General features: G+C 72.8%; 110 protein-coding genes. 37 read left to right on the top strand and 73 right to left on the bottom strand.

The genetic code is table 11. From position 1 onward, the window contains the following. Nucleotides 1-42: 42 nt before the first annotated feature. Together ACFCZN_RS14145 and ACFCZN_RS14140 are read right to left on the bottom strand one after the other, a co-directional pair. Entirely contained in the window at nucleotides 43-1269 is a 1227-nt protein-coding gene (locus ACFCZN_RS14145; RefSeq protein WP_430557165.1) for a ThiF family adenylyltransferase, read from the bottom strand. Then, nucleotides 1266-1691: a DUF3817 domain-containing protein gene (locus ACFCZN_RS14140; RefSeq protein ID WP_429764655.1), complete on the bottom strand. Its 426-nt coding sequence runs from the start codon at nucleotides 1689-1691 to the stop codon at nucleotides 1266-1268. The genes ACFCZN_RS14145 and ACFCZN_RS14140 overlap by 4 nt, the downstream gene beginning before the upstream one ends. Before the next feature lie 99 nt (nucleotides 1692-1790). On the opposite strand from ACFCZN_RS14140, the gene ACFCZN_RS14135 reads away from it, so the two are divergent. After that, on the top strand, nucleotides 1791-3560 hold the full coding sequence (locus tag ACFCZN_RS14135) for an ABC transporter ATP-binding protein (RefSeq protein ID WP_430557164.1): 1770 nt from the start codon (nucleotides 1791-1793) through the stop codon (nucleotides 3558-3560). Further along, entirely contained in the window at nucleotides 3557-5311 is a 1755-nt protein-coding gene (locus tag ACFCZN_RS14130; protein WP_430557163.1) for an ABC transporter ATP-binding protein, read from the top strand. Before ACFCZN_RS14135 ends, ACFCZN_RS14130 begins: the two co-directional genes overlap by 4 nt. A 134-nt stretch (nucleotides 5312-5445) precedes the next feature. Here the strand turns inward: ACFCZN_RS14130 and ACFCZN_RS14125 are convergent, their stop codons facing one another. Together ACFCZN_RS14125 and ACFCZN_RS14120 are read right to left on the bottom strand one after the other, a co-directional pair. After that, nucleotides 5446-6057: a GyrI-like domain-containing protein gene (locus ACFCZN_RS14125; protein ID WP_430557162.1), complete on the bottom strand. Its 612-nt coding sequence runs from the start codon at nucleotides 6055-6057 to the stop codon at nucleotides 5446-5448. A gap of 39 nt (nucleotides 6058-6096) precedes the next feature. Further along, nucleotides 6097-6996 (bottom strand): SURF1 family protein, encoded by a 900-nt coding sequence (locus ACFCZN_RS14120; protein ID WP_430557161.1) that lies wholly within the window; start codon nucleotides 6994-6996, stop codon nucleotides 6097-6099. 170 nt (nucleotides 6997-7166) lie between these two features. Between ACFCZN_RS14120 and ACFCZN_RS14115 the strand changes: the two genes are divergently transcribed. From ACFCZN_RS14115 to ACFCZN_RS14105, 3 genes are read left to right on the top strand one after another with little or no spacing between them, the layout of a single operon-like run. Next, complete coding sequence (locus ACFCZN_RS14115; RefSeq protein WP_429764660.1) at nucleotides 7167-9671, top strand: phosphoketolase family protein; 2505 nt, start codon at nucleotides 7167-7169, stop codon at nucleotides 9669-9671. 31 nt (nucleotides 9672-9702) lie between these two features. Further along, nucleotides 9703-11832 (top strand): phosphate acetyltransferase, encoded by a 2130-nt coding sequence (gene pta / locus ACFCZN_RS14110; protein ID WP_430557160.1) that lies wholly within the window; start codon nucleotides 9703-9705, stop codon nucleotides 11830-11832. Further along, nucleotides 11829-13103 (top strand): acetate/propionate family kinase, encoded by a 1275-nt coding sequence (locus tag ACFCZN_RS14105; protein ID WP_429764662.1) that lies wholly within the window; start codon nucleotides 11829-11831, stop codon nucleotides 13101-13103. The genes pta and ACFCZN_RS14105 overlap by 4 nt, the downstream gene beginning before the upstream one ends. A 19-nt stretch (nucleotides 13104-13122) precedes the next feature. Here the strand turns inward: ACFCZN_RS14105 and ACFCZN_RS14100 are convergent, their stop codons facing one another. Both ACFCZN_RS14100 and ACFCZN_RS14095 read right to left on the bottom strand, forming a co-directional pair. Further along, entirely contained in the window at nucleotides 13123-14529 is a 1407-nt protein-coding gene (locus ACFCZN_RS14100; RefSeq protein ID WP_429765187.1) for a GntP family permease, read from the bottom strand. Nucleotides 14530-14632: 103 nt separating this feature from the next. Further along, nucleotides 14633-15187: a gluconokinase gene (locus ACFCZN_RS14095; RefSeq protein ID WP_430557159.1), complete on the bottom strand. Its 555-nt coding sequence runs from the start codon at nucleotides 15185-15187 to the stop codon at nucleotides 14633-14635. 168 nt (nucleotides 15188-15355) lie between these two features. On the opposite strand from ACFCZN_RS14095, the gene ACFCZN_RS14090 reads away from it, so the two are divergent. From ACFCZN_RS14090 to ACFCZN_RS14070, 5 genes are read left to right on the top strand one after another with little or no spacing between them, the layout of a single operon-like run. Further along, on the top strand, nucleotides 15356-16090 hold the full coding sequence (locus tag ACFCZN_RS14090; protein ID WP_430557158.1) for a FadR/GntR family transcriptional regulator: 735 nt from the start codon (nucleotides 15356-15358) through the stop codon (nucleotides 16088-16090). Nucleotides 16091-16101: 11 nt separating this feature from the next. Further along, on the top strand, nucleotides 16102-17424 hold the full coding sequence (locus ACFCZN_RS14085) for a carboxylesterase family protein (RefSeq protein WP_430557157.1): 1323 nt from the start codon (nucleotides 16102-16104) through the stop codon (nucleotides 17422-17424). After that, on the top strand, nucleotides 17421-18371 hold the full coding sequence (locus ACFCZN_RS14080) for a DUF4031 domain-containing protein (protein WP_430557156.1): 951 nt from the start codon (nucleotides 17421-17423) through the stop codon (nucleotides 18369-18371). Before ACFCZN_RS14085 ends, ACFCZN_RS14080 begins: the two co-directional genes overlap by 4 nt. Before the next feature lie 16 nt (nucleotides 18372-18387). Further along, complete coding sequence (locus ACFCZN_RS14075) at nucleotides 18388-19032, top strand: vancomycin high temperature exclusion protein (RefSeq protein WP_430557155.1); 645 nt, start codon at nucleotides 18388-18390, stop codon at nucleotides 19030-19032. Nucleotides 19033-19073: 41 nt separating this feature from the next. Beyond that, a complete protein-coding gene (locus ACFCZN_RS14070) occupies nucleotides 19074-19826 on the top strand; it encodes an enoyl-CoA hydratase (protein ID WP_430557154.1) in 753 nt (250 codons plus the stop codon). Between the two features lie 7 nt (nucleotides 19827-19833). On the opposite strand, the gene ACFCZN_RS14065 is transcribed toward ACFCZN_RS14070, so the two are convergent. The 3 genes from ACFCZN_RS14065 to ACFCZN_RS14055 form a co-directional block, all read right to left on the bottom strand. Then, entirely contained in the window at nucleotides 19834-21456 is a 1623-nt protein-coding gene (locus tag ACFCZN_RS14065) for a succinic semialdehyde dehydrogenase (protein WP_430557153.1), read from the bottom strand. Nucleotides 21457-21557: 101 nt separating this feature from the next. Further along, nucleotides 21558-22001, bottom strand: a complete 444-nt coding sequence (locus ACFCZN_RS14060) for a GNAT family acetyltransferase (protein WP_430557152.1) — start codon at nucleotides 21999-22001, stop codon at nucleotides 21558-21560. Next, nucleotides 21998-23122 carry a GuaB3 family IMP dehydrogenase-related protein gene (locus tag ACFCZN_RS14055; protein ID WP_430557151.1) on the bottom strand — a complete coding sequence of 375 codons (1125 nt, stop codon included), beginning with the start codon at nucleotides 23120-23122 and terminating at the stop codon, nucleotides 21998-22000. Before ACFCZN_RS14055 ends, ACFCZN_RS14060 begins: the two co-directional genes overlap by 4 nt. A 53-nt stretch (nucleotides 23123-23175) precedes the next feature. Between ACFCZN_RS14055 and ACFCZN_RS14050 the strand changes: the two genes are divergently transcribed. Continuing rightward, nucleotides 23176-23958 (top strand): exonuclease domain-containing protein, encoded by a 783-nt coding sequence (locus ACFCZN_RS14050; RefSeq protein WP_429764673.1) that lies wholly within the window; start codon nucleotides 23176-23178, stop codon nucleotides 23956-23958. A 25-nt stretch (nucleotides 23959-23983) separates the two neighbouring features. Here ACFCZN_RS14050 and ACFCZN_RS14045 read toward each other — a convergent pair whose 3' ends face one another. Then, nucleotides 23984-24622, bottom strand: a complete 639-nt coding sequence (locus ACFCZN_RS14045) for a Rid family hydrolase (RefSeq protein WP_430557150.1) — start codon at nucleotides 24620-24622, stop codon at nucleotides 23984-23986. A gap of 241 nt (nucleotides 24623-24863) precedes the next feature. On the opposite strand from ACFCZN_RS14045, the gene ACFCZN_RS14040 reads away from it, so the two are divergent. Continuing rightward, nucleotides 24864-26501 (top strand): flavin monoamine oxidase family protein, encoded by a 1638-nt coding sequence (locus ACFCZN_RS14040; RefSeq protein WP_430557149.1) that lies wholly within the window; start codon nucleotides 24864-24866, stop codon nucleotides 26499-26501. Between the two features lie 71 nt (nucleotides 26502-26572). Here ACFCZN_RS14040 and guaB read toward each other — a convergent pair whose 3' ends face one another. After that, nucleotides 26573-28090 (bottom strand): IMP dehydrogenase, encoded by a 1518-nt coding sequence (guaB, locus tag ACFCZN_RS14035; protein ID WP_429764677.1) that lies wholly within the window; start codon nucleotides 28088-28090, stop codon nucleotides 26573-26575. A gap of 98 nt (nucleotides 28091-28188) precedes the next feature. After that, nucleotides 28189-29304: a MerR family transcriptional regulator gene (locus tag ACFCZN_RS14030; RefSeq protein ID WP_429764679.1), complete on the bottom strand. Its 1116-nt coding sequence runs from the start codon at nucleotides 29302-29304 to the stop codon at nucleotides 28189-28191. Between the two features lie 203 nt (nucleotides 29305-29507). On the opposite strand from ACFCZN_RS14030, the gene ACFCZN_RS14025 reads away from it, so the two are divergent. Then, entirely contained in the window at nucleotides 29508-29798 is a 291-nt protein-coding gene (locus tag ACFCZN_RS14025) for a WhiB family transcriptional regulator (RefSeq protein ID WP_429764681.1), read from the top strand. Nucleotides 29799-29853: 55 nt separating this feature from the next. Here ACFCZN_RS14025 and groES read toward each other — a convergent pair whose 3' ends face one another. Then, nucleotides 29854-30150 (bottom strand): co-chaperone GroES, encoded by a 297-nt coding sequence (gene groES, locus ACFCZN_RS14020; protein WP_079572552.1) that lies wholly within the window; start codon nucleotides 30148-30150, stop codon nucleotides 29854-29856. 207 nt (nucleotides 30151-30357) lie between these two features. Here groES and ACFCZN_RS14015 point away from each other — a divergent pair, with 207 nt between their 5' ends. Continuing rightward, nucleotides 30358-31593, top strand: coding sequence for an SAM-dependent methyltransferase (locus tag ACFCZN_RS14015; RefSeq protein ID WP_430557148.1), 1236 nt, complete (start codon nucleotides 30358-30360; stop codon nucleotides 31591-31593). A 91-nt stretch (nucleotides 31594-31684) separates the two neighbouring features. Further along, nucleotides 31685-32836 (top strand): glutamate--cysteine ligase, encoded by a 1152-nt coding sequence (locus tag ACFCZN_RS14010; RefSeq protein WP_430557147.1) that lies wholly within the window; start codon nucleotides 31685-31687, stop codon nucleotides 32834-32836. Here the strand turns inward: ACFCZN_RS14010 and ACFCZN_RS14005 are convergent. The 3 genes from ACFCZN_RS14005 to tsaD are packed head-to-tail and all read right to left on the bottom strand — an operon-like array spanning nucleotide 32833 to nucleotide 35298. Then, nucleotides 32833-33201: a nuclear transport factor 2 family protein gene (locus ACFCZN_RS14005; protein WP_430557146.1), complete on the bottom strand. Its 369-nt coding sequence runs from the start codon at nucleotides 33199-33201 to the stop codon at nucleotides 32833-32835. The genes ACFCZN_RS14010 and ACFCZN_RS14005 overlap by 4 nt on opposite strands. After that, complete coding sequence (locus ACFCZN_RS14000; RefSeq protein WP_430557145.1) at nucleotides 33198-34193, bottom strand: class I SAM-dependent methyltransferase; 996 nt, start codon at nucleotides 34191-34193, stop codon at nucleotides 33198-33200. The genes ACFCZN_RS14005 and ACFCZN_RS14000 overlap by 4 nt, the downstream gene beginning before the upstream one ends. Before the next feature lie 43 nt (nucleotides 34194-34236). Further along, on the bottom strand, nucleotides 34237-35298 hold the full coding sequence (tsaD, locus tag ACFCZN_RS13995) for a tRNA (adenosine(37)-N6)-threonylcarbamoyltransferase complex transferase subunit TsaD (protein ID WP_430557144.1): 1062 nt from the start codon (nucleotides 35296-35298) through the stop codon (nucleotides 34237-34239). A gap of 170 nt (nucleotides 35299-35468) precedes the next feature. On the opposite strand from tsaD, the gene urtA reads away from it, so the two are divergent. From urtA to ACFCZN_RS13935, 12 genes are read left to right on the top strand one after another with little or no spacing between them, the layout of a single operon-like run. After that, nucleotides 35469-36752, top strand: coding sequence for an urea ABC transporter substrate-binding protein (gene urtA / locus ACFCZN_RS13990; protein ID WP_430557143.1), 1284 nt, complete (start codon nucleotides 35469-35471; stop codon nucleotides 36750-36752). Nucleotides 36753-36772: 20 nt separating this feature from the next. Next, entirely contained in the window at nucleotides 36773-37657 is an 885-nt protein-coding gene (gene urtB / locus ACFCZN_RS13985; RefSeq protein ID WP_429764690.1) for an urea ABC transporter permease subunit UrtB, read from the top strand. After that, entirely contained in the window at nucleotides 37654-38814 is a 1161-nt protein-coding gene (gene urtC / locus ACFCZN_RS13980; protein ID WP_430557142.1) for an urea ABC transporter permease subunit UrtC, read from the top strand. The genes urtB and urtC overlap by 4 nt, the downstream gene beginning before the upstream one ends. Beyond that, complete coding sequence (gene urtD / locus ACFCZN_RS13975) at nucleotides 38811-39647, top strand: urea ABC transporter ATP-binding protein UrtD (protein ID WP_430557141.1); 837 nt, start codon at nucleotides 38811-38813, stop codon at nucleotides 39645-39647. The genes urtC and urtD overlap by 4 nt, the downstream gene beginning before the upstream one ends. Next, nucleotides 39644-40345 (top strand): ATP-binding cassette domain-containing protein, encoded by a 702-nt coding sequence (locus ACFCZN_RS13970; protein ID WP_430557140.1) that lies wholly within the window; start codon nucleotides 39644-39646, stop codon nucleotides 40343-40345. Before urtD ends, ACFCZN_RS13970 begins: the two co-directional genes overlap by 4 nt. Nucleotides 40346-40376: 31 nt before the next feature. After that, the gene (locus ACFCZN_RS13965; RefSeq protein ID WP_429727897.1) at nucleotides 40377-40679 is read left to right on the top strand and encodes an urease subunit gamma; all 303 of its coding nucleotides are present in this window, start codon (nucleotides 40377-40379) and stop codon (nucleotides 40677-40679) included. Nucleotides 40680-40728: 49 nt separating this feature from the next. Beyond that, nucleotides 40729-41115 carry an urease subunit beta gene (gene ureB, locus ACFCZN_RS13960; RefSeq protein WP_429764695.1) on the top strand — a complete coding sequence of 129 codons (387 nt, stop codon included), beginning with the start codon at nucleotides 40729-40731 and terminating at the stop codon, nucleotides 41113-41115. Continuing rightward, nucleotides 41115-42818 (top strand): urease subunit alpha, encoded by a 1704-nt coding sequence (locus ACFCZN_RS13955; RefSeq protein WP_430557139.1) that lies wholly within the window; start codon nucleotides 41115-41117, stop codon nucleotides 42816-42818. Before ureB ends, ACFCZN_RS13955 begins: the two co-directional genes overlap by 1 nt. A gap of 7 nt (nucleotides 42819-42825) precedes the next feature. Next, a complete protein-coding gene (locus ACFCZN_RS13950) occupies nucleotides 42826-43581 on the top strand; it encodes an urease accessory protein UreF (RefSeq protein WP_430557138.1) in 756 nt (251 codons plus the stop codon). Then, on the top strand, nucleotides 43574-44365 hold the full coding sequence (gene ureG, locus ACFCZN_RS13945; protein ID WP_430557137.1) for an urease accessory protein UreG: 792 nt from the start codon (nucleotides 43574-43576) through the stop codon (nucleotides 44363-44365). Before ACFCZN_RS13950 ends, ureG begins: the two co-directional genes overlap by 8 nt. Continuing rightward, nucleotides 44343-45143, top strand: a complete 801-nt coding sequence (locus ACFCZN_RS13940) for an urease accessory protein UreD (protein WP_430557136.1) — start codon at nucleotides 44343-44345, stop codon at nucleotides 45141-45143. Before ureG ends, ACFCZN_RS13940 begins: the two co-directional genes overlap by 23 nt. Beyond that, nucleotides 45140-46123 (top strand): HoxN/HupN/NixA family nickel/cobalt transporter, encoded by a 984-nt coding sequence (locus ACFCZN_RS13935; RefSeq protein WP_429764702.1) that lies wholly within the window; start codon nucleotides 45140-45142, stop codon nucleotides 46121-46123. Before ACFCZN_RS13940 ends, ACFCZN_RS13935 begins: the two co-directional genes overlap by 4 nt. On the opposite strand, the gene ACFCZN_RS13930 is transcribed toward ACFCZN_RS13935, so the two are convergent. Then, complete coding sequence (locus ACFCZN_RS13930) at nucleotides 46064-46483, bottom strand: MarR family transcriptional regulator (RefSeq protein WP_429764703.1); 420 nt, start codon at nucleotides 46481-46483, stop codon at nucleotides 46064-46066. The two genes, ACFCZN_RS13935 and ACFCZN_RS13930, sit on opposite strands and share 60 nt — an antisense overlap. 92 nt (nucleotides 46484-46575) lie before the next feature. On the opposite strand from ACFCZN_RS13930, the gene ACFCZN_RS13925 reads away from it, so the two are divergent. Both ACFCZN_RS13925 and ACFCZN_RS13920 read left to right on the top strand, forming a co-directional pair. Next, nucleotides 46576-47631: a substrate-binding domain-containing protein gene (locus ACFCZN_RS13925; RefSeq protein WP_429764705.1), complete on the top strand. Its 1056-nt coding sequence runs from the start codon at nucleotides 46576-46578 to the stop codon at nucleotides 47629-47631. A 71-nt stretch (nucleotides 47632-47702) separates the two neighbouring features. Then, nucleotides 47703-48326, top strand: a complete 624-nt coding sequence (locus ACFCZN_RS13920; protein WP_429764707.1) for a malonic semialdehyde reductase — start codon at nucleotides 47703-47705, stop codon at nucleotides 48324-48326. A 90-nt stretch (nucleotides 48327-48416) separates the two neighbouring features. On the opposite strand, the gene ACFCZN_RS13915 is transcribed toward ACFCZN_RS13920, so the two are convergent. The 7 genes from ACFCZN_RS13915 to ACFCZN_RS13885 all read right to left on the bottom strand — a co-directional run bounded on the left by ACFCZN_RS13915 (nucleotide 48417) and on the right by ACFCZN_RS13885 (nucleotide 54810). After that, entirely contained in the window at nucleotides 48417-49466 is a 1050-nt protein-coding gene (locus tag ACFCZN_RS13915) for a zinc-binding dehydrogenase (protein ID WP_430557135.1), read from the bottom strand. Between the two features lie 81 nt (nucleotides 49467-49547). Beyond that, complete coding sequence (locus ACFCZN_RS13910) at nucleotides 49548-50465, bottom strand: sulfurtransferase (RefSeq protein WP_429764710.1); 918 nt, start codon at nucleotides 50463-50465, stop codon at nucleotides 49548-49550. Then, nucleotides 50462-51112 carry a ribosomal protein S18-alanine N-acetyltransferase gene (rimI, locus tag ACFCZN_RS13905; protein WP_430557134.1) on the bottom strand — a complete coding sequence of 217 codons (651 nt, stop codon included), beginning with the start codon at nucleotides 51110-51112 and terminating at the stop codon, nucleotides 50462-50464. Before rimI ends, ACFCZN_RS13910 begins: the two co-directional genes overlap by 4 nt. Further along, nucleotides 51109-51843 (bottom strand): tRNA (adenosine(37)-N6)-threonylcarbamoyltransferase complex dimerization subunit type 1 TsaB, encoded by a 735-nt coding sequence (gene tsaB, locus ACFCZN_RS13900; RefSeq protein WP_430547455.1) that lies wholly within the window; start codon nucleotides 51841-51843, stop codon nucleotides 51109-51111. Before tsaB ends, rimI begins: the two co-directional genes overlap by 4 nt. Before the next feature lie 110 nt (nucleotides 51844-51953). Next, on the bottom strand, nucleotides 51954-52499 hold the full coding sequence (gene tsaE / locus ACFCZN_RS13895) for a tRNA (adenosine(37)-N6)-threonylcarbamoyltransferase complex ATPase subunit type 1 TsaE (RefSeq protein ID WP_429764714.1): 546 nt from the start codon (nucleotides 52497-52499) through the stop codon (nucleotides 51954-51956). Next, on the bottom strand, nucleotides 52496-53797 hold the full coding sequence (gene alr / locus ACFCZN_RS13890; RefSeq protein WP_430557133.1) for an alanine racemase: 1302 nt from the start codon (nucleotides 53795-53797) through the stop codon (nucleotides 52496-52498). Before alr ends, tsaE begins: the two co-directional genes overlap by 4 nt. A gap of 8 nt (nucleotides 53798-53805) precedes the next feature. Next, complete coding sequence (locus ACFCZN_RS13885) at nucleotides 53806-54810, bottom strand: pseudouridine synthase (protein WP_430557132.1); 1005 nt, start codon at nucleotides 54808-54810, stop codon at nucleotides 53806-53808. Nucleotides 54811-54843: 33 nt separating this feature from the next. Between ACFCZN_RS13885 and ACFCZN_RS13880 the strand changes: the two genes are divergently transcribed. Continuing rightward, the gene (locus ACFCZN_RS13880; RefSeq protein WP_429764719.1) at nucleotides 54844-55326 is read left to right on the top strand and encodes a glutathione peroxidase; all 483 of its coding nucleotides are present in this window, start codon (nucleotides 54844-54846) and stop codon (nucleotides 55324-55326) included. Between the two features lie 122 nt (nucleotides 55327-55448). On the opposite strand, the gene ACFCZN_RS13875 is transcribed toward ACFCZN_RS13880, so the two are convergent. Further along, entirely contained in the window at nucleotides 55449-57050 is a 1602-nt protein-coding gene (locus ACFCZN_RS13875) for a bifunctional ADP-dependent NAD(P)H-hydrate dehydratase/NAD(P)H-hydrate epimerase (protein ID WP_430557131.1), read from the bottom strand. A 101-nt stretch (nucleotides 57051-57151) separates the two neighbouring features. Between ACFCZN_RS13875 and ACFCZN_RS13870 the strand changes: the two genes are divergently transcribed. From ACFCZN_RS13870 to ACFCZN_RS13860, 3 genes are read left to right on the top strand one after another with little or no spacing between them, the layout of a single operon-like run. Beyond that, nucleotides 57152-58663 carry a recombinase family protein gene (locus ACFCZN_RS13870; protein ID WP_429764722.1) on the top strand — a complete coding sequence of 504 codons (1512 nt, stop codon included), beginning with the start codon at nucleotides 57152-57154 and terminating at the stop codon, nucleotides 58661-58663. Then, on the top strand, nucleotides 58618-59673 hold the full coding sequence (locus ACFCZN_RS13865) for an LLM class F420-dependent oxidoreductase (protein WP_429764723.1): 1056 nt from the start codon (nucleotides 58618-58620) through the stop codon (nucleotides 59671-59673). The genes ACFCZN_RS13870 and ACFCZN_RS13865 overlap by 46 nt, the downstream gene beginning before the upstream one ends. A 3-nt stretch (nucleotides 59674-59676) precedes the next feature. Beyond that, a complete protein-coding gene (locus ACFCZN_RS13860) occupies nucleotides 59677-60510 on the top strand; it encodes an alpha/beta fold hydrolase (RefSeq protein WP_430557130.1) in 834 nt (277 codons plus the stop codon). 6 nt (nucleotides 60511-60516) lie between these two features. On the opposite strand, the gene ACFCZN_RS13855 is transcribed toward ACFCZN_RS13860, so the two are convergent. After that, nucleotides 60517-60867 (bottom strand): holo-ACP synthase, encoded by a 351-nt coding sequence (locus tag ACFCZN_RS13855; RefSeq protein ID WP_429764727.1) that lies wholly within the window; start codon nucleotides 60865-60867, stop codon nucleotides 60517-60519. Between the two features lie 67 nt (nucleotides 60868-60934). Between ACFCZN_RS13855 and ACFCZN_RS13850 the strand changes: the two genes are divergently transcribed. Next, a complete protein-coding gene (locus ACFCZN_RS13850) occupies nucleotides 60935-61759 on the top strand; it encodes an alpha/beta fold hydrolase (RefSeq protein WP_430557129.1) in 825 nt (274 codons plus the stop codon). An 18-nt stretch (nucleotides 61760-61777) separates the two neighbouring features. On the opposite strand, the gene ACFCZN_RS13845 is transcribed toward ACFCZN_RS13850, so the two are convergent. After that, nucleotides 61778-62125 (bottom strand): pyrophosphatase, encoded by a 348-nt coding sequence (locus ACFCZN_RS13845; protein WP_430557128.1) that lies wholly within the window; start codon nucleotides 62123-62125, stop codon nucleotides 61778-61780. 32 nt (nucleotides 62126-62157) lie between these two features. After that, complete coding sequence (locus ACFCZN_RS13840) at nucleotides 62158-62718, bottom strand: 2'-5' RNA ligase family protein (RefSeq protein WP_430557127.1); 561 nt, start codon at nucleotides 62716-62718, stop codon at nucleotides 62158-62160. Nucleotides 62719-62929: 211 nt separating this feature from the next. On the opposite strand from ACFCZN_RS13840, the gene coaA reads away from it, so the two are divergent. Then, nucleotides 62930-63877 carry a type I pantothenate kinase gene (gene coaA / locus ACFCZN_RS13835; protein ID WP_429765189.1) on the top strand — a complete coding sequence of 316 codons (948 nt, stop codon included), beginning with the start codon at nucleotides 62930-62932 and terminating at the stop codon, nucleotides 63875-63877. Between the two features lie 7 nt (nucleotides 63878-63884). Here coaA and ACFCZN_RS13830 read toward each other — a convergent pair whose 3' ends face one another. From ACFCZN_RS13830 to rplM, 5 genes are all read right to left on the bottom strand, one after another. Next, entirely contained in the window at nucleotides 63885-64571 is a 687-nt protein-coding gene (locus ACFCZN_RS13830) for a DedA family protein (protein WP_429764733.1), read from the bottom strand. A gap of 144 nt (nucleotides 64572-64715) precedes the next feature. Further along, complete coding sequence (locus tag ACFCZN_RS13825; protein WP_430557126.1) at nucleotides 64716-65411, bottom strand: peptide deformylase; 696 nt, start codon at nucleotides 65409-65411, stop codon at nucleotides 64716-64718. Next, nucleotides 65408-66772 (bottom strand): phosphoglucosamine mutase, encoded by a 1365-nt coding sequence (gene glmM, locus ACFCZN_RS13820; protein ID WP_429765190.1) that lies wholly within the window; start codon nucleotides 66770-66772, stop codon nucleotides 65408-65410. Before glmM ends, ACFCZN_RS13825 begins: the two co-directional genes overlap by 4 nt. A gap of 181 nt (nucleotides 66773-66953) precedes the next feature. Next, nucleotides 66954-67442: a 30S ribosomal protein S9 gene (rpsI, locus tag ACFCZN_RS13815; RefSeq protein WP_430557125.1), complete on the bottom strand. Its 489-nt coding sequence runs from the start codon at nucleotides 67440-67442 to the stop codon at nucleotides 66954-66956. Between the two features lie 32 nt (nucleotides 67443-67474). Continuing rightward, on the bottom strand, nucleotides 67475-67924 hold the full coding sequence (gene rplM, locus ACFCZN_RS13810; protein ID WP_429764738.1) for a 50S ribosomal protein L13: 450 nt from the start codon (nucleotides 67922-67924) through the stop codon (nucleotides 67475-67477). Nucleotides 67925-68212: 288 nt separating this feature from the next. On the opposite strand from rplM, the gene ACFCZN_RS13805 reads away from it, so the two are divergent. Then, on the top strand, nucleotides 68213-68626 hold the full coding sequence (locus ACFCZN_RS13805; RefSeq protein WP_429764740.1) for a DUF5709 domain-containing protein: 414 nt from the start codon (nucleotides 68213-68215) through the stop codon (nucleotides 68624-68626). A gap of 31 nt (nucleotides 68627-68657) precedes the next feature. Here the strand turns inward: ACFCZN_RS13805 and truA are convergent, their stop codons facing one another. Then, entirely contained in the window at nucleotides 68658-69560 is a 903-nt protein-coding gene (gene truA / locus ACFCZN_RS13800) for a tRNA pseudouridine(38-40) synthase TruA (RefSeq protein ID WP_429764742.1), read from the bottom strand. A gap of 27 nt (nucleotides 69561-69587) precedes the next feature. On the opposite strand from truA, the gene ACFCZN_RS13795 reads away from it, so the two are divergent. Beyond that, nucleotides 69588-70421, top strand: coding sequence for an ROK family protein (locus ACFCZN_RS13795; RefSeq protein ID WP_430557124.1), 834 nt, complete (start codon nucleotides 69588-69590; stop codon nucleotides 70419-70421). A 3-nt stretch (nucleotides 70422-70424) separates the two neighbouring features. On the opposite strand, the gene ACFCZN_RS13790 is transcribed toward ACFCZN_RS13795, so the two are convergent. From ACFCZN_RS13790 to rplJ, 39 genes are all read right to left on the bottom strand, one after another. After that, nucleotides 70425-71216: an alpha/beta fold hydrolase gene (locus ACFCZN_RS13790; RefSeq protein WP_430557123.1), complete on the bottom strand. Its 792-nt coding sequence runs from the start codon at nucleotides 71214-71216 to the stop codon at nucleotides 70425-70427. An 85-nt stretch (nucleotides 71217-71301) separates the two neighbouring features. Next, nucleotides 71302-71838 (bottom strand): 50S ribosomal protein L17, encoded by a 537-nt coding sequence (gene rplQ / locus ACFCZN_RS13785; protein WP_430547440.1) that lies wholly within the window; start codon nucleotides 71836-71838, stop codon nucleotides 71302-71304. A 76-nt stretch (nucleotides 71839-71914) separates the two neighbouring features. Beyond that, a complete protein-coding gene (locus tag ACFCZN_RS13780) occupies nucleotides 71915-72931 on the bottom strand; it encodes a DNA-directed RNA polymerase subunit alpha (protein ID WP_429727860.1) in 1017 nt (338 codons plus the stop codon). Between the two features lie 160 nt (nucleotides 72932-73091). Continuing rightward, the gene (rpsK, locus tag ACFCZN_RS13775; protein WP_380321664.1) at nucleotides 73092-73496 is read right to left on the bottom strand and encodes a 30S ribosomal protein S11; all 405 of its coding nucleotides are present in this window, start codon (nucleotides 73494-73496) and stop codon (nucleotides 73092-73094) included. Between the two features lie 74 nt (nucleotides 73497-73570). Then, nucleotides 73571-73945: a 30S ribosomal protein S13 gene (gene rpsM / locus ACFCZN_RS13770; protein ID WP_380321661.1), complete on the bottom strand. Its 375-nt coding sequence runs from the start codon at nucleotides 73943-73945 to the stop codon at nucleotides 73571-73573. Between the two features lie 196 nt (nucleotides 73946-74141). Further along, nucleotides 74142-74255 carry a 50S ribosomal protein L36 gene (gene rpmJ, locus ACFCZN_RS13765; protein ID WP_009740505.1) on the bottom strand — a complete coding sequence of 38 codons (114 nt, stop codon included), beginning with the start codon at nucleotides 74253-74255 and terminating at the stop codon, nucleotides 74142-74144. A 71-nt stretch (nucleotides 74256-74326) separates the two neighbouring features. Further along, nucleotides 74327-74548 (bottom strand): translation initiation factor IF-1, encoded by a 222-nt coding sequence (infA, locus tag ACFCZN_RS13760; protein WP_012867920.1) that lies wholly within the window; start codon nucleotides 74546-74548, stop codon nucleotides 74327-74329. Nucleotides 74549-74805: 257 nt separating this feature from the next. Beyond that, complete coding sequence (gene map, locus ACFCZN_RS13755; RefSeq protein WP_430557122.1) at nucleotides 74806-75690, bottom strand: type I methionyl aminopeptidase; 885 nt, start codon at nucleotides 75688-75690, stop codon at nucleotides 74806-74808. A gap of 13 nt (nucleotides 75691-75703) precedes the next feature. Then, nucleotides 75704-76261 (bottom strand): adenylate kinase, encoded by a 558-nt coding sequence (locus ACFCZN_RS13750; RefSeq protein ID WP_429765192.1) that lies wholly within the window; start codon nucleotides 76259-76261, stop codon nucleotides 75704-75706. A 101-nt stretch (nucleotides 76262-76362) separates the two neighbouring features. After that, nucleotides 76363-77661 (bottom strand): preprotein translocase subunit SecY, encoded by a 1299-nt coding sequence (secY, locus tag ACFCZN_RS13745; RefSeq protein WP_429764750.1) that lies wholly within the window; start codon nucleotides 77659-77661, stop codon nucleotides 76363-76365. A gap of 304 nt (nucleotides 77662-77965) precedes the next feature. Then, complete coding sequence (gene rplO, locus ACFCZN_RS13740) at nucleotides 77966-78433, bottom strand: 50S ribosomal protein L15 (protein ID WP_429764752.1); 468 nt, start codon at nucleotides 78431-78433, stop codon at nucleotides 77966-77968. A 2-nt stretch (nucleotides 78434-78435) separates the two neighbouring features. Next, the gene (rpmD, locus tag ACFCZN_RS13735) at nucleotides 78436-78618 is read right to left on the bottom strand and encodes a 50S ribosomal protein L30 (protein WP_079573239.1); all 183 of its coding nucleotides are present in this window, start codon (nucleotides 78616-78618) and stop codon (nucleotides 78436-78438) included. Beyond that, a complete protein-coding gene (rpsE, locus tag ACFCZN_RS13730; RefSeq protein WP_380244182.1) occupies nucleotides 78618-79289 on the bottom strand; it encodes a 30S ribosomal protein S5 in 672 nt (223 codons plus the stop codon). Before rpsE ends, rpmD begins: the two co-directional genes overlap by 1 nt. A gap of 43 nt (nucleotides 79290-79332) precedes the next feature. Further along, nucleotides 79333-79704, bottom strand: a complete 372-nt coding sequence (rplR, locus tag ACFCZN_RS13725; protein ID WP_429764754.1) for a 50S ribosomal protein L18 — start codon at nucleotides 79702-79704, stop codon at nucleotides 79333-79335. Then, on the bottom strand, nucleotides 79704-80240 hold the full coding sequence (rplF, locus tag ACFCZN_RS13720; protein WP_429764756.1) for a 50S ribosomal protein L6: 537 nt from the start codon (nucleotides 80238-80240) through the stop codon (nucleotides 79704-79706). Before rplF ends, rplR begins: the two co-directional genes overlap by 1 nt. A gap of 20 nt (nucleotides 80241-80260) precedes the next feature. Beyond that, entirely contained in the window at nucleotides 80261-80659 is a 399-nt protein-coding gene (gene rpsH, locus ACFCZN_RS13715) for a 30S ribosomal protein S8 (RefSeq protein WP_429764758.1), read from the bottom strand. Between the two features lie 73 nt (nucleotides 80660-80732). Further along, complete coding sequence (locus ACFCZN_RS13710) at nucleotides 80733-80918, bottom strand: type Z 30S ribosomal protein S14 (RefSeq protein ID WP_013837851.1); 186 nt, start codon at nucleotides 80916-80918, stop codon at nucleotides 80733-80735. Nucleotide 80919: 1 nt separating this feature from the next. Continuing rightward, the gene (rplE, locus tag ACFCZN_RS13705; RefSeq protein WP_429727852.1) at nucleotides 80920-81492 is read right to left on the bottom strand and encodes a 50S ribosomal protein L5; all 573 of its coding nucleotides are present in this window, start codon (nucleotides 81490-81492) and stop codon (nucleotides 80920-80922) included. Continuing rightward, nucleotides 81492-81833 carry a 50S ribosomal protein L24 gene (rplX, locus tag ACFCZN_RS13700; protein WP_429764760.1) on the bottom strand — a complete coding sequence of 114 codons (342 nt, stop codon included), beginning with the start codon at nucleotides 81831-81833 and terminating at the stop codon, nucleotides 81492-81494. Before rplX ends, rplE begins: the two co-directional genes overlap by 1 nt. A 2-nt stretch (nucleotides 81834-81835) precedes the next feature. Then, the gene (gene rplN, locus ACFCZN_RS13695; protein ID WP_079572436.1) at nucleotides 81836-82204 is read right to left on the bottom strand and encodes a 50S ribosomal protein L14; all 369 of its coding nucleotides are present in this window, start codon (nucleotides 82202-82204) and stop codon (nucleotides 81836-81838) included. Nucleotides 82205-82349: 145 nt separating this feature from the next. Next, nucleotides 82350-82640, bottom strand: coding sequence for a 30S ribosomal protein S17 (gene rpsQ, locus ACFCZN_RS13690; protein ID WP_429764762.1), 291 nt, complete (start codon nucleotides 82638-82640; stop codon nucleotides 82350-82352). A gap of 7 nt (nucleotides 82641-82647) precedes the next feature. Next, nucleotides 82648-82887 carry a 50S ribosomal protein L29 gene (rpmC, locus tag ACFCZN_RS13685; RefSeq protein ID WP_079572432.1) on the bottom strand — a complete coding sequence of 80 codons (240 nt, stop codon included), beginning with the start codon at nucleotides 82885-82887 and terminating at the stop codon, nucleotides 82648-82650. Next, a complete protein-coding gene (gene rplP, locus ACFCZN_RS13680; protein WP_429727849.1) occupies nucleotides 82887-83306 on the bottom strand; it encodes a 50S ribosomal protein L16 in 420 nt (139 codons plus the stop codon). The genes rpmC and rplP overlap by 1 nt, the downstream gene beginning before the upstream one ends. 3 nt (nucleotides 83307-83309) lie before the next feature. Beyond that, on the bottom strand, nucleotides 83310-84143 hold the full coding sequence (gene rpsC / locus ACFCZN_RS13675; protein WP_430547437.1) for a 30S ribosomal protein S3: 834 nt from the start codon (nucleotides 84141-84143) through the stop codon (nucleotides 83310-83312). After that, nucleotides 84143-84511 carry a 50S ribosomal protein L22 gene (gene rplV / locus ACFCZN_RS13670; protein WP_079572426.1) on the bottom strand — a complete coding sequence of 123 codons (369 nt, stop codon included), beginning with the start codon at nucleotides 84509-84511 and terminating at the stop codon, nucleotides 84143-84145. Before rplV ends, rpsC begins: the two co-directional genes overlap by 1 nt. Nucleotides 84512-84569: 58 nt before the next feature. Beyond that, nucleotides 84570-84851 (bottom strand): 30S ribosomal protein S19, encoded by a 282-nt coding sequence (gene rpsS, locus ACFCZN_RS13665; protein WP_075829208.1) that lies wholly within the window; start codon nucleotides 84849-84851, stop codon nucleotides 84570-84572. Between the two features lie 15 nt (nucleotides 84852-84866). Beyond that, nucleotides 84867-85703, bottom strand: coding sequence for a 50S ribosomal protein L2 (gene rplB, locus ACFCZN_RS13660; RefSeq protein WP_429764765.1), 837 nt, complete (start codon nucleotides 85701-85703; stop codon nucleotides 84867-84869). Between the two features lie 29 nt (nucleotides 85704-85732). Continuing rightward, nucleotides 85733-86035, bottom strand: coding sequence for a 50S ribosomal protein L23 (gene rplW / locus ACFCZN_RS13655; protein ID WP_079572420.1), 303 nt, complete (start codon nucleotides 86033-86035; stop codon nucleotides 85733-85735). Next, the gene (rplD, locus tag ACFCZN_RS13650) at nucleotides 86032-86730 is read right to left on the bottom strand and encodes a 50S ribosomal protein L4 (protein WP_429764766.1); all 699 of its coding nucleotides are present in this window, start codon (nucleotides 86728-86730) and stop codon (nucleotides 86032-86034) included. The genes rplW and rplD overlap by 4 nt, the downstream gene beginning before the upstream one ends. A gap of 4 nt (nucleotides 86731-86734) precedes the next feature. Further along, nucleotides 86735-87388 carry a 50S ribosomal protein L3 gene (rplC, locus tag ACFCZN_RS13645; RefSeq protein WP_429764768.1) on the bottom strand — a complete coding sequence of 218 codons (654 nt, stop codon included), beginning with the start codon at nucleotides 87386-87388 and terminating at the stop codon, nucleotides 86735-86737. 13 nt (nucleotides 87389-87401) lie between these two features. After that, entirely contained in the window at nucleotides 87402-87710 is a 309-nt protein-coding gene (gene rpsJ, locus ACFCZN_RS13640; RefSeq protein ID WP_013837837.1) for a 30S ribosomal protein S10, read from the bottom strand. 496 nt (nucleotides 87711-88206) lie between these two features. Continuing rightward, nucleotides 88207-89403 (bottom strand): elongation factor Tu, encoded by a 1197-nt coding sequence (gene tuf / locus ACFCZN_RS13635; protein WP_429764770.1) that lies wholly within the window; start codon nucleotides 89401-89403, stop codon nucleotides 88207-88209. 129 nt (nucleotides 89404-89532) lie between these two features. After that, the gene (fusA, locus tag ACFCZN_RS13630; RefSeq protein WP_429764772.1) at nucleotides 89533-91635 is read right to left on the bottom strand and encodes an elongation factor G; all 2103 of its coding nucleotides are present in this window, start codon (nucleotides 91633-91635) and stop codon (nucleotides 89533-89535) included. A 112-nt stretch (nucleotides 91636-91747) separates the two neighbouring features. After that, on the bottom strand, nucleotides 91748-92218 hold the full coding sequence (gene rpsG / locus ACFCZN_RS13625; RefSeq protein WP_429764774.1) for a 30S ribosomal protein S7: 471 nt from the start codon (nucleotides 92216-92218) through the stop codon (nucleotides 91748-91750). Then, nucleotides 92218-92592, bottom strand: coding sequence for a 30S ribosomal protein S12 (gene rpsL, locus ACFCZN_RS13620; protein ID WP_416342463.1), 375 nt, complete (start codon nucleotides 92590-92592; stop codon nucleotides 92218-92220). The genes rpsG and rpsL overlap by 1 nt, the downstream gene beginning before the upstream one ends. 392 nt (nucleotides 92593-92984) lie before the next feature. After that, nucleotides 92985-96866 (bottom strand): DNA-directed RNA polymerase subunit beta', encoded by a 3882-nt coding sequence (locus ACFCZN_RS13615; protein WP_429764776.1) that lies wholly within the window; start codon nucleotides 96864-96866, stop codon nucleotides 92985-92987. Between the two features lie 56 nt (nucleotides 96867-96922). Further along, the gene (gene rpoB, locus ACFCZN_RS13610) at nucleotides 96923-100435 is read right to left on the bottom strand and encodes a DNA-directed RNA polymerase subunit beta (protein WP_429764778.1); all 3513 of its coding nucleotides are present in this window, start codon (nucleotides 100433-100435) and stop codon (nucleotides 96923-96925) included. 476 nt (nucleotides 100436-100911) lie between these two features. Further along, nucleotides 100912-101304: a 50S ribosomal protein L7/L12 gene (rplL, locus tag ACFCZN_RS13605; protein ID WP_429764780.1), complete on the bottom strand. Its 393-nt coding sequence runs from the start codon at nucleotides 101302-101304 to the stop codon at nucleotides 100912-100914. Between the two features lie 83 nt (nucleotides 101305-101387). Beyond that, on the bottom strand, nucleotides 101388-101918 hold the full coding sequence (rplJ, locus tag ACFCZN_RS13600; protein ID WP_429764782.1) for a 50S ribosomal protein L10: 531 nt from the start codon (nucleotides 101916-101918) through the stop codon (nucleotides 101388-101390). Between the last annotated feature and the right edge of the window lie 285 nt (nucleotides 101919-102203).

Genomic DNA, 102203 nt, shown 5'->3' with positions numbered 1-102203 from the left:
CGCTACGGTCCGTGCCCTCTCTATCTCGGCGAGGAGCCTTCTCTATCTCGGCGAAGCGAGGAGCAGGGCGGGGGCGCCGCCCTCGACGGAGCGGGCGTCGACGCCGGCGGCGCGCGCGACGTCGGCGACGCGGGCCGAGCGGGCGCCGGCGGCGCACACGAGCAGCACGGGCCGGTCGGCGGGCAGCTCCGCGCGCGCGACGTCCGCGCCGTCCGGGCCGAAGAACGCGCCGCTCGGCACGAGCCGCGCCCCCGCGACCGGGAGCGCCTGGGCCTCCCAGTCCTCGCGGACGTCGACGATCGCCACGGGGGCGTCGCCGGCGAGCAGCGCTGCGGCGTCGGCGGCGCTCATGCTGGCGGGGCCGAGCCCGCTGCTCACGGTGCCGGTACCGGCGTCGGCCGACCCGCCCGCCGGGGCGGGCAGCCCGCAGAACGCGGCGTACGCGGCGTCGTCGGCGAGCAGCCCAGCGACGGGCTCGCGCGTGGGGTCGGGGCGGACGGCGAGCTGGCGCCACGAGAGCTCGAGCGCGTCGTAGACGGCGATGCGGCCCAGCAGCGTGGTACCCGCGCCCGTGATCAGCTTGACCGCCTCGGTCGCCATGACCGAGCCGACGGTGCCGCACAGGGCGCCGAGCACGCCGCCGGTGGCGCAGTCGGGCACGGTGCCCGGGGGCGGGGGCACCGGGAAGACGTCGCGGTAGGTGACGCCGCGCTCGCGGGCGCCGTCGTCCAGCACCGGCGCGCCCCAGAAGACGGCGACCTGGCCGTCGAACTGGTGGATGGCGCCCCACACGACCGGGACGCCGAGGATCTCGGCCGCGTCGGAGACGAGGTAGCGGGTCGGGAAGTTGTCCGCCCCGTCGAGCACGAGGTCGTACCCGCCCACGATCTCCAGCACGTTCTCGGGGGTGAGGCGCGCGGGGTGGGCCACGACCTCGACGTCGGGCGCGAGGTCGGCGAGCCGGTCGCGCGCCGACTCCACCTTGGGCCGGCCGAGGTCGGCCGTGCCGTGCACCACCTGGCGCTGCAGGTTGGAGAGGTCCACGACGTCGTCGTCCACGACGCCGAGCGCGCCCACCCCGGCGGCCGCGAGGTACTGCAGGGCCGGGCTGCCGAGGCCCCCCGCCCCCACGACGAGCACGCGCGCGGCGGCGAGCCGACGCTGCCCCTCCGGCCCGACACCGGGCAGCGGCAGGTGCCGGGCGTACCGGGCGAGGCGCGCGGCGTCGAGCTCCGGGCCGGGCGCGACGAGCGGGGCGAGCGACGTCATGCCGCGTACCGCTCCGCGAGCGCCGCGAGCTTGGCGTCGGCGTCGGCGTGCACGCGCTTCTCGAGGATGAACGACATCACCGGCACGACGCCGGCGAACACCATCGTGGCGAGCCGGCCGAAGCCCCAGCGCATCTTCGACCACAGGTCGAGCACCGTGACGAGGTAGACCACGTAGATCCAGCCGTGCGCGAACGGCACCCAGCCCATGTAGTCGATGACGACCTCGACCGGCACCACGTACTTGAAGAACATCTCGACGCACAGGATCAGCAGCATCACACCGGTGAGGATCGCCATGAACCGGTAGCGCTTGAGGGCGCCGCGCGCCTTGCGGATGGCGGCCTCGGCCTGGGCCTGGCTGGCGCCGCCGGCGGGAGTCGACGAGGGCTGCGGGGCGGGGGTCTGCTGCGGCGTGCTCACCCCAGCATCGTAGGCGCGAAACGATGCGGTTATTCCGTGGCCCGGTGTCGGCGGGCGTTCGTAGGCTGGATCCTCGTGCGACCTCTTCCCTTGCCCGACGTGGGCAACCCTCCCCTGTCGTCCCCCGCCCGGCTGCTGGCCTGGCAGGGGTGGCGTCAGCGCGACGTGCTCGCGAAGTCGCTGGTGGCGGGCGTGGTGGCGATGCTGGCGTCGGCCGCGGCCCCGCTGCTCATCGGTCGCGCCATCGACGAGGGGCTGTCGCAGGGCTTCGGCGGCCCCCTGTTCGCGTGGTGCGGGGCGATGCTCGGCGCCGCCGCCGTGATCGTCGTGGCCGGCATCTTCAACCACATCTGGGACGTCGAGAACTGGGTGCGGGCGTCGCTGTCGTTCTCCCAGCTCGTGGGCTACAAGGCCTCGCGCGCGGGGCACGCGATCACGCGCAAGCTGCCCACCGGCGAGGTCGTCTCCGCCGTCGCGAACGACGCCCTGCGCGTGGGCGACATGTTCTCCATGGCCGGCCGGTTCACCGGCGGCGTGATCGCGTACGTCGTGGTCGTCGTGATCATGCTGTCGCAGCACGTGCAGCTCGGCCTGGTGCTGGCGCTCGGCATCCCGGCGGTGGCGGCCGTCCTCGGCCTGCTGATCAAGCCGCTGCAGTCGCGCCAGACGACGCAGCGCGAGGCCACGGGCCGCCTGACGTCGCTCGGCGCGGACACCGTCTCGGGCCTGCGCATCCTGCGCGGCATCGGCGGCGAGGACGAGTTCGCCGCCCGCTACGCCCGCCAGTCGCAGGAGGTGCGGCACCAGGGCGTGCGCGTCGCCGTGCTGCAGTCGGTGCTCGACGGCCTGCAGGTGCTGCTGCCCGGGCTCCTCGCCGCGCTCGTGCTGTGGCTCGGCGCCCGCGCCGCCGTCCGCGGCGAGATCACCAGCGGCCAGCTCGTGACGTTCTACGGCTACGCCGCGTTCCTCGCCTGGCCGGTGCAGATGGCCACGCAGATGCTGCAGATGGTCATCCGTGCCGTCATCTCGTCGCGCAAGATCCTCGACGTGCTGCGGGTCACCGAGGCGACGCCGTCGACCGCGACGCCCACGGACGCGCCGCCCGCCGGCGCCGAGCTCGCCGACGAGACGAGCGGCCTGGTGCTGCGCGAGGGCCGCGTCCTGGGCCTCGTCAGCGCGGACCCGGACGCCTCGGCGCGCGTCGCGACGCGGCTCGGGCGGCTCGACGACGAGGCCGAGGCCGGCACGCCGGTCCGGCTCGGCGGCGTGCCGCTGGCCGACCTCGACAAGGAGGCGCTGCGCCACCGCGTCGTGGTCTCCGAGGCGACGCCGCACCTGTTCTCGGGCGTGCTCGGCGAGGCGCTCGACGCGCGCGGCCGCGCCACCGAGGCCGACCTGCTGGCCGCGATGGTCACCGCGGACGCGCACGACGTCCTCGACAGCGTGCCCGGCGGCCTCGCCGGCGAGCTGCCCGAGAAGGGCCGCTCCCTGTCGGGCGGCCAGCGGCAGCGCGTGGCGCTCGCGCGGGCCCTGCTCACCGAGCCGGAGATCCTCGTCCTCGTGGAGCCCACCAGCGCGGTGGACGCCCACACCGAGGCGCGGATCGCGGAGCGGGTCGCTCAGGTCCGTCGAGGCCGCACCACGCTCGTCGTCACGGCGAGCCCGCTGGTGCTCGACCACCTCGACGAGGTCGTGCTGCTCGACGACGACGCCACGGTCGCGGCGTCCGGCACGCACGCCGAGCTGCTCGCCCGCCGCGACGCCCACGGCGCCGCGTACCGCGCCGTCGTCGGCCGGAGCATGGCGGAGGACGCCGACGACGAGTCCGACGAGCTGACCGACACCGACCTGGAAGGAGCGGCACGATGAGCAGCACCACCAACCCCAACCTGCTGCCGATCGCCGACCGCGCCGAGGTCAACCGCACGGTGGGCCGCCTGTTCCGGCGCCACCGCGGCCAGCTCGGCGGCGTCGCCGTGCTGCACACCCTTGCCGCGCTGGCCGGCCTGGCGGGCCCGTTCCTGCTGGGGCGGATCATCGACCTCGTCGCCGACGGCACCACGCTGTCCGCCGTCGACTCGCTCGCGATGGTGCTCGTCGGCGCCGTCGTCGCGCAGGCCGTCATCACGCGGTACGCGCAGCGCCTGTCGATGGTCTTCGGCGAGCGGGTCTTCGCCGACCTGCGCGAGGAGTTCATGGACGCCGTGACCCGGCTGCCGCTGTCGACGGTGGAGAAGGCCGGCACCGGCGACCTCGTCGCGCGCACCACCAACGACGTGAACAAGCTGCAGCACGCCGTGCGGTTCGGCGTGCCGCGGGTGCTCGTGTGCGTCGTGACGATCCTGCTCACGCTGGTCGCGTCGTTCCTCGCGAGCCCGCTCGTGGCGGTCGGGCTGCTCACCGGCGTCCCGCTGATCGTCGTGGCCACGCGCTGGTACCTCAGGCGCGCGACGCCGGGTTACCTGCGCGAGTCGGCGGCCTACGCCGCGATCAACGGCTCCATCACCGAGTCCGTCGAGGGCGCCCGCACCACCGACGCCCTGCACCTCGGCGCCCGCATCCGCCGGCGCATCGACCGCGACCTGCGCGAGGCGTTCGACGCCGAGTCGTACACCCTGGGCCTGCGCCTGCGGCTCATCCCGGCCCTGGACGCGGCGGTCGCGATCGCGCCGATCGTCGTCATCCTCTGGGGCGGCTGGCTCGTGTCTCAGGACCTCACCACCGTGGGCACCGTCGCGACCATCGCGATGTACGGCCACCAGATGGGCGGCCCGGTGTTCGACCTGGTGTTCTGGCTCGACGAGCTGCAGGTCGCGGCCGTCGCGCTGGCGCGCGTCGTCGGCGTCGGGCTGGTCGGCCCGGACCGGACCGCCGGTACCGCCGTGCCGTCGTCGGAGGACGTCCGCGCCCGGTCGGTGCGGTACGCGTACCGCGAGGGCCACGACGTGCTGCACGGCATCGACCTGGACCTCGCCCCCGGCGAGCGGCTGGCCGTCGTCGGACCTTCCGGCGCGGGCAAGTCCACGCTGGGTCGCATGCTCGCGGGCATCCACCCGCCCACCGGCGGCTCGGTCACCGTGGGCGACGTGCCGCTCGTCGAGCTGCCGCTGGAGGACCTGCGCCACCACGTCGCGCTGGTCACCCAGGAGCACCACGTGTTCGTCGGGTCGCTGGCGGAGAACCTGCGCCTGGCCGACACGTCGGCCACCGACGACGCCCTGTGGGGCGCGCTCGGGGCGGTCGACGCCGCGTCGTGGGCGGCCGCGCTGCCCGACGGCCTGGAGACGGCGGTCGGGTCGGGCGGTCACACGCTCACGCCCGCGCAGGCGCAGCAGGTCGCGCTCGCGCGGCTCGTGCTGCTCGACCCGCACACGCTCGTCCTCGACGAGGCGACGTCGCTGCTCGACCCGCGGGCCGCCCGCCACCTGGAGCGTTCGCTCAACGCCGTGCTCACCGGCCGCACGGTGGTCGCCATCGCGCACCGCCTGCACACCGCGCACGACGCCGACCGCGTCGCCGTCGTCGACGGCGGCCGCATCACCGAGATCGGCCCGCACGACGAGCTCGTCGCCGCCGGCGGCGACTACGCCCGGCTCTGGCACAGCTGGCAGCACGACTGAGCGCGAGGTAGTCCACCCCGCGCCGAGGTAGTACCGAAATCGCCGAGGTAGTCCCCTTCCGCATCGACCGGGGACTACCTCGGAGATTTCGGTACTACCTCGCAGCGCGACGACCTACCTCGGCGGGTTCGGTACTACCTCGGCGCGACGGGCTGGCGGATCAGGGTGCGCAGCTTCTCCGGGGCGGTGCGGCGCAGGTCGGACAGGTAGATCTCGTGGTGCCGCCCGCGCAGCACCCGCCTCTCGGAGTCGATGAACGCGTGCAGACGTTCGATCGTCGCGGGCTCGGTGGCGAACGGGCCGCGGTGCAGCACCTGCGCGGCGTCGCCCTCGGCGTAGCTCTCCAAGCGGACGCGGTCGCCGGCCGGGGGCCGCTTCGCGGCGACGGCGCGCGCCAGCACGTCGGCGGCGTCGACCTGCTCGACGGCGTCCGGCAGGCTGATCATGAGCGTCCAGCGCCACTCGTCCTTGGCGGCCACGCTGAACGTGCTCATGTCGTCCGCCCACCACAGCCCCTCGAGCGGCATGACCGTGTAGGCGTCGCCCGTGGCGGCCTTGACCGCCGCCCGCAGCGCGTACGCGAGCGGGTACAGCGTCTCGACCGCCGCGCGGTACGCCGGCGCGGTGTTCGGGTCGCCCTCGCCGTCGACCATGAGGAACGGGCGGGGCGGCACCGTCACCATCGCGGGCGTCGTCGTCGCACGGTAGCGGTACCGCGGCTCGCGCTTGAGGTCGATGCTCGCCATGCCGACAGCCAAGCAGCCGCCCCCGACATCACGAGGGGGTCAGCCGGGCAGACCCGCGATGCCGGTGCCGACGGGGTCGTCGGAGTCGTCGTGCGTGCGGCCGCGCTTCGTCCCCGCCGCCTCGTCGCGCACGAGCCGGATCCAGAGCACCACCGCGAAGAGCCCGAAGACCCACCACTGCAGGGCGTAGAACAGGTTCTGCAGGTTGACGCCGTCGCTGCCCTCGAGCACGGGGCGCGGCAGCAAGGCTGGCCCGCCCTCGGCGGCGGTCGCCTGCGCGGGGTCGGACGTCGTGAGCACGACGTACCCGGAGTAGATCGGCCCGCCCCACGTGTTGACCAGCGCGCCGGTGGAGATGGAGTCGGTGAGCGGGGGGCCGTCCGGGTTGTCGGGGAGCGGCTCGGCGCCCTCCTGCACGGACTCCGACGCCTGCAGCCAGCCGGTGACGCGTACCTCGCCGTCGGGGACGTCGAGCGACGCGGCGTCCGGGGTGGGAGAGTCCACCCACCCGCGCACCAACGGCAGGACCGGCGGCCCGGACAGGTCCGCCCACGACGCACCGCCAGTGCCGTCGTCGGTGACGCGCAGCGGCGTGAGCACCAGGTACCCGGTGCGGCCGTCCAGCGCGCGCCCGGCGACGAGCATCTGCCCCTCGGGCTCGTACTCCCCCGTCACCCACGCCTCGGTGCCGACCAGCTCGCCGGGGAACGACGTCTGCGGCGGGAGCAGGTCGCCCAGCGCCTCGGGTCCGTGCGACGCCTGCTCCGCCGCCTCCTGCTGGGCGGCGAGCTCGGCGCGCTGGTAGGCGCGGTCGAGCTGCCACACGCCGAGCCGACCGCACACGGCGGCGGCGAGCAGGAAGAGGAGCAGGATCCCGATCATGCGGGGCTGGAGGGCCACCGCCCAGAACGACCTGCGGGCGGGCTGGGGGCTGGGCACGGCACCACCGTAATCGGCCCGGGCCCCACCCCAGGAATCCGTGCGCCGCCGGCACCTGACACGGCGCCAGATCGACGTCACGCCCTCTGACCTCGCCGGTCGTGCTGCATTCGCGCACCGGGTGCGGTGGAATGAAGGCGCCGGCCTTCCCCGAGCCTCTGGAGCGTGTGATGAGCACCACGACCACCCCGACCGTCAGCCCCACCCCGTGGCGCGCCGGCGCCGGCACCGAGCTCTCGGCCGAGACGATCGACCGGATCGACCGGTGGTGGCGGGCGGCGAACTACCTGTCGGTCGGTCAGATCTACCTGCTCGGCAACCCGCTGCTGCGCGAGCCGCTGACCCGCGACCACGTCAAGCCGCGCCTGCTGGGCCACTGGGGCACGACGCCGGGCCTGAACTTCCTGTACGCGCACCTCAACCGGGTGATCAAGGAGCGCGAGCAGTCCACGGTCTACGTCGCCGGCCCCGGCCACGGCGGCCCCGGCCTCGTCGCGAGCACGTATCTGGACGGCACGTACTCCGAGCTCTACTCGGACATCACCGAGGACACCGACGGCGTGCGCCGCCTGTTCCGCCAGTTCTCGTTCCCTGGCGGCATCCCGAGCCACGTCGCCCCCGAGACGCCCGGGTCCATCCACGAGGGCGGCGAGCTGGGATACGCCCTCTCGCACGCGTACGGCGCGGTGTTCGACAACCCGGACCTGCTGGTGGCGGCGGTCGTGGGCGACGGCGAAGCCGAGACCGGCCCGCTCGCCACGAGCTGGCACTCGAACAAGCTGCTCAACCCCGCGCAGGACGGCGTCGTGCTGCCGATCCTGCACCTCAACGGGTACAAGATCGCGAACCCCACGATCCTCGACCGCATCGGCCGCGACGAGCTCGAGTCGCTCATGGTCGGGTACGGGCACAAGCCGCACTGGTTCGAGGTGGCCGACGGCTCCGACGAGTCGCACGAGTCGATCCACCGCCGCTTCGCCGCGGTGCTGGACGAGGTGCTCGACGAGATCGCCGCGATCAAGGCGCAGGCCGCCGTCGAGGGGGTGGACATGGCGCGCCCGGCCTGGCCCATGATCGTGTTCCGCACGCCGAAGGGCTGGACGGGCCCGGAGTACATCGACGGCAAGAAGACGGTGGGCTCGTGGCGCGCGCACCAGGTGCCGCTCGCGAGCGCGCGGGACACGCCCGAGCACCTCCAGGTGCTGGAGACGTGGCTCAAGTCGTACCGGGCCGAGGAGCTCTTCGACGACGACGGCCGCATCCTCGACGACATCCGCGAGCTGGCCCCGCCCGGCGAGCTGCGCATGAGTGCCAACCCGCACGCGAACGGCGGCGTGCTGCTGCGCGACCTGCGCCTGCCCGACTTCCGCGACTTCGCCGTCGACGTCCCCGCGCCGGGAGCCGGTGCGGTGGAGGCGCCGCGAGTGCTGGGCCAGTTCCTCACCGAGGTGATCCGCCGCAACCCGGACAACTTCCGGATCTTCGGCCCGGACGAGACGGCGTCCAACCGCCTGCAGGCCACGTTCGACGTCACCGGCAAGCAGTGGAACGCCGAGTACTTCTCGCCGGAGGTCGACGAGCACCTCGTCCGCGCCGGCCGGGTGATGGAGCAGCTGAGCGAGCACCAGTGCCAGGGCTGGCTGGAGGGCTACCTGCTCACCGGGCGGCACGGCCTGTTCACCAGCTACGAGGCCTTCATCCACATCGTCGACTCGATGTTCAACCAGCACGCCAAGTGGCTCAAGGTCACCAACCACATCCCGTGGCGGAGGCCGATCGCGAGCCTCAACTACCTGCTCTCCAGCCACGTGTGGCGCCAGGACCACAACGGCTTCAGCCACCAGGACCCTGGTTTCATCGACCACGTCGTGAACAAGAAGGCCGAGATCGTCCGCGTGTACCTGCCGCCGGACGCGAACACCCTGCTGTCCACCTACGACCACTGCCTGCGCTCGCGCCAGTACGTGAACGTCGTCGTGGCGGGCAAGCAGCCGGCGCCGCAGTTCCTCACGATGGAGCAGGCGGTCGCGCACTCCACGCGCGGCCTGGGCATCTGGGAGTGGGCCGGCACCGAGGTGGAGGGGGAGGACCCGGACGTCGTGCTCGGCGCCGCGGGCGACGTGCCCACGCTCGAGGTGCTCGCGGCGGCCGACATCCTGCGCCACCGCATCCCGGACCTCAAGGTCCGGGTCGTGAACGTCGTCGACCTCATGCGGCTGCAGGACGAGAAGGAGCACCCGCACGGCCTGTCCGACAAGGACTTCGACACGCTGTTCACGGCCGACAAGCCGGTGATCTTCAACTACCACGGCTACCCGTGGCTCATCCACCGCCTCACGTACCGGCGCACCAACCACGCCAACATCCACGTGCGCGGGTACAAGGAGGAGGGCACCACGACGACGCCCTTCGACATGGCGATGCTCAACGACATCGACCGGTTCCACCTCGTGGTCGACGTCATCGACCGGGTGCCGGCCCTGCGCTCGCGGTACGCGGGCCTGCGGCAGGAGATGGTCGACGCCCGGCTCGCGGCCCGGCAGTACACCCGCGAGCACGGCGAGGACATCCCCGACGTGCGCGACTGGGTGTGGCCGGACGTCGGCGAGACAGGCACCGAGAACGGCGGGCCCCAGTACGACGCCGCGGCGGCGACGGGCGGCGACAACGAGTGACAGGGGACGCACGATCGACAGGGGACGCCGCGTGACGAGCACGACCCGCTCTCTCTACATCGCCTCCCCCGAGGGCGAGACCGGCAAGTCGACGGTCGCGCTGGGCGTGCTGGACCTGCTGGTCCGGCAGGTCTCGCGCGTCGGGGTGTTCCGGGCCGTCTCCCGCGTGCCGTCGCCGCCGGCGTCGGACGCGGGGGGCGACGCCGCGCGCGACCACGTCCTGGAGATGCTGCTCGCGCACGACGGCGTCGACCTGACGTACGAGGACGCGGTCGGCGTCACCTACGACGACGTTCACGCGGACCCGGAGGCCGCGCTCGCCCGCATCCTCGACCGCTACCACGCGGTCGCGGAGCGGTGCGACGCCGTCGTCGTGGTCGGCACGGACTACACCGACGTCGCGGGCGCCACCGAGCTGGCGTTCAACGCGCGCGTGGCGGCCAACCTGGGCGCCCCGGTGCTGCTGGTGGCGTCGGGCCGGGAGCGCTCGCCCGAGGACGTGCGCGCCCTGGTGCGCCTCAGCCTGTCGGAGCTGCGCGCCAACCACGCGCAGCCGGTGGGCGTCGTCGTGAACCGGTGCCCCCCGCGGGTGCTCGCCGCGGGCGCCGCGGCGCTGGTGGGCGACGGCGACCTGCCCGTGTGGACGATCCCCGAGGAGCCGTTCCTGCACGCGCCGACGGTCGGCCGCCTGGCCGAGGCCGTGGAGGGCACGCTCATGCTCGGCGACGCCGACCTGCTGGGCCGCGAGGCGCTCGAGGTCATCGTCGGGGCGATGTCGTTCGAGCACGTGCTCGACCACCTGTCCGACGGCGCCGTCGTCATTCTGCCGGGCGACCGCTCCGACGTGCTGCTCGGGCTGCTCTCGGCGCAGTCCGCGGCCACGTTCCCGTCCCTGTCGGGCATCGTGCTCACCGGCGGCTACGTGCCGCGCGGGGTGATCGCGCAGCTGCTGTCGGCGCTCGGCCCGCGCGTGCCCGTGGTGGCCACCGCGCTCGACACGTTCCAGGCCGCCCGCCGCGCGGCCGAGACGCACGGCTACGTCACCGTCGCCTCGACACGGAAGATCGACGTCGCGCGCGCCCTGTTCGAGCAGCACGTGGACGGCGCCGCGCTGCTGGCCCGCCTGGACCTGCCGCGCACGCGCGTCGTGACGCCGCTGATGTTCGAGTACGAGCTCATCGAGCGCGCGCGCGGCGACCGGCGCCGCGTCGTGCTGCCCGAGGGCGACGACGACCGCATCCTGCGCGCCGCGTCGACCGTGCTGGCCCGCGGCATCGCGGACCTGGTGATCCTGGGCGACGAGACGTCGATCCGGGCGCGCGCCGCCGAGCTGGGCCTCGACATCGCCGCCGCCACCGTGCTCTCCCCCACCGACCCCGAGCACGTCGAGACGTTCAGCGCGGAGTACGCGAGGCTCCGGGCGCACAAGGGCATGACGGTGGAGCGGGCCAAGGAGATCGTCACCGACGTGTCGTACTTCGGCACGATGATGGTGCACCTCGGGCTCGCGGACGGGATGGTCTCGGGCGCCGCGCACACCACGGCGCACACCATCCGGCCCTCGTTCGAGATCGTCAAGACGCAGCCGGGCGTCTCCGTGGTGTCGTCGGTGTTCCTCATGTGCCTGCAGGACCGGGTGCTCGTGTACGGCGACTGCGCCGTGATCCCCGACCCGACGGCGGAGCAGCTCGCGGACATCGCCATCTCGTCGTCGGCGACGGCGGCGCAGTTCGGCGTCGACCCGAAGGTCGCGATGCTGTCGTACTCGACGGGCACGTCCGGCTCGGGCGCGGACGTCGACAAGGTGCGCACCGCGACCGGGCTGGTCCGCGAGCGCCGGCCCGACCTGTCCGTGGAGGGGCCGATCCAGTACGACGCCGCCGTGGACGCGTCGGTCGCGAAGTCGAAGCTGCCGGAGTCGTCGGTCGCAGGGCAGGCGACGGTGTTCGTCTTCCCCGACCTCAACACGGGCAACAACACGTACAAGGCCGTGCAGCGCTCGGCCGGGGCCGTCGCCGTCGGCCCCGTGCTGCAGGGGCTGAACAAGCCGGTCAACGACCTGTCGCGCGGCGCGCTGGTCGCGGACATCGTCAACACCGTCGCCATCACGGCGATCCAGGCCCAGTCGTTCGGGGCACAGGCACAGGAGGCCACCGCATGAGCATCGTCCCCGAGGCCGAGCGCCCCACCCCGTACAGCGCGTACGGGGCGCACGGGTCCGTGCTGGTGCTGAACTCGGGCTCGTCGTCGCTCAAGTACCAGCTGGTCAACCCCGTCGGCGGGGAGGCGATCGCGGCGGGCACGATCGAGCGGATCGGCGAGGCGTCCGGCATCGTCACGCACACGTTCGCAGGCAACAGGACCCGCCGCGAGCTCGAGGTGCCGGACCACGGCGAGGCGCTGCGGATCGCGCTGGGCCTGTTCGACGAGATCGGCCCGCGCCTGGCGGACGCCGGCATCTACGCCGTCGGGCACCGGGTGGTGCACGGCGGCGCGGAGTTCTCGGGGCCGGTCGTGGTGGACGACGACGTCGTGGCGCGCATCGACGCCCTCGTCCCGCTCGCGCCCCTGCACAACCCGGCCAACGTGCAGGGCATCCGGGTGGCGCGCGAGCTGCTGTCCGACGTCCCGCACGTCGCCGTCTTCGACACGGCCTTCTTCTCCGCGCTGCCCGCCGAGGCGTACACCTACGCCATCGACCGGGAGGTGGCCAAGGAGTACGACGTGCGCCGGTACGGCTTCCACGGCACCAGCCACCAGTACGTGGCGGGCAAGGTGGCGCGGGTGCTGGGCCGCCGGGTGCAGGACCTGCACACGATCGTGCTGCACCTGGGCAACGGCGCGTCCGCGTCGGCGGTGGCGGGCGGCGTCCCGATCGACACCTCCATGGGCCTGACACCGTTGGAGGGCCTCGTGATGGGCACCCGGTCGGGCGACATCGACCCGGCCGTCGTCTTCCACCTGGCCCGCAACGCCGAGCTGGGCATCGACGAGCTCGACACGCTGCTCAACAAGCGCTCGGGGATGCTCGGCCTCTCGGGCGTGAACGACTTCCGCGAGCTGCGGCGCCTCATCGACGACGGCGACGAGGCGGCCGCGCTCGCGTTCGACGTCTACGTCCACCGCCTGAAGAAGTACGTGGGCGCCTACGCCGCGCTGCTGGGGCGGGTGGACGTCATCGCGTTCACCGCGGGCGTCGGCGAGAACGACGCCGCCGTGCGCGCCGCCGTCTGCGACGGCCTCGAGGGCATGGGCATCGCCGTCGACCCGGAGCGCAACGCCGCGTCGCGGCGCGACGAGCGCATCATCTCCCCCGACTGGACGTCCACGCTGGTGATGGTGATCCCCACGATGGAGGAGCTCGCCATCGCCCGGCAGTGCGTCGAGGCGGTGGAGCACCTGCGCCCGTCGTCGTCGGTCACGGCGGGCTGAGCGGCGCGGGCGCCGGCCCTCAGGCCAGCGCGAACGCCACGCAGGCGATCCCGAAGCCCATCACGCCGATCGCCGTCTCCATGACGGTCCAGGTGCGCAGCGTGGTCTTCACGTCCATGTCGAAGAACCGGCCCACGAGCCAGAACCCCGAGTCGTTGACGTGGCTGAGCACGACGGACCCGGCCGCCACCGCGACGACGATCGCGGCCGTCGCGAGCTGGCTGAACCCGCCGGCGGCCACGGCCGGGGCGATGAGCCCGGCCGCCGTCGTGAGCGCCACGGTGGCGGAGCCCTGCGCCACCCGCAGGACCGCGGCGATGACGAAGCCGGCGACGATGACGGGAAGGCCCAGGTCGGCGAGGACGTCGGCGAGGGCGTCGCCGATGCCCGACGCGCGCAGCACGCCGCCGAACATGCCGCCGGCGCCCGTGATGAGGATGACGGAGCAGACGGGCCCCAGCGCCGAGTCGAGCGTCTGCTCGAGCACGGTGCTCTCGACGCCGCGGCGACGGCCGAGCGCCCAGGCCGCCACGAGGACGGCGACCAGCAGCGCGACGGGTGTCGAGCCGACGACGCCCGCCCAGGTCACGACCGGGCTCTCGGCGGCGACCCAGCCCGCGGAGACCGCGGTCTCCAGCCCGGTGTTGGCGAAGATCAGGACGAGCGGGAGCAGCAGGATGCCGACGACCGTGCCGAAGCGCGGCGGGTTCGCGATCTGCGCGGCGTCGGCGCGGCCGAGGATCGCCGGCACCGGCAGCTCGATCCGGCGGCCCGCGAACCGGCCGAAGAGGTAGGCGGTCACGTACCAGGTGGGGATCGCGATGATCAGCCCGAGGAGCAGGACCATGCCGACGTTCGCCCCGAGGAACTCGGACGCGGCGACGGGGCCGGGGTGCGGCGGCACGTAGATGTGCATGACCGAGAACGCGCCGGCCACGGGCAGGCCGTACAGCAGCAGCGACCCGCCGAGGCGGTGGGCCACCGCGAACACGATCGGCAGCATCACGACGAGGCCGGCGTCGAAGAAGATCGGGAAGCCGAAGATCAGCGACGCGACGCCGAGGGCCAGCGGGGCGCGCTTCTCGCCGAACCGCGCGATGAGCACGTCGGTCATCACCTTCGCGCCGCCGCTGGTCTCGATCAGGCGGCCCAGCATCGCGCCGAGCCCGACGAGCAGCGCCACGGACGCGAGGGTCGAGCCGAAGCCGTCCAGCAGGACGTCCAGGACGCCGCCGGCGGGCAGCCCGGCGGCCACCGCGGTGAGCAGGCTGACGAGCACGAGCGCGAGGAACGCGTGCAGGCGCACCTTGATGATGAGCAGGAGCAGGAGCGCGACGGCTCCGGCGGCGATGGCGAGCAGCGGCCCGGCCGTGAGCGTCTGGGTCCAGTCGTCGGTGGGCGCGGCGGCCGGCAGGGCGAAGGGCATGGCGAAGGGCATGGCGAAGGGCATGGCGAAGGGCATGGCAGAGGGCAGGGAGAAGGGCATGGCGAAGTCCTCGTCGACGGTCGTACGGGGTGGGTCCGGCGGGTCAGGCCCGGTCGGCGAGCCAGGCGAGCACGGAGTCGACGATCTCCTCCGGCGCGGCCGCGACATCGATCCTGATGCCGTCCTCGTCGTCGTCGAGCGGCTCGAGGGTGGCGAGCTGGGACGGCAGGAGCGCCGGCGGCATGAAGTGCCCGCTGCGGTGCGCCATCCGGTCGGCGAGGAGCTCGGGGGTGCCGTCGAGGTGGACGAACCGCACCCGGCCGTGCGCGCCGCGCAGGACGTCGCGATAGGAGCGCTTGAGCGCCGAGCAGGTCACGACGGCGGACCGGCCGCTGTCGGTCTCCCCGGTCAGCCAGTCGCGGATGGCGGCGAGCCAGGGGGCCCGGTCGGCGTCGGTGAGGGGCGTGCCGGCCGACATCTTGTCGATGTTCGCCTGGGGGTGGAACTCGTCGGCCTCGGCGACGTCGACGCCGAGGCGCTCGGCGAGCATCCCGGCGATCGTGGTCTTGCCCGAGCTGGCGACGCCCATGACGACGAGGTGCCCGGCGACCGGAGACCGCGGCGCGCTCGCGGCGCGCCCGTCACCGGTGGCGTTCATGACGACAGTGTCCATCTCGACTTCCCTGTTCGGTCGGCGACCCGCCGGGGCGGGCCCCGCGGCGACTGCTGCGTCGCCGCGTCGTCCGAGGATGCCTCATTGGTACTACCTTTGACAAGACTGGTCACACCAATGGCTCGCCCGACCCCACGTCGATAGGCTCCGCCCATGTCGTCACCGTCCCTGCACGCCGGAGTGCTCGACGCGCTCGGCCGCGCGATCACCAGCGGAGACGTCCCCCCGGGCACCCCCCTCACGCTCGACGGGATCGGCGCCGAGCACGGCGTCTCGCGGACCGTGGCGCGCGAGGTGATGCGGATGCTCGAGGGCCTCGGGATGGTGCGCTCGCGGCGCCGGGTCGGCCTCGTGGTCCTCGGCATGGAGGACTGGAACGTGCTCGACCCGCGCGTCATCCGGTGGCGGCTGCAGGGCCCCGGCCGCGACGCGCAGCTGCGCAGCCTCACCGAGCTGCGGCACGCGGTCGAGCCCCTCGCCGCCGCCGGCGCCGCCCGCCACGCCACCCCCCAGGTGCGCGGCGAGCTCGTGGACCTCGCCCGCCGGATGCGCACCCTCGGCGAGGCGGGCGACCTCACCGAGTTCCTCGCCCTCGACGTCCGCATGCACGAGCTGCTGCTGCGCTCCAGCGGCAACGAGATGTTCGGCCCGCTGGCCGACGTCGTCGCCGAGGTCCTCGCCGGGCGGACCCACCTCGGCCTCATGCCGCCCTCCCCCGCGCCCGAGGCCCTCGACCAGCACGAGGCGGTCGCCCGGGCGGTGGCCGAGCACGACCCCGACGCCGCCGAGGCCGCGATGGCCCGGATCGTCCGCGAGGTGCGGCGCGCGCTCGACGACCTGCCCGACCTCATGCCCGACGACGAGGACGGCGCCTCGCGCCAGGGTTAGTCTCGACCGCGATGCTGCGCTTCACGCCTCCCTGCGGACCGGTCGACGGCTGGGCGGACGACGACGTCGTCCGCGCCACCGGCATCCCGTACGCCCACGCGGACCGGTTCGCCCGGCCCCTGCCTGTGCCCGACCGCAACGAGGCGTTCGCGGCGACGGGGTGGTCCCCCGCCTGCCCGCAGGCGCCGGTCCCGTTCCTCGACGAGGTGCTGGGCTCGCCGGGCGCCGGCGTCCCCGGCGACGAGCACTGCCAGCGCCTGTCCGTGACGATGCCCGCCGACGTGCGCCCCGACGACCGCCTCCCCGTCATGGTGTGGATCCACGGCGGCTCGTACACCTCCGGCGCGGGCGACCTGCCGATCATGGACCCGCGGCCGCTCGTCGCGGAGCAGCGAGTGGTCGTCGTGACCGTCACCTATCGGCTCGGCCTGCTGGGCTACCTCGGCGACGGCCCCGAGCGGCCCGCGAACCTCGGGCTGCTCGACCAGCTCGAGGCGCTGCGCTGGGTGCACCGCAACATCGCCGCGTTCAGCGGCGACCCCGCGCGGGTCACGCTGTTCGGCCAGTCCGCGGGGGGCGACGCCGTCGCGCACCTGCTGGCCGTGCCCGCCGCGGCGGCCCTGGTCTCGCGCGCGATCGTGCAGAGCGCGCCGCTCGGCATCTCCCGGGGGCGGGACCGGATGAACGCCGCCATGGCGCGCGCCGCCGCCGGGATCTCCGCCCGGACGCCCGTCACGGACGTCGTGGCCGCGGAGGCGCGGGTCGCGCGGGCGGCGACGGGCGCCGGGCTGCGCGCCGCGATGCCGTTCGGCACCCAGTACGGCCACGACCCGCTGCCGCCCGAGGGCGAGATCGACGCCGCCTGGGACGCCGTCGCGCCGCAGGTCGCGCTGCTCGTCGGAAGCACCGCCGAGGAGGCGCGGCTGTTCGTCCCCCGGATCCCCGCGATCCGGCGGCTCGCCGCGCTGCCCGTCGTCGGGCCCTGGATACGACGCGCGCTGGTCGCCGCCGTCACCGCGGCCGTCTACGGGCGCCCCGCCCGGCGGCTCGCCGCCCGGCACGCGGCCGCCGGCGGCACCGCCTACCGGTACGTCGTGACGTGGGCCGCGCCAGGCAACCCGTGGGGCGCCGCGCACACCGTCGACCTGCCGCTGCTGTTCGGCGACGAGAAGGCGTGGGCGCCGGCGGCGCTCACGGACGGTACGTCGTGGGACGACCTGCAGCGCTCCGCGCGGCGCGTGCGCGCCGTGTGGGGCGCGTTCGCGCGGGGCGAGGACCTCGGCGACCGGCTCGACGTGCCGGGTGCCCTCAGGGTGCGGCGGGTGCGCCGATGACGCTCCTGCTCGACCCGCCCGCCTGGCCGGCGCACGGCACCCTCTGGTCGCACCTGGTCTCGGACACGTCGCTGCACGAGCTGCGGTCGTTCGCCCGCGCCCAGGGCGTGGGCGACCGGGCCTTCGACCTCGACCACTACGACGTCCCCGCCGACCGGCACGACGCGATGGTGGCCGCCGGGGCCGTGCCGGTGACCGGCGGCGAGCTGTCGCGGCGCCTCGCCGGCTCCGTCCTGCGGGTGCCCGGCCGCGAACGGCGGCGCGCCTCCCACGACGCGCTGCTCGCCCGGTGGACGACGCTGTGGGAGCCGGACGACGGCGCGCGGTCCGCGCTCGCCGCGGCGGACGACGCCGGGCGCGACCTCGTGGGCCGCTGGCGCGAGCCGCACCGCGTCTACCACTCGCGCCTGCACCTGGCCGACTCCCTCGACGCCCTGGACCTCCTCGTCGCCGACGGCGCGCCCGGCTCGCGCTGGCACGCGGCGGCGGCGCTGTGGTTCCACGACGCGGTGCACGACGGCGAGGCGGGCCGCGACGAGGAGCGCTCGGCCGCGCTGGTGGGCGCGCTGCTCGGGCCGCTGGCAGGCGAGGTGCGCCGGGCGGGGACGGGCGAGCCGCTGACGCACCACGACGTGGACGAGGTCGCCCGGCTCGTGCTCGTGACGACCGCCCACGACCCCGGCGCGGCGGACGCCTCGGGCGCGCTGGTCAGCGACGCGGACCTCGCCGTCCTCGGCGCCGAGCCCGGTCGGTACGCGCGCTACGCGGCCCAGGTCCGCGCCGAGTACGGGCACGTGCCCGACGACGCGTTCCGGGCCGGCCGGGCCGCCGTCCTGGACCAGCTCGCCGGGCTGCCGCGGCTGTACCGCTCGCCCGCGGCCGCGGCCCGCTGGGCCGACACGGCGGGACGCAACCTGCGCGCCGAGCGCGCCGCCCTGGTCCCCTGACGCTAGGTTGCGGGGCGTGACCCCGACGCCGGCCGCCGCACCGACCCCCGTCCGCTCCCGGCGCCGTCGTGCGCTGCGGGTCTCCTCCGCGACCGCGGGGGCGCTCGCCCTGGCCGTCGTGGTGCCGGTCGCGTGGGTGCAGCTGACCGGGCAGGCCCGGGTCCGGCCGTCCGTCGAGTCCGTCGAGCCGGTCGACGCGATCCTCGTGCTCGGGGCGGGCATCCGGCCCGACGGGACACCGTCGCCCTACCTGCGCCGCCGCCTCGACGCGGCGGCCGAGCTCTACCACGCCGGCGTCGCCGACCGGGTGGTGCTCAGCGGCGACGGGCAGCCGCGCCCGGACGGCACCCCCTACGACGAGCCCGCCTCCATGCGCGAGTGGATCCTCGGCCGCGGCGTGCCGGACGAGGCGCTGACGCTGGACCGCGACGGCCTCGACACCACGGCGTCCTGCCGCCGCACCGCCGAGCTGGGAGCCCGCACGGCCGTCGTCGTCACGCAGGACTACCACCTGCGCCGCGCGCTGTTCAGCTGCTCCCGCGCGGGCCTGGACGCGCAGGGCGTGGGTGTCTCGGCGGCGAGCGCGACGCCCCGGAAGTGGGTGTGGTGGCACGTGCGCGAGATCCCGGCGTCGTGGCGGGCGGCGGTCCGGGAGCTCTGACGGGGCACCGGGCAGGCGGAGGGGGCCGCTATCGTCTCGGCATGACCGACGACGTCCTCACCAGCGCCGCCGAGGGCGTCGCCACCGTGACCCTCGACCGGCCCGCGAAGAAGAACGCGCTCACCACCGCGATGTACGCCGCGCTGGCCGACGCCCTCGACGCGGCGGAGGCCGACGCGGACGTCCGGGCGGTCGTGCTGCAGGGCGACGAGACCGTGTTCTGCGCGGGCAACGACATCCGCGACTTCCTGGACCGCCCGCAGGCAGGCACCGACGACCCGGCGTTCCGATTCCTGCGCACGATCGCGCGGTTCCCGAAGCCGGTCGTCGCGGGGGTGTGCGGCCCGGCCGTCGGCGTGGGCGCGACCATGCTGCTGCACTGCGACCTCGTGTACGCCGGCGAGGGCGCGACGCTCCACTTCCCGTTCGTCGACCTGGGCCTGGTCCCCGAGGCCGGGTCCAGCCTGCTGCTGCCGCAGGTCGTCGGGCACCAGCGTGCCGCGGCCGCCCTCCTGCTCGGGGAGCCGTTCAGCGCCGCCGCGGCGGCCGACGCCGGGCTGGTCAACCGGGTGCTGCCGGACGCCGAGGTGCTCGGCCACGCCCGCGCGCAGGCCGCCCGGCTGGCCGCGAAGCCGGTCACCGCGCTCGTCGAGACCAAGCGCCTCCTGCGCTCCGGCACCCAGGCCGCCCTCCTCGACCGGATCGAGGACGAGGGGGCGGTCTTCACCCGGCTGCTGGGCGAGCCCGCCGCGCAGGCCGCCCTGGGCTCCTTCCTGTCCCGCCCAGGGCGCTGAGGCGGGCCTACGGCAGGCGCAGCCGCCGCATCGCGCCGAGCGCGACGGACAGCACGCGGCTCGGCGTCTCCCCACCGAGCGTGTACAGCGTGTCGAGGGACAGGCCGAACCGGGCGCCGCGCTGGACGGCGACGGTCTGCACCTCGGTGACGGCCTCGATGCCCTCGCGCCCGTGCCGGCGGCCCTGCCCGGAGGCCTTGAAGCCGCCCATCGGCGCGGCCGCGGAACCCCAGGCCGAGGCGTACCCGTCGTTGATCACGACGGTGCCGGACTGCACGCGCGCCGCGAGGCGCCGGGCGCGGGCGACGTCGGTGGACCAGATGCTCGCGTTGAGGCCGAACTCGGTGTCGTTCATCACGCGCACCGCCTCGTCGTCCGACGCCACGCGGGTCACGGCGACGACCGGGCCGAACGTCTCCTCGCGGGCGCACAGGGCGTCCTCGGGGACGTCGTCCAGCACCGTCGGGGCGTAGAAGTACGGGCCGACGTCGGAGCGGTGCACCCCGCCGACGAGCGCGCGGGCGCCCTTGGCGAGCGCGTCGTCGACGTGGCGCGTGACGCGCTCGAGCTGCGCGGCGGAGACCAGCGAGCCCACGTCCGCGGTGTAGTCGAGCCCGGTGCCCAGCGTGAGGTCGCGCACCGCGACGGCGAACCGCTCGAGGAACGCGTCCGCGATCCGCTCGTGCAGCACCAGGCGCTCGATCGACATGCACAGCTGGCCGGCGTTCGCGAAGCAGGCCCGCACGACGCCCGGCACCGCCGAGTCGAGGTCGGCGTCGGCCGCGACGTACAGCGGGTTCTTGCCGCCCAGCTCGAGCGTCGTGCCGATGAGCCGCTCGCCCGCCCGCGCCGCGACCTTGCGGCCCGTCGCCGTCGAGCCGGTGAACGCGATGTGGTCCACGTGGTCCACGAGCGCCGCGCCGACGTCCCCGCCGCCGGCGACGACGAGGAACAGGTCGTCGGGCAGCCCCGCCTCCTGCAGGAGCTCCGCCACCCACAGGGACGACAGGGTGGTCTGCGGGTCCGGCTTGAGCACCACCGCGTTCCCCGCGAGCAGCGCCGGGATCGCCTCCGACAGGACCAGGGACAGCGGGTAGTTCCACGGCGCGATCGCGCCGACCACGCCGACCGGACGGCGGTGCACGCGCACGCCCGTGAGCACGGGCAGCATGCCCGGCACGCGGCGCTCGCCCAGGTACCCGGGGCCGCGCACGGCGTAGTGCCGGCACGCCATCGCGACGTCGGCGACCTCCTCGAACGCGCTGCGCCGGGCCTTCCCCGACTCCATCTGGATCAGGTCGAGGATCTCCGACTGCCGCTCCAGCACCAGCGCGCCGAGGCGGTCCAGCACGGCCGTGCGCTCCCGCAGCGACGTGCGCGCCCACCCGGGCTGCGCGGCGCGGGCGCGGCCCGCGGCCGACGCGACGTCGTCGGGCGACGACAGCGGGAACGCCGCCAGCGGGGCACCCGTGAAGGGAAGGACCGAACGGTGCGTCCCGACCGTGTGGGACGTGACGATGCGCCGCGTCAGCGGCTCCACGACGTCGGGCTCCAGGACATAGGTGGCGGCGGGCAGCTCGGGGTCGAGAAGTTCCCCGAGAGCGCCTTCGCCCTCGTGCGCGGTGGACATGGCCGACACCCTAGCCGGGTCCGGCGACACCGCGGCAACCGTCGTGCCCGGACGGCCGGGCGTTCGCTCTCAGCGCGACCGGGAGCCCTCCCCGAGGGGCGTCACAGGTCACGGCCCAGCACGACGCACTCGGAGTCGGTGTACCCCAGACCGTCGTAGAACCCGAGCACCCGCTCGTTCCCGTGCCGCACCATGAGGCGCACCTTGTGCACGCCCGCGCGGCGGAGCCAGCCCTCGGCGGCGACCACCGTCGCGCGGCCGAGGCCGCTCCCCTGCCTCTGCGGGTCGACGGCCACGTAGTACAGCCAGCCGCGGTGCCCGTCGTACCCGGCCAGCGCGGAGGACACGACGCGGTCGCCGGCCACCCCGATCACGACCGTCGACGTCGGGGTGCGCCGCGCGTCGGCGACGTCGCGGCGCGGGTCGTTCCACGGCCGGGTCAGCCCGCAGGCCTCCCACAGCGCGACGACCTGCTCGACGTCGTCGTCCGTGACCTCCCGGAACGCGACGTCGAGCGCGTCGCGGGTCGTGGAGCCGGCGGTCACCGGGGCTGGTACGGCGAGACGACGACCTCGACCCGCTGGAACTCCTTGAGGTCGGAGTACCCGGTCGTGGCCATGGCGCGGCGCAGCGCGCCGACGAGGTTGAGGGTGCCGTCGGCGGAGCCGCTCGGCCCGAACAGCACCTGCTCGAGCGTGCCGGCCGTCCCGACCTCGACGCGCTCGCCCCGGGGCAGCGCCGGGTGGTGGGCCTCGGGCCCCCAGTGCCAGCCCTTGCCCGGCGCCTCCTCGGCGCGGGCGAGCGCGGCGCCCAGCATGACGGCGTCGGCGCCGCAGGCGACGGCCTTGACGATGTCGCCGGAGCGGCCCACGCCGCCGTCGGCGATCACGTGCACGTACCGGCCGCCGGACTCGTCGAGGTAGTCGCGGCGGGCCGCGGCCACGTCGGAGACGGCCGTGGCCATCGGCGCGTGGATGCCGAGGCCCACGCGCGTGGTGTGCGCGGCGCCGCCGCCGAAGCCGACGAGCACGCCCGCCGCGCCGGTGCGCATGAGGTGCAGCGCGGCGGTGTAGGTGGACGCGCCGCCGACGACGACCGGGACGTCGAGCTCGTAGATGAACCGCTTGAGGTTGAGCGGCTCGGCGTTGCCGGAGACGTGCTCGGCCGAGACCGTGGTGCCGCGGATGACGAACAGGTCCACGCCCGCGTCGACCACGGTCTGGTAGTGCTCCTGCGTGCGCTGCGGGGACAGCGCGCCCGCGACGGTGACGCCCGCGGCGCGGACCTCCTTGAGGCGCTGCGTGATGAGCTCGGCCTTGATCGGCTCGGCGTAGATCTCCTGCATGCGCCGCGTCGCGCGGTCGGCGGGCAGGTCGCGGATCTCGGCCAGCAGCGTCTCGGGCGACTCGTACCGCGTCCACAGGCCCTCGAGGTCGAGGACGCCGAGGCCGCCGTGGTTCCCCAGCGCCACCGCGGTGGCGGGGCTCATCACGGAGTCCATCGGCGCCGACATGATCGGCAGGTCGAAGTGGTAGGCGTCGATCTGCCACTCCACGGACACGTCCTTCGGGTCGCGCGTGCGCCGCGAGGGCACGATCGCGATGTCGTCGAAGGAGTATGCGCGGCGGCCGCGCTTTCCGCGCCCGATCTCGATCTCGTTGCTCACCCGGACAGCCTACCGGCGCGTGCTGTCGGTGGCCGGTGGCACAGTCCGGGGGCATGACGACGTACGCGGAGCTCGACGCACCGCAGGCCGCCCCCGACCCGGGCTGGTCGCGCGGGCCCCTGCTCGGCTTCGACACGGAGACCACGGGGCTCGACGTCGAGGCCGACCGCATCGTGACCGCCGCGCTCGTGCTGCGGGGGCCGGACGGCTCCCGGTCGGTGCGCACCTGGCTGCTCGACCCGGGCATCGAGATCCCCGCCGAGGCCGCCGCCATCCACGGCATCACCACCGCCGAGGCGCGCGCCCACGGCCAGGACGCCGTCGGGGCGCTCGAGGAGATCGCCGCGATCCTCGTCCATCACGTGCGCGACGGCGTCCCCCTGGTCGCCTACAACGCCTCGTTCGACCTCTCCCTGCTCGACGTCGAGCTGGCCCGCCACGGCCTGCCGACCGTGCCCGAGCGGCTCGGCCGGCCCGTCGCCCCGGTGCTGGACCCCCTCGTCCTCGACCGGTGGCTGGACCGCGCCCGCGAGGGCAAGCGGCGCCTCGGCGACCTGTGCGCCCTGTACGGGATCGAGGGCGACGGCGAGCTCCACCGAGCGGACGTCGACGTCCTCGCCACGCTCGACGTCCTCGACGCCCAGCTCGTGGCCCACCCGCGCCTGCGGGGCGCCGCGCTCGACGCGCTGCACGCCGCCCAGGCCGGCGCCCACCGCGCCTGGGCGGAGCGCGTCAACGCGGAGCGCGCCGCGACCCCGGGCGGACGGCCGCCCACGTCGCCGGCCTGGCCGGCGCTCACGGGCCTCCCGCACGCGCTCGGCCCCGGCGGTTCCTGACCGGCCGCGCGTCGGCGGGGCCGGCCTACCGGTCGTAGACGGCGTCGACCTCCACCTCGACCAGCCAGCCGTCCACCGGCAGGTTCTCGATCTCCAGCGCGAACCGGGAGGGCCGTGCCGCGTTGACGACCATGGGCTCGCCGGAGGCCGACCCGAGCTGGACGTCGAGCGTCTCTCCGGTGGCGAGGTTCGTGTTGGCGAAGAACTGCCGGTACGCCCGGTTCCAGCCGGCGAAGTCCATGGCATCCTCGCCGTCCGGGTTCTGCAGGAAGACACGCATGGAGACGACGTCGTCGTAGGACAGGCCCGCGCGCTCGAGGTTCTCCCCGATCCGCATCAGCGCGTTGATCCCCTGCGCCTCGGTGAGCGTCACACCCTCGGGCAGCTCGCCGCCGGGGAAGACGTCGGTCGGGACGTAGCGCTCCTCGGCGGACACGCCCGGGGCGCGGTTCAGGGCGGACGGCCCCAGCCCCGACGACTTGTACCAGGCCACGTTCTTGCCGAGGGCCACGCCGTCGGCGATGGACGGGGTGTCACCGGTGACGAAGGAGTGCGCCTCGGTCGGCCGCGGCTCGAAGAGCCGGCCTCCCGCGACGGCGGTGGCGGGCACGGCGACGGCGGTCGTGACGACGACGGCGAGGACGACCTTGGTGGTGTTCTTCATGGGGGGAACGTAGGGGCGCACCGTTTCCGCCGGATGACCGGCGCAGGTCGAACGCGAGTCGCTGACCTGCGGCGACGTCGTCGAAACGCAGCCGTTACCCCAGGCGACGACGCCGTAACCCCGCCGACCCCGGGCCGTGACGCGGCTCTCCTACCGTCGGCCGCGGTGCTGACGGCGGCGCCCGGCATCCAGGGCCGCCGCGACCGTCCGTCAGACCTTTCGACACGAGAGGTAGTGCCACATGGTCACTGACACGATCACCGACGGGGCCACCGACGGACGCCGGTCCGGCGTCTCCCGCCGCGGCTTCCTCCAGGCCGTCGGCGTCGGCTCCAGCGCCGGCGTCATGTTCGCCACGATGGGGGCGATGGGGCTCGCCCCGTCCGCGGCCGCCCAGCCCACGGCCGCGGCCTGGACGCCGCCCCGGGGCAGCGACTTCTCGCTCACCGGCCGCTCGGCGAAGAAGGTGGTGGTCGTCGGCGCCGGCCCGGCCGGGCTCGCCTCGGCGTACGAGCTGCAGAAGGCCGGCTACCGCGTCACGGTGCTCGAGGCGCGCCACCGGCCGGGCGGCCGCACCCTGACGATCCGCGGCGGGGACTCCGAGACGGACGTCGACGGCGTCACGCAGACGGCGCGCTTCGACGACGGCGTCTACATGAACGCCGGCGCCGGCCGCATCGCGCAGTGGATGGTCACCATGGACTACCTGCGCGAGCTCGGCGTGCCGTACGAGGTGTTCACCAACGCGAACGCCGACGCCTACCTCTACAACGAGAAGACCGGGGCCACCCCGGGCCACCCCGTGCGTTACCGCACCGCCAAGGCCGACGTCTTCGGCTACACCTCGGAGCTGCTGAGCTATGCCACCGACCAGGGCGCCCTGGACCAGCGGCTCACCGCCGAGGACAAGGAGAACCTGCGCTCCTTCCTGCGCAGCTGGGGCTCGCTGAAGGCCGACGGCACGTACGCGGGCGGCGACAACCGCGGGTTCACGACCTATCCCTCCGCATGGAACGAGCACGGCACGCCGCTGCCCGGCCCCGGCACGGTCTCGGAGGTGCTCGCCTCGAAGGTGGGGCAGTACTTCCCGTTCGAGATCAACTGGGAGCAGTCGATGCTCATGTTCCAGCCGAAGGGCGGCATGGACACGACCTACCAGTACTTCGTGCGGGCGATCGGCAAGCAGAACGTGCACTTCGGCTCCCCCGTCACCGGCGTGGAGAACACGAGCGACGGCGTGCGGGTCACCTACACGCCCGGCCACGGCCGCCCCCGGCAGATCGAGGCCGACTTCGCGATCGTCGCCGCGCCGGCCGGCGTCATGCGCCGCTGGGACACGAACTGGGGAACCGGGATCGACGCCGCGCTGGGCGAGTTCGCCACCGGCTCGCCCGCGGGCAAGATCGGCCTGCAGTACCGCTCGCGGTGGTGGGAGGACGACCACCGCATCTTCGGCGGCATCACCGAGACGGACATGGACCTGGCGCACGTCTGGTACCCGTCGTACGGGTACGGGGAGCGCAAGGGGCTCGTCGTGGGCTACTACAACACCGGGGCCAACGCCCGCACCTACGCGGACCTCACGCCCCGGCAGCGCGAGCGGCGCGCCGTCGAGCAGGGCGTGAAGATCCACGGCGAGAAGTACCGGACCGAGCTGGAGTCGTCGTTCTCCATCGCCTGGCACAAGGTGCCGTACATCGAGGGGGCGTGGGCCTACCCGAACACGGAGTCGTCGGGCTTCAAGCAGCTGCAGCAGGGCGCGGGCCGCGTCTACTTCGCGGGCGACTGGATGTCCGAGGTCTCCGCCTGGCAGCACGGCGCGTTCTGGTCCGCCCGGTACGCCGTCCAGGCCCTGCACGCCCGGGTCATGGCGAGCTGACGGCGGGACGACGGAGGCCCGGCACCCCCGCGGGGGTGCCGGGCCTCGTCGCGGCCGTCGTGCGGGTCGGCTCAGAACCCGGCGTAGTTCGGCGCCTCGACCGTCATCTGCACGTCGTGCGGGTGGCTCTCCTTGAGGGAGGCGGACGTGATGCGCACGAACCGGCCCTTGGCCTGCAGCTCGGGGATGGTGGTGGCCCCGACGTAGAACATCGACTGGTGCAGCCCGCCGACGAGCTGGTGCGCGACCGTGTTCAGCGTGCCCTTGTACGGCACCTGCCCCTCGATGCCCTCCGGCACGATCATGTCGTCGCTGGTGACCTCTGCCTGGAAGTAGCGGTCCTTCGAGTAGGACTTCTTGCCGCGCGACGACATCGCACCCATCGACCCCATGCCGCGGTACGCCTTGTACTGCTTGCCGTTGACGAGGATCGTCTCGCCCGGCGCCTCCTCGGTGCCGGCCAGCATCGAGCCGAGCATGACCGCCTCCGCGCCGGCCACGATCGCCTTGCCGATCTCGCCCGAGTGGCGCATGCCGCCGTCGGCGATGACGGGGATCCCGGCCGCGCGCGCGGCCAGCGACGCCTCGTACACGGCCGTGATCTGCGGGACCCCGACGCCGGTGACGATGCGGGTGGTGCAGATCGAGCCCGGGCCCACGCCCACCTTGATGCCGTCGGCGCCCGCGTCGACGAAGGACTGCGCGCCCTCCTTCGTCGCGACGTTGCCGCCGATCACCTGCACGTGGCGGGTCGCGGGGTCCGTCTTGAGCTTGCGGACCATGTCGACGAGCATCCGGACGTTGCCGTGCGCTGTGTCCGCGACGAGCACGTCCACGCCGGCGTCGACCAGCGTCGTCGCGCGCTCCCAGGCGTCGCCGAAGTAGCCGATCGCCGCGCCGACGAGCAGGCGGCCCTGGCCGTCCTTCGACGCGTTCGGGAACTGCTCGGACTTCACGAAGTCCTTGACGGTGATGAGGCCCGCGAGGCGGCCCTCGTCGTCGACCAGCGGCAGGCGCTCCAGCTTGTGCTTGCGCAGCAGCAGCGTGGCGTCCTCGCGCGAGATGCCGGCCTGCCCGGTGATGAGCGGGGCGGGCGTCATGACCTCGGAGACCTTGGTCGTGGCCCACTCGGCGACCGGGGTGAAGCGCAGGTCGCGGTTGGTGACGATGCCGGTGAGGTGGCCGCCCGCGTCGACCACGGGGAAACCGGAGATGCGGTACTCCCCCGCCCGCTTGTCGAGCTCCTCGAGTGTGGCGTCCGGCCCGATCGTCACCGGGTTGGAGATGATGCCGGTCTGCGTCCGCTTGACCAGGTCCACCTGGTACGCCTGGTCCTCGATCGACAGGTTGCGGTGCAGCACGCCGATGCCGCCCTGGCGGGCCATCGCGATCGCCATGCGCGACTCGGTGACGGTGTCCATCGCGGCCGAGACGAGCGGCACGCGCAGGGAGATCTCGCGGGTGAGGCGCGAGGTGGTGTCGATGTCCGACGGGGCGAGGTCGGAGTACCCCGGCAGCAGCAGGACGTCGTCGTAGGTGAGGCCGAGGAATCCGAACGGGTCGTGCGCGGGCGAGGTCGAGTCCGTCATGACAGGAGTCTACGTTCTGGGCGGACGCCTTATTCCGGCCCGCCTGCCCTCCAACGCCCGGTCGTGGCGGACCTCACGTCACGGGATCACGTCACGGGTCACGTCACCACGGCGAGCGCCTCGTGCAGCATCGCGGTGAACGACCGCACCCGCTGCACGGTCGGCGCCAGCGGGAGCTCGCTCGCGGCGTCGTCCCGCCGCAGGCTGACGATGACCGGCAGCTCGGCGAAGCCTTCGTGCACCGCGTGGATGAGGTCCAGGTCCGGACGCCGCTGCGCCGTCGCGAGGACGAGCGCCGCCGGCCGCACCATGGTCACCAGCTCGAGCGAGCGGTGGGTGCTGGCGGGGCCGGTGACGATCCGCGCGGTCGCGCCCTTGGCGGTCAGCGCGGCGGCGAGGGCGTGCGCGGACAGCGGCACCACCTCGTCGGGGGCGGCGAAGATGAGCACGATCTTGCGCATGCGGCTCGGGTGGTTGGCCGGCGGGGCCCCGCCGGCGACCATGGCCCGCTCGAACGCCTCCGTGAACTCGCGCAGCGCGCGCAGGGCCGCGGTCGCGAGCACCACCTCGGGGACGGCGCCCGGGCCGGCGAGCACCGTCCGCTGGGCCACACGCTGCCAGGCCGGCTCGGCGATCTCGGTCCACCAGACGGCGGGGTCGCCCTGGGCCGGGATGGCGAGCAGGTCGTCGCACCCGGCCTGGTCGTACGCGAGGGCGGCGTCCACCACGGCCGACACCCGGCCGGAAGCGCTCCCACCGGGCACGTGTCCGGGAGCCGACGAGGCACCTTCCCCGCCCCCGGGCAGGGCACGGAGGTGGGCTCGCCCGCGCGGCGCCTCGCCGTCGGCGGCGGGCGCGGGTCGCGCCGGGTCGGGCTCCGCGTCGTCGCCGGCGTCCGGTTCGCCGCCCGCGGCCTCCTCGGTCGCCTCCTCGAGCTCCTCGACGCCCGCCTCGAGCGCGGCCTTCGCGGCGTCGACCGGCGCGACGCCCTCGAGCGTGAGCCGGCGCATGACGAGCAGGCGCGCCACGTCCTCGGGCGTGTAGCGACGGTGCGATCCCGCGGTGCGGGCGGACGGGCCGAGTCCGTAGCGACGGTCCCACGTGCGCAGGGTCGCCGGAGCGACTCCGAGGCGCCTGGCGACCGCCGCGACGGCGAGGCCCGCGCTCGACGCGCGAGACCCGCCCCCGTGAGGAGCGGGTCGGGATGAGGTCATGGCGTCGATTCTGCCGAGAGGACCGGAGGGTCGCCACTGCTCCCCCGGGCGCGCCGCCGTAATGGTCGACGTCGCAGGTCAAAGCCGTTCAGAAGCCCGGCGAACCCCTTCAGCCCCGGCCATGAAGTTGAACACTGAATCATCGAATCCGGTCACGAAATCGGACCTTGAACAACTTCTGCACAACTTGTAGGTTGTTCGCCATGACGGAGATCTCGAGGCTTCCCGGTCCGGTGATGGAGCTGTGGGAGTGGCAGTACCAGGGCTCCTGCCGTGACGCGGACGACACGTTGTTCTTCCACCCCGAGGGCGAGCGCGGCTCCACGCGCCGGCGTCGGGCCGAGGCGGCCAAGGCGATCTGCCGCGCGTGCCCCGTGATGATGCAGTGCCGGGAGCAGTCGCTCCGGGTCCGGGAGCCCTACGGGGTCTGGGGCGGCCTCAGCGAGGACGAGCGCTCCGCGATCCTCGCCGGCGGCGCCCGCAAGACCGGCTGACAGCACGAAGGCCCCGCACCGACGACGGTGCGAGGCCTTCTGCGTGCTGGTGTCGTCAGGCGACGACGACCGCGAGGATGTCGCGGGCGGAGAGGACGAGGTAGTCCTCACCGGCGTACTTGACCTCGGTGCCGCCGTACTTGCTGTAGATGACCTTGTCACCGACCTTGACGTCGACCGGGACGCGGTTGCCCTTGTCGTCGAAGCGACCCTCGCCCACGGCCAGGACCTCGCCCTCCTGGGGCTTCTCCTTGGCGGTGTCCGGGATGACCAGGCCGGAAGCGGTCGTGGTCTCGGCCTCGATGGCCTTGACGACGATCCGGTCCTCGAGCGGCTTGATGGGGACCGACACGTCGGACCTCCTTGATTCGCGATGCGTGGATGGACTAGCTGATTGACCAGGTCGCGTCCGAGGGCTGGCCGTCGTCGCGGGTGCCGTACAGCCTTGCGGTCGCTGACGACAAATCTAGGCAGGCGTTAGCACTCTGACAAGTCGAGTGCCAGAGGTCGGCGGGTCGTTCGCCCAGGGCGTCACCCGCACGCCTGAGACGATGGCCCGATGGACGCCGCCTCCGTGAGCAAGCTGCTGAGCCCGGACGGGTGGGCGCTGCTCAACTCGCTCCCCCCGTACGACGAGAAGCAGGCCATGGCCCTGGCCACCCGGCTTCGGGCTGACGGGGTCGACGCCGACCTCGCGGCGGCCGCCCTCACCCAGTCGCGGCTGCGGGCCAAGGCACGCGCCAAGCTCGGCGACTTCGCCGAGGGGATGCTCTTCACGCCCGACGGCGTGGAGCAGGCCACCCGCCTCGTGGTCGCCGCGCTGCACGCCCGCCGGTACCTCGCCGCCGGCGTCACCAAGGTCGCGGACCTCACGAGCGGGATCGGCGCGGACGCGCTCGCGTTCGCGGGGGTCGGGCTGCGCGTCCTGGCGACCGACGTCGACGAGATCACGGCAGCCCTGGCCACCGTCAACCTGCGCCACTTCCCCGAGGCCGAGGTGCGGCACGCCGACGGGCTCGCGCTCGACCTCGCCGCCGAGGGGGTCGACGGCGTCTACGCGGACCCGGCGCGACGCACCCGCGGCGGGCGGCGCGTCTTCGACCCGACCGCGTACGCTCCCCCGCTCGACGCCGTGTGGGACCTGCGCACCCAGGTCCCCGCGCTCGGCATCAAGGTCGGGCCGGGCATCCCGCACCAGGGTCTCCCCGACGACGCGGAGACGCAGTGGGTCTCCGTGGACGGCGACGTCGTCGAGGCGGGGCTCTGGTTCGGGCCGCTCGCCCCCGCGGGGCCCGGCCGGTCCGCGCTCGTGCTCGCGACGTCGGGCGGGGTGACGACGTCGCGCACCCTGCGCACGGACCTGCACGACGACGCGGGCGGCGCCGACCTCGTGCCCGACGTCGGTCCCGTCGGCGCCTACCTGTACGAGCCGGACGGCGCGGTCATCCGCGCCGGGCTCGTGGCGCACGCCGCGGCCGAGCTGGGCGGGCGCCTGCTGGACCGCACCATCGCCTATGTCACGACCGACCAGCCCGCCGGGCCCCCGGCCGAGGGAGCGGCACCGCTGGCCACCGGCTACCGCGTGCTCGACGTCATGCCGTTCAACCTCAAGCGGCTCAAGGCCTACCTGCGCGAGCGCGGCGTCGGGCGGCTCACCATCAAGAAGCGCGGCACCGCCGTCACGCCCGAGCAGCTGCGCGCCCAGCTCTCGCCGAAGGGCGACGCCGAGGCGACCCTCGTGCTCACGCGGGTCGGCGGCGCGCAGCACGTGCTCGTCGTCGAGCCGCTGCGCTGATCCCGCGCCGGGCGCGCGCGAGGAGGCGTCCCGCCGCGACCCGGCCGGACCGGCGCGCGGCCTGCCGTCCCCCCGTGGAAGCATGGCCCGCATGGTGCTGGAATTCGCCGCCTCCGAGCGGTCGAGCGTCGGGCTCGAGTGGGAGCTCGCGCTGGTCGACGCCGACTCGGGCAACCTGCGGCAGGTGGCGCCCGCCGTCATCGAGGCGGTGGCCGACGACGTGCGGCACCGCTACGTGAAGCCCGAGTTCCTGCGGAACACGGTCGAGGTGATCAGCGGCGTGCGGTGCACCGTGCCCGAGGCGATCGCCGACCTCGAGCGCGGCATCGCCGCCATCCACGACGCCACCGGCCCCATGCGCGTGGACCTCATGGGCGCGGGCACGCACCCGTTCGCGCACTGGTCGCAGCAGAAGGTCACCGACAAGAAGCGGTACGCCACCGTCGTCGACCGGGCGCAGGTCGTGGGCCGCCAGCAGATCGTCTACGGCGTGCACGCGCACGTGGGCATCGAGGACCGCGCCAAGGTGCTGCCGATCGTCAACTCGCTGCTGGTGTACCTGCCGTACCTGCAGGTGCTGTCCGCCTCGTCGCCGTTCTTCGGCGGCGACGACACCGGCTACGCCTCGATGCGGACCATGATCTTCCAGCAGCTGCCCACCGCGGGGCTGCCCTACCAGTTCGGGGCCTGGTCCGAGCTGGAGCGGTACGTCGCGGACATGCTGCACACCGGCGTCATCGACGACTTCACGGAGGTGCGGTGGGACGTGCGCCCCGCGCCGCACTTCGGCACGGTCGAGATGCGGATCTGCGACGGCACGTCGAACACGTTCGAGCTCGCCGCCCTCGGCGCACTCGTGCACTGCCTGGTGGAGCACCTGTCGACCCTGCTCGACGAGGGCCGCCCCCTGCCCACGATGCCGGCGTGGTTCGTGCACGAGAACAAGTGGCGCGCTGCCCGCTACGGCACCGAGGCGATCATCATCCTCGACGACGCCGGCGAGGAGGAGCTCGTCACCGACGCGCTGCCCCGCCTGCTCACGACGCTCGAGCCCGTCGCCGAGCGGCTGGGCTGCGCCGCCGAGCTCGACGGCGTGCGCGAGATCGTGCGCCGTGGTGCGTCGTACCAGCGGCAGCGGGAGGTGGCCCGCGCGCACGGCGGCGGCCCCGCGGCGCTCGAGGCCGTGGTCGCGTCGCTCGTCGCCGAGCTGCACGCCGGGCGGCCGCTGCCGGCGGCAGGCTAGGGCGCCGCCTCGGCGGCCGGCGCGAGCGTGGCGGCCAGGACCTGCCAGCCCTCGTCGGCCCGCACCCAGAGGCGCGTGTAGACCAGCCGCGCCGACACCGCGGTGCCGCCCTGGACCGCGTCGACGACGGCGACCAGCCGGCTCGTCCCGCTCGCCGCGTCCTCCCGGACGTCGAGCGACTCCTCCTCCAGGCGGGTGATCCGCAGCAGCCCCGACCGGTAGCTCTCCAGGTCGTCCTCCCGGGAGAACACCGAGCCGTCCGGGCCGGCGCCGACGCACCGAGGATGCAGCAGCGCCCCCAGCGCGTCGACGTCGCCGGCGCGCTGGGCGGCCTGGAGCGCGCGCTCGGCAGCGAGAAGGCTCATCGCCCGGCCCCCCGTTCCTTCTCGAAGTCCCACACGACGAGCGAGGGCGTGCCCGCGTACGCCGCGCCCGCCGCCGCCGGCACCCACGGCATCAGCTCCCAGAGGGTCGGCGGCCTGGCCGGGTCCTCGAGCTCCACGTCGGCGGCGGGGTCGAAGGCCCCCGTCCCGGCGTCCGGGGCCGCGGTGTACTCGCGGCCGCCGCCGGCTCCCCCGTCGGCTCCCCCGTCGGCATGGTCCGCGCGGCCGCCGACGTACTCGCGGCAGAACCGCGGCGCCAGGCCCACGGGCAGGGCCGCCTGCAGGTACTCGCTCGTGGCGTGGAACCAGTTCGGGATGTACCCGAACTCGCCGTCCGCGCCCTCGACGAGCGGATAGAGCGGCGACCCGGTGAAGTACCCGCGCGTGTCCGAGACGACGAGGCGGCCGCCCGGGCGAAGCACGCGCGCCAGCTCGGCGAACACGGGCCCCAGATCCCGCACGTGGCACAGCGCGAGGGTGACGAGGACGAGGTCGGCGGACGCGTCGTCCACCGGCAGCTCGTGCAGGTCGCCCTCGGCGAACCGTGCCCCCGGGACCTTGGCGCGGGCGATCTCGAGCATGTCGGGCGACGAGTCGACGCCGAGCACGTCGTGCCCCTGCTCGACGAGCCACTCGGTGTGCCGGCCCGTACCGCACGCCGCGTCGACCGCGACGCCGCGGGGCAGGTGCTCCATCAGCGGCCGGACGAGCGGCTCCTCCATCCCCCAGAACCCGTTGGGACCGTCGTAGCGGGGCGCCCAGTGCCGGTATCCGTCGCGGGTGGTGATCGGCGGGACCTCGTGGCCCGGGCCGAAGCGGTCGGCGGCGTCGAGCAGCGCGCGCACGTCGGCCAGCCGCGCCTCGACGAACGAGCGGTCGTGCTCGCCGGCGAACGCGCGAAGCAGCGCCACGCCCTCCAGCCCGACGAGGTACGCGAGCGGGTGCTGGTAGATGGTGGGGCGGTCGGTGTCCACGGTCGGGACGCTACCGACGCGGCCCGGTGGTCACGAGGTCTTTTCAGACGGTGATGGTGGTCATCGGCATCGACGAGTCGACCGGGAAGTCGAAGCTCGACGGCGCCGCCCCGGCGCGCACGACGGCGGAACCCAGCGCGGCGATCATCGCGCCGTTGTCGGTGCAGTAGCGGATCGGCGGGATGCGCAGGTCGATGCCCGCCTCCGCGCAGCGCTTCGCGGCCATCTCCCGCAGCTGGCTGTTCGCGGAGAACCCGCCGCCCACGACGAGCGTCTCGACGTCGTGCCGGCGGCACGCGGCGATCGTCTTGGCGGTGAGCACGTCGGCGACCGCGGCGGCGAACGACGCGGCGACGTCGGCCGCCGGGACCTCGCGCCCGGCGTCGACGCAGGCCTCGATCCAGCGGGCGACCGCCGTCTTGAGGCCGGAGAAGGAGAAGTCGTAGGCGTGCTTCGCCTGGTCCTTCGCGGCGGTGAGGCCGCGCGGGAAGCGGATGGCCTCCGGGTCGCCCTCGCGCGCCAGCCGGTCCACGTGCGGGCCACCGGGGTAGGGCAGGCCGAGCAGGCGGCCGACCTTGTCGAAGGCCTCCCCCGCCGCGTCGTCGAGCGTGGAGCCGAGCTCGGTGACGCCCGTCGCGACGTCGTCCACGAGCATCAGCGAGCTGTGCCCGCCCGAGACCACGAGCGCCATCGTGCGGCCCTCGAACGGACCGTCGACGAGCTGGTTCACCGCGGCGTGCCCGATGACGTGGTTGACGCCGTACAGCGGCTTGTTCAGGCCGATCGCGAGCGCCTTCGCCGCGGACGCGCCGATCGTGAGCGGGCCGACCAGGCCCGGGCCGGCGGTGACAGCGATCGCGTCCACCTCGGACAGGTCGACGTCGGCCTCACCGAGCGCGCGCGTGATCGTGGGGACCATCTGCTCCAGGTGGGCGCGGCTCGCGACCTCCGGGATGATCCCGCCGTAGCGCGCGTGCTCCTCCATCGAGCTGGCGACGGCGTCGACCAGGAGCTCGTCGCCGCGGACGAGCGCGACGCCCGTCTCGTCGCAGGAGGTCTCGATACCGAGGACGAGGGGGTCACCGACCCCGTGCGCGGATGCCATGGCCCCATGATCGCACCGGCGCGGGGGCGAACGCTCCGGCCACCTCTCCGGCACCCGTCCCCACCAGCCGTAACACGATGGTGACACCGAACTCACGGCGGGGACACGTGGACGTACTTGGGTTCATCTGAACCTAACCGGCCCCCGGGCCACGGCCACGAAGGAGCACCATGCGTCCTCGAAGCAGCACGGGCACCACGCGCACCGGCACCACCCGACCTGTCGTCGCCTCCCTCGCCGTCCTCGCCGTCGCCGCCCTCTCGGCCTGCGGGGCCCGGGTGGACGCCGCGAGCGGCGATGCCTCGGCCTCCGCGGCGGAGGGCTGCGTCGACACCTCGGGCGACACGGTCAAGGTCGGCTTCCTCAACTCGCTGTCGGGCACGATGGCGATCTCCGAGCAGACCGTGCACGACTCGCTCCAGCTGGCCGCGGCCGAGATCAACGCCGACGGCGGCGTGCTCGGCAAGCAGCTCGAGATCGTCTCCGAGGACGGCCAGTCCGAGCCCACCGTCTTCGCGGAGAAGGCCACCAAGCTCATCACCAGCGACTGCGTGGCGGCCGTGTTCGGGGGCTGGACGTCGGCGTCGCGCAAGGCGATGCTGCCGGTCTTCGAGGCGAACGACTCGCTGCTGTTCTACCCGGTGCAGTACGAGGGCCTCGAGGCCTCGGAGAACATCTTCTACACCGGCGCCACGACCAACCAGCAGATCGTGCCCGCCCTCGACTACCTCGCCGAGCAGGGCACCACGTCGCTGTTCCTCGTGGGCTCCGACTACGTGTTCCCGCGCACCGCGAACAAGATCATCAACGCGTACGCCGAGGCGCACGGCATCGAGATCGTCGGCGAGGAGTACGCGCCGCTCGGCCACACGGACTTCTCCACCATCGTCAACAAGGTGAAGGCCGCCGGGGCGGACGCGGTGTTCAACACCCTCAACGGCGACTCCAACGTCGCGTTCTTCAAGGAGTACAACAACGCCGGTCTGTCCGCCGACGACATGCCCGTCGTCTCCGTCTCGATCGCGGAGGAGGAGGTGGGCGGCATCGGCGTGGACAACATCGAGGGCCAGCTCACCGCCTGGAACTACTACCAGACGGTCGACAGCCCCGAGAACGACGCGTTCGTGAAGGCGTTCCAGGCCGAGTACGGCGACGACCGTGTGACGTCCGACCCGATGGAGGCCGCCTACACGTCGCTGTACCTGTGGAAGGCGATGGTCGAGAAGGCGGACTCCTTCGACGTCGCGGACGTGCAGGCGGCCGCGGACGGCGTCACCTTCGACGCCCCCGAGGGCACCGTCGTCGTGGACGGCGAGAACCACCACGTCGCCAAGACGGCGCTCGTCGGGCGCATCGGCGAGGACGGCCTCATCCACACCGAGTGGAGCTCCGAGGAGCCCATCGAGCCCGACCCGTTCCTCGAGGGCTACGACTGGGCCGACGGGCTCTCCTGACCGGGGCCCCTGGACACGACATGGACACCCTCCTCTCCCAGCTCTTCGCGGGCCTGAGCCTCGGCTCGGTGCTGCTGCTCGCGGCCCTGGGCCTCGCCCTGACCTTCGGTCAGATGGGCGTGATCAACATGGCCCACGGCGAGTTCATGATGGCGGGCGCCTACACGGCGTTCGTGATCCAGGGGCTGCTCGGCGACCCCGGCGCGAGCCTGCTCGTGTCGCTGCCGCTCGGGTTCCTCGTCGGCGGGGCGCTCGGGCTGCTGCTCGAGGCCACGCTCATCCACCGCATGTACCGGCGGCCGCTCGACACGCTGCTCGTCACCTGGGGCGTCGCGCTGCTGCTGCAGCAGGTGGCGCGCGACGTGTTCGGCGCCCCCAACGTGGACGTGGCCGCGCCCGGCTGGCTGTCGGGCGCGGTCACGGTCGGCGGGCTCGCGCTGCCCAGGACCCGGCTGTTCATCCTCGCGCTGGCCGTCGTGTGCCTGGTCGCGCTGGCCGTCGTCATGAAGGCCACCCCGCTGGGACGCCGCATCCGGGCCGTGGTGCAGCACCGCGACCTGGCGGAGGCGTCCGGCATCTCGTCGCGGGCCACCGACCGGCTGACGTTCTTCGTCGGCTCCGGCCTCGCCGGGATCGCCGGCGTCGCGCTGACCCTGCTCGGCTCGGTCGGCCCGACGCTCGGCACGGGCTACATCGTCGACGCGTTCCTCGTCGTCGTCGCGGGCGGCATCGGGCAGATCAAGGGCACCGTGATCGCGGCGACGGCGCTCGGCCTGCTGCAGGCGTTCTTCGAGTACTCCACCACGGCGTCCGTCGCGAAGGTCCTCGTGTTCGTCGTCATCGTCGCCTTCCTGCAGGTACGACCCCAGGGCCTGGTCTCGGTCCGGACGAGGAGCCTCGCATGACCGGCAGCACGAGCACCCGCACCGCACGACTGTCCGCCCTCGTCCGCCCGGGCCGGGCGCGCGCCACGGCCGGGTTCGGCCTCGCGGCCGTCCTGCTCCTCGCCGTCGCGCCGGTGCTGCTCAGCCCGTTCCGGCTCGGCCTGCTCGGCAAGTTCCTGTGCCTGGCCATGGTCGCCGTCGGCATCGGCCTCGCCTGGGGCCGCGGCGGCCTGCTCACCCTCGGCCAGGGCGTGTACTTCGGCCTGGGCGCCTACGTCATGGCGATGCACCTCAAGCTCGCCGACGCCGGCCCGGGCGGCGTGCCCGACTTCATGCTGCTCTACGGCACCGGCGAGGTGCCCGGCTGGTGGGAGCCCCTGCGCTCGCCGGCCGTCGCCCTCGCCCTGGTCGTGCTCGTGCCCGCCGCGCTCGCCGCCGCCCTCGGCTGGGCCGTCTTCACGCGGCGGGTGCGGGGCGCGTACTTCGCGATCCTGTCGCAGGCCCTCGCCGCCGCGTTCGCCATCCTGTTGATCGGCCAGCAGCAGACGACGGGCGGTACCAACGGGCTCAACGGGTTCCGGTCGTTCTTCGGCTACGACCTCGCCGACCCGGTCAACCAGCGGATGCTCTACCTGATCGCCGCGGGGGTGCTGCTCGTGATGGTCGTGGGCGCCCGCCAGCTCATGGTGTCGCGCTTCGGCGAGGTCCTCGTCGCCGTCCGCGACCAGGAGGACCGCGTCCGGTTCCTCGGCTACGACCCGGCGGCCGTGAAGACCGTCGTCTACGTGGTCGCGGCCGTGATGGCCGCCGTCGGCGGGGCGCTGTTCGTGCCCGTCGTCGGGATCGTCTCCCCCGCCGACGTCGGCGTCGTGCCGTCCATCGGCTTCCTCGTCGGCGTGGCCATCGGCGGCCGGGCGACCCTGCTCGGCCCCGTCCTCGGCTCCGTCGCCGTGAGCTGGGCGCAGACCTCGCTGTCCGAGCAGTTCCCCTCCGGCTGGATCTACCTCCAGGGGGCGCTGTTCGTGCTGGTCGTCGCCTTCCTGCCCGGCGGCCTGGCGTCGGTCGTGCCGATGCTGCGTCGCCGGCGTCGCGCCGGCCGTGAGGCGGAGCCGGAGGCCCCCGCCGCCCCGGGCGACGCCCCGTCCCCCGACCTCCTGCCCGAAGGGAGCCGTGCATGAGCGAGCAGACCGAGATCGACCTCGCCGCCGCGGAGGCGCTGCTGGGGGACGACACCGCCCGGTTCCGCCACGACTACCTCGAGGTGCGCGGCCTGCGGGTGGAGTTCGGCGGCTTCGTCGCCGTCCGCGACGTCGACCTCACCGTCGCCCAGGGGGACCTCCGGTTCCTCATCGGCCCCAACGGCGCGGGCAAGACGACGCTCATCGACGCCGTCACCGGCCTCGTGCGGGCGGCCGGCGGCTCGGCCCGGTTCGGCGGGACGGAGCTGCTGGGGCGGGCCACGCACCGTGTCGCCCGGGCGGGCGTCGGCCGCACGTTCCAGACGGCGAGCGTGTTCGAGCAGCTCACCGTGCTGCAGAACCTCGATATCGCCGCCGGCGCGCGCCGCCGGCCGACGACGATGCTCCGTCGGCGACGGGGCGTCCCGGAGGCGGTCGAGCAGGCGATGGAGACCGTCGGCCTCGCCGCGCTGCGCGACGTGCCCGCGGGCGTCCTGGCGCACGGCCAGAAGCAGTGGCTCGAGATCGGGATGCTGCTGGTGCAGGACGCGCACCTGCTGCTGCTCGACGAGCCCGTCGCGGGCATGACCCAGGCGGAGCGCGAGGAGACCGGCGAGCTGCTGCGCCGGGTGGGCTCCCAGCGCGTCGTCGTGGTGGTGGAGCACGACATGGAGTTCCTGCGCTCCTACGCAAACTCGGTGACGGTCATGCACCAGGGCGCCGTCCTCGCCGAGGGGACGGTCGCCGAGGTCCAGCAGGACCCGGCGGTCGTCGAGGTCTATCTCGGCGCCCCGGCGGGCGAACGAGCCACCACGACGGAGGGACCCGCATGATGCTCGAGCTGACCGGCCTGAGCACGGGGTACGGCCGCACGGCCGTCGTGCACGACGTGGACCTCGACGTCGCGGACGGCACGCTGACCGCCGTCCTCGGCCACAACGGGGCGGGCAAGACGACGCTCCTCAAGGCGGTGCTCGGGCTGCTGCCCGCGCGGGCCGGGTCCGTGCGCCTGGCCGGAGACGACGTCACGCGCTGGCCGACCCACCGGCGCGTGCGCGCCGGGATCGCGTACGTGCCGCAGGGCCAGCAGTCCTTCGGCCAGCTCACCGCTCGGGAGAACCTGCAGGTGGTCGCCGACGCCCACGGCGCCGCCGGCCGTCGCCGCACCGACGACGCGCTCGACCTGTTCCCCGCGCTGCGCGAGCTGCTCGGCCGCCAGGCGGGGCTCCTGTCGGGCGGCCAGCGCCAGCAGCTCGCCATCGCCCGGGCACTCGTCACCGGCCCGCAGCTGCTGGTGCTCGACGAGCCCGCCGAGGGCATCCAGCCGAACGTCGTGAGCGAGATCTACGCGGCGATCACGTCGCTGACGGCGGCGGGCGGGCTGTCCGCGCTGCTGGTGGAGCAGCACCTCGGCTACGCCGTCGAGCACGCCGCCGGGTACGCCGTGCTCGCCTCCGGGCGGGTGACCCACCGGGGCTCGGGCGGCGGCGCCGACGCACTCGCCGGCGCCCGCGAGGCGATGGCGCTGTGAGCCGCACGCCCGTGCGCACCGAGGAGGACGCGTGCACCTGACCCCCGCCGACACCGAGAAGCTGCTGCTCGCCGTGGCGGGCATGGTCGCGCGCGACCGCCTCGCGCGCGGCGTGCGGCTCAACCACCCCGAGTCGGTCGCCCTGCTGTCGTGCTGGGTGATCGAGCGGGCCCGCGACGGCGCCGACGTGCCGACCCTCATGCAGGACGGCCGCGAGGTGCTGGGCCGCGAGCAGGTGATGGACGGCGTGCCCGAGATGCTCGTCGACGTGCAGGTCGAGGCCACCTTCCCCGACGGCCGCAAGCTCGTGACCCTGCACCATCCCATCCCGTGACCCCGGCACCCGCCGGCCGCCTCGACCCGACCCCGACCCAGGAGGTCCCGTGACCGCACACGTCGCCACCGGCCCCGGCGCGACCCGCGTCGCCCCCGGGCGCCTCGAGCTCAACGTGCGCCCGGCGCACGAGCGGCTGCGCCTCGTCGTGGAGAACACCGGCGACCGGCCGGTGCAGGTGGGCTCGCACGTGCACCTGCCCGACGCCAACGACGCGCTCCGCTTCGACCGCGCCGCCGCGCACGGCTTCCGGCTCGACGTCCCGTCCGGCACGTCGCAGCGGTTCGAGCCGGGGGTGAGCCGCGAGGTCGACGCCGTGACGATCCGCGGCGCGCGGCGCGTGCCGGGCATCCGCCGGGGCAAGACCGACGGCGGCGCGCTCGGCGCCGTCCCGTCCCCGGAGGCCACGGCGCCGCACGACGAGCAGGAGGACTGATGGTCTGGATCGACCGGGAGCGCTACGCGGCCCTGTACGGGCCGACCGTCGGCGACCAGCTGCGCCTCGGCGACACCGACCTGTGGATCGAGGTCACCGAGGACCGCACGGTCGGCGGCGAGGAGGCCGTGTTCGGCGGCGGCAAGTCCATCCGGGAGTCGATGGCGCAGTCGACGCGGAGCCGTGCCGCCGGGGCCCTGGACACCGTGATCACCGGCGTCGTCGTCCTGGACTGGTGGGGCGTGGTCCGGGCGGACGTCGGGCTGCGCGACGGGCGGGTCGTCGCGGTCGGCCGTGCGGGCAACCCGGACGTGGCCGACGGCGTGCACCCGGACCTCGTCATCGGGCCGTCGACCGACGTGATCTCGGGCGAGGGCCGGATCCTCACCGCCGGCGGCTTCGACCCGCACGTGCACCTGCTGTCGCCGTCGGCGCTGCACGAGGCGCTGGCCACCGGCATCACGACCGTCGCCGGGGGCGGCACGGGCCCGTCCGAGGGCTCGAAGGCCACCACGGTGACGCCCGGCGCCTGGCACCTGCGGTCCGTGCTGCGCGCGCTGGACCACCTGCCGCTCAACGTGCTGCTGCTCGGCAAGGGCAACACCGTGGGCGAGGAGGCCCTCGCGGAGCAGGCCCTCGCCGGAGCGGCCGGGTACAAGGTGCACGAGGACTGGGGCTCCACGCCCGCCGCCCTCGACGCGGCGCTGCGGGCCGCCGACGAGTGGGGCCTCCAGGTGGCGCTGCACTCCGACTCGCTCAACGAGGCCGGGTTCGTCCAGTCCACGATCGACGCGATCGGCGGCCGGGGGATCCACGCGTACCACGTCGAGGGCGCGGGCGGCGGGCACGCCCCCGACATCCTCACCATCGCGAGCCTGCCGCACGTGCTGCCGGGGTCGACCAACCCGACCCTGCCCCACACGGTGAACACCGTGGCGGAGCACCTCGACATGCTCATGGTCTGCCACCACCTCAACCCCGCCGTCCCCGAGGACCTGGCGTTCGCCGAGTCGCGGATCCGGGCGTCGACCATCGCCGCCGAGGACGTGCTGCACGACCTCGGGGCCATCTCCATCACCTCCTCCGACGCCCAGGCGATGGGCCGCATCGGCGAGGTGATCACCCGCACCTGGCAGGTGGCGCACGTGATGAAGCACCGGCGCGGGCCGCTGTCGGGCGCGGAGCCGGCGGACAACGAGCGCGCCCGCCGGTACGTCGCGAAGTACACGATCAACCCGGCGGTCGCGCACGGCGTCGACGCCCACATCGGCTCCGTGGAGCCGGGCAAGCTGGCCGACCTCGTGCTGTGGGACCCCCGGTTCTTCGGGGTCCGGCCCGAGCTCGTGATCAAGGGCGGGGTGATCGCGTGGGCGGCGCTGGGCGACCCGAACGCGTCCATCCCCACGCCGCAGCCGGTGCTCATGCGTCCCGCGTTCGGCGACGCCGTCGGCGCCGACACCTCGCTCGCGTTCGTCGCGCCGGCCGCGATCGAGGACGGCCTGGCCGGGCGCCTGGGCCTGCGCCGGCAGCTCGCCCCCGTCGCACCCACGCGCGGCGTCACCAAGGCGGACATGCGCAACAACGACGCGCTGCCGGACATCGACATCCGCCCCGACACCTTCGAGATCCGCGTCGACGGCGACCTGGTCGAGCCCGCACCCGCGGTGCGCCTGCCGCTCGCCCAGCTCTACTCGATGTTCTAGGCCGCCCATGACGTCCCTGTCCCCGCACCCCGCCACGGTCGCGATGCTGCTCGCGGACGCCCGCCTGCCCGGCGGCGGGCACGCCCACTCCGCGAGCCTCGAGCCCGCGCTGCGCGGCGGCATGCCGCCGGCCGACGTGCCGGCGTGGATGGTCGGTCGGGCGACGACGGTCAGCCTGGTGGAGGCCGGCACGGCGGTGGTCACCGCCCGGCTGCTGGCCGACGCCGGGCCCGCCGCCGGGACGGTCGACGCGCCGGACGACCGGGTCGACGCCGTCGTGCGCGCCTGGGCGGCGCGGACGCCCTCCCCCGCGCTGCGGGACGCGTCGCGCCTGCTGGGCCGCGGGTACCTGCGGGTCGCACGCACCCTGTGGCCGGGCAGCGCGGCCGTGCACGTCCTCGCCCGGCACGACGCGGCGAGCCGCCGGGAGAGCACGGGGCACCCGCGCGGCACCGGCGCGCCGCCGCGCGCCGTCGTGCTCGGCGCGATCTGTGCGGCGGCCGGCGTCCCCCCGGCGGACGTCGTCCGGCTGACCGTCTACGACGACGCCCAGGCGGCGGCGTCGGCCCTGCTCAAGCTCGAGCCGCTGGACCCCCTCGCCCCGGCGCGGTGGGTCCTCGACGCGTGCACCGCCGCCGAGGAGCACGTGCTCCGCGTCGCGGCGTGCGCCACCCCGGAGGACATCCCGTCCTCCGGTGCCCCGTTGACCGAGGGCTGGGCCGAGGCCCACGCCGTCACGACCCAGAGGTTGTTCCGTGCCTGAATCCACTCCCCCCGCCACGCCCGCGAACCCGTCGCTCCCCGCCCGCGCCCTGCGCCTGGGCGTCGCCGGCCCCGTCGGCGTCGGCAAGTCCTCCCTGATCGCGACCGTGTGCCGGGCGCTGTCCGACGAGCTCGCGATCGGCGTCATCACCAACGACATCTACACCGACGAGGACGCGCGCTTCCTGCGGTCCGCCGGCGTCCTGGACCCTGAGCGCATCCGCGCCGTCGAGACCGGCGCCTGCCCGCACACCGCCATCCGCGACGACGTCACCGCCAACCTGCTCGCGGCCGAGGACCTCGAGCGCGACTTCGCGCCCCTCGACCTCGTGATCATCGAGTCCGGCGGCGACAACCTCACCGCCACGTTCTCCCCCGCCCTCGTCGACGCGCAGATCTTCGTGCTCGACGTCGCGGGCGGGGGCGACGTCGCGCGCAAGGGCGGGCCCGGCATCGGCCGCGCCGACCTCCTCGTGGTCAACAAGACCGACCTCGCGCCGCACGTCGGGGTGGACGTCGGGCAGATGGTCGCCGACGCGTCGGCCGCCCGCGACAGCCGGGACGTCGTCGCCCTGTCGCGCACGGACCCGGCGTCCGTCGCGGAGCTGCGGACGTGGCTCCTCGGCGTGCTCGACCTGTTCCGCGCCGGCGCGCACGTGGCGCAGGACCCCGGCCCGATGGCGCCGCACTTCCACGCCGACGAGGAGGGCGGGGGCGTCCTGCACAGCCACGCGGACGGCGACCGGTCGCACGGGCACGAGCATGCGCACACCCCCGCGCACTGAGGTCCGCCGCACGCTCGTCGAGGTCGAGCCGGGCACCGTGCCGGGCGCCCCCGTGCGCGTGCGCACCCGGGACGGGCTGCTCGCGGCGCGGACCGTCGCGCGCGGGGCCGCGCACGCGGAGGTGGCGCTCGTCGCGACCGGCGCGGTGCTGCTCGGCGGCGACCACGTCACCGTGCAGGTGCGCGTCGCCGACGGCTGCGCACTCACCCTCACCGACGTCGGCGGCACGGTCGCGTACGACGGCGAGGGCGTGCCGTGCCGCTGGGACGCCGAGGTGCGGCTCGGGGCCGGCGCGCGGCTCGACTGGGAAGGCCTGCCGTTCGTCGTGTCCACGGGCGCGGACGTGACCCGGTCGACGGACGCGGTGCTCGGCCCGGGCGCGCGGCTGCGGCTGCGCGAGACCGTCGTGCTGGGGCGCGACGGCGAGCGCGGCGGCCGCGTCGTGCTGCGGTCCCGCGCGCACGACGACGACGGGCCGCTGCTCGTCGAGGAGGTCGTCGCCGCCGGCGACCGCCCCGTGCCGGGGGTCCTGGGCGGGGCGCGCGTGGTCGACACCGTGACCGACCTCCGGGGCACGCCTGACGACGACCCCGCCGACGACCCCGCCGCGATCAGCCCCGACGGCGCGGTGACGCTGCGCCTGGAACGCGGCGGCACCCTGACCCGCTGGCTCGGGCCCACCGCTCATCTCAGCCCGTTGCACCGGTCTCATCCCGTACCGGCCCGCCCCGTCGCGGCGCCGCCCGCGCCGCCCCTCGTCCGTCTGGAGCCCGCATGACCCGCACCGCCCTCGTCGTCGCCGCCCTGCACGTCGTCGGGATCGGCGGCCTCGCCGCCACCCTCGCCCTGGACGGCGGATCCGGCGCAATCACCCTCGTCATGGCCCTCACGGCGTACGGGTTCGGCCTGCGGCACGCGTTCGACGCCGACCACATCGCCACGATCGACAACACGACGCGGCGGCTCGTGCGCGAGGGCCGCGACGCGCGCGGGGTGGGCCTGTGGTTCTCGCTCGGCCACTCGACGGTGGTCGTGGGCGCCGCGCTCCTGCTCGCCGTCGGTGTGCAGGCGCTGGCGCCCGCGCTCGAGGACGAGTCGTCGCCCTGGCGCCGGTTCACCGGCGTGTGGGGCCCTGTCGTGTCGGGCACCTTCCTGCTGACGATCGCCGTGGTGAACGTGCTGCTGCTCCGCCGTGCCCTGCGTGCCGGCCGGCGCGCGGCGGGCGACGGCCACCACCACGACCTCGACGCCGCCGGCGGCCCGGTCTCGTGGGCGCTGCGCCGGTTCGCGTGGGCCACCGACAGGCCGGGGCGCATGTACGGCGTGGGGCTCGTGTTCGGGCTCGGCTTCGACACCGCCACGGAGATCGGCCTGCTCGCGATGACGGCCTCGACCGCCATGGGCCAGGTGCCGTGGTACGCGCCGCTGCCGCTGGCGGTGCTGTTCGCCGCCGGGATGTCGCTGCTCGACTCCCTGCAGGGCTCGGCCGCCCGGCGCGCGTACGCCCAGGCGGGCGTCGGCGCGGAGCGGGGCCGCCTGCGCTACGACGTGCTGGTCACCGGCGTCTCCGCCGCGGCCGCGGTGGGCATCGGCGGGGTGACCCTGCTGCAGGTGGCCGCCGAGCACGTCCCCGCCCTGGCCGAGGTGCCGGGAGCGTCGGTCGGCCTCGAGCCCTACGGCCTGGTGCTCGCCGGGGTGCTACTGGTCGCCTGGCTGGTCGCCCTGCTCCGCCTCCGCCAGCCGCGCGTCGAGGTCTGACAGCACGTCCCGCCCCCGGGACGACAGGTGGACGCGGACCACGCGACGGTCAAAGGCGTCCACCTCGCGGTACACCAGCGCGCGGGTGACGAGCGCGTCCACGCGACGGCCGAGAGTCGCCTTGTCCGTGACCGTCGCGGCGCGCAGCTCGGACATCATGGCGCCCGGCCGCCGCCGCAGCGCGTCCAGCACGAGCCACTCGTCGACGGTGCAGCCGGCGGGCGCGACGGCCTCGGCCGCGCGTCGCGCGGCGCGCCGCCCGGCCACCACGGAGCCCCGCAGCGCGGCGGCGGCCGTCGCCCCGGACGCACCCACGTCCGGGCCCGCCGTGGGGCTCTCCGACCGCGTCGACGTCCGCATGCTGACCCGCCTTCCCTCGCGCTCGTACACTACCGGCCATCACAGGCCGGGGCCCGGGCCCGGACCAGGGCCCCTCGCGCGGACGGGACGTCATGTCGGACTTCGTCGTCGGCGTCCTGCTGCACTTCCAGGGGCCGGGCGGGATCTACGGCCCCTCGTGCCAGGCCGTCACGGAGCTCGCGGTCGCCGAGCTCAACGCCGCGGGCGGCATCCTCGGGCGCCCGGTGCGCGCCGAGCTGCTCGACGCCGGCCAGCCGGTCGACCGGCTCCGTCGGCGCCTCGGGGCCGCGCTCGACGCCGGGCGCCTGCACGCGCTCACCGGGTGGCACACGTCGGCGGTGCGGCGCGCCGTCGTGCCGCTCGTGCAGCGCCGCGTGCCGTACGTGTACCCCGCGGCGTACGAGGGCGCCGAGACCCGCCCGGGTCTCTACGTCACCGGGGAGGTGCCGTCGGCGCAGCTCTTCCCCGCGATCGAGCGGCTGCGGGCCGAGGCGGGCACGCGCCGGTGGTTCGTCGTCGGGGACGACTACGCCTGGCCCCGCGGCACGTACGCGGCGCTGGCGCCGCAGCTGGCCGCGCTCGGCGCCGGGTTCGCGGGCGCGCGCTTCCTGCCGGAGCAGGGGGCGAGCGACGCGCAGCTCGCGGCCACGCTCGACGACGTGGCGCGCTCGGGCGCCGAGGGGGTGCTGCTGCTGATGGTCGGGCAGAACGGGGTGCGGTTCAACCGCCTGTTCGCGCGGCGGGGCCTGCACGAGCGGGTCGTGCGGCTCAGCACGCTCATGGAGGAGAACATGCTCATGGGCAGCGGGGCCGGCGCGACGGCGAACCTGTACTCGGCCGGCGGCTGGTTCCGCAGCCTCGCGACCGGGGAGGCGCTCGACCTGGTGGGCCGCTACACGGCGCACCACGGGCTGCACGCGCCCGCGATCGGTGCGGCCGCCGAGGCCTGCTACGAGGGGATCCTCGCGCTGCGGTCGATCGTCGAGCGGGCGGGCAGCGCCGTCGTCGCCGCGACCGACCGCTCCGTCGACGGGCTCACGTACGAGGGGCCGCGCGGCCTGGTCCGGTTCCGCGGCAACCACGCGGAGCAGAGGCTGTACCTCGCGCGTGCCGACGGGTTCGACTTCGACCCCCTCGCGGCGCTGTGACCTGGCCTGCTGTGGGGCACGTCACGGCCGCACCCGGAATCATGCGTCTGCATCGATCTGTTACGGCAACCATGACCGAGACCCTCACGCACCCGTCCACGTCTCTCGCCGTCGGCGACGAGGTGGCGGACCTCCTGTTCCGCTCCGCCCGCACCACCTCCCTGTGGACCGACGAGCCCGTCACCGACGAGCAGCTCACCTCCGCCTGGGACCTGGCGAAGTTCGGGCCCACCGCGATGAACACCCTCCCCCTGCGCGTGCTGGTGCTGCGCTCGGGCGACGCGCGCGAGCGCCTCGTGGCCCACATGGGCGACGGCAACAAGGACCGCGTCGCCGGCGCGCCGGTCTCCCTGGTGCTGGCCGCGGACCCGGCCTTCCACCAGCACCTCGACACCCTCTTCCCCGCCTACCCGGGCATGAAGGAGCAGCTGGAGCCCGCCGCGGAGGTCCGCGAGCAGATGGCCCGCAACAACGCCCTCATCCAGGCCGGGTACCTCATCGTGGGCCTGCGGGCCGCCGGCCTCGCCGCAGGCCCGATGAACGGCATGGACTTCGACGGCGTCGACGCCGAGTTCTTCGCCGAGTCCGGCTGGAAGTCGTTCCTCGTCGTCAACGTCGGCCACGCCGAGGGCGAGGGCTCGCCCTACCCGCGCGGCCCGCGCCTGTCCTTCGACGAGGTCGCGCAGGTCCTCTGACCCGCGCCTCCACGACGCAGGCACGGCCCGGTCCCCCGAGAGGGCCGGGCCGTCGTCGTCCCCGGCGTCGGCGCCTGGGCCGGTCGCCGCCTAGGGCCGCAGCACGAGCTTCCCGACGTGCGCCCGGCGGGCGAGCTCCTCCTGCGCCCGGGCCGCGTCCTCCAGCGGGAACGTCGCCGCGACCACGGGCTCGATCTCGCCGCGGCGGGCCAGGTCCATCAGCAGGCCGAAGTGCGCGCGCGTGTGCATCGACGAGCCGACGACCTGCGCGTTGTGGAGGTACAGGCGACGGACGTCGAAGGCCACCTCGTGCCCGCCGAGCGCCCCGGCGACGACCCACCTCCCACCCTCGCGCAGCAGCGGCAGCCCGTCGCCCAGCAGGTCGCCGGCGACCACGTCGAGCACGACGTCGACGCCGTCCGGGGCCGTGGACCGGACCTGTTCGACGACGTCGTGCGCCCGGTCCACGACGACGTCGGCGCCGGCGTCGCGCACGGCGGCGATCTTGTCGCCGCTGGAGATCGCCAGCACGCGCCCCCCGCGGGCGCGGGCGAGCTGGACGAGCGCCAGGCCGACCCCGCCCGACGCCCCCGAGACCAGGGCGGTCTCGCCCTCCCGCAGGCCGCCCCGCTCGATCATGCCGAGCGCGGTGCCGTAGGCGGTGGGCAGGGTCGCGAGCTGGTCGTCCGTGAGGGGCGACCCCGTCATGTCGTGCACCTGGTCGGCGGGCGCCGTCACGTACCCGGCGTACCCGCCGTCCCGCTCGCTGCCCATGAGGCCCACCGGGTGGGCGTCCGGACCGTCGCCGTCGTAGCTCGCCGGGTCGATCACGACCCGGAGCCCGACGAGGCCCGCGTCCGCGCCGGCGCCGACGGCCACGACCTGCCCCGCGACGTCCGCGCCCTGGGTCCGTGGGAAGTCGACGGGGCCGCGCCAGCCGGACAGCGCCGCCGGGTCGCCCGGCCTGCCGTAGGCCCCCTCCCGGGTCCACAGGTCGGTGTTGTTCAGCGCCACCGCGGCCACGCGCACCAGCGCCTCCCCCGGCCCGGGCGCCGGGACGGCGACCTCCGCCACCTGGAGGACCTCCGGGCCCCCGTGCCGGTGCATCCGTACCGCGCGCATCGTCTCGGGCGTGCTCATCGATCGACCTCCCGTGTATACAGATCGGTATACACGCGACGCTAGCACGACTCCCGGGGACCACCAGGGGAACGAGGCGCGCTAGGGCCGGTCGCCTGTGTCCGCCGGTCGCGACGGGTCGTTCGACCACTGCGACCATGACCCCGGGTACAGGGCCGCAGGGATGCCCGCGCACGCCAGCGCGGCGATCTCGTGCGACGCCGTGACACCCGACCCGCAGTAGACGCCGACGGCGAGCACCTCGTCGTCGTCCGCTTCCTCCGGCGCGTCGGCGGGCGCGCTCAGGCCCAGGTCGGCGAACCGGCCCTGGAGCGACTCCTCGTCGAGGAACGTGCCGTCCTCGCGCAGGTTCTCCGTGGTCGGGGCGCTCACGGCACCGGGCACGTGGCCCGCGCGCGGGTCCACGGGCTCGCTCTCGCCCCGGTACCGCTCGGCGGCCCGCGCGTCGAGCAGGGTGCCGGTCTCGGCCAGGTCCGCCGCGTCGTCGGCGTCCAGCACGGGCAGGTGTCCCGGACGGGCCACCAGGTCGCCCGGCGCGTGGACGACCTCACCGCTCTCCAGCGCGTAGCCCGCCCGGACCCAGGCGGGCAGGCCGCCGTCGAGGATGCGCACGTCGTCGACGCCGAAGTAGCGCAGCAGCCACCAGGCCCGCGCCGCGGACGTGCCGCCCACCGTGTCGTACACGACGACACGTGAGGAGCTCCGCAGCCCCCAGGCCCGCGCGCTGCGCTGGAACGAGGACGCCGAGGGCAGCGGGTGGCGGCCCTCCTCCGCCGACGGCTCCGCGGCCAGCTCGGACTCCAGGTCCACGTACACGGCGTCGGGCAGGTGCCCCCCGAGGTAGCGCTCCCGGCCGTCGGTCATGCCGAGCGCCCAGCGGACGTCGAGCAGCACGGGCGCGCCGTCGGCCGGGTCCGGCCCGGCACTCAGCCGCAGGTCCGCCGCGAGCTCCGCGACCGTCACCAGCACCCGCGAGCGCGGCGAGTCCTCGCGGGTCACGACGTCGTCCCTGGTCGCGCGTGATCGTCGCGCAGGTCGAGCCGCATCGTGAAGGCGTCCTTGTCCTCGGGCTGGTAGTACCGCTTGCGCAGCCCGATCCGCTCGAAGCCGTGCCGTTCGTACAGCGCGAGTGCGGGCTCGTTGTCGACCCGCACCTCGAGCAGGACCGCCTCCGCCTTGAGCTTGCGCGCCCGCCCGACGAGCGCCTCCAGCAGGGCGCGCCCCACGCCGTGCCGCTGGTAGTGGGGGTCCACGCCGATCGTCATGATCTGCGCGACGTCGCCGTCGAACCAGAGACCGGCGTACCCGACGACGGGCTTCGGGCCGATCCCGTACACCGCGACGGCGTCCTGGCCGGCGGGCTCGGCCACGACGTACCAGCGCCCGAGCGCGGCCAGCTCGTCGGCGAGCATCCCGTAGGTCCACGCCCCGGCGCCGAACAGCACCCGCTCGAGCTGGAGCACCCGGTCGAAGTCCGTGCTGGCCAGCGGGCGCAGCCGGCACGACGGCTCGTACACGTGCTGCACCGTGCGCGGCAGGTCCGGGGCGGGGCGCTCGGGCTCGTCGGCGACCGGCCCGGTGGTCGGTTGCTCGGAGGTCGGCTGCTCGGAGGTCGGCTGCTCGGAGGTCGGCTGCCCGATGGTCATGCCGGGCTCCCGGTAGCGGGGACGAGGCGCGCCGGCGCCGGCTCCTGCACGTCGGGCCGGCGCAGGTACAGCGGCTCCGTGGGCAGCTCCTCGCCGGCGGCGCGGCGGGCGAGCGCGAGGCGCGCCAGGACCGCGGCGTCCGGGACGAGCGGGGCGTCCTCGTCGGCGGGCAGGTGCTCCGGGTACAGGGTGGCGCCCTCCCCCACGACGACCAGGCGCCCGCCGTCGGCGGGCGCGTCCGCGAGCCGCGCGGCGACGTCGGCGGCCTTGTCCACTCCCGGACCGGCCAGGGTCTCGACGACGGGGACCCCGTGCGGGCCCTCGTGCGCGACGACGCGGTAGTGGGCCCAGTAGACCTCCTTGCGGCGGGCGTCGGTCGCGACGAGCACCTCGTCGCCCGGCGTCAGCCCGAGGTCGGCGACCGCCTGCACCGCGACCGCGTCCACGCTCGGCACGCCGAGCACGTCGATCCCGAGCGCGAGCGCCAGGGTGCGCGCGGTCACGAGCCCCACGCGCAGGCCGGTGAACGGTGCGGGCCCGGTGCCCACCGCGACGGCCGTGAGGTCCGTGCGGTCCAGGCCGGCGTCGGCGAGCACCGCGTCGACGAGCGGGGCCAGCGACTCGGCGTGCCGGCGTCGCTCGTCGGCCGAGCGCGCGGCGAGCCGGGCGCCGCCGGGGTCGACGAGCGCGACGGCGACGGCTGCGGAGGTATCCAGTGCGAGAACGGCCACGGCCTCAGCCTACGTTTCCCGCGGCCCGGCCGGGGGACGCATCGTCCGTGCTGAGTCGATCCTCGAGACCGAGGTCTGAGGATCGGTTCAGCATGCTCGATTCTTCCGGGTCAGCGCGCGGTGAGGGCGGCCAGGTCGACGCCGGCCCAGCGGGGGCCGACGCCGCGCAGCGTCGCGTGGCGGGTCCCGGCGCCGGGGTCGGCCTCGTCGTCGTCGGGCGCGCCGGCGGCCGTGCCGCGGGGGCGCTCCAGGTCGATCTCCAGGCGGTCGTCGGTGAGCGCCTCGGCCAGCCCGCGGCCCCACTCGACGACGGTGACCGACTCCTCGAGGGACGAGTCCAGGTCCAGCGCGTCCAGCTCCCCCAGGCCTCCGAGCCGGTAGGCGTCCACGTGCACGAGGGCGGGACCGCGCGTGCCGTCCTCGCGGGGCAGCGGCGGGTGCTCGCGCGCCACGATGAACGTGGGCGACGCCACCTGGCCCCGGATGCCCAGCGCGGCTCCCAGGCCCTGGGTGAGCGTCGTCTTGCCCGCCCCCAGGTCCCCCGTGAGGATCACCAGGTCGCCCGCCCGGAGCACGCCGGCCAGGGCCGCCCCCAGCGCCCGCGTGGACTCCGCGTCCGGCAGGTCCGTCTCCGTCCGCACGACGACGTCGCTCACCGCTGCACTTCCTTCCAGGTCTCCGTGTCGGCCTTCGTGGCGAGGCCCGTGTACACGCGCACCGCGCGCGCCCCGATGCCCGTGACGATCTCGTAGCTGATGGTGCCCGCGGCGCGGGCCCAGTCCTCGGCGTTCGGCACCGTGGCGCCGCGTTCGACGCCGTCCGACGCCCCGAAGAGGGTGACGACGTCGCCCTCGCGCTCCGTGGCGTCCGGCCCGAGGTCGAGCACGAACTGGTCCATGCACACCCGCCCCGCCACGCGCAGCACCCGGGCGGACGCGCCGCTCCCGACGCCGACCGGGCCGCCGACGCCGAGGCTGCCGCCTGACGCGTGCCGCTGGATGCCGTCCGCGTAGCCCAGGGGCACCACCCCGAGCCGGGTGTCGCGCGGCGTCGTGTAGTGGTGCCCGTAGGACACGCCGTGGCCGGCCGGCACCTCCTTGACGGTGGCGAGCCGCGCCTGCAGCGTCATCGCGCCGCGCAGCCCGTAGTCGCCGGGCGCGCCGAGCTGCGGCACCGGCGAGTGCCCGTAGACGGCGATGCCGGGCCGGACGAGGTCGTGGTGCAGCCGGGGGTCGGTGAGCACGGCGGCCGAGTTCGCGAGGTGCCGCACCTCGAGCGACGCGCCGGAGGCCTCGACGACGGCCACCGCGGCGTCGAACGCCGCCGCCTGGAGGGCGATCGACGGGTGCCCGGGCTCGTCGGCGCACGCCAGGTGCGACATCACGCCCACCACCCGCAGCACGCCCTCGGCCTCGAGCGCAGCCGCCCGGCGCACGACGTCCGGCAGGTCGGCGGGCACGATCCCGCTGCGACCGAGGCCGGTGTCGACCTTGAGGTGCACGCGGGCGGGCTCGCCGACGGCCCGCGCGCCCGCGGCCACCTCGTCGAGCGCCCACGGCGCCGCGACGCCGACGTCCACGCCCGCCGCGACCAGCCGGTCGAACGGCGCCCCCGGCGTCGCGAGCCAGGTCAGCACCCGGGCGTCCGCGGTCGTGACGCCGCCGGCGCGCAGCGCGAGGGCCTCGGCGGGGACCGCCGTGCCGAGCCAGGTCGCACCGCCCGCGAGCGCCGCCCGCGCCACCGGCAGCATCCCGTGCCCGTACCCGTCCGCCTTCACCACGGCCATCACCGCCGCGCCCGGGGCGTGGCCCGCCAGCGCGCGCACGTTGTCGCGCACTGCGGACAGGTCGACGACCGCGCGCGCCAGCGCGTCGTCGGGGAAGGGCAGGTCGGCCGGCGCGGCGGGTGTGCTGTCGGCCGGGACCGCGGAGGGGACCTCGGTGCTCACGGTCATCGATTCTCTCACCGCGCGCCGTCGCCCCTGCCGCCGTCTTCCGCGCCCTCGCGACCCGGCCACGCGGCGAGGCGCCGGCGAGAGCGGAACTCGCGGGGTTCGCCGGCGATCGGGTCGACGAACGCGAGCGAGCGGGCGAGCAGCTGCAGGGGCCGGTCCGGGTCGTCGGGCGCGTCCTCGCGCAGCACCGGCCAGAACGGGTCGTGCAGCAGGGGCAGCCCGAGCGACGCCATGTGCAGGCGGAGCTGGTGCGTCTTGCCGGTGTGCGGTTCGAGCCGGTAGAGCCCGAGGCCGCGGGCCTCGTCCCGCGCGACGAGCGTCACCCGCGACTCCGCGTTCGGCTCGCCCGGCTCCTCCTGGGCCCGCACCACGCCCCGGTGCTTGACGATGCGCGAGCGCACCGTCGTCGTGCCCTCGCGGGCCAGGACCGACCCCGGAGCCGGCAGCGGCGCGACCGCCTCGTAGACCTTGCGCACCGCGCGGTCCTGGAACGCCGTCTGGTACGCGCCGCGCACCTCGGGCCGCACGGTGAGCACGAGCACGCCGGCGGTGGGCCGGTCGAGCCGGTGCGCGGGCACCAGCTCGGGCAGGTCGAGGGTGGCGCGCAGGTGCACGAGCACCGTGCGGGTCACCCAGCGCCCGCGCGGCATCGTGGCGACGAGGTGCGGCTTGTCCACCACCAGCAGGTCGTCGTCGCGGTGCAGCACCTCCAGCTCGGCGAGGGCGGGCACCTCCGGCTCGTCGGCGGGCGGGTCGCGGTACAGGTAGAGGAACCCGCGCGGCGCGTACGGGGTGGCGTCGTCGACGACGGCGCCCGCGCCGGTCACGACCTCGCCGGCGGCGAGCTTCTCCCGCAGCCGGGCGGCGTCGTCGCCGAACCGCTCCAGCAGGTACTGCGTCGCCGTCGCGTACCGGGCGACGCTGGCCGCGTCGTGCGGCAGCACGACGCGCGTGGGGTTGAGGCCGTCCCGCACGGGCAGGGGCGGGACGTGCTTGCGCGGACCGGGTGGCACCGGACCATTGTCGCGCGCGGCATGATGGCCCGTATGAGCCTCTACGACATCCGGTTCGAGCGCATGGACGGCACGACGACGACGCTCGCGGAGCACCGCGACGACGTGGTGCTGGTGGTCAACGTCGCCTCGCGCTGCGGGCTCACCCCGCAGTACGAGGCGCTGGAGCAGCTGCAGAAGACGTACGCCGACCGCGGGTTCACCGTGATCGGCTTCCCGTCCAACCAGTTCCTCCAGGAGCTCTCCACCGACGAGAAGATCGCCGAGTTCTGCTCCACCACCTACGGCGTCACGTTCCCCGTGGTCTCCAAGGTCCGCGTGAACGGCCGCCACACGCACCCGCTGTACGCCGAGCTGAAGAAGACCCCCGACGAGGGCGGCCACGACGGCCGCATCCGCTGGAACTTCGAGAAGTTCGTCGTGCTGCCCGGCGGCGACGTGCACCGGTTCTCCCCGCAGACCGTGCCCGACGCCCAGGAGATCGTCGACCTCATCGAGAAGTCCCTGCCGAGGTAGTCATCAGCCCGGCGAGGTAGTACGAGTCCCCGCGAGGTAGTCCGGATCACCGCGAGGTAGTACGCCACCCGCCGAGGTACGACGACCCGTCGACGGCGCTGGTCAGGTGCTCCCGACCGTCGTCAGGCCCCGGACAGCAGGGCGGCTACCTCGCCCGGCACCGCCGTCGCGACGTCGAGCGCCGCCACGGGGCCGCCCGGGTTCGCGCGGTGCGCGGCGCGACCGTGCACCAGCGCCGCCGCGGCGGCGACCTCGGCCGCGAGCGCCGGGTTCTCGACGACGTCACGAGACCGGGCCGCGAGCATCGCGCCGAGCACTCCGGCGAGCACGTCGCCCGCGCCCGCGGTGGCCAACCAGCCCGGCCCGTCGGCCTGCGCGTAAGCCCCGCCCGTCCCGACGACGACGGTCACGCCTCCCTTGAGCAGCACCGTCGCGCCGGTGAGCTCGTGCGCCCGCCGCGCCCAGCGCAGCGGCTCGGCCTCGACGTCCGGGCGGCGCACGTCCTGGCCGCGCGAGCGCAGCAGCGCCGTCAGCTCGCCCGCGTGCGGGGTGAGCACGAACCACGCCGGGACGCGCCCGTCGAGCAGGCCCAGCCCGCCGGCGTCGACGACCGCCGGCACGGGGCCGCCCGCGGTCCCGGCGAGCTTGCCAGCCGCCGCCGCGAGGGAGGCGCGCCCCCGCTCGTGCTGGCCGTCGTCCAGGCCGTCGGCCTCCCCCTCGCGCGCCGCCTCCGGCCCGCCGGGGAGGCCCGGACCCACCACCCACGACTGCACGCGGCCTGGCGCGGTGACGACCTCGGGGCGTGCGGCGAGCACCGTCCGCCCGACGGACTCGGAGCCGCGGTGGCGCACCATCCCGGCCCCGGTCCGCACCGCGGCGGTCGTGGCGAGCACCGCCGCGCCGGGGTACGTCGCCGTGCCCGCGACGACGCCGACCACGCCGCGCGTGTACTTGTGGTCCGCGGGGCCCGGCACCGGCCACGACGCGGCGACGTCGGCGGGCTCCAGCCGTCGCACTGTCGGCGCGCCGGCGAGGTCCAGGCCTATGTCCACGACGCCCACCTCGCCCGCCAGCCCCGACGCCGGCGGCAGCAGCAGCCCGGGCTTGGCCGCGCCGAACGTCACCGTGCGGTCGGCTGTGAGCACCGGGCCGGACACCGCGCCGTCGTCCACCCCGATCCCCGACGGCACGTCCACCGCGACCACCCACGGTCGACCCGGCCCCGCCGCTGCGAGCGCGCGCCTGGCCCCGACACGCCGGTCGATGAGGGCCAAGAGCCCGCTCACAGCGTCCTGGGCGAGGCCGCGCAGGGGGCCGCGCGCGCCGATGCCGACCAGCCCGTCGAGGACGACGTCGGCGCGTGCGGCGTCGTCCACCACCGCGGTGAGGCCCTCGGGCGCCGCGAACAGCTCCACGACCCGGCCCCCTGCGCGCTCCAGCGCCGCGCGGCCGCCGGCGTGGAACTGCTCGGCGACCAGCACCGCCGTGACCCCCAGCCCCCGCCGCGCCAGCACCGCGCCCGCGTGCAGCGCGTCGCCGCCGTTGTTGCCCGCCCCCGCGAGCACCACGACCCGCGCGCCCCGCACCGGGCCCCGGCGGACCGCGACGTCCCGGAGCACGAGCGTCGCGAGCGCGAACGCCGCCCGCTCCATCAGCGGCACCCCCGCCGCGAGCAGCGGCTCCTCGGCGGCACGGACGTCGGCAGCGGACCAGGCGGAGATCATGGGACGCATCCTGCCGCGGGTGCGGATCCCATGCCCGTTGCCTCACAGCCTCGGGGTTGCCTCTTGACAGCGGACTTTTCGCCAGTGCCAGCATCAACATCGTGACCTGGGACGACATACCTGACGCCGAATACCGCCGTATCTCCGCCGACAAATCCGGGGAGGGGCGCGACATCACACGCCAGGGTGCGGACAACGCGGCGCTCGCTGCGGATGCCGGGCGGACCTTCGGCGACACGCCATATGTGGATCCCAGCGTGAGCGCGGCCGATGTCGACGCCGTCCGGCCGGAGTTCCTACGGCTCCTCGAAGATCTGGAGGCGGGCCGGGTCAATGGTGTGGTCGTGCACACGATCGATCGCCTCGTCCGCCGTTTCGATGATCTTCAGCGCCTGCTCGACATCTGGGACAGGGCCAGTGAATGCGGCCGAGAGATCCGACCGATCGTCACCTCGACACGGTCGTTCGACCTTCATGTCCCGTCCGACGTGATGCTCCTCGCGATGGAGGTGATCGCCGCGGACCAAGAGATCCGCAGAACGCGCCGTCGGGCCGTTCGCTCCCATCTCGACAACGCCCGGCGAGGGCGGGCCGGTGGGGGCCCACGGCCGTTCGGGTGGAACGACGACCGCCAGACCTTGCACCCGGTCGAGTCCGCCGCAGTGCGGGAGGCGGTGCTCGATGTCATGGCAGGCGCCGCAGGGTGGGGCCAGGTCGCGAACAGATGGAACGACGTCGGCCTACGCACGCCGTTCGGCAACACCTGGATCGCGGCCAACGTCCGTGCGACGTTGCGCAATCCACGACTCGCAGGGATCCGGACCTACAAGGGCGAGCCGGTCGTCCATGAGGACGGGACCTACGTAAAAGGCCCATGGCAGTCCATCCTCACGATCGAGCAGTGGGAGACGTACTGGGCCGTCGTCGGACCTGATCGCGGCGTCCCGCGCACACAGGAGCCACGTCGCTACCTCCTCTCGGGCCTGCTGCGCTGCTCGAGATGCACGAAGAAGCTGATCGGGAAGACGACGTCGACCAAGGGGCTGATCTATGCATGCCCACCCCGTGGGTCCGGCGGATGTGGGGGCACGTCGATCCGGGGGCGTGCGGCGGAAAAACTCGTCGAAGAACTTGTCCTCCGGCGTCTCGAGGCCGGTCGCGAGACCAGCAGGGCATCGACGACGTTCACCGGCGATGCCGAGCTCGACGAGATCCGGGCGACCGCCGGGCGGGTGCTCCGCGAGATTCAAGACGGTGAGCCGTCCGCTCGACGTCTGGCGACCATCGAGGTTCTCGAGGAACGCGAGGCCCTGCTGATTCGCGAGAAGGTCCGGTCGGCCGCGGTCGCTGCGCGAGAGGGAGGAAAGTCCGGCGACGTCCGTGCGGCGTGGCGCTCCTCGTCCTGGTCCACGAAGCGGTCCACGATCCTCGACGTGCTGGCCGTGGTCGTCGTGATGCCGCACTCGGGCGCCAACAACAAGGTCGACCCGGACAGACTCGTACCGACATGGCTCCACGGCGATTCGCGGACTAGAGCAGGCTATCCCCCGGGCATAGGCTCACAGCCATGGAGTTCGGACTCTTCATCCCCCAGGGATGGCGCCACGACCTGACCGATGTTCCGCCGTCGCAGCAGTGGGAGGTGATGCTCTCCCTTCTTCACTACGCCGACAACGCCGCGGCCGGTGAAGCGGTCCCGGGCGGGGAGTTCGCTTGGTCGTCCGTCTGGGTCTATGACCATTTTCATTCCGTTCCGATCCCCAGCACCGAGGCGACGCACGAGGCGTGGACGCTGATGGCGGCGTTCGCGGCGGCGTCCCAGCGCGTCAAGCTGGGCCAGATGTGCACGTGCATGTCGTACCGCAACCCCGCCTACCTGGCGAAGGTCGCCTCGACGGTGGACGCGATCTCCGGCGGCCGCGCCCAGCTCGGCATCGGCGCCGGCTGGTACGAGCACGAGTGGCGCGCCTACGGGTACGGCTTCCCCAGCGCGGGCGAGCGCCTGCGTGCCCTGGACGAGGGCCTGCAGATCATCACCCAGATGTGGCGCACCGGGTCGTCCGGCACGTTCGACGGCGAGCGCTACCAGGTGGACGGCGCGCTCTGCTACCCGCAGCCGCTGCAGCAGCTCCCGGTGGGCGACGGCGGCGCCGAGGTGCCGAGCATCCCGCTGTGGGTGGCAGGCGGCGGCGAGAAGAAGACGCTGCGGATCGCCGCGCGGTTCGCGCAGTACACGAACTTCGCGGGCGACCCCGAGACGTTCGCGCACAAGTCGTCGATCCTGGAGCAGCACTGCCGCGACCTGGGCCGCGACTTCGGGGAGATCACCCGCTCGTCCGACTACAACGTGGTCATCGGGGAGAACCAGGCCGAGGTGGACGACCGGTTCGCCTGGATCGAGTCGCACTTCCGCAAGCACGCCCCCGGCGAGCGGGGTGAGCAGGAGATCGCGAACTGGCGCAACAGCCCCGTCGTGGGCACGCCCGAGCAGGTCGTCGAGAAGCTCTCGGCCCTGCGCGACCTCGGCATGACGTACGCCATCACGTACTTCCCGAACGCCGCGGCCGACCGCGACCAGATCGAGCTCTTCCAGCGGCAGGTCATCCCCGCCCTGCAGGACTGAGCGATGGGCTCGCGACACGAGCTGGGGCTCCCGGACGGACGACGTCTCGTCGTGCACGACGACGGCCCGCCGTCCGCCGACGCCGTCGTCTGGCACCACGGCTCGCCCCAGTCCGGCGAGCTGCTGCCCCCGGTCGTCGAGGCCGCCCGGGCGCGCGGGCTGCGGGTGGTCTCCGCGGCCCGCGCCGGGTACGGCGGGTCCACCCCTCGTCCCGGCCGCACCGTGGCGGACGCCGCGTCGGACGTGGCGCACGCCCTGGGTGCCCTCGGCGTGGCCCGGTGCCTCGCCGTCGGCGCCTCGGGCGGCGGCCCGCACGCCCTGGCCCTCGCCGCGCTCCGGCCCGACCTGGTGTCGGGCGCGGTGACCCTCGCGGGCGTCGCGCCCTACCCCGGCCAGGGTCACGACGACCTCTGGTTCGCCGGGATGGCCGACGACGGCGGCCTGCGCTCGGCTCTCGACGGCCCGTCAGCCCGCCAGCGGCACGCCGAGACCGCGGAGTTCGACGGGTCGAGCTTCACGGCCGACGACTACGCGACGCTCGCGGGGTCGTGGGCGTCGCTCGGCGCCGACGCCTCGCGGTCCGGCGAGACGTGGCCCGGCGGGCAGGTCGACGACGACCTCGCCTTCGTGCGGCCGTGGGGCGTCGAGCTGGGCGACGTCGCGACCCCGACCCTGGTCGTGCAGGGCGGCGCCGACCGCGTCGTGCCGCGACACCACGCCGACCTGCTGGTGGACGCCCTGCCCGCCGCGGAGCTGTGGCTGCGCCCGCGCGACGGCCACGTCAGCGTGCTCACCGCGCTCCCGGTCGCGCTCGACTGGTGGCGGTCCGCCGCCTGACCGTCGTCAGCCCTCCGCGACCACCATGGCGGAGGCGATGCCTGCGTCGTGCGAGATGGACAGGTGCCAGGCCTTGACGCCCAGCTCGTCGGCGCGGGCCTGGACCGTGCCGCGCAGCTCGACCTCGGGCGGACCGCCGACGGTGCGGTGCACGGTCGCGTCGTGCCAGTGCATGTTCCCGGGGGCGCCCAGCGCCTTGGCGATGGCCTCCTTGGCCGCGAAGCGCGCCGCGAGGGACGACGCCGGCAGGTCCCGCTCGGCCTCGGTGAAGAGCTTCTCGCGCAGGCGCGGCACCCGCTCCACCGTCGCCATGAACCGGGCGACGTCCACCACGTCGATGCCCACGCCGATGATCATGGCCCTCAGCCTAGGTCCGTCGACCGTCAGGTCGGTGGTGTCGGTGCCGTGACCTAGCGTGCGCGCCATGCCCGACCACCTCGCAGCGCCGCTCCATCACGTCGAACGCGGCGCTCCGGCGGCACCCGGGACCCCCACGATGGTGCTGCTGCACGGGTTCCCCGTGGACCACCGCCTGATGCTGACGCCCTTCGAGGCCGCCCTCGCCGACCGCCCGGGCTGGCGGCGGGTCTACCTGGACCTCCCGGGGATGGGCGCGAGCGCGCCGTCGGGCGTGGCGAGCACGGACGACGTGCTCGCGGTCGTGCGGGAGGCGATCGACCGGCTCGTGCCCGGGCCGTACGTCCTCGTGGGCGAGTCGTTCGGGGGCTACCTCGCGCGCGGGCTGGTCGCCGCGGAACCGGGGCGCGTCCACGGGCTCGCCCTCCTGTGCCCCCTGATCGTCCCGGAGCACGACCGGCGCGACGTCCCGCCGCACCAGGTGCTGGTCCGGGACGACGCGCTGCTGCGGGAGGTCGGAGCGGCGGCCCTGGACGCCGACGACGTCGGCGTCGTGCAGACGCCCGAGACGTGGCGGCGCACCGAGGCCGAGGTGACGCCAGGGCTCGACGCCGCGGACCCGGCGACGGTGGCGCGGGTCGGCGAGCGCTACGCCGGCACCTTTGCGGTCGAGCCGCGGCCCTACGACGGCCCCACGCTGTTCCTCACCGGCCGCCAGGACTCCTCGACCGGCTACCGCGACGCCTGGCGGGTCCTCGAGCACTACCCGCGCGCGACGTTCGCCGTACTGGACCGCGCCGGCCACAACTTGCAGATCGAGCAGCCCGCGCTGTTCGACGCCCTCGTGGGCGAGTGGCTCGACCGGGTCGAGGAGGCGGCGTCGGGCGACTAGGACGGCGAGGGGCCGGCCTCAGCCCTCCGGGCGGACCCCGGCCTCGTCCGCCGGCTCCACGAGGTGTCGCCACCGGAACCACTTGCGCTCGATCTCCGCCTCGAGGTCGACGTCGAACCGTCGGGCGACGAGCAGCAGCTGCGCGAGCACGTCCGCGAGCTCGGCGCGGAACGCGGCGTCCACCTCGCCGTCGCCCTCGCCCCGGTCGCGCGACCGCCCCGACCGGGCGAGGTACGCCTGGGTGAGCTCCCCGACCTCCTCGTGCAGCTTGAGCACCAGCCAGTCTTCCGTGCGCGCGACGCCGAACCGCCGCTCGTACACCCTCGAGATGATCTCGACCTCGTCGCCCAGCTCCGTGAGTTCCACACGCCCACCCTAGGGACGACGACGGCGCGCGGTCAGGGCCCGGCGGCCCCCGGTGTGTCTGGAGACAGGGGGAAGTCCGCCCGCCGCCGCCAGCGCTCGCCGTCGAACACCAGCAGCGCGACCTCGCGCACCCTCGTCCGGACCGGCAGGCGGGGCGCCACCGCGGCCTCGGCGTCGTCGAGGGCCTCGGGCCCCTGCCCGTCCGCCACGGTGAGGTGCGGGACGACGTCGTCGAACGCCCCGCCGTACGGCGGCGCCTCGGGGAACCGCGCCGCCACCGCGGTCAGCAGGGCCCGCCACGACGCGTCCGGCGCCGGGACGAGGTACAGGACTCCGGGGAAGCGGCCGCACCCGGCGAACGTCGCGTCGAACGGGGCGTGGGCGCCGACGACGTCGCGCAGGGCGTCGAGCACGGCGGCGTCGACGGCCGCGACGGGCAGGAAGGGGAACAGGACGGTGACGTGCGCGGGCACGCCGTACGCGGCGGCCGTGTCGAGGTCGCTCCGCAGCACCCCGACGACGGGCTCGGCCTCGGGCACCACCACGACCAGCGCCGTCTGCCCCGCGGCGAACCGCTCGGACGCCTCGTTCATGGCCCGGTTCCCTCCCTGGGTACGCTGCCCGTTGGTGCCGCCCGTCGCCGTGGCGGACCCGCCGGCGAGCCTACCGACGCGCCGGTCCGCCGTCGCCCGAGTTGCGGGACGAACCGGGTGCTCGGGCAGAATCGTGCAGGTGGCACCGCAGTCCCCCGACATCGCACCGGGCACAGCCCCCGGCACGGCCCCCCAGCCCCTGGGTGAGCACCTGACCCGGCTCGCTCCGGCGTCCCCGTACGTCGACCTCGACCGCGCGGCGTGGAGCCGCCTGTCGGCGTCGACCCCGCTGCCGCTGACGGACGCCGACGTCGAGCGGCTGCGCGGCCTGGGCGACCCGATCGACCTCGCCGAGGTGGACGCCGTCTTCCGCCCGCTGTCACGACTGCTCAACCTGTACGTGGCCGCGAGCGCGGGCCTGCACCGCGCCACGTCGACGTTCCTGCACGAGGAGCCGCCGCGCACCCCGTACGTCATCGGCGTCGCGGGGTCCGTCGCGGTCGGCAAGTCGACGACGGCGCGCATCCTGCGCGAGATGATGGCGCGCTGGCCCGACACCCCGCACGTCGAGCTGATCACGACCGACGGCTTCCTGTACCCGAACGCCGAGCTGCAGCGCCGCGGGATCATGGACCGCAAGGGGTTCCCCGAGTCCTACGACCGGAGGGCCCTCATCCGCTTCCTGTCGCGCGTGAAGGCGGGGCAGGCCGAGGTGCGCGCCCCGGTGTACTCGCACGTCGTCTACGACATCGTGCCCGGCGAGGAGGTCGTGGTGCGCAAGCCGGACGTGCTCATCGTCGAGGGCCTCAACGTGCTGCAGCCCGCGCGCCCCTCCGCGATCGACGAGTCGACCGTGGCGGTGAGCGACTTCTTCGACTTCTCGATCTACGTCGACGCCCGCACGCGCAACATCCGGCAGTGGTACGTGGAGCGCTTCCTGCAGCTGCGCAGGACGGCGTTCAGCAGGCCGGAGTCGTACTTCCGGCGCTACGCGGACCTGTCCGACGCCGAGGCGACGGAGCGGGCGCTGTCCATCTGGGAGTCGATCAACGCGCCGAACCTGGAGCACAACGTGCTCCCCACCCGGGGGCGCGCCACCCTCGTGCTCACCAAGGGGTCGGACCACTCCGTGCAGCGGGTGCGGCTGCGCAAGCTCTGAGGCCCGGTCAGGCCGCCCTGCTCGTGGGCTCGGCGTCGGCCTCGTCGCCCTCGTCCTCGTCGGCCGGCACCGGCTCCGCCCTGGGCGGACCGGCGACGCGCTGCACCACCTGGTCGACCAGGACGCCGAGCAGGATGCCCGCGACCACGCCGACGGCCATGGCGAGCAGCGTGTTGTGCCCGAGCCAGGAGGCCGCGGCGAGGCCGATGAGCATCGAGTAGATGCCCCACGTCACGGCCGCGATGCCCGAGTAGAGCATGAACCGGTGGCGCGGGTACCCCACGGCGCCGGCGGTCATGTTGACCGCGACCCGCCCGATGGGCACGTACCGCGCGGCGAGGATGAACGACGCCCCGCGGTGCTCCAGGGCGTGCCGCGCCCACTCGACGGCCTTGCGGCCGCGGGCGGAGCGCAGGAACGCGAACCGCTCGGTGCCGACGGCGCGGCCGATCTGGTAGGCGATCTGGTCGCCCGTCCACGCCCCGGCGATGGCGAGGGCGAGGACGCCGGGCAGCCACGGCTCGCCCTCCGAGTGGGCCAGCACGGTGAGGGTGATGACCACGGACTCGCTGGGGATCGGGGGGAAGAACCCGTCGATCGTCGCGAAGACGTACATGGCCGGGTAGATCCACAGGGACGCGCCGAGGTCGAGGACCCAGCCCTCCAGCTGTGCCAGCATCGTCGACAGGTTCACCAGGTCGGTCCCTCGGTTCGTCGGCCGGGAGGTGGGCCTCCGGCGGTCGCACGACGCCGTGCGGCGTCACGGCACCAGCCTAGGCAGAACCAGGGCACCGGCTGCATGGGGAATTCCCCCGGTTCCACCCTGAGTGCCGAATGTTCACCCGAGGTCCACGAACCCCTGGTCCACGGGCCCCGGATCCACGACCTGGCCGTAGCGCAGGAGGTTCTCGTTCGAGGTGAGCGTCCGCAGCAGCGCGTGGTCGAGGTACAGCTCGCCCGCGAGGTGGTCCGTCTCGTGCTGGACGATCCGGGCGGGCCAGCCGGTGAGGACCTCGTCGATCGGCGCCCCGGTCTCGTCGCGGCCGGTGAGCCGGACGCGCCGGTGCCGCGCGACGACGGCCTGCCACCCGTGCATCGACAGGCAGCCCTCGTGGAACGCCGCCCGCTCCGGCTCTCCGTCCGGGCCGGGCAGCGGCTCGTACGCGGGGTCGAGCAGCACCCGGTACGGCAGCGGGGCCCGCTCCCGGGGGTCGTCGGCGCCGGCGCCGCCGTCCTCGACGACGGCGATCGCCAGCCCGATCCCGACCTGGGGCGCCGCGAGCCCTACGCCGGGCGCGGCGTGCATGGTGCGGCGCATCGCCTCGAGCAGCCGCGGCAGCGCGTCGCCGAGCTGTCCGGTGTAGGTCGCCGCGGGGGCGCGCAGCACCGGAGCCCCGGCCTGCACGATCGGCAGGATCCCGGTGCCCGGCCCGTCCGCCGCCGCGTCCGCCCGGTCCAGCAGGTCGACGGCGGCGGCCCGCAGGGCCTCGTCCACGCCGGCCGCCGGGCGCTCGGCCGGCGCGCCCTCGGTCACAGCGCCAGCCGGTCGCGCACGACGGCGGCGAGCGTGTCCGCCACGCCGTCGGCCTGCGTCTGGGTCGCCGCCTCGACCATGACCCGCACGAGGGGCTCGGTGCCCGACGGTCGGAGCAGGACGCGGCCCGTCTCCCCCAGGAGCGTCTCCGCGCTCTCGATCGCGGCGCGCACGCCCTCGTCGTCGGCCGCGCGGGCCTTGTCCACGCCCTTGACGTTGACGAGCGTCTGCGGCAGGCGCGGGACGTCGGCGGCGAGGTCGGCCAGGCGCCGCCCGCTCGCCTTCACGCGCGCGGCGAGGTGCAGCGCGGTGAGGACGCCGTCGCCGGTCGTGGCGTGGTCGGCCAGGATGATGTGGCCGGACTGCTCGCCCCCGAGCCCGTAGCCGTGCGCCCGCATCTCCTCGAGCACGTACCGGTCGCCCACGCCCGTCTGGATCGTGGTGATGCCCGCCTCGCGCATCGCGAGCAGGAGGCCGAGGTTGCTCATCACGGTGACGACCAGGGTGTCCGACGGCAGCCGGCCCTCGTCCTTGAGCCCGCGGGCGAGGATCCCGAGGATCTGGTCGCCGTCCACCAGCACTCCCCCGTGGTCGACGGCGAGGCAGCGGTCCGCGTCGCCGTCGAACGCGACGCCGAAGTCGGCCTCCGCGGCCACGACGACGGCCTGCAGCTGCTCCGGGTGGGTGGAGCCGGCCTTCTCGTTGATGTTGCGACCGTCGGGGCTCGCGTTGATGACGACGACGTCGGCCCCCGCCTCGCGCAGCGCCTCTGGGCCGACCTGGCTCGCGGCGCCGTTGGCGGCGTCGACGGCGATGCGCAGGCCCTCCAGCGGGCGGACGTCCGCCGTCGTGCCGATGCTCGCCACGAGGTGCTCCACGTACTGCTGGGCGGCGATGCCGTTGTCGGAGCGCATGCGCCCGACGTCGGCGCCGATCGGCCGCTCCCAGTCCTGGCCGAGGCGCGCCTCGATCTGGTCCTCGACGTGGTCCGCCAGCTTGAAGCCGCCGCGCGCGAAGAACTTGATGCCGTTGTCCGGCATCGCGTTGTGGGACGCGGAGATCATCACGCCGAGGTCCATGTCCATCGCCCCCACGAGGTGGGCGAGCGCCGGGGTGGGCAGCACGCCCAGGTTGACGACGTCCACGCCGGAGCTGGCGAGGCCGGCGCCGACCGCGGCGGACAGGAACTCCCCGGACGCGCGCGGGTCGCGCCCGACGACGGCGCGCGGGCGGTGCCCGGCGAAGTCGCCCGACGTGCCGAGCACGTGGGCCGCCGCGCTGCCGAGCCCGAGGGCCAGGTCCGCGGTGACGTCCCGGTTGGCCAGCCCACGGACCCCGTCGGTGCCGAACAGTCGCACGATGTCTCCTCCTCCGGGCGCGGCGGTGGATCCGCACGCACACCCCGCGACGCCCCAGCGGACGCCGCACCGATCGTAGCCGGACGTGCGGACGGCCCCGCCGGAAGAGTTCCGACGGGGCCGTCCGTAGCGCTGACGCTCCTGTCGACGCCCGAGGGCAGTGCCCGCGGGAAGGAGCGCTCGATCAGCGCTTCGAGTACTGCGGCGCCTTGCGCGCCTTCTTGAGACCGGCCTTCTTGGACTCGACCGCACGCGGGTCACGCGTGAGGTAGCCGGCCTTCTTCAGCGCGGGGCGGTTCGCCTCGGCGTCGATCACGTTGAGCGCGCGGGCGATGCCCAGGCGCACCGCGCCGGCCTGGCCCGAGGGGCCGCCGCCGGTGATGCGGACGATGACGTCGAAGCGGCCCTCGACCTCGACCAGCTTCAGCGGCGAGTTCACGAGCTGCTGGTGCACCTTGTTCGGGAAGTAGTCCTCGAGGATGCGACCGTTGATCTTCCACGTCCCGGTGCCGGGGACGAGGCGCACGCGCGCCACGGCCTCCTTGCGGCGGCCGACGGCCGCGCCGGGAGCGGTGATGGACTGGCCGCCGTCCGCGACGGGCGCGGCGGACTCAGAGGTGTAGGTGCTGGGCGTGTTCTCGTCCAGCTCGGTGTCGACGGTGGTCTCGGCCACTGTGAATCCTTCGCTTTGCATCCGGCAGCGGCTCAGGCCTGCTGCGAAACCTGGGTGATCTCGAACTGCTTGGGCTGCTGCGCCGCGTGCGGGTGCTCCGCGCCGCGGTAGACCTTCAGCTTGCCCAGCTGGTCGCGACCGAGGGACGTCTTGGGGAGCATGCCGCGCACGGCCTTCTCCACGGCCCGCTCGGGGTTCTTCTCGAGAAGCTCGCCGTAGTTGACCGAGCGGAGACCGCCCGGGTAGCCGGAGTGGCGGTAGGCCAGCTTGGTCTCCCGCTTGTTGCCGCTCAGGGCGACCTTGTCCGCGTTGATGACGATGACGAAGTCACCGCCGTCGACGTGCGGGGCGAAGGTCGGCTTGTGCTTCCCGCGCAGGAGGGTGGCGACCTGGCTCGCCAGGCGGCCGAGGACGACGTCGGTCGCGTCGACGACGTACCAGTCGCGCTGGACGTCGCCGGGCTTGGGGGTGTAAGTACGCACGGTTGCGTCACCTTTTCATGTTCGGTGTCGTCGGGCGAGAAGCGGCGCCCGATGAGTCAGGTGTTGTGCGCGGGTGCTCCGGTGGCGTCCTGGCCGGGGCATCGTCGGTGCGAGTGGGCGCGCTGACGACGCGGGACGCCGGAGGCATAGCACAACGACGAGCCAGTTTAGCCGTCGCCGGGTGCGGGGGTCAAAGCGACACCCGTCACGCCCGCGCCGGGGACGGGCACCGGGTCGCGCCGGCCGCCCCTCGTTGCAGCGCCACCGCCGCGGGTGCACCGTGGTGACATGACCCAGGAGACACCCGGCACCACCCCGGACCCCGAGACCGGAGCCGAGGGCGACGAGGACCAGCTCCCCCAGGAGGACACGCTCCTCGACCCCGAGCTCGACGACGTCCTCGACGAGGGCTACTCCCCCCTGGAACGGTCGCGCTCGAACCACTGGGGCGAGACGGCGTGGGAGGAGTCCGCCGGCGAGCCCCTGGACCGGCGCCTCGCCGAGGAGCAGCCGGACGTGTGGGAGCGCGACCCGCTGGACCGCCCGGACACCACCCGCGCAGGCCGGCTCGCGGAGGATCCCTTCGCCGACCCCGGGGAGGACGGCGACCGCGAGAACGACGTCTACGGCGAGGACGCGGGGATCGACGGCGCGGGCGCCAGCGCCGAGGAGGCCGCCGTGCACTGGGTCGAGGAGCCGTAGCGCCGAAGGGCCGTGGCCGGACCCCGCGGGCTCAGCCGGCGTCGACCTCGCCCGGGTCCCGCCGCGCGCGGACGCGCTCGGCGCGCGCGGCGAGCGCGTCGTCGTCCGGGTAGGCGACGGCCTCGAGGGTCAGCCCTCGTGCGGCGACGACGCCGGCCGCCGCCGAGCGGGACCGGCCCGCCAGCACCGCGGCGGGCTCGTCCGGGCCCCGGCGCCCCTCCCCCACGGCCAGCGACATGCCGACCAGCGCGCGCACCATCGAGTGGCAGAACGCGTCGGCCTGCACGGTCGCGACGACGAGCCCGGCGTCGGGCCCGTCCGCGGGGCGGTCCCACGACAGGTGGGTGAGCTCGCGGATGGTCGTGGCGCCCTCGCGGGGCTTGCAGAAGGCGGCGAAGTCGTGCAGCCCGACGAGCGGCTGCATCGCCCGGTGCATCGCCTCGACGTCGAGCCGGCGGCGGTGCCAGAGCACCCAGTCCCGGCGCAGGGGGTCGCGCAGGTCCGGACGGTCGGCCACCCGGTAGGCGTAGCGCCGGTGCAGCGCGGAGAACCGCGCGTCGAACCCTTCGGGAGCCTCGGCAGCCCGGTGCACGACGACGTCGGGCGGCAGCACGCCGGCCAACCGGTCGGCGAGCGCGACGCCGGGCTCCCGGTCGGAACGGCCGGGCATCTCCTCCCAGCGCTCGCGCGCCATGTCGACGTGCGCGACCTGGCCGCGCGCGTGCACCCCCGCGTCGGTGCGACCGGCCACCGTCAGCCGCGGCCGGGGCAGGCCGCGCGGCTCCGTGCGGAGGATGGTCGCGAGGGCGTCCTCCAGCACCCCCTGCACGGTGCGCAGCCGCGGCTGGGTGGCCCAGCCCGCGAAGTGGGTGCCGTCGTAGGCGAGGTCGAGCCGGACCCGGAGGGTGTCGGCGGGAGGTGTCGGCGTGCTCACCGACCCATTGTGGCCGGATGATGTCCCGTGATGGTCGACCCAGGCGCCTCGGCGCGCACCCCCGCTCCCCGCCCCGACGACGGCACCTCCCGGGCGCCGGCGCCCTCCGACGTGCTCACCCTCGCCGTCGACTGCGGCGGCGGAGGCATCAAGGCGGCGGTCCTCGACTCCGCGGGCACCGCGCACGCGTCGCCGGTGCGGGTCCCCACCCCCTACCCGCTGCCCCCGCAGATGCTGCTGGACACCGTGGCCGGCATCGCGGACCGCCTCCCCGCCGCGCACCGCGTGACGCTCGGGATGCCCGGCATGATCCGCCACGGCGTGGTCGTCCACACCCCGCACTACGTCACACGCTCGGGTCCCCGCTCGCGGGTGCTGCCGGAGCTCGTGGAGGCGTGGGCCAGCTTCGACGTCCGCGGCGCGCTCGCCCGCCGGCTCGGCGTCCCCGCCCTCGTGCTGAACGACGCCGAGGTGCACGGCGCGGGCGTCGTGGCGGGCTCCGGCGTCGAGCTGGTGCTCACCCTCGGCACCGGGCTGGGGTCCGCGCTGTTCGACGGCGGCCTGCTCGCGCCGCACCTGGAGTGGTCGCACGCCCCCGTGCGGCGCGGCGCGACGTACGACCAGTACGTCGGAGAGCCGGAACGCCGCCGCCTGGGCGACGGGCTGTGGTCGCGGCGGGTCGTCGCGACCGTCGACGGGCTGCGTCCGGTGTTCCGCTGGGACCGCCTGTACCTGGGCGGCGGCAACTCCCGCCGCATCACGCCCGCCGCCCTCGACCGGCTGGGCGACGACGTCGTCGTCGTGCCCAACTCCGCCGCGCTGGTCGGCGGCGCGCGGGCGTGGGACCTGACGCTGCCCTGACCGTCACCGGTGGGCGGGTGACGCCCCGACGGCTGCCTCCTCGGACGTGACGACGGTCTCGGCCTCGAGGAGCGCACGCGTGAAGGCGACCGGGGCGTCGAGGCTGACGAGGTGCCGGGCGTGCGGCACGACGACGAGCCGGGCGGTCGCCCCGCCGGCCCGGGCCGCGGCGACGAACGCGCGCTCCTGGGCCCGGAAGTGGTCGTAGCGCCCGTTGACGAACCACACGGGGCTGCGCGCGGCCGCGAGGGCGCCGAGGGTGTCGGTCGGTCCGAGCTCCCGCAGCACCTCGGCCATGGCGGTGAGCGCGTAGCCGCCGGCCCCCAGGTCCCCCGCGCCTTCTGCGTCGAGGGCGAGACGGACGACCGCGTCGTTCAGGCGGGCGCCGTGGTCGGGCCAGCCCTCGATCCACCGGGCGAGCGACAGCCACGCCGGCCGCAGCGACGACGAGGACTCCGTGCAGCAGGACGCCGCGACGAGCCCCGCGCTCTGCTCGGGGTGGCGCGCGCGGTGCTCGATGGCGACGTAGCCCCCGAGCGACAGGCCCGCGACGAGGGCCCGCCCCCCGAGCCCCTCCACGGCGTCGTGCACGGCGTCCACCGCGCCGTCGAGCGTGAACGGCTCGCCCCGTCGCGCACCGTGGCCCGGCAGGTCGGTCGCGACGGCGGGGACCCCGGCGCGCCCCAGCGCCTCGAGCTGGCGCCGCCACATGGTCGCCGACGTGCGGGAGCCGTGCACGAGCACGACCGGCACGGGGGCCCGGGGTCGGGGCGGCGCGTCGGAGCGGGCGGCCATGCTCCCCAGCCTAGGAACGACGAGGCCCCGCGCCACCTCGGGAGGTGGCACGGGGCCTCGTCGTGGTCGCGGGGGACGCGGGAGGTCAGGCCTCCTTCGTCTCCTCGGCCTTCTCGTCAGCCTTGTCCTCGGCGGGCGCCTCGGCCGGAGCCTCGGTGGCCTCCTCGACGGCGGCCTCGTCCTTGGCGGGCTTCTCGTCCTCGACCTTGGCAGCCTTCTCGGCGGCCTTCGTGGCCTCCTTGACGACGGCCTGCTTCGGGCTCACCGGCTCGGTGACGAGCTCGATGACCGCCATGGGGGCGTTGTCGCCCTTGCGGTTGCCGATCTTGGTGATGCGCGTGTAGCCACCGTTGCGCTCGGCCATGGCCGGGGCGATCTCGGTGAACAGCGTGTGCACCACGGACTTGTCGCGGACGACGGTCAGCACCCGGCGACGGGCGTGCAGGTCGCCGCGCTTCGCGAAGGTGATGAGGCGCTCGGCCAGGGGGCGCAGGCGCTTCGCCTTCGTCTCCGTGGTCGTGATGCGGCCGTGCTCGAAGAGCGACGTCGACAGGTTCGCGAGGATCAGTCGCTCGTGAGCCGGGCTGCCACCGAGCCGCGGACCCTTGGTGGGGGTAGGCATTTCTGGTTCTCCTTGAGGGTGGTTCCGCACCGCGCGGCCCGGTCAGGTCGAGCGGGCTGCTGCGGGCGCGGAGACGTCAGTACGACTGCTCGTCCGAATACGTGGCCTCGTCGTCCCCGCCGCTGAAGTACGCGGAGCTGGACGGGTCGAAGTCGAGGGGCGAGTCCTTCAGCGAGAGGCCCAGCTCGGCGAGCTTCTCCTTGACCTCGTTGATGGACTTCGCGCCGAAGTTCCGGATGTCGAGCAGGTCGGCCTCGCTGCGAGCCACGAGCTCACCCACCTGGTGGATGCCCTCGCGCTTGAGGCAGTTGTACGAGCGGATCGTGAGGTTGAGCTCCTCGATCGGCAGCGCCAGGTCCGCGGCCAGCGCGGAGTCCGTCGGCGACGGGCCGATCTCGATGCCCTCGGCCTCGACGTTCAGCTCACGGGCGAGACCGAACAGCTCGACGAGCGTCTTGCCGGCCGAGGCGAGCGCGTCGCGGGGGGCGATCGCGGCCTTCGTCTCGACGTCGACGATCAGCTTGTCGAAGTCCGTGCGCTGCTCGACACGCGTGGCCTCGACCTTGTAGGTGACCTTGAGGACCGGCGAGTAGATCGAGTCGACGGGGATCCGACCGATCTCGGCCTCGTCGTTCTTGTTCTGCGCCGCGGACACGTAGCCACGACCGCGCTCGACGGTGAGCTCGATCTCGAGCTTGCCCTTGTCGTTGAGCGTGGCGACGTGCAGGTCCGGGTTGTGCACCTCGACGCCCGCCGGCGGCACGATGTCCGCGGCGGTGACCACGCCCGCACCCGTCTTGCGCAGGTACATCACGACGGGCTCGTCGTTCTCCGAGGAGACGACGAGGTTCTTGATGTTGAGGATGATCTCGGTGACGTCCTCCTTCACACCCGGCACGGTGGAGAACTCGTGGAGCACTCCGTCGATGCGGATGGAGGTGACGGCCGCGCCCGGGATGGACGACAGGAGGGTCCGGCGCAGGGAGTTGCCGAGCGTGTAGCCGAAGCCAGGCTCGAGCGGCTCGATGGAGAAGCGCGAACGGTACTCCGAGATGACCTCTTCGGTCAGGGAGGGGCGCTGTGCGATCAGCACGGTCAGGTCCTTTCAGTGTGCGTCCGCCATATGACGCATCACGGATCCGCGAGTACTCGCGGCCCCGGGTGGGACTCGGTCCACCCGCCCGGGCAGGCTGCGGCGTCGTACGAGCCCGGGGCCGATCCCTCGGCCCCGGGGCCCGACGACGTCGGGAGGGTCAGACGCGGCGGCGCTTCGGGGGACGGCAGCCGTTGTGCGCCTGGGGCGTCACGTCCTGGATCGAGCCGACCTCGAGGCCGGTCGCCTGCAGGGAGCGGATCGCGGTCTCACGACCGGAACCCGGGCCCTTGACGAAGACGTCGACCTTCTTGACACCGTGCTCCTGGGCGCGGCGGGCGGCCGACTCGGCGGCGAGCTGCGCGGCGTACGGCGTGGACTTGCGGGAGCCCTTGAAGCCGACGTGGCCGGCGGACGCCCACGAGATCACGGCGCCCGACGGGTCGGTGATCGAGACGATCGTGTTGTTGAAGGTGCTCTTGATGTGCGCCTGGCCGAGCGGGACGTTCTTCTTGTCCTTGCGGCGCGGCTTGCGCGCGGCCGTGGCACGAGTCTTGGGAGGCATGTGTTCTCTGATCTCCTGGTCTGATCGGACCGGGGCGGTTCAGCTCGGGGAGCCGACCGCACCACGGACTGCTATCAGCGGGCCTTCTTCTTGCCCGCCACGGTGCGCTTCGGACCCTTGCGGGTACGCGCGTTGGTCTTGGTGCGCTGACCGCGCACCGGGAGGCCGCGGCGGTGACGCAGGCCCTGGTAGGTGCCGATCTCGACCTTGCGGCGGATGTCGGCGGCGACCTCGCGGCGCAGGTCGCCCTCGAGCTGGAAGTTGCCCTCCAGGTAGTCGCGGAGCGCGACGAGCTGGTCGTCGCCGAGGTCCTTGACCCGCAGGTCCGGGTTGATCCCGGTAGCGGCCAGCGTCTGCTGGGCGCGGGTACGGCCGACGCCGTAGATGTAGGTGAGCGCAACCTCGAGCCGCTTCTCGCGGGGGAGGTCGACGCCGATCAGACGTGCCATGTGCCTTCCGGCTCCTGTACTTCTTCCAGAGGTCTGCCGCACCGCCCTCCCGCGAAGACCGCGGGCCCCGGCCCCTGGACCGGAGGTTCCCCTCGACCGCCCCGTGAGGAGCCCCGCTCCCGAGAGAGCGGCGTCGAGGTTCGTGGTGGTGCGCTGTGTCCGACGGCGAGCGCGTGCCGTCAGCAGGTGGCTGCGATCAGCCCTGGCGCTGCTTGTGGCGCAGGTTCTCGCAGATCACCATGACGCGACCGTGCCGGCGGATCACCTTGCACTTGTCGCAGATCTTCTTGACGCTCGGCTTGACCTTCATCAGTGGTTCCTCCGCCGCCGTACGCACGCCGGCGGGTGCCGGCGCCACGACGGCGCTCGATGGGGTGGTGGTTACTTGTAGCGGTAGACGATCCGACCGCGGGACAGGTCGTACGGGCTGAGCTCGACCACGACGCGGTCCTCCGGGAGGATCCGGATGTAGTGCTGACGCATCTTGCCCGAGATGTGCGCGAGGACCTTGTGGCCGTTCGCCAGCTCCACACGGAACATCGCGTTCGGCAGGGCCTCGACCACGCTGCCCTCGATCTCGATGACGCCGTCCTTCTTTGCCATGTCCTCCGCTAACTCTCGTCTGTCCCCGGGCGCCCGTCAGCAACGTGACGGAGGTCCGGATGTCGTGCGTGCCGCCTGCTCACCCTCGTCCCGACCGGTCGACGTGACGTCGAGCCGGTGCTGGTCTGCAGCGCCACCAACTCGCGCCTGCATCTCGAGGAACTGCCGAACGGACTACACCCGACAGACCATCGTACTCCATGGTTCCAGCAGCTGCGAACGTGGGTGGACGGTCGTCGGTCACACGCCTTCGTCGGTCACGCGTCGAGGGGCACGGGCACGACCTCGAACGGGGCGAGCCCCGCACGCCCGCCGTCGGCGGCCGTCAGCACGCTGATGCCGTCGTCGAGGAGGGCGACGCTGTGCTCCCAGTGCGCGGCGCGGGAGCCGTCCTGCGTCACGACCGTCCAGTCGTCCGCGAGGACCCGGGTCGCCCCGCTCCCCCGCGTGACCATCGGCTCGATGGCGAGGCACATGCCGGGGCGGAGCCGAGGACCACGGTCCGAGGTGCGGAAGTTCACGACGTCGGGCGGCTGGTGCATCGCCGTGCCGATGCCGTGACCGACGTAGTCCTCGACGATCCCGTAATCGACGCCGGAGACGCCCCCGGCGAGCTCGACGGCCGCCTCGACGGCCGTCCCGACGTCGCCGAGCCGCCTGCCACCCGCCAGCGCCGCGATCCCCGCCCACATGGCCGTCCGCGTGGCGCGGACGAGGTCGAGGTCCGCCGCGTCGACGCCGTCGACCGCCGTCGCGCCCTCGACGTCCAGCGCGCCGTCCGGGCCCAGCACGAAGCTGATCGCGGAGTCGCCGTGCCAGCCGTCCACGATCGCGCCGCAGTCGATCGACACGACGTCACCGACCTCGAGCACGCGGGTGCCGGGGATGCCGTGGATGACCTCCTCGGAGACGGAGACGCAGATCGTCGCGGGGTAGCCCTCGTAGCCGAGGAACGACGGCGTCGCTCCCGCGTCCGCGATGACCCGCGCCGCGACCGCGTCGAGGTCCGCCGTCGTGAGGCCCGGGCGGGCCGCCGCGCGCACCGCGTCGAGCGTCGACGCGACGACCAGGCCGGCGCGCCGCATGACGCGCACCTGGTCCGGCGTCTTGAGCTCGATGCGCTCGCGCGAACCGAAGATCATGGCGTGGCGAGCCTCAGCCGAGCTCGGCGGCCAGCGCCTGGACGATGCGCTCGGTGACCTCGGAGACGTCGCCGATGCCGTCCACCTTCGCGAGGATGCCCCGCTCGGAGTACGCGGCGGTCAGCGGCGCGGTCTGCTCGTCGTAGATGTCGAGCCGGCGCGCGATCGCCTCCGGGGTGTCGTCCTCGCGGCCCTCGATCTCGGCGCGCTTGGCGATCCGCGACAGGAGCTCGTCCCGCGCGGCCGTGAGCTCGATGACGCCGTCCAGCTCCCAGCCGAGGTCGGCCAGGATGCCGTCGAGCGCCTCGACCTGGTGCGCGTTGCGCGGGTAGCCGTCGAGCAGGAACCCGGCCTTCACGTCGTCCTCGCCGAGGCGCGAGCGCACCATCTGGTCGGTGACCTCGTCCGGGACGAGCTCGCCCTTGGCGCTGTACTCCTGCGCGAGCTTGCCGAGCTCCGTGCCGCCCTTGATGTTGGCGCGGAAGATGTCGCCCGTCGAGATGGCGGGGATGCTGAACAGCTCGGCGAGGCGCGCGGCCTGCGTGCCCTTGCCCGCCCCCTGCGGCCCCATGATCACCAGGCGCGTCACCCGCGCCTCGGCGCTGGGGGCACCGTGGAGCTCGCGGCGGGTGGTCGGCGTGGCAGCGGCGGGGCCGCCTTCGTTCGTCTCGGTCAACGGAGGAACCCTTCGTAATGACGCTGCTGGAGCTGGGAGTCGATCTGCTTCACGGTCTCGAGCCCGACGCCCACGATGATGAGGATCGACGTGCCGCCGAACGGGATGTTCGTGGTGACTCCCAGCACCACGAGCACGATCGTGGGGATGAGCGCCACGATCGCCAGGTAGATCGAGCCCGCGGAGGTGATGCGGGTGATCACGTAGTCGAGGTACTCGGCCGTGGGCCGGCCGGCGCGGATGCCCGGGATGAAGCCGCCGTACTTCTTCATGTTGTCCGCGACCTCGTCCGGGTTGAACGTGATCGACGTGTAGAAGAACGCGAAGAAGATGACCATCAGCACGTACAGCACGATGTACAGCGGGTCGGACTGCTGGACCAGGTTCTCCGAGATCCAGAGCACCCAGCCCGCGGTCGGCTCGCCGAACTGGGCGATCAGCCCGGGGATGGCGAGGATCGACGCCGCGAAGATGACCGGGATGACGCCGGCCATGTTGATCTTGATCGGGATGTAGGTGCTGGTGCCGCCGTACATGCGGCGTCCCACCATGCGCTTCGCGTACTGCACCGGGATGCGGCGCTGCGACTGCTCGACGAAGACGACCAGCCCGACGACGAGCACGATGACGAGGATCATCACGATGAAGTTCAGGGGGCCGTTCGAGCCGCCGGCGATCGACCAGAGCGCCGACGGGAAGCTCGCGGCGATCGACGTGAAGATCAGCAGGGACATGCCGTTGCCGACGCCGCGCTCGGTGATCATCTCGCCGAGCCACATGACCAGGCCGGTACCGGCCGTCATGGTGATGACCATCAGCGTGGCCGTCACGAAGCTGTCGTCCGTGATCACGTCGACGGGGCAGCCCTGGAAGAGCATCCCGGTGCGGGCGGTCGTGATGATCGTCGTCGACTGCAGGATCGCGAGGGCGATCGTCAGGTAGCGCGTGTACTGCGTCAGCTTCGCCTGGCCCGACTGGCCCTCCTTGTGCAGGGCCTCGAACCGAGGGATGACCACGCGCAGCAGCTGCACGATGATGCTCGCGGTGATGTACGGCATGATGCCGAGCGCGAAGATCGACAGCTGGAGCAGGGCACCGCCGCTGAAGACGTTGACGAGACCGAGCAGCGAGGTGCTGCCCTCGAGGGCCGCGACGCACTGTTGCACGTTGCCGTAGTCGACGCCGGGTGTGGGCACGAGCGACCCCACCCGGAAGAGCGCCATGATCGCGATCGTGAACAGCAGCTTGCGCCGCAGGTCCGGTGTCCGGAAAGCCCGGCCGAATGCGCTGAGCACCTATCCTCCTGGCCCGCCGCGGCGGGTTGTCGTGTCGCCGGGGACCGGCGAGGTGTGGCGCGAGCTCCCGACACCGCGGCCGTTGGGCCACGCCGCCGTCACGCCGACTCGGTCAAGGTCCGACCGGGGAGACCCCGGCCTCGCCGTCACCCGGATCAGGTGCGTGGCGCGGACCGTGACGGATTCTACGTGCCCCGGACCAGTGAGCCAGACCACACGCCGTCGCGGAGGGCTGGCCTGCCGGAGCACGCCGGGAGCACACAGGGCCGGCAGCGCGTGTGCGCCGCCGGCCCTGTTGCGGATGTCAGTCCTCGGAGACCGTGCCGCCGGCCGCCAGGATCTTGTCCTTGGCGGAGCCGGAGACGCGGTCGACCGTGACGTCCAGCTTGACGGTGATCTCGCCGTTGCCGAGCACCTTCACCGGCTGACCCTTGCGGACCGCGCCCTTGGCGACGAGGCCCTCGACGGTGACGGAGCCACCCTCGGGGTACAGCGCGGCGAGCTTGTCCAGGTTGACGACCTGGTACTCGACGCGGAACGGGTTCTTGAACCCGCGCAGCTTCGGGAGGCGCATGTGCAGAGGCATCTGCCCACCCTCGAAGCCGGCGGGAACCTGGTAGCGAGCCTTCGTACCCTTGGTACCGCGACCCGCCGTCTTGCCCTTCGACGCCTCACCACGACCCACGCGGGTCTTGGCGGTCTTGGCGCCGGGGGCCGGACGCAGGTGGTGGACCTTGAGCGGCTGACCCGCCTTCTCGGTGTTGTCCGCCATGATCACTCGACCTCCTCGACGGTGACGAGGTGCGCCACCGTGGTGACCATGCCACGGATCTCCGGACGGTCCTCCTTCACGGCGGTGTCGCCGATCCGCTTGAGGCCGAGGGTCCGCAGCGTGTCACGCTGGTTCTGCTTGCCGCCGATGGCGGACTTGACCTGGGTGACCTTCAGTCGAGGCATCACGCACCCACCTTCTCGTCAGCCTTGGCCGCCTTCTCGGCGAGCCCGGCGGCCTGCGCACGCAGGAGCGCGGCCGGGGCCACGTCCTCGAGCGGCAGACCACGGCGGGCGGCCACGGCAGCCGGCTCCTCGAGGCCCTTGAGGGCCGCGACGGTGGCGTGCACGATGTTGATCGAGTTGGACGAGCCGAGCGACTTGCTCAGCACGTCGTGGATGCCGGCGCACTCCAGCACGGCGCGCACCGGACCACCGGCGATCACACCGGTACCCGGCGAGGCCGGACGCAGGAACACGACGCCGGCGGCCTCCTCACCCTGGACGGGGTGCGGGATGGTGCCCTGGATGCGCGGGACGCGGAAGAAGTTCTTCTTCGCCTCCTCGACACCCTTGGCGATCGCCGCGGGCACCTCCTTGGCCTTGCCGTAGCCGACACCGACGGTGCCGTCGCCGTCGCCCACCACGACCAGCGCGGTGAAGCTGAAGCGGCGACCACCCTTGACGACCTTCGAGACGCGGTTGATCGTCACCACGCGCTCGACGAAGGCGTTCTTGTCGGCGGCGTCGCGGCCACCGCCACGGCGGTCGTCGCGGCGACCGCCGCCGCGGCGGCCGTCGTTCTTGTTGGACTCGTTGGCGCCCTGGGGGGCGCCGGTGCGCTGCCCTGCAGCCATCAGAGGATCCTCATCTTCCGTGCGAAATCGCGGACGTCGGCCATCACAGCTCCAGCCCCGCTTCCCGGGCGCCGTCGGCGACCGCAGCCACCCGACCGTGGTACTTGTTGCCACCGCGGTCGAAGACCACGGTCTCGACGCCGGCGGCCTTGGCACGCGCGGCGACGAGCTCGCCGACCTTGCGGGCCTTCGCCGTCTTGTCGCCGTCGAGGGCGCGCAGGTCGGCCTCGAGGGTCGAGGCCGAGGCGACGGTCTTGCCGACCGTGTCGTCGACGATCTGCGCCACCATGTGGCGCGAGGAGCGGGTCACGACGAGGCGCGGACGCGCCGCGGTGCCCTTGATCTTCTTGCGCAGGCGCAGGTGACGGCGCTGACGAGCGACGGCCTTGCCCTTGCCCAGAACCTTGAGAGCCATCACTTACCAGCCTTTCCGACCTTGCGGCGGACGACCTCGCCGGCGTAGCGCACGCCCTTGCCCTTGTAAGGCTCGGGCTTGCGGATCTTGCGGATGTTCGCTGCGACCTCGCCGACCTGCTGCTTGTCGATGCCCGCGACCGAGAACTTGGTCGGGCTCTCCACCGCGAAGGTGATGCCCTCGGGCGCGGTCACGGTGACCGGGTGCGAGAAGCCGAGAGCGAACTCCAGGCTCTGCCCCTTGGCCGCGACGCGGTACCCGGTACCGACGATCTCGAGCTTCTTCTCGTAGCCCTGGGTCACACCGGTGACGATGTTGGCCAGGAGGGTGCGGGTGAGGCCGTGCAGCGCACGGGACTCACGCTCGTCGTCCGGGCGCGACACCACGAGGGAGCCGTCGTCCTGGGCGACCGTGATGGGGGCGGGCACCGCGTGCTCCAGGGTCCCCTTGGGGCCCTTGATGGTCACGAGCGCACCGCTGATGGTGACGTCCACGCCGGCCGGGACCGGAACGGGGAGCTTGCCGATTCGAGACATGGCGATATCTCCTTTCCGGATTACCAGACGTAGGCGAGGACTTCGCCGCCGACGCCCTTGGCCTGGGCCTGGCGGTCGGTCAGCAGGCCGGAGGACGTGGACAGGATCGCCACGCCGAGGCCGCCGAGGACCTGGGGCAGGTTGGTGGACTTCGCGTAGACGCGGAGGCCGGGCTTCGACACGCGGCGGACGCCGGTGAGGGCGCGCTCGCGGCTCGGGCCGTACTTGAGGGTCAGGGTGAGGGACTTGCCGACCTTCGCGTCCTCGACGCTCCAGCCGGTGATGTACCCCTGCGCCTGCAGGATCTCCGCGATGTTCGACTTCAGCTTCGAGTGCGGCATGGTGACCGTCTCGTGGTGCGCCGAGTTCGCGTTACGCAGACGCGTGAGCATGTCTGCGATGGGGTCTGTCATGGTCATTGGGCTCCAGCCCTTCCTCGCCGGGGTATCCAGTCAGTGCGTGCGCACCGCCCGGACCTGCGGCGTAGTGGTTTTACCAGCTGCTCTTGGTGACGCCGGGGAGCTCGCCACGGTGGGCCATCTCCCGCAGGCAGATCCGGCACAGGCCGAACTTGCGGTAGACCGAGTGCGGACGGCCGCAGCGCTGGCACCGGGTGTAGGCGCGGACGGCGAACTTCGGCTTGGCGTTCGCCTTGTTGATCAGGGCCTTCTTCGCCATGTCAGTTCTCCTTGAAGGGGAAGCCGAGACGGCGCAGCAGGGAGCGGCCCTCGTCATCGGTCGTCGCCGTGGTCACGACCGTGATGTCCATGCCGCGGACGCGGTCGATCTTGTCCTGGTCGATCTCGTGGAACATCGACTGCTCCGTGAGACCGAAGGTGTAGTTGCCGTGCCCGTCGAACTGCTTCGGGCTCAGCCCGCGGAAGTCGCGGATACGGGGCAGCGCGATCGACAGCAGCCGGTCGAGGAACTCCCACATCCGGTCGCCGCGCAGCGTGACGTGCGCACCGATCGGCATGCCCTCGCGCAGCTTGAACTGCGCGATGGACTTCTTGGCCCGGGTCACCTGGGGCTTCTGCCCCGTGATCGCCGTGAGGTCGCGGATCGCGCCCTCGATGAGCTTGGAGTCCTTGGCGGCGTCACCGACACCCATGTTGACGACGATCTTGGTCAGACCGGCGACCTGCTGGATGTTCTGGTGGCCGAACTCCTCGCGCAGCGCCGCGATGATCTCCTCGCGGTACTTCTGCTTGAGGCGCGGGGTGGCCGGGGCCTCGAGAGTGGTCTCGGTCATCAGATGTCCTTCCCGGAACGCTTGGCGACGCGCACGCGGACGGTGCGGGTACGGCCGTCGCGCTCGACCTGCTCGGTACGGAACCCGACGCGCGTGCCCTTCTTGGTCTCCGGGTCGACGACCATCACGTTCGAGACGTGGATCGGCGCCTCGACGGTCTCGATGCCACCCGTGCGGGTGCCGCGAGCCGTCTGGCCGGCCTTGACGTGCTTGGTGACACGCTGCACGCCCTCGACCACGATGCGGTCGGAGTCCTTGAGGACCTCGAGCACGCGGCCCGTCTTGCCCTTGTCGCGACCGGCGATGACGATCACCTGGTCGCCCTTCTTGATCTTCGCCATGGTCAGAGCACCTCCGGCGCCAGCGAGATGATCTTCATGAACCGCTTGTCGCGCAGCTCGCGCCCGACCGGGCCGAAGATGCGGGTGCCACGGGGCTCACCGTCGTTCTTGAGGATCACGGCGGCGTTCTCGTCGAACTTGATGTAGGAACCGTCGGGACGACGGCGCTCCTTGGCGGTCCGGACGATGACGGCCTTGACCACGTCGCCCTTCTTCACGTTGCCGCCGGGGATCGCGTCCTTGACGGTGGCGACGATCGTGTCGCCGATACCGGCGTAGCGACGGCCGGATCCACCGAGAACACGGATGCAGAGGATCTCCTTGGCACCCGTGTTGTCGGCGACCCGAAGTCGCGACTCCTGCTGGATCATCGATTGATCTCCTGTCGTCGAGCCGGTTCTCGTCCCAGGCTGTCCCGGGCGAGCCTTGCCGAACGGATAGTTGCTGTGGTGGCCGGGGCGGGCCGCATACGTGTGTCACGGCCTGCCCCGGCCGAAGGTCAGAAGACCTTCTGGATCACTTGGCCTTCTCGAGGATCTCCGTCAGGCGCCACCGCTTGGTCGCGGACAGCGGACGGGTCTCCATGATCTCGACCAGGTCGCCGATACCGGCGGAGTTCTGCTCGTCGTGCGCCTTCACCTTGGTGGTGGTGCGCAGGACCTTGCCGTACAGGGGGTGCTTCTTGCGGTCCTCGACCTCGACGACGATGGTCTTCTCCATCTTGTCGCTGACGACGTAGCCACGACGGACCTTGCGCGTGCTGCGCTCGGTCGTCTCAGCGGCCACCGCGTTGGTGTTCTCGCTCATCGATGCCTCACTCACTCACGCTCGGGGCCGTGCGGATACCGAGCTCGCGCTCGTGCAGGACCGTGTAGATCCGCGCGATGTCGCGCTTGACGGCCTTGATCCGACCGTGGGACTCCAGCTGGCCGGTGGCCGACTGGAAACGGAGGTTGAAGAGCTCCTCCTTGGCCTTCTTCAGCTCGGCGACCAGCTTCTCGTCGTCGAACCCGTCGAGGTCAGCGGGGGCCATGCCCTTGGTTCCGACTGCCATCAGTTCGCACCACCCTCGCGCACCACGAAACGGCACTTCATCGGGAGCTTGTGGATCGCGCGGCGCATGGCCTCACGGGCCAGCTCCTCGTCGACACCGGCCAGCTCGAAGACGATGCGGCCGGGCTTGACGTTGGCGACCCACCACTCGGGCGAGCCCTTGCCGGAACCCATGCGGGTCTCGGCGGGCTTCTTGGTCAGGGGACGGTCCGGGTAGATGTTGATCCAGACCTTGCCGCCACGCTTGATGTGGCGGGTCATCGCGATACGAGCAGCCTCGATCTGGCGGTTGGTGACGTAGGCGGGCTCGAGAGCCTGGATGCCGTAGTCGCCGAACGCGATCGTGGTGCCACCCTTGGCCGCGCCGGAGCGCTTCGGGTGGTGCTGCTTGCGGTGCTTGAGCCTGCGGGGGATCAGCATGACTCAGGCCTCCGTTCCGGACTCGGGGGCCGCAGCCTGCTCCGGCGCCGGGGCCGCGTCGGACGCGGGGGCGCTCTCGGCGGCCGGCTGGGCCTGACGCTCGGGGCGACGACCGCCACCACGGCGCTCCCCACGCTCCGGACGACCACCACGACCCCCGCGGGGGGCGGCAGTCGCCTGCTGCGCGGCGAACTCCTTCTCGGTCATGTCGCCCTTGTAGATCCACACCTTCACGCCGATACGGCCGAAGGTGGTGCGGGCCTCGAAGAAGCCGTAGTCGATGTTCGCGCGCAGCGTGTGCAGCGGCACACGACCCTCGCGGTAGAACTCCGAACGGCTCATCTCGGCGCCGCCGAGACGACCCGAGACCTGCACACGGATGCCCTTGGCACCGGCGCGCTGCGCGGACTGGATGCCCTTGCGCATGGCGCGGCGGAACGAGACGCGGCTCGCGAGCTGCTCGGCGATGCCCTGCGCGACCAGCTGCGCGTCGATCTCCGCGTTCTTGACCTCGAGGATGTTGAGCTGGACCTGCTTGCCCGTGAGCTTCTCGAGCTCGCCGCGGATGCGGTCGGCCTCGGCACCCCGGCGACCGATGACGATGCCCGGACGCGCCGTGTGGATGTCCACGCGGACGCGGTCGCGGGTGCGCTCGACCTCGACCTTGGAGATGCCGGCCCGCTCGAGACCGGTGCTCATGAGCTTGCGGATCGCCACGTCCTCGCGGACGTAGTCGCGGTACCGCTGACCAGGCTTGGTGCTGTCGGCGAACCAGCGCGACCGGTGGTCGGTGGTGATGCCGAGGCGGTACCCGTGCGGGTGAACCTTCTGCCCCACTATCGGGCCCCTTCCTTCTGCTCACGCGGTGCGACGACCACGGTGATGTGGCTGGTGCGCTTGAGGATCTGGCTCGCACGCCCCTGCGCCCGCGGACGGAACCGCTTGAGCGTCGGCCCCTCGTCGACGAACGCCGCCGAGACGAAGAGCTCCGTCTCGTCGAAACGCTCGCTGGCGCGGTCGGCCTTCACCCGGGCGTTCGCGACGGCGCTCTCCACAACCTTGCGGATCGGCTCGCTCGCCGCCTGCGGCGCGAACTTCAGCACCGCGACGGCCTCGGCGGCCTGCTTGCCACGGATGAGGTCCACGACGCGCCGGGCCTTCTGGGGCGTGACACGGACGAACCGCGCCTGCGCCTTGGCTTCCATTGCTGTCCTGCTTCCTTTTCTCAGACCGTCGGGGCCTGTCGTCCGGCTGACCCGGGGGTCAGCGGCGACGGCCCTTCTTGTCGTCCTTCACGTGGCCGCGGAAGGTTCGCGTGGGAGCGAACTCGCCGAGCTTGTGGCCGACCATCGCCTCGGTGACGAAGACCGGGGTGTGCTTCCGGCCGTCGTGCACGGCGAAGGTGTGACCGAGGAAGTCGGGCGTGATGACCGACCGACGGGACCAGGTCTTGATGACGTTCTTGGTCCCCTTCTCGTTCTGAGCGTCCACCTTCTTCTGCAGGTGGTCGTCGACGAAGGGGCCCTTCTTCAGGCTACGAGGCATCTGTCAGGCTCCTTTTCAGCGCTTCTTGCCGGTGCGGCGACGGCGGACGATCAGCTTGTCGCTCGGCTTGTTCGGGCGGCGGGTCCGGCCCTCGGGCTGGCCCCACGGGCTGACCGGGTGGCGACCACCGGAGGTCTTGCCCTCACCACCACCGTGCGGGTGGTCGACCGGGTTCATGACGACGCCACGGACGGTCGGGCGGACGCCCTTCCACCGCTTGCGGCCGGCCTTGCCCCAGTTGATGTTCGACTGCTCGGCGTTGCCCACCTCGCCGACCGTGGCGCGGCAGCGCAGGTCGACGTTGCGGATCTCGCCGGACGGCATGCGCAGCTGCGCGTACGGGCCGTCCTTCGCGACGAGCTGCACGGAGGCACCCGCGGAGCGGGCGATCTTCGCGCCGCCACCGGGGCGGAGCTCGACGGCGTGGATGACCGTACCGGTCGGGATGTTGCGCAGCGGCAGGTTGTTGCCGGGCTTGATGTCGGCGCCGGCACCGGCCTCGACGACGTCGCCCTGCGACAGCTTGTTCGGCGCCACGATGTAGCGCTTCGTGCCGTCCGCGTAGTGCAGGAGCGCGATCCGAGCCGTGCGGTTCGGGTCGTACTCGATGTGCGCGACCTTGGCGGGCACGCCGTCCTTGTCGTGGCGACGGAAGTCGATCACGCGGTAGGCACGCTTGTGGCCACCGCCCTTGTGACGGGTCGTGATGCGACCGGAGTTGTTGCGCCCACCCGTCTTGGACAGCGGACGGACCAGAGACTTCTCCGGCTGCGAGCGCGTGATCTCGACGAAGTCGGCGACGCTGGAGCCGCGGCGTCCGGGCGTCGTCGGCTTGTACTTACGGATTCCCATGGGTTAGTCCTCGATCTGCTCTCTGCGCCTCAGGAAGCCGGACCGCCGAAGATGTCGATCGTGCCCTCACGGAGGGTCACGATCGCGCGCTTCGTGTCCTTGCGCTTGCCCAGGCCGAAGCGCGTGCGACGCGCCTTGCCCTTGCGGTTGATCGTGTTGACCGAGTCGACCTTGACGCCGAAGACCTGCTCGACCGCGATCTTGATCTCGGTCTTGTTGGCCCGCGGGTCCACGACGAAGGTGTACTTGCCCTCGTCGAGGAGGTTGTAGGACTTCTCGGAGACGACCGGCGCGATCAGGATGTCGCGCGGGTCCTTCGTCACGGCGGTCACTTGGTGGCCTCCTCGGTCTCGGCCGCCTCGGACTCCGTGGCGACAGCCTTCACGCTCTTGCCCGTGGCCGGGCCGGCGAGGAACGCGGCGAGCGCGCCCTCGGTGAAGACGACGTCGTCGGAGACGAGCACGTCGTAGGTGTTGAGCTGGTCCGCGGTCAGCAGGTGGACCTGCTCGACGTTGCGGAGCGACAGGATCGTCAGCTCGTCCGAGCGCTCGGTGACCACGAGGACGTGCGTGCGCTCGGTGAGCGCCGCGATCGTCTTGACGGCGGTCCGGGTCGACGGCGCACCGTCGAGGCCGAAGCCGGAGACCACGTGGACGCGGCCGGCGCGAGCCCGGTCGGAGAGGGCGCCACGGAGCGCGGCGGCCTTCATCTTCTTCGGGGTCCGCTGGTCGTACTTGCGCGGCTGCGGGCCGTGGACGGTGCCACCGCCGGCGAACTGCGGGGCGCGGGTCGAACCCTGACGGGCGCGGCCGGTGCCCTTCTGCTTGTACGGCTTCCTGCCACCACCGCGGACCTCGCCGCGGGTCTTGGTGGCGTGCGTCCCCTGGCGGGCGGCGGCGCGCTGCGCCACGACCACCTGGTGGATCAGCGGGACGTTGGTGACGGTGTCGAACACCTCGGCGGGAAGCTCGGCGGTGCCGGCCTTCTTGCCCTGGGCGTCGAGCACGTCGACGGTCTGGTTGGCCATGGGGTCACGCACCCTTCGCAGCGGTACGCACGACGACGACGCCACCCTTGGGGCCGGGAACCGCGCCCTTGACGAGCAGCAGACCCTTCTCGGCGTCGACCGCGTGGACGGTCAGGTTCTGGACGGTCATGCGCTCGTGGCCCATGCGACCGGCCATCCGCAGACCCTTGAACACGCGCGACGGCGTCGAGGCGCCGCCGATCGAGCCGGCCTTGCGGTGGTTGCGGTGAGCACCGTGGGAGGCGCCGACGCCGGAGAAGCCGTGGCGCTTCATGACACCGGCGGTGCCCTTGCCCTTGGTGGTACCGACGACGTCGACCACGGCACCGGCCTCGAAGGCCTCGGCGGTGATCTCCTGGCCGAGCGTGAACTCGGCGGCGTCCTCGGTGCGGACCTCGGCGACGTGACGACGCGGCGTGACGCCGGCCTTCTCGAAGTGGCCCTTGAGCGGCTTGGTGACCTTGCGCGGGTCGATCTGGCCGGCGGCGAGCTGCACGGCCGCGTAGCCGTCGGCGTCCGCGGAGCGGACCTGCGTCACGACGTTGGTCGGGACGGCCACGACGGTGACGGGGACCAGACGACCGGCGTCGTCCCACAGCTGCGTCATGCCGAGCTTGGTGCCGAGCACCGCGGTCACGTTCTTCTGCTGGTTGGTCATATCTATCCCAGCCTCAGAGCTTGATCTCGATGTTCACGTCGGCAGGCAGGTCGATCCGCATGAGCGAGTCGACGGCCTTCGGCGTGGGATCGATGATGTCGATGAGCCGCTTGTGCGTGCGCATCTCGAAGTGCTCGCGGCTGTCCTTGTACTTGTGAGGCGACCGGATGACGGTGAAGACGTTCTTCTCCGTCGGCAGCGGCACCGGACCCACGACCGTCGCACCAGCGCGCGTCACCGTGTCGACGATCTTGCGCGCCGAGCTGTCGATGACCTCGTGGTCGTAGGACTTGAGCCGGATGCGGATCTTCTGTCCCGCCATGGCGTCGTCTGACTCTCTCTCTCGAACCGCTACTGTCCGACCCCCGCGCTCGGGCGTGTCGCGCTAGGCGACGTACCCGGGCGCACACCGAACCGGCGTGGGGCCGTTGATTGTGGTCCGCGAGGCGGACCACGACGTTTGTCTGGCCTGTCGAGACATGTGTCCCGCGGGGCGCTCTAGCGCGTCGACAGCCGGCAACCCCGCGACCCCTCTCCGGGAGGGATCCGCTCCAGGTGACGAGGACCGTTCCGGAGATCCGGACCGGCACACGCACCGTGGTGCTACACACTGTTCGACACGAGAAAGAACGCGCCCGTGACAGGCAACCTGAACATCTTGCCACAGGGAGCCCCGTGATTCCAAGCCGGAACGGGGTTCGACCGCTGTGACGCCGGACGCACCGCACCTCGGGGCGGCACGCGCCCGGGCGCGCAGGAGGCCCGGGCCCTGTCGGGCCCGGGCCTCCTGCTCAGGCGATCAGCCGAGGATCAGCAGATCACTTGATGATCTTGGTGACCCGGCCGGAGCCGACGGTGCGGCCACCCTCACGGATGGCGAAGCCGAGGCCCTCCTCCATGGCGATCGGCTGGATCAGCGCGACCGTCATCTCGGTGTTGTCGCCGGGCATGACCATCTCGGTGCCCTCGGGCAGCGTGATGACGCCGGTGACGTCGGTGGTGCGGAAGTAGAACTGCGGACGGTAGTTCGAGTAGAACGGGTTGTGACGCCCACCCTCGTCCTTGCCCAGGATGTAGACCTGCGCCTCGAAGTCCGTGTGCGGGGTGATCGAACCCGGCTTCACGACGACCTGGCCGCGCTCGACGTCCTCGCGCTTGATGCCGCGCAGGAGCAGACCGGTGTTGTCGCCGGCCTGAGCCTGGTCCATCTGCTTGTGGAACGTCTCGATACCGGTGACCGTGGTCTTCTGCGGCTCGCGGATACCGACGATCTCGACCTCGGAGTTGACGTCGAGCGTGCCACGCTCCACCTTGCCGGTCACGACGGTGCCGCGGCCGGTGATGGTGAAGACGTCCTCGATCGGCATGAGGAACGGCTTGTCGAGCTCGCGCACGGGGTCGGGGACGTTCTCGTCCACGGCCTCCATGAGCTCCAGGACCCGCTTGGTCCACTCGGGGTCACCCTCGAGGGCCTTGAGGCCGGAGACGCGGACGACGGGCGCGTTGTCGCCGTCGAACTCCTGCGACGACAGCAGCTCGCGGACCTCCATCTCGACGAGCTCGAGGATCTCCTCGTCGTCGACCATGTCGGCCTTGTTGAGCGCGACCAGCAGGTAGGGGACGCCCACCTGGCGGGCCAGCAGCACGTGCTCGCGCGTCTGGGCCATCGGGCCGTCGGTCGCCGCGACCACCAGGATCGCGCCGTCCATCTGGGCGGCACCGGTGATCATGTTCTTGATGTAGTCGGCGTGACCCGGAGCATCGACGTGCGCGTAGTGACGCTTGGGCGTCTCGTACTCGATGTGCGCGATGTTGATCGTGATACCGCGCTGCTTCTCCTCCGGCGCGGCGTCGATCTCGTCGAAGTTGCGCTGCGTGTTCGCCGGCAGGTCGGGGTACGTGTCCGCAAGCGTCTTCGAGATCGCGGCGGTCAGCGTCGTCTTGCCGTGGTCGACGTGCCCGATCGTGCCGATGTTGACGTGCGGCTTGGTCCGCTCGAACTTGGCCTTAGCCACTGGGGTCCTCCTGGGACTTGGGTAGATGTTCCCGAACGTTGCGAGACTCGGCGAGAGAGCCTACATCCCGCGGGGCGACGGGGGTTTCCTACAGGTTGATGGTTGTGCTGGTCGTCGACCTGTGGGGACTCACTCGCCCCGGGTCTTCTTGATGATCTCGTCAGCAACGTTGCGAGGAACCTCGGCGTAGCTGTCGAACTGCATCGAGTACACGGCACGGCCCTGCGTCTTGGAACGCAGGTCACCGATGTACCCGAACATCTCGCTCAACGGTACCTGGGCGCGCACGACCTTGACACCGGTCGCGTCCTCCATGGACTGGATCATCCCACGACGCGAGTTGATGTCGCCGATCACGTCGCCCATGTACTCCTCGGGCGTCCGGACCTCGACGGCCATCACGGGCTCGAGGATGACCGGGTCGGCCCGCTTGATGCCCTCCTTGAAGACCATCGAGCCGGCGATCTTGAACGCCATCTCCGAGGAGTCGACGTCGTGGTAGGCGCCGTCGAGCAGCGTGGCCTTGACCCCCACCACGGGGAACCCGGCCAGCACGCCCTGCTGCATCGCCGACTGGATACCGGCGTCCACGGACGGGATGTACTCGCGCGGGATACGACCACCGGTGACGGCGTTGGCGAACTCGTAGAGCTCGCCCTCCGTCGTCTCGAGCGGCTCGAAGGTCACCTGGACCTTGGCGAACTGGCCCGAGCCACCGGTCTGCTTCTTGTGCGTGTAGTCGATCTTCTCCGCGGTACGGCGGATCGTCTCGCGGTACGCGACCTGCGGCTTGCCGACGTTCGCCTCGACCTTGAACTCGCGACGCATACGGTCGACGAGGATGTCGAGGTGGAGCTCGCCCATGCCGCCGATGACGGTCTGGCCGGTCTCCTCGTCCAGCTTGACGCGGAAGGTCGGGTCCTCCTGGGCGAGCTTCTGGATCGCCGTGGAGAGCTTCTCCTGGTCGGCCTTCGTCTTCGGCTCGATGGCCACGTCGATGACCGGCTCCGGGAAGGTCATCGACTCGAGGATGACCGGGTTCGCCGGGTCGCAGAGCGTGTCACCGGTGGTGACGTCCTTGAGCCCGATGAAGGCGTAGATGTGCCCGGCGTGCGCCTCTTCGACCGGGTTCTCCTTGTTGGAGTGCATCTGGAAGAGCTTCCCGATGCGCTCCTTCTTGCCCTTGGTCGAGTTCTGGACCTGAGCGCCCTGCGCGACCTTGCCCGAGTAGACGCGGACGTAGGTGAGCTTGCCGAAGAACGGGTGCGTGGCGACCTTGAACGCGAGGGCCGAGAACGGCTCCGCCTCGTCCGGACGACGCTCGATGATCTTCTCCGCGTCCTTGACGTCGTGGCCCTGGACGGCCGGGACGTCGAGCGGGGTCGGCAGGTAGTCGATCACGGCGTCGAGCATGGGCTGCACGCCCTTGTTCTTGAACGCCGAGCCGCACAGGACCGGGAAGGCCTCGGACCGGATGACGAGCTTGCGGATGCCGGACTTGATCTCGGCGACCGAGAGCTCCTCGCCACCGAGGAACTTCTCGAGCAGCTCGTCGTCGGCCTCGGCGACGGCCTCGACGAGCTCGGCCCGGTACTGCTCGGCCTTCTCGACGAGGTCGGCCGGGATGTCCTCGACCGCGTACTCCTCACCCATCTTGGTGTCGCCGCGCCAGGTGAGCGCCTTCATCTCGAGCAGGTCGACGACGCCCTCGAAGTCGTTCTCGGCGCCGATCGGCAGCTGGATGACCAGCGGCTTCGCCTTGAGGCGGTTGATGATGGTGTCGACCGTGAAGTAGAAGTCGGCGCCGAGCTTGTCCATCTTGTTGACGAAGCAGATGCGCGGCACGTCGTACTTGTCGGCCTGGCGCCACACGGTCTCCGACTGGGGCTCCACGCCCTCCTTGCCGTCGAACACCGCGACGGCACCGTCGAGCACGCGCAGCGAGCGCTCGACCTCGACGGTGAAGTCCACGTGACCCGGGGTGTCGATGATGTTGATCTGGTTGTTCTTCCAGTAGCAGGTCGTCGCGGCGGACGTGATCGTGATGCCGCGCTCCTGCTCCTGCTCCATCCAGTCCATCGTCGACGCACCGTCGTGCGTCTCACCGATCTTGTAGTTCACACCGGTGTAGAACAGGATGCGCTCGGTGGTGGTGGTCTTGCCGGCATCGATGTGGGCCATGATGCCGATGTTGCGGACCTTGTTCAGGTCGGTCAGCACGTCGAGTGCCACGGTGTCTTACCCCTTGTCGGTGGAAGGTCGGAAGCCGGGCCGGAGGGCCGGCTGCCGGCCGGTTCCGGATCCTCGGACGGCCCCGGGGGTCACCCGGGGCCGTCCGTGCGCATCACCAGCGGTAGTGCGCGAAGGCCTTGTTCGAGTCGGCCATCTTGTGCATGTCCTCGCGGCGCTTCACGGCGGCACCGAGGCCGTTGGAGGCGTCGAGGATCTCGTTCATGAGGCGCTCGGTCATCGTCTTCTCGCGGCGGGCGCGCGAGAAGTCCGTGAGCCAGCGCAGCGCGAGCGTCGTGGAACGCACGGGGCGCACCTCGACCGGCACCTGGTAGGTGGCGCCACCGACACGGCGGGAGCGGACCTCGAGGGCCGGGCGGACGTTCTCCAGCGCGCGCTTGAGCACGACGACCGGGTCCTGGTCCGTCTTGGCACGGACGCCCTCGAGGGCGCCGTAGACGATCGCCTCGGCGGTGGACTTCTTGCCGTCGAGCAGGACCTTGTTGATCAGCTGCGTGACGACGGGCGACCCGTAGACGGGGTCGACGATGAGCGGCCGCTTGGGGGCCGGACCCTTGCGAGGCATCAGGCCTTCTCCTTCTTCGCGCCGTACTTGCTGCGGGCCTGCTTGCGGTTCTTCACGCCCTGCGTGTCGAGCGCGCCGCGCACGATCTTGTAGCGGACACCCGGGAGGTCCTTCACACGGCCGCCGCGGACGAGCACGATCGAGTGCTCCTGCAGGTTGTGGCCGACACCGGGGATGTACGCCGTGACCTCGGTACCCGAGGACAGCTTGACGCGCGCGACCTTGCGGAGCGCGGAGTTCGGCTTCTTGGGGGTGGTGGTGTACACGCGGGTGCACACGCCGCGCCGCTGGGGCGAGTCCTTGAGGGCCGGCGTCTTCGACGCCACGGCCTTCGTGGACCGGCCCTTGCGGACGAGCTGCTGGATCGTAGGCACTACGTCTCCGTCGTCTTCTCGAGCTCACGAGGGCCGGGCGGCCCTCGACGGTGGTCTGTCTGGCTGGTGCGTGCCGATCGCATGCGGCACCCGCGGCCCTCACGGACCGCAACGCCACTTACCACCGGCTCGATGGCCCGGATCAGCTCAGCTCCCCCGCCCTCACGGACGGTCCGAGCGATCTTCCCGGGGTACCTGTGCGCTCAGGACGGCGACGCCTCCGGCAGCCGGCCCGAGCGAGAACGTTCTGGGCTGACAGCGGGATGCGCGCGCGACGGCACGGGCACGGCTTCCAAGGCTACCCGCGGAAGCAAGCGGGGTCAAAGGATCGGGAGGGACGCACGCTGTGACGTGCGCCCCTCCCGGACTACCTCGTGGTCAGGATCAGCGGACTAGCGGAAGTCGCCGAAGTCCAGGTCCTCCAGCGGGATCGCCTCGCCCGAGCCCATGCCGAGCGTCGGGAAGTCGATCTCGTCGTAGCCGAAGCTCGGGTAGAGCTCGGCCTTGGCCTGCTCGGTCGGCTCGACCTCGATGTTCCGGTAGCGGGGCAGACCCGTGCCGGCGGGGATGAGCTTACCGAGGATGACGTTCTCCTTGAGGCCCAGCAGCGGGTCACGACGACCGCTCATCGCCGCCTCGGTCAGCACGCGGGTCGTCTCCTGGAAGGAGGCGGCCGAGAGCCACGAGTCGGTGGCGAGCGACGCCTTCGTGATGCCCATGAGCTCCGGACGGCCGGAGGCCGGCTGGCCACCCTCGGCCACGGCCCGACGGTTCGCGTCCTCGAAGCGGACGCGCTCCGCCAGCTCGCCCGGCAGCAGGTGCGAGTCACCCGAGTCGAGCACGGTCACGCGACGGAGCATCTGCCGCACGATGACCTCGATGTGCTTGTCGTGGATGTCCACGCCCTGCGAGCGGTAGGTCTCCTGGACCTCGTCCACCAGGTGCTTCTGCGTGGCACGCGGGCCGAGGATGCGCAGCACCTTCTTCGGGTCGACGGCGCCCTGGACCAGCTGGGTGCCGACCTGGACCTGCTCGCCGTCGGCGATCAGGAGGCGGGCACGCTTGGTCACCGGGTAGCGGATCTCCTCGCCGCCGTCGGCCGGCGTGAGGACCAGGTGGCGCGTGCGCTCCGTGTCCTCGATCGCCACGGTGCCGGTGTACTCCGCGATCGGGGCCTCACCCTTGGGGGTGCGGGCCTCGAACAGCTCGGTGACACGGGGCAGACCCTGCGTGATGTCCTCCGCGGAGGCGACACCACCGGTGTGGAAGGTACGCATCGTCAGCTGCGTGCCCGGCTCACCGATCGACTGCGCCGCGATGATGCCGACGGCCTCGCCGATGTCCACCAGCTTGCCGGTGGCCAGGGAGCGGCCGTAGCACTTGGCGCAGGTGCCGACGCGCGACTCGCAGGTCAGCACGGAGCGGACCTTGACGTTCTCGATGCCGGCGGCGATCACCTTGTCGATGATCACGTCGCCCGCGTCCGAGCCCGCCTCGGCCACGACGTTGCCGTCCGCGTCCACGACGTCCGTCGCGAACGTGCGCGAGTAGATGCTCGTCTCGACGCGCGGGTGCGGCACCAGCACGTCGCCGATGCGCTCGGCGACGGGCAGCGTGAGGCCGCGCTCGGTGCCGCAGTCCTCCTCGCGGATGATGACGTCCTGCGACACGTCGACCAGACGACGGGTCAGGTAGCCGGAGTCCGCGGTACGCAGCGCCGTGTCGGCCAGACCCTTGCGGGCACCGTGCGAGGCGATGAAGTACTCGAGGACGGACAGGCCCTCGCGGTAGTTGGACTTGATCGGGCGCGGGATGATCTCGCCCTTCGGGTTCGCCACGAGGCCGCGCATACCGGCGATCTGACGGACCTGCATCCAGTTACCACGGGCGCCCGAGGACACCATGCGGTACAGCGTGTTCCGCGAGTTGCTCTCGAGGTTCTCGCGCATGACCGACGCAATCTTGTCGGTGGCCTGGGTCCAGATCTCGATGAGCTCCTGACGGCGCTCGTCGTCGGTGATCAGACCCTTGTCGAACTGGTCCTGGACCTTCAGCGCACGCTGCTCGTGCTCGTCCAGGATGTCGTTCTTGACCTCCGGCATCGCGACGTCGGAGATCGCGATCGTGACGCCCGAGCGCGTGGCCCAGCGGTAGCCGGCGTCCTTCAGCGCGTCGAGCGACGTCGCGACGTCGACCTTCGGGTAGCGCTCCGCCAGGTCGTTGACGATCGTCGAGAGCTCCTTCTTGCCGACGACGCCGTTCTGGAACGGGTAGTCGATCGGGAGCGCCTCGTTGAAGATCGTGCGGCCCAGGGTGGTCTCGAACAGCAGCGGCTGCCCGGGCTCCCAGCCCTCGGGGGCCTCGAAGCCGCTGGTCGGCGGAACGAGGTCCGACATCCGCAACTTGATCGTGGCGTTGAGGTCCAGCGCGCCGCGGTCGAGGGCCATGATCGCCTCGGCCTGCGAGGAGAAGACCCGCCCCTCCCCCGTCGCGCCGGGGCGGTCCGAGGTGAGGTGGTGCAGACCGATGATCATGTCCTGCGAGGGCATGGTCACCGGACGGCCGTCCGACGGCTTGAGGATGTTGTTGCTCGAGAGCATGAGGATGCGGGCCTCGGCCTGCGCCTCGGCGCTCAGGGGCAGGTGGACCGCCATCTGGTCGCCGTCGAAGTCCGCGTTGAACGCGGCGCACACGAGCGGGTGCAGGTGGATGGCCTTGCCCTCGACGAGCTGCGGCTCGAAGGCCTGGATGCCCAGGCGGTGCAGGGTGGGGGCACGGTTCAGCAGCACCGGGTGCTCCTGGATGACCTCCTCCAGCACGTCCCAGACCTCGCCGCGGGTGCGCTCGACCATGCGCTTGGCGCTCTTGATGTTCTGCGCGTGGTTGAGCTCGACGAGCCGCTTCATGACGAACGGCTTGAACAGCTCGAGCGCCATCTGCTTGGGCAGGCCGCACTGGTGCAGCTTGAGCTGCGGGCCGACCACGATGACCGAACGGCCCGAGTAGTCGACGCGCTTGCCGAGCAGGTTCTGGCGGAACCGGCCCTGCTTGCCCTTGAGCATGTCGGAGATCGACTTCAGCGGGCGGTTGCCCGGCCCCGTGACCGGGCGGCCGCGGCGACCGTTGTCGAACAGCGAGTCCACGGCCTCCTGGAGCATCCGCTTCTCGTTGTTGACGATGATCTCCGGCGCACCCAGGTCGAGCAGGCGCTTGAGCCGGTTGTTGCGGTTGATCACGCGGCGGTACAGGTCGTTGAGGTCCGACGTCGCGAAGCGGCCACCGTCGAGCTGCACCATCGGGCGCAGGTCCGGCGGGATGACCGGGACGGCGTCGAGCACCATCGCCGTGGGCGAGTTGGTCGTCGTGAGGAACGCGTTGACGACCTTCAGGCGCTTGAGCGCGCGCGTCTTGCGCTGGCCCTTGCCCGTCCGGATGGTCTCGCGCAGCGACTGGGCCTCGGCCTCCAGGTCGAAGCTCTCGAGGCGCTTCTGGATCGCCGCGGCGCCCATCGAGCCCTCGAAGTACGTGCCGTAGCGGTCGACGAGCTGGCGGTACAGCATCTCGTCGCCCTCGAGGTCCGCGACCTTGAGGTTCTTGAACCGGTCCCAGACCTGCTCGAGGCGGTCGAGCTCCTGGTCGGCACGCTTGCGCAGCTGCGCCATCTCGCGCTCGGCGGAGTCGCGCACCTTGCGGCGCGCGTCGGCCTTGGCGCCCTCGGCCTCCAGCTCGGCCAGGTCGGCCTCGAGCTTGGCGGCACGGGTGTTGATGTCGTTGTCGCGGCGGTCCGAGATCTCCTTCTTCTCCAGGTCGATCTCGTTCTGGAGGTTCGGGAGGTCCTCGTGGCGGGCCTCGTCGTCGACCCACGTGACCATGTAGGCCGCGAAGTAGATGACCTTCTCCAGGTCCTTCGGGGCCAGGTCCAGCAGGTAGCCGAGGCGCGACGGCACACCCTTGAAGAACCAGATGTGCGTGACCGGGGCGGCGAGCTCGATGTGGCCCATGCGCTCACGGCGCACCTTCGAGCGCGTCACCTCGACGCCGCAGCGCTCGCAGATGATGCCCTTGAAGCGCACGCGCTTGTACTTGCCGCAGTAGCACTCCCAGTCCCGGGTGGGGCCGAAGATCTTCTCGCAGAAGAGCCCGTCCTTCTCCGGCTTCAGGGTGCGGTAGTTGATGGTCTCGGGCTTCTTGACCTCTCCGTGCGACCAGGCACGGATGTCGTCGGCCGTGGCCAGGCCGATACGCAGCTCGTCGAAGACGTTGACGTCGAGCAAGATGTCCTACTTCCTCAAAGCTTTCGAATGTCCGTGGAGTTCAGCTGGTCGCTGGATCAGATCTCGTCGACCGTGGCAGCCGAGTTGGGGCGGCGCGACAGATCGATGCCCAGCTCCTCCGCGGCGCGGTACACCTCGTCGTCGGACTCCTTCATCTCGATGGAGGTCCCGTCGCTCGAGAGCACCTCGACGTTCAGGCACAGCGACTGCATCTCCTTGAGGAGCACCTTGAAGGACTCCGGGATGCCCGAGTCGGGGATGTTCTCGCCCTTGACGATCGCCTCGTAGACCTTCACGCGGCCCGGGACGTCGTCGGACTTGATGGTGAGCAGCTCCTGCAGCGTGTAGGCCGCGCCGTACGCCTCGAGGGCCCACACCTCCATCTCGCCGAAGCGCTGGCCGCCGAACTGCGCCTTACCACCCAGCGGCTGCTGCGTGATCATCGAGTACGGGCCGGTCGAGCGCGCGTGGATCTTGTCGTCGACCAGGTGGTGGAGCTTGAGGATGTACATGTAGCCCACCGACACCGGGTCCGGGAACGGCTCGCCGGAGCGGCCGTCGAAGAGCCGGGCCTTGCCGTCGGTCGCGACCATGCGGTCGCCGTCGCGGTTCGGCAGCGTCGTGGAGAGCAGGCCGCGCAGGCCGGACTCCTCGAGGCCGTCGAACACCGGCGTCGCCACCGGCGTCCCCGGCTCCGACTTCGACGCGACCTCGGGCAGGGTCTCCTTCCAGGAGAGGTCCTTGCCCTCGGCCAGCTCGATGTCCCAGCCACGGCTCGCGACCCACCCGAGGTGCGTCTCGAGGACCTGGCCGACGTTCATGCGGCCGGGCACGCCCAGCGGGTTGAGGATGACGTCGACCGGCGTCCCGTCGGGGAGGAACGGCATGTCCTCCTGCGGCAGGATCTTCGAGATGACGCCCTTGTTGCCGTGACGGCCGGCGAGCTTGTCGCCGACGGTGATCTTGCGGCGCTGGGCGATGTAGACACGGACCAGCTGGTTCACGCCGGCGGGCAGCTCGTCGCCGTCCTCGCGGTTGAACTCGCGGACGCCGATGACCGTGCCCTGCTCGCCGTGAGGCACCTTGAGGGACGTGTCGCGCACCTCGCGGGCCTTCTCACCGAAGATGGCGCGCAGCAGGCGCTCCTCCGGGGTGAGCTCGGTCTCGCCCTTCGGCGTGACCTTGCCGACCAGCACGTCGCCCGCGCCGACCTCGGCACCGATGCGGATGACACCGCGCTCGTCGAGGTCCGCCAGGACGTCCTCGGAGACGTTCGGGATGTCCCGCGTGATCTCCTCGGGCCCGAGCTTGGTGTCGCGGGCGTCGACCTCGTGCTCCTCGATGTGGATCGAGGACAGGACGTCGTCCTCCACGAGGCGCTGCGACAGGATGATCGCGTCCTCGTAGTTGTGGCCCTCCCACGACATGAACGCGACGAGCAGGTTGCGGCCGAGCGCGAGGTCGCCCTCGTCGGTCGCCGGGCCGTCGGCCAGCACGGAGCCGACCTCGACCCGCTGGCCCTCGTCCACGAGCACGCGCTGGTTGTAGCTGGTGCCCTGGTTCGAGCGGCGGAACTTCGCCGCGCGGTAGGAGCCCGTGGTGCCGTCGTCGTTCGCGACGAGGACCAGGTCCGCGGACACCTCGGTGACCACGCCGGGCTTGGTCGCCACGATGACGTCGCCGGCGTCGACCGCCGCACGACGCTCCATGCCGGTGCCGACCAGCGGCGCCTCGGAGCGCACCAGCGGCACGGCCTGGCGCTGCATGTTGGCGCCCATGAGCGCGCGGTTCGCGTCGTCGTGCTCGAGGAACGGGATGAGCGCCGTCGCGACGGACACCATCTGGCGCGGCGAGACGTCCATGTAGTCGATCTCGGCCGGCGGCAGGTCGTCGGTCTCGCCGCCCTTGGTGCGCACCAGGACGCGGTCGTTGAGGAACGTGCCGTCGACGGCGAGCTCGGTGTTCGCCTGGGCGATGATGTGCCGGTCCTCGTCGTCGGCGGTCAGGTAGACGATCTCGTCCGTGACCTTGCCGTCGGTGACCTTGCGGTACGGCGTCTCGATGAAGCCGAACGGGTTGATGCGACCGAACGACGCGAGCGAGCCGATGAGGCCGATGTTCGGGCCCTCAGGGGTCTCGATCGGGCACATGCGGCCGTAGTGCGACGGGTGGACGTCACGGACCTCCATGCCGGCGCGGTCGCGGGACAGACCACCCGGGCCGAGGGCGTTCAGACGACGCTTGTGCGTCAGGCCCGCGAGCGGGTTGTTCTGGTCCATGAACTGCGACAGCTGCGAGGTGCCGAAGAACTCGCGGATCGACGCGACCACGGGGCGGATGTTGATCAGCGTCTGCGGCGTGATCGCCTCGACGTCCTGCGTCGTCATGCGCTCACGGACCACGCGCTCCATGCGGGACAGGCCCGTGCGCACCTGGTTCTGGATGAGCTCGCCGACGGCGCGGATCCGCCGGTTGCCGAAGTGGTCGATGTCGTCGGTCTCGACGCGGACCTCGGTGGGCTGGCCGTCGCGGGTGCCGGGGATGGTCTCCAGGTCGGCGTGCAGCGCGGCCAGGTACTTGATCGTCGCGACGACGTCGGTCACGGACAGCGTCGAGTCCGCGAGCGGCGCGTCGACGCCCAGCTTCTTGCTGATCTTGTAGCGACCGACCTTCGCGAGGTCGTAGCGCTTCGGGTTGAAGTAGAAGTTCTCGAGCAGCGCGCGACCGGCCTCGACCGTGGGCGGCTCGCCCGGACGGATCTTGCGGTACAGGTCGACCAGGGCCTCGTCCTGGGTGTGGACGTGGTCCTTCTCGAGGGTGTCGAGCACGGACGGGAAGTTCGCGAACTCCTCGCGGATCTCCGCCTCCGTGAGGCCGAGGGCCTTCAGCAGGACGGTGACGGGCTGCTTGCGCTTGCGGTCGACGCGCACGCCGACGGCGTCGCGCTTGTCGATCTCGAACTCGAGCCAGGCGCCGCGCGACGGGATGACCTTCGCCGAGAAGACGTCCTTGTCGCTCGTCTTGTCGGGGGTGCGCTCGAAGTAGACGCCCGGGGAACGGACCAGCTGCGAGACGACGACGCGCTCGGTGCCGTTGATGATGAACGTGCCACGCGCGGTCATGAGCGGGAAGTCGCCCATGAACACCGTCTGGCTCTTGATCTCACCGGTCGTGTAGTTCACGAACTCGGCCGTCACGAACAGCGGGGCGGCGAAGGTGAAGTCCTTCTCCTTGCACTCGTCCGCGGTGTACTTCGGCGGCTCGAAGCGGTGGTTCGAGAAGGAGAGGGACATCGACTGACCGAAGTCCTCGATCGGCGAGATCTCCTCGAAGATCTCCTCGAGGCCCGACGTCGCGGGGACGTCGGACCGGCCGGCGGCGGTGGCCGCCTCGACCCGGGCCTGCCAGGCGGGGCTGCCGAGGAGCCAGTCGAAGCTCTCGGTCTGCAGCCCGAGGAGGTCGGGGACCTCGAGCGGCTCGTAGATCTTGGCGAAGGAGACGCGGCGGGAAGCGGTGCGGTTCGCGATGGCGTCGGCGGACGGAACAGAAGGGGTGCGCGAGGCAGCCAAGAGGGGTCCTTCCCTGCAGTTCGATGGCACGCTGTACGCTCTGCGAGGGCTGGAGGCGCCGGACCGCGGGAGTGGACCGCCCCAGGGGTCACGAAGACGTGATCACGGAGGGCGGGGCATCGTCGGCGGGGAGGCGTCGGGGCACAAGCGAGCGCAAAGCGCTAGCGTAGCCAGAACTTCATCGTTTGTCCAACTCGCGCGGGCACACGAGCGGACGCCCTCGGTTCTGGGTCTTGAGGACGTTGTCTCGGTGGCCGCCATATGCCGCCCAAGAAACGGTTGTCGGACCAGCCTAACCCGTGGTAGGCGGCCACGGCCAGGCGCCGGCGCGCGACGTCGGTCACGACACGACACCTCCACAACCGGCCCGCTCCCCCGCGGCGTCCTGCCGGCCCACCGTCCGCACGCAGCGAGGCCCGCACCCCCCGAAGGGGATGCGGGCCTCGCGGAAGCGATGCGCGGCTAGGCCGCGGCGATCACTTGAGGGTGACGGTGGCGCCGGCGCCCTCGAGGGCAGCCTTGGCCTTCTCGGCCGTCTCCTTGTTCGCGGCCTCCAGGACCGGCTTCGGGGCGCCGTCCACGAGGTCCTTGGCCTCCTTCAGGCCGAGGGACGTGAGCGCGCGCACCTCCTTGATGACCTGGATCTTCTTGTCGCCGGCGGCCTCGAGGATGACGTCGAACTCGTCCTTCTCCTCGGCGGCCTCGGCGCCACCGGCACCGCCGGCGGCGGGGGCGGCGACCGCGACGGCGGCGGGAGCGGCGGCGGTGACCTCGAACTTGTCCTCGAAAGCCTTCACGAACTCGTTGAGCTCGATGAGCGTGAGCTCCTCGAAGGCGGCCAGGAGCTCGTCGGTGCTGAGCTTCGCCATGATGGCGTTCCTTTCGGTTGGTGCGTCCTGGGGCGTACGGCCCCGCAGAAGCAAGGGAGGGGGTTGTGCTTGCCGCACCGCCGTCAGGCGGCAGCGGCCTCCGATTCCTGCTTCTGACGCAGGGCATCGATGACGCGAGCGGCCTGGGCCGGCTTCGCGCTGAAGGCGTAGGCAGCCTGGAAGAGCTTGGCCTTCATCGCGCCGGCCGTCTTGGCCAGCAGGACCTCGCGGGACTCGAGGTCCGCGAGCTTGGTGACCTCTGCAGCGGTCAGCGGCTTCCCGTCGAGGACACCGCCCTTGATGACCAGTGCAGGGTTCGCCTTGGCGAAGTCACGCAGACCCTTGGCGGCCTCGACCGGGTCGCCGGTCACGAACGCGATCGCGGACGGACCCTTGAGGTCGGCCTCGAACGCGTCGATCCCGGCCTCCTTGGCCGCGATGGACGTCAGCGTGTTCTTCACCACGGCGTAGGTTGCGTTGCCGCTGAGCGACCGACGCAGCTCCTTGAGCTGTGCGACGGTGAGCCCGCGGTACTCGGTCAGCACGGCCGCGTTCGCGTCACGGAACTTGTCCGCGACCTCCGCGACAGCGGCTGCCTTGTCCGGCCTCGCCATGGCAATCCTTCCGGTGGTGGTGCCACCGGTACCTGCAAGAGAAAGAGCCCCGGCGCAGGTGCGCACGGGGCTCGGAGCTCACAGCCAGGCTGTGTGATCGTCGTCGTGTCACCTACGCAGGCCCCCGCTCTCACGGGACTTCGGTCTTCGGCTTGCTGGGGCGAGCCCGGGCAGCGTCGGACGACCGGCGGTCTTGGGTTACCCGAGAACTGTACACGACGACGGGCGGCGGGGAGGGGCGCTGGCGGGTGAACTGAAACGCGGTCGTGGAGGGGGACGGAAGGC

It is taken from the genome of Isoptericola sp. NPDC056134 (assembly GCF_042264825.1).
Lineage (GTDB): Bacteria > Actinomycetota > Actinomycetes > Actinomycetales > Cellulomonadaceae > Isoptericola > Isoptericola nanjingensis.
This window is presented reverse-complemented; position numbering and strand designations above follow the sequence as displayed.

What these genes read in the sequence shown, in the direction of transcription:
- ACFCZN_RS14145 (WP_430557165.1), bottom strand. Translation starts at nt 1,269, where the DNA reads ATGACGTCGCTCGCCCCGCTCGTCGCGCCCGGCCCGGAGCTCGACGCC.
- ACFCZN_RS14130 (WP_430557163.1), top strand. Translation starts at nt 3,557, where the DNA reads ATGAGCAGCACCACCAACCCCAACCTGCTGCCGATCGCCGACCGCGCC.
- ACFCZN_RS14125 (WP_430557162.1), bottom strand. Translation starts at nt 6,057, where the DNA reads ATGGCGAGCATCGACCTCAAGCGCGAGCCGCGGTACCGCTACCGTGCG.
- ACFCZN_RS14115 (WP_429764660.1), top strand. Translation starts at nt 7,167, where the DNA reads ATGAGCACCACGACCACCCCGACCGTCAGCCCCACCCCGTGGCGCGCC.
- ACFCZN_RS14105 (WP_429764662.1), top strand. Translation starts at nt 11,829, where the DNA reads ATGAGCATCGTCCCCGAGGCCGAGCGCCCCACCCCGTACAGCGCGTAC.
- ACFCZN_RS14100 (WP_429765187.1), bottom strand. Translation starts at nt 14,529, where the DNA reads ATGCCCTTCGCCCTGCCGGCCGCCGCGCCCACCGACGACTGGACCCAG.
- ACFCZN_RS14095 (WP_430557159.1), bottom strand. Translation starts at nt 15,187, where the DNA reads ATGAACGCCACCGGTGACGGGCGCGCCGCGAGCGCGCCGCGGTCTCCG.
- ACFCZN_RS14090 (WP_430557158.1), top strand. Translation starts at nt 15,356, where the DNA reads ATGTCGTCACCGTCCCTGCACGCCGGAGTGCTCGACGCGCTCGGCCGC.
- ACFCZN_RS14085 (WP_430557157.1), top strand. Translation starts at nt 16,102, where the DNA reads ATGCTGCGCTTCACGCCTCCCTGCGGACCGGTCGACGGCTGGGCGGAC.
- ACFCZN_RS14080 (WP_430557156.1), top strand. Translation starts at nt 17,421, where the DNA reads ATGACGCTCCTGCTCGACCCGCCCGCCTGGCCGGCGCACGGCACCCTC.
- ACFCZN_RS14070 (WP_430557154.1), top strand. Translation starts at nt 19,074, where the DNA reads ATGACCGACGACGTCCTCACCAGCGCCGCCGAGGGCGTCGCCACCGTG.
- ACFCZN_RS14065 (WP_430557153.1), bottom strand. Translation starts at nt 21,456, where the DNA reads ATGTCCACCGCGCACGAGGGCGAAGGCGCTCTCGGGGAACTTCTCGAC.
- ACFCZN_RS14050 (WP_429764673.1), top strand. Translation starts at nt 23,176, where the DNA reads ATGACGACGTACGCGGAGCTCGACGCACCGCAGGCCGCCCCCGACCCG.
- ACFCZN_RS14045 (WP_430557150.1), bottom strand. Translation starts at nt 24,622, where the DNA reads ATGAAGAACACCACCAAGGTCGTCCTCGCCGTCGTCGTCACGACCGCC.
- ACFCZN_RS14040 (WP_430557149.1), top strand. Translation starts at nt 24,864, where the DNA reads ATGGTCACTGACACGATCACCGACGGGGCCACCGACGGACGCCGGTCC.
- guaB (WP_429764677.1), bottom strand. Translation starts at nt 28,090, where the DNA reads ATGACGGACTCGACCTCGCCCGCGCACGACCCGTTCGGATTCCTCGGC.
- ACFCZN_RS14030 (WP_429764679.1), bottom strand. Translation starts at nt 29,304, where the DNA reads ATGACCTCATCCCGACCCGCTCCTCACGGGGGCGGGTCTCGCGCGTCG.
- ACFCZN_RS14025 (WP_429764681.1), top strand. Translation starts at nt 29,508, where the DNA reads ATGACGGAGATCTCGAGGCTTCCCGGTCCGGTGATGGAGCTGTGGGAG.
- ACFCZN_RS14015 (WP_430557148.1), top strand. Translation starts at nt 30,358, where the DNA reads ATGGACGCCGCCTCCGTGAGCAAGCTGCTGAGCCCGGACGGGTGGGCG.
- ACFCZN_RS14010 (WP_430557147.1), top strand. Translation starts at nt 31,685, where the DNA reads ATGGTGCTGGAATTCGCCGCCTCCGAGCGGTCGAGCGTCGGGCTCGAG.
- ACFCZN_RS14005 (WP_430557146.1), bottom strand. Translation starts at nt 33,201, where the DNA reads ATGAGCCTTCTCGCTGCCGAGCGCGCGCTCCAGGCCGCCCAGCGCGCC.
- tsaD (WP_430557144.1), bottom strand. Translation starts at nt 35,298, where the DNA reads ATGGCATCCGCGCACGGGGTCGGTGACCCCCTCGTCCTCGGTATCGAG.
- urtA (WP_430557143.1), top strand. Translation starts at nt 35,469, where the DNA reads ATGCGTCCTCGAAGCAGCACGGGCACCACGCGCACCGGCACCACCCGA.
- urtB (WP_429764690.1), top strand. Translation starts at nt 36,773, where the DNA reads ATGGACACCCTCCTCTCCCAGCTCTTCGCGGGCCTGAGCCTCGGCTCG.
- urtC (WP_430557142.1), top strand. Translation starts at nt 37,654, where the DNA reads ATGACCGGCAGCACGAGCACCCGCACCGCACGACTGTCCGCCCTCGTC.
- urtD (WP_430557141.1), top strand. Translation starts at nt 38,811, where the DNA reads ATGAGCGAGCAGACCGAGATCGACCTCGCCGCCGCGGAGGCGCTGCTG.
- ACFCZN_RS13970 (WP_430557140.1), top strand. Translation starts at nt 39,644, where the DNA reads ATGATGCTCGAGCTGACCGGCCTGAGCACGGGGTACGGCCGCACGGCC.
- ACFCZN_RS13955 (WP_430557139.1), top strand. Translation starts at nt 41,115, where the DNA reads ATGGTCTGGATCGACCGGGAGCGCTACGCGGCCCTGTACGGGCCGACC.
- ACFCZN_RS13950 (WP_430557138.1), top strand. Translation starts at nt 42,826, where the DNA reads ATGACGTCCCTGTCCCCGCACCCCGCCACGGTCGCGATGCTGCTCGCG.
- ACFCZN_RS13940 (WP_430557136.1), top strand. Translation starts at nt 44,343, where the DNA reads ATGCGCACACCCCCGCGCACTGAGGTCCGCCGCACGCTCGTCGAGGTC.
- ACFCZN_RS13935 (WP_429764702.1), top strand. Translation starts at nt 45,140, where the DNA reads ATGACCCGCACCGCCCTCGTCGTCGCCGCCCTGCACGTCGTCGGGATC.
- ACFCZN_RS13930 (WP_429764703.1), bottom strand. Translation starts at nt 46,483, where the DNA reads ATGCGGACGTCGACGCGGTCGGAGAGCCCCACGGCGGGCCCGGACGTG.
- ACFCZN_RS13925 (WP_429764705.1), top strand. Translation starts at nt 46,576, where the DNA reads ATGTCGGACTTCGTCGTCGGCGTCCTGCTGCACTTCCAGGGGCCGGGC.
- ACFCZN_RS13920 (WP_429764707.1), top strand. Translation starts at nt 47,703, where the DNA reads ATGACCGAGACCCTCACGCACCCGTCCACGTCTCTCGCCGTCGGCGAC.
- ACFCZN_RS13915 (WP_430557135.1), bottom strand. Translation starts at nt 49,466, where the DNA reads ATGAGCACGCCCGAGACGATGCGCGCGGTACGGATGCACCGGCACGGG.
- rimI (WP_430557134.1), bottom strand. Translation starts at nt 51,112, where the DNA reads ATGACCATCGGGCAGCCGACCTCCGAGCAGCCGACCTCCGAGCAGCCG.
- alr (WP_430557133.1), bottom strand. Translation starts at nt 53,797, where the DNA reads ATGACCGTGAGCACCGAGGTCCCCTCCGCGGTCCCGGCCGACAGCACA.
- ACFCZN_RS13880 (WP_429764719.1), top strand. Translation starts at nt 54,844, where the DNA reads ATGAGCCTCTACGACATCCGGTTCGAGCGCATGGACGGCACGACGACG.
- ACFCZN_RS13875 (WP_430557131.1), bottom strand. Translation starts at nt 57,050, where the DNA reads ATGATCTCCGCCTGGTCCGCTGCCGACGTCCGTGCCGCCGAGGAGCCG.
- ACFCZN_RS13865 (WP_429764723.1), top strand. Translation starts at nt 58,618, where the DNA reads ATGGAGTTCGGACTCTTCATCCCCCAGGGATGGCGCCACGACCTGACC.
- ACFCZN_RS13860 (WP_430557130.1), top strand. Translation starts at nt 59,677, where the DNA reads ATGGGCTCGCGACACGAGCTGGGGCTCCCGGACGGACGACGTCTCGTC.
- ACFCZN_RS13855 (WP_429764727.1), bottom strand. Translation starts at nt 60,867, where the DNA reads ATGATCATCGGCGTGGGCATCGACGTGGTGGACGTCGCCCGGTTCATG.
- ACFCZN_RS13850 (WP_430557129.1), top strand. Translation starts at nt 60,935, where the DNA reads ATGCCCGACCACCTCGCAGCGCCGCTCCATCACGTCGAACGCGGCGCT.
- ACFCZN_RS13840 (WP_430557127.1), bottom strand. Translation starts at nt 62,718, where the DNA reads ATGAACGAGGCGTCCGAGCGGTTCGCCGCGGGGCAGACGGCGCTGGTC.
- ACFCZN_RS13805 (WP_429764740.1), top strand. Translation starts at nt 68,213, where the DNA reads ATGACCCAGGAGACACCCGGCACCACCCCGGACCCCGAGACCGGAGCC.
- ACFCZN_RS13790 (WP_430557123.1), bottom strand. Translation starts at nt 71,216, where the DNA reads ATGGCCGCCCGCTCCGACGCGCCGCCCCGACCCCGGGCCCCCGTGCCG.
- rplQ (WP_430547440.1), bottom strand. Translation starts at nt 71,838, where the DNA reads ATGCCTACCCCCACCAAGGGTCCGCGGCTCGGTGGCAGCCCGGCTCAC.
- rpsK (WP_380321664.1), bottom strand. Translation starts at nt 73,496, where the DNA reads ATGCCTCCCAAGACTCGTGCCACGGCCGCGCGCAAGCCGCGCCGCAAG.
- rpsM (WP_380321661.1), bottom strand. Translation starts at nt 73,945, where the DNA reads ATGGCACGTCTGATCGGCGTCGACCTCCCCCGCGAGAAGCGGCTCGAG.
- rpmJ (WP_009740505.1), bottom strand. Translation starts at nt 74,255, where the DNA reads ATGAAGGTCAAGCCGAGCGTCAAGAAGATCTGCGACAAGTGCAAGGTG.
- infA (WP_012867920.1), bottom strand. Translation starts at nt 74,548, where the DNA reads ATGGCAAAGAAGGACGGCGTCATCGAGATCGAGGGCAGCGTGGTCGAG.
- map (WP_430557122.1), bottom strand. Translation starts at nt 75,690, where the DNA reads ATGATCTTCGGTTCGCGCGAGCGCATCGAGCTCAAGACGCCGGACCAG.
- ACFCZN_RS13750 (WP_429765192.1), bottom strand. Translation starts at nt 76,261, where the DNA reads ATGGGGCCGCAGGGGGCGGGCAAGGGCACGCAGGCCGCGCGCCTCGCC.
- rplO (WP_429764752.1), bottom strand. Translation starts at nt 78,433, where the DNA reads ATGGCGGACAACACCGAGAAGGCGGGTCAGCCGCTCAAGGTCCACCAC.
- rpmD (WP_079573239.1), bottom strand. Translation starts at nt 78,618, where the DNA reads ATGCCTCGACTGAAGGTCACCCAGGTCAAGTCCGCCATCGGCGGCAAG.
- rpsE (WP_380244182.1), bottom strand. Translation starts at nt 79,289, where the DNA reads ATGGCTGCAGGGCAGCGCACCGGCGCCCCCCAGGGCGCCAACGAGTCC.
- rplR (WP_429764754.1), bottom strand. Translation starts at nt 79,704, where the DNA reads ATGGCTCTCAAGGTTCTGGGCAAGGGCAAGGCCGTCGCTCGTCAGCGC.
- rplF (WP_429764756.1), bottom strand. Translation starts at nt 80,240, where the DNA reads ATGTCTCGAATCGGCAAGCTCCCCGTTCCGGTCCCGGCCGGCGTGGAC.
- rpsH (WP_429764758.1), bottom strand. Translation starts at nt 80,659, where the DNA reads ATGACCATGACAGACCCCATCGCAGACATGCTCACGCGTCTGCGTAAC.
- ACFCZN_RS13710 (WP_013837851.1), bottom strand. Translation starts at nt 80,918, where the DNA reads ATGGCGAAGAAGGCCCTGATCAACAAGGCGAACGCCAAGCCGAAGTTC.
- rplE (WP_429727852.1), bottom strand. Translation starts at nt 81,492, where the DNA reads ATGACCGAGACCACTCTCGAGGCCCCGGCCACCCCGCGCCTCAAGCAG.
- rplX (WP_429764760.1), bottom strand. Translation starts at nt 81,833, where the DNA reads ATGGCGAAGATCAAGAAGGGCGACCAGGTGATCGTCATCGCCGGTCGC.
- rplN (WP_079572436.1), bottom strand. Translation starts at nt 82,204, where the DNA reads ATGATCCAGCAGGAGTCGCGACTTCGGGTCGCCGACAACACGGGTGCC.
- rpsQ (WP_429764762.1), bottom strand. Translation starts at nt 82,640, where the DNA reads ATGAGCGAGAACACCAACGCGGTGGCCGCTGAGACGACCGAGCGCAGC.
- rpmC (WP_079572432.1), bottom strand. Translation starts at nt 82,887, where the DNA reads ATGGCAGTCGGAACCAAGGGCATGGCCCCCGCTGACCTCGACGGGTTC.
- rplP (WP_429727849.1), bottom strand. Translation starts at nt 83,306, where the DNA reads ATGCTGATCCCCCGCAGGCTCAAGCACCGCAAGCAGCACCACCCGAAG.
- rplV (WP_079572426.1), bottom strand. Translation starts at nt 84,511, where the DNA reads ATGGAAGCCAAGGCGCAGGCGCGGTTCGTCCGTGTCACGCCCCAGAAG.
- rpsS (WP_075829208.1), bottom strand. Translation starts at nt 84,851, where the DNA reads ATGCCTCGTAGCCTGAAGAAGGGCCCCTTCGTCGACGACCACCTGCAG.
- rplB (WP_429764765.1), bottom strand. Translation starts at nt 85,703, where the DNA reads ATGGGAATCCGTAAGTACAAGCCGACGACGCCCGGACGCCGCGGCTCC.
- rplD (WP_429764766.1), bottom strand. Translation starts at nt 86,730, where the DNA reads ATGGCCAACCAGACCGTCGACGTGCTCGACGCCCAGGGCAAGAAGGCC.
- rplC (WP_429764768.1), bottom strand. Translation starts at nt 87,388, where the DNA reads ATGACCAACCAGCAGAAGAACGTGACCGCGGTGCTCGGCACCAAGCTC.
- rpsJ (WP_013837837.1), bottom strand. Translation starts at nt 87,710, where the DNA reads ATGGCGGGACAGAAGATCCGCATCCGGCTCAAGTCCTACGACCACGAG.
- rpsG (WP_429764774.1), bottom strand. Translation starts at nt 92,218, where the DNA reads ATGCCTCGCAAGGGTCCGGCCCCCAAGCGGCCGCTCATCGTCGACCCC.
- rplL (WP_429764780.1), bottom strand. Translation starts at nt 101,304, where the DNA reads ATGGCGAAGCTCAGCACCGACGAGCTCCTGGCCGCCTTCGAGGAGCTC.
- rplJ (WP_429764782.1), bottom strand. Translation starts at nt 101,918, where the DNA reads ATGGCGAGGCCGGACAAGGCAGCCGCTGTCGCGGAGGTCGCGGACAAG.